The 113336-nt window shown below is 43.7% G+C and carries 120 protein-coding genes and 1 riboswitch (1 of these 121 running past the window's edge); of the genes, 79 read left to right on the forward strand and 41 right to left on the reverse strand.

Translation table 11 applies throughout. The features are described from left to right. Nucleotides 1-157 precede the first annotated feature (157 nt). Both RXX31_RS18535 and mutM read left to right on the forward strand, forming a co-directional pair. Nucleotides 158-634, forward strand: coding sequence for a hypothetical protein (locus tag RXX31_RS18535; RefSeq protein ID WP_317591190.1), 477 nt, complete (start codon nt 158-160; stop codon nt 632-634). Nucleotides 635-729: 95 nt separating this feature from the next. Beyond that, nucleotides 730-1539: a bifunctional DNA-formamidopyrimidine glycosylase/DNA-(apurinic or apyrimidinic site) lyase gene (mutM, locus tag RXX31_RS18540; RefSeq protein WP_317591191.1), complete on the forward strand. Its 810-nt coding sequence runs from the start codon at nt 730-732 to the stop codon at nt 1537-1539. Nucleotides 1540-1628: 89 nt separating this feature from the next. Here the strand turns inward: mutM and coaD are convergent, their stop codons facing one another. The 3 genes from coaD to RXX31_RS18555 are packed head-to-tail and all read right to left on the reverse strand — an operon-like array spanning nt 1629 to nt 4200. Then, nucleotides 1629-2108 carry a pantetheine-phosphate adenylyltransferase gene (gene coaD / locus RXX31_RS18545; RefSeq protein WP_317591192.1) on the reverse strand — a complete coding sequence of 160 codons (480 nt, stop codon included), beginning with the start codon at nt 2106-2108 and terminating at the stop codon, nt 1629-1631. After that, nucleotides 2105-3136, reverse strand: a complete 1032-nt coding sequence (locus tag RXX31_RS18550) for a glycosyltransferase family 4 protein (RefSeq protein ID WP_317591193.1) — start codon at nt 3134-3136, stop codon at nt 2105-2107. The genes coaD and RXX31_RS18550 overlap by 4 nt, the downstream gene beginning before the upstream one ends. After that, nucleotides 3133-4200: a glycosyltransferase family 9 protein gene (locus RXX31_RS18555; protein ID WP_317591194.1), complete on the reverse strand. Its 1068-nt coding sequence runs from the start codon at nt 4198-4200 to the stop codon at nt 3133-3135. The genes RXX31_RS18550 and RXX31_RS18555 overlap by 4 nt, the downstream gene beginning before the upstream one ends. A gap of 407 nt (nt 4201-4607) precedes the next feature. Between RXX31_RS18555 and RXX31_RS18560 the strand changes: the two genes are divergently transcribed. Then, the gene (locus tag RXX31_RS18560) at nt 4608-5606 is read left to right on the forward strand and encodes a glycosyltransferase family 9 protein (protein WP_317591196.1); all 999 of its coding nucleotides are present in this window, start codon (nt 4608-4610) and stop codon (nt 5604-5606) included. A gap of 111 nt (nt 5607-5717) precedes the next feature. Here the strand turns inward: RXX31_RS18560 and RXX31_RS18565 are convergent, their stop codons facing one another. Further along, nucleotides 5718-6833: a glycosyltransferase family 4 protein gene (locus RXX31_RS18565; protein WP_317591197.1), complete on the reverse strand. Its 1116-nt coding sequence runs from the start codon at nt 6831-6833 to the stop codon at nt 5718-5720. Nucleotides 6834-7024: 191 nt separating this feature from the next. On the opposite strand from RXX31_RS18565, the gene RXX31_RS18570 reads away from it, so the two are divergent. Then, the gene (locus RXX31_RS18570) at nt 7025-7411 is read left to right on the forward strand and encodes a diacylglycerol kinase (protein WP_317591198.1); all 387 of its coding nucleotides are present in this window, start codon (nt 7025-7027) and stop codon (nt 7409-7411) included. Between the two features lie 8 nt (nt 7412-7419). Beyond that, entirely contained in the window at nt 7420-8118 is a 699-nt protein-coding gene (locus RXX31_RS18575; RefSeq protein WP_317591200.1) for a 3-deoxy-D-manno-octulosonic acid kinase, read from the forward strand. Nucleotides 8119-8254: 136 nt separating this feature from the next. Here the strand turns inward: RXX31_RS18575 and RXX31_RS18580 are convergent, their stop codons facing one another. Then, nucleotides 8255-10162: an acyltransferase family protein gene (locus RXX31_RS18580; RefSeq protein ID WP_317591201.1), complete on the reverse strand. Its 1908-nt coding sequence runs from the start codon at nt 10160-10162 to the stop codon at nt 8255-8257. A gap of 531 nt (nt 10163-10693) precedes the next feature. On the opposite strand from RXX31_RS18580, the gene rffG reads away from it, so the two are divergent. The 6 genes from rffG to rffA are packed head-to-tail and all read left to right on the forward strand — an operon-like array spanning nt 10694 to nt 16665. Next, nucleotides 10694-11752, forward strand: coding sequence for a dTDP-glucose 4,6-dehydratase (gene rffG / locus RXX31_RS18585; RefSeq protein WP_317591202.1), 1059 nt, complete (start codon nt 10694-10696; stop codon nt 11750-11752). 17 nt (nt 11753-11769) lie between these two features. Beyond that, nucleotides 11770-12633 carry a glucose-1-phosphate thymidylyltransferase RfbA gene (gene rfbA / locus RXX31_RS18590; RefSeq protein ID WP_317591204.1) on the forward strand — a complete coding sequence of 288 codons (864 nt, stop codon included), beginning with the start codon at nt 11770-11772 and terminating at the stop codon, nt 12631-12633. Nucleotides 12634-12635: 2 nt separating this feature from the next. Further along, nucleotides 12636-13679: a TDP-N-acetylfucosamine:lipid II N-acetylfucosaminyltransferase gene (locus RXX31_RS18595; RefSeq protein ID WP_317591205.1), complete on the forward strand. Its 1044-nt coding sequence runs from the start codon at nt 12636-12638 to the stop codon at nt 13677-13679. Between the two features lie 51 nt (nt 13680-13730). Further along, nucleotides 13731-14918, forward strand: coding sequence for an ATP-grasp domain-containing protein (locus RXX31_RS18600; protein ID WP_317591206.1), 1188 nt, complete (start codon nt 13731-13733; stop codon nt 14916-14918). Continuing rightward, the gene (locus RXX31_RS18605) at nt 14918-15475 is read left to right on the forward strand and encodes an acyltransferase (protein WP_317591207.1); all 558 of its coding nucleotides are present in this window, start codon (nt 14918-14920) and stop codon (nt 15473-15475) included. Before RXX31_RS18600 ends, RXX31_RS18605 begins: the two co-directional genes overlap by 1 nt. A 50-nt stretch (nt 15476-15525) precedes the next feature. After that, nucleotides 15526-16665: a dTDP-4-amino-4,6-dideoxygalactose transaminase gene (gene rffA / locus RXX31_RS18610; protein WP_317591208.1), complete on the forward strand. Its 1140-nt coding sequence runs from the start codon at nt 15526-15528 to the stop codon at nt 16663-16665. A gap of 61 nt (nt 16666-16726) precedes the next feature. Here the strand turns inward: rffA and waaA are convergent, their stop codons facing one another. The 8 genes from waaA to RXX31_RS18650 form a co-directional block, all read right to left on the reverse strand. Beyond that, nucleotides 16727-17992 carry a lipid IV(A) 3-deoxy-D-manno-octulosonic acid transferase gene (gene waaA / locus RXX31_RS18615; protein WP_317591209.1) on the reverse strand — a complete coding sequence of 422 codons (1266 nt, stop codon included), beginning with the start codon at nt 17990-17992 and terminating at the stop codon, nt 16727-16729. Beyond that, nucleotides 17986-19050 (reverse strand): lipopolysaccharide heptosyltransferase II, encoded by a 1065-nt coding sequence (waaF, locus tag RXX31_RS18620; RefSeq protein ID WP_317591211.1) that lies wholly within the window; start codon nt 19048-19050, stop codon nt 17986-17988. Before waaF ends, waaA begins: the two co-directional genes overlap by 7 nt. A 7-nt stretch (nt 19051-19057) precedes the next feature. After that, nucleotides 19058-20038 carry a lauroyl-Kdo(2)-lipid IV(A) myristoyltransferase gene (gene lpxM, locus RXX31_RS18625; protein ID WP_317591212.1) on the reverse strand — a complete coding sequence of 327 codons (981 nt, stop codon included), beginning with the start codon at nt 20036-20038 and terminating at the stop codon, nt 19058-19060. A gap of 133 nt (nt 20039-20171) precedes the next feature. Further along, on the reverse strand, nt 20172-21113 hold the full coding sequence (gene rfaD, locus RXX31_RS18630) for an ADP-glyceromanno-heptose 6-epimerase (RefSeq protein ID WP_317591214.1): 942 nt from the start codon (nt 21111-21113) through the stop codon (nt 20172-20174). Between the two features lie 291 nt (nt 21114-21404). Continuing rightward, on the reverse strand, nt 21405-23597 hold the full coding sequence (locus RXX31_RS18635) for a YjbH domain-containing protein (protein WP_317591215.1): 2193 nt from the start codon (nt 23595-23597) through the stop codon (nt 21405-21407). Further along, the gene (locus RXX31_RS18640; RefSeq protein ID WP_317591335.1) at nt 23594-24358 is read right to left on the reverse strand and encodes a YjbG polysaccharide synthesis-related protein; all 765 of its coding nucleotides are present in this window, start codon (nt 24356-24358) and stop codon (nt 23594-23596) included. Before RXX31_RS18640 ends, RXX31_RS18635 begins: the two co-directional genes overlap by 4 nt. Then, on the reverse strand, nt 24358-25029 hold the full coding sequence (locus tag RXX31_RS18645; protein WP_317591217.1) for a YjbF family lipoprotein: 672 nt from the start codon (nt 25027-25029) through the stop codon (nt 24358-24360). Before RXX31_RS18645 ends, RXX31_RS18640 begins: the two co-directional genes overlap by 1 nt. 69 nt (nt 25030-25098) lie before the next feature. Continuing rightward, nucleotides 25099-25308, reverse strand: coding sequence for a hypothetical protein (locus RXX31_RS18650; protein ID WP_317591218.1), 210 nt, complete (start codon nt 25306-25308; stop codon nt 25099-25101). Nucleotides 25309-26103: 795 nt separating this feature from the next. Here RXX31_RS18650 and RXX31_RS18655 point away from each other — a divergent pair. From RXX31_RS18655 to RXX31_RS18730, 16 genes are all read left to right on the forward strand, one after another. Further along, nucleotides 26104-26622 carry a porin family protein gene (locus tag RXX31_RS18655; protein WP_317591220.1) on the forward strand — a complete coding sequence of 173 codons (519 nt, stop codon included), beginning with the start codon at nt 26104-26106 and terminating at the stop codon, nt 26620-26622. Nucleotides 26623-26689: 67 nt separating this feature from the next. Then, the gene (locus RXX31_RS18660) at nt 26690-29371 is read left to right on the forward strand and encodes an SLBB domain-containing protein (protein ID WP_317591221.1); all 2682 of its coding nucleotides are present in this window, start codon (nt 26690-26692) and stop codon (nt 29369-29371) included. A 61-nt stretch (nt 29372-29432) separates the two neighbouring features. Continuing rightward, a complete protein-coding gene (locus RXX31_RS18665; protein WP_317591224.1) occupies nt 29433-29714 on the forward strand; it encodes a four helix bundle protein in 282 nt (93 codons plus the stop codon). A gap of 223 nt (nt 29715-29937) precedes the next feature. After that, nucleotides 29938-30933 carry a Wzz/FepE/Etk N-terminal domain-containing protein gene (locus RXX31_RS18670; protein ID WP_317591226.1) on the forward strand — a complete coding sequence of 332 codons (996 nt, stop codon included), beginning with the start codon at nt 29938-29940 and terminating at the stop codon, nt 30931-30933. A gap of 104 nt (nt 30934-31037) precedes the next feature. Then, nucleotides 31038-31952 (forward strand): sulfate adenylyltransferase subunit CysD, encoded by a 915-nt coding sequence (gene cysD, locus RXX31_RS18675; protein ID WP_411197989.1) that lies wholly within the window; start codon nt 31038-31040, stop codon nt 31950-31952. A 37-nt stretch (nt 31953-31989) separates the two neighbouring features. Beyond that, on the forward strand, nt 31990-33729 hold the full coding sequence (locus RXX31_RS18680) for an SLC13 family permease (protein WP_317591228.1): 1740 nt from the start codon (nt 31990-31992) through the stop codon (nt 33727-33729). Nucleotides 33730-33748: 19 nt separating this feature from the next. Beyond that, the gene (gene cysC, locus RXX31_RS18685) at nt 33749-34396 is read left to right on the forward strand and encodes an adenylyl-sulfate kinase (protein ID WP_317591229.1); all 648 of its coding nucleotides are present in this window, start codon (nt 33749-33751) and stop codon (nt 34394-34396) included. A gap of 181 nt (nt 34397-34577) precedes the next feature. Next, nucleotides 34578-35510 carry a hypothetical protein gene (locus RXX31_RS18690; RefSeq protein ID WP_317591231.1) on the forward strand — a complete coding sequence of 311 codons (933 nt, stop codon included), beginning with the start codon at nt 34578-34580 and terminating at the stop codon, nt 35508-35510. A 1-nt stretch (nt 35511) separates the two neighbouring features. Further along, on the forward strand, nt 35512-36921 hold the full coding sequence (gene cysN / locus RXX31_RS18695) for a sulfate adenylyltransferase subunit CysN (RefSeq protein WP_317591232.1): 1410 nt from the start codon (nt 35512-35514) through the stop codon (nt 36919-36921). After that, nucleotides 36921-38213 (forward strand): flippase, encoded by a 1293-nt coding sequence (locus tag RXX31_RS18700; RefSeq protein WP_317591233.1) that lies wholly within the window; start codon nt 36921-36923, stop codon nt 38211-38213. Before cysN (RXX31_RS18695) ends, RXX31_RS18700 begins: the two co-directional genes overlap by 1 nt. Nucleotides 38214-38303: 90 nt before the next feature. Beyond that, complete coding sequence (locus RXX31_RS18705) at nt 38304-39008, forward strand: sulfotransferase family 2 domain-containing protein (protein ID WP_317591234.1); 705 nt, start codon at nt 38304-38306, stop codon at nt 39006-39008. Nucleotides 39009-39117: 109 nt separating this feature from the next. After that, the gene (locus tag RXX31_RS18710; protein WP_317591235.1) at nt 39118-40314 is read left to right on the forward strand and encodes a glycosyltransferase; all 1197 of its coding nucleotides are present in this window, start codon (nt 39118-39120) and stop codon (nt 40312-40314) included. A gap of 196 nt (nt 40315-40510) precedes the next feature. After that, the gene (locus RXX31_RS18715; protein WP_317591236.1) at nt 40511-41449 is read left to right on the forward strand and encodes a glycosyltransferase family 2 protein; all 939 of its coding nucleotides are present in this window, start codon (nt 40511-40513) and stop codon (nt 41447-41449) included. Between the two features lie 188 nt (nt 41450-41637). Further along, nucleotides 41638-42510 (forward strand): glycosyltransferase family 2 protein, encoded by an 873-nt coding sequence (locus RXX31_RS18720; protein WP_317591237.1) that lies wholly within the window; start codon nt 41638-41640, stop codon nt 42508-42510. Between the two features lie 127 nt (nt 42511-42637). Further along, nucleotides 42638-43678 (forward strand): hypothetical protein, encoded by a 1041-nt coding sequence (locus RXX31_RS18725; RefSeq protein ID WP_317591238.1) that lies wholly within the window; start codon nt 42638-42640, stop codon nt 43676-43678. A 20-nt stretch (nt 43679-43698) separates the two neighbouring features. Beyond that, the gene (locus tag RXX31_RS18730) at nt 43699-44430 is read left to right on the forward strand and encodes a WecB/TagA/CpsF family glycosyltransferase (protein ID WP_317591239.1); all 732 of its coding nucleotides are present in this window, start codon (nt 43699-43701) and stop codon (nt 44428-44430) included. 496 nt (nt 44431-44926) lie between these two features. On the opposite strand, the gene wecA is transcribed toward RXX31_RS18730, so the two are convergent. Beyond that, entirely contained in the window at nt 44927-46006 is a 1080-nt protein-coding gene (wecA, locus tag RXX31_RS18735; RefSeq protein WP_317591240.1) for a UDP-N-acetylglucosamine--undecaprenyl-phosphate N-acetylglucosaminephosphotransferase, read from the reverse strand. 169 nt (nt 46007-46175) lie between these two features. Between wecA and RXX31_RS18740 the strand changes: the two genes are divergently transcribed. Both RXX31_RS18740 and galU read left to right on the forward strand, forming a co-directional pair. Continuing rightward, nucleotides 46176-47342, forward strand: a complete 1167-nt coding sequence (locus tag RXX31_RS18740) for a nucleotide sugar dehydrogenase (protein WP_317591241.1) — start codon at nt 46176-46178, stop codon at nt 47340-47342. Nucleotides 47343-47405: 63 nt separating this feature from the next. Further along, nucleotides 47406-48275: a UTP--glucose-1-phosphate uridylyltransferase GalU gene (gene galU, locus RXX31_RS18745; RefSeq protein ID WP_317591242.1), complete on the forward strand. Its 870-nt coding sequence runs from the start codon at nt 47406-47408 to the stop codon at nt 48273-48275. 204 nt (nt 48276-48479) lie between these two features. Here galU and RXX31_RS18750 read toward each other — a convergent pair whose 3' ends face one another. Next, nucleotides 48480-49829: an MBL fold metallo-hydrolase gene (locus RXX31_RS18750; protein ID WP_317591243.1), complete on the reverse strand. Its 1350-nt coding sequence runs from the start codon at nt 49827-49829 to the stop codon at nt 48480-48482. A 408-nt stretch (nt 49830-50237) separates the two neighbouring features. Here RXX31_RS18750 and RXX31_RS18755 point away from each other — a divergent pair, with 408 nt between their 5' ends. Continuing rightward, nucleotides 50238-50879, forward strand: a complete 642-nt coding sequence (locus RXX31_RS18755) for a YrbL family protein (RefSeq protein ID WP_317591244.1) — start codon at nt 50238-50240, stop codon at nt 50877-50879. 98 nt (nt 50880-50977) lie between these two features. Here the strand turns inward: RXX31_RS18755 and tpiA are convergent, their stop codons facing one another. Further along, a complete protein-coding gene (gene tpiA / locus RXX31_RS18760) occupies nt 50978-51748 on the reverse strand; it encodes a triose-phosphate isomerase (RefSeq protein WP_317591245.1) in 771 nt (256 codons plus the stop codon). Between the two features lie 263 nt (nt 51749-52011). On the opposite strand from tpiA, the gene RXX31_RS18765 reads away from it, so the two are divergent. From RXX31_RS18765 to RXX31_RS18775, 3 genes are all read left to right on the forward strand, one after another. Continuing rightward, nucleotides 52012-52359 carry a 5-carboxymethyl-2-hydroxymuconate isomerase gene (locus RXX31_RS18765; protein WP_317591246.1) on the forward strand — a complete coding sequence of 116 codons (348 nt, stop codon included), beginning with the start codon at nt 52012-52014 and terminating at the stop codon, nt 52357-52359. Nucleotides 52360-52493: 134 nt separating this feature from the next. Next, on the forward strand, nt 52494-53408 hold the full coding sequence (locus tag RXX31_RS18770) for a glycosyl transferase family 90 (protein ID WP_317591247.1): 915 nt from the start codon (nt 52494-52496) through the stop codon (nt 53406-53408). A gap of 127 nt (nt 53409-53535) precedes the next feature. Next, nucleotides 53536-53973, forward strand: a complete 438-nt coding sequence (locus tag RXX31_RS18775) for a DUF805 domain-containing protein (RefSeq protein ID WP_317591248.1) — start codon at nt 53536-53538, stop codon at nt 53971-53973. Between the two features lie 147 nt (nt 53974-54120). On the opposite strand, the gene RXX31_RS18780 is transcribed toward RXX31_RS18775, so the two are convergent. The 3 genes from RXX31_RS18780 to glpX form a co-directional block, all read right to left on the reverse strand. After that, nucleotides 54121-54465, reverse strand: coding sequence for a DUF3135 domain-containing protein (locus RXX31_RS18780; RefSeq protein ID WP_317591249.1), 345 nt, complete (start codon nt 54463-54465; stop codon nt 54121-54123). Nucleotides 54466-54615: 150 nt separating this feature from the next. Beyond that, a complete protein-coding gene (locus RXX31_RS18785) occupies nt 54616-55230 on the reverse strand; it encodes a metalloregulator ArsR/SmtB family transcription factor (protein WP_317591250.1) in 615 nt (204 codons plus the stop codon). A gap of 117 nt (nt 55231-55347) precedes the next feature. Further along, complete coding sequence (gene glpX / locus RXX31_RS18790; RefSeq protein ID WP_065297622.1) at nt 55348-56355, reverse strand: class II fructose-bisphosphatase; 1008 nt, start codon at nt 56353-56355, stop codon at nt 55348-55350. A gap of 347 nt (nt 56356-56702) precedes the next feature. Here glpX and zapB point away from each other — a divergent pair, with 347 nt between their 5' ends. Then, entirely contained in the window at nt 56703-56945 is a 243-nt protein-coding gene (gene zapB, locus RXX31_RS18795; protein ID WP_263837893.1) for a cell division protein ZapB, read from the forward strand. A 103-nt stretch (nt 56946-57048) separates the two neighbouring features. On the opposite strand, the gene rraA is transcribed toward zapB, so the two are convergent. From rraA to priA, 7 genes are all read right to left on the reverse strand, one after another. Then, nucleotides 57049-57588, reverse strand: coding sequence for a ribonuclease E activity regulator RraA (gene rraA / locus RXX31_RS18800; RefSeq protein WP_263837894.1), 540 nt, complete (start codon nt 57586-57588; stop codon nt 57049-57051). Between the two features lie 76 nt (nt 57589-57664). After that, nucleotides 57665-58582 carry a 1,4-dihydroxy-2-naphthoate polyprenyltransferase gene (locus RXX31_RS18805; protein WP_317591251.1) on the reverse strand — a complete coding sequence of 306 codons (918 nt, stop codon included), beginning with the start codon at nt 58580-58582 and terminating at the stop codon, nt 57665-57667. Nucleotides 58583-58984: 402 nt separating this feature from the next. Beyond that, complete coding sequence (gene hslU, locus RXX31_RS18810) at nt 58985-60316, reverse strand: HslU--HslV peptidase ATPase subunit (protein ID WP_317591252.1); 1332 nt, start codon at nt 60314-60316, stop codon at nt 58985-58987. Between the two features lie 23 nt (nt 60317-60339). Next, nucleotides 60340-60891 (reverse strand): ATP-dependent protease subunit HslV, encoded by a 552-nt coding sequence (gene hslV, locus RXX31_RS18815; RefSeq protein ID WP_014230658.1) that lies wholly within the window; start codon nt 60889-60891, stop codon nt 60340-60342. A 343-nt stretch (nt 60892-61234) separates the two neighbouring features. After that, nucleotides 61235-61780 carry an SPOR domain-containing protein gene (locus tag RXX31_RS18820; RefSeq protein ID WP_317591336.1) on the reverse strand — a complete coding sequence of 182 codons (546 nt, stop codon included), beginning with the start codon at nt 61778-61780 and terminating at the stop codon, nt 61235-61237. A gap of 156 nt (nt 61781-61936) precedes the next feature. Then, entirely contained in the window at nt 61937-62941 is a 1005-nt protein-coding gene (cytR, locus tag RXX31_RS18825; RefSeq protein ID WP_317591253.1) for a DNA-binding transcriptional regulator CytR, read from the reverse strand. A gap of 334 nt (nt 62942-63275) precedes the next feature. After that, nucleotides 63276-65480 carry a primosomal protein N' gene (gene priA / locus RXX31_RS18830; protein WP_317591254.1) on the reverse strand — a complete coding sequence of 735 codons (2205 nt, stop codon included), beginning with the start codon at nt 65478-65480 and terminating at the stop codon, nt 63276-63278. 297 nt (nt 65481-65777) lie between these two features. Between priA and rpmE the strand changes: the two genes are divergently transcribed. From rpmE to rplQ, 29 genes are all read left to right on the forward strand, one after another. Beyond that, the gene (gene rpmE / locus RXX31_RS18835) at nt 65778-65999 is read left to right on the forward strand and encodes a 50S ribosomal protein L31 (protein WP_317591255.1); all 222 of its coding nucleotides are present in this window, start codon (nt 65778-65780) and stop codon (nt 65997-65999) included. Between the two features lie 458 nt (nt 66000-66457). Then, nucleotides 66458-66769 (forward strand): 30S ribosomal protein S10, encoded by a 312-nt coding sequence (gene rpsJ / locus RXX31_RS18840; protein WP_004410492.1) that lies wholly within the window; start codon nt 66458-66460, stop codon nt 66767-66769. A 14-nt stretch (nt 66770-66783) separates the two neighbouring features. Further along, complete coding sequence (rplC, locus tag RXX31_RS18845) at nt 66784-67413, forward strand: 50S ribosomal protein L3 (RefSeq protein ID WP_317591256.1); 630 nt, start codon at nt 66784-66786, stop codon at nt 67411-67413. Between the two features lie 17 nt (nt 67414-67430). Next, complete coding sequence (gene rplD, locus RXX31_RS18850; RefSeq protein WP_005379556.1) at nt 67431-68033, forward strand: 50S ribosomal protein L4; 603 nt, start codon at nt 67431-67433, stop codon at nt 68031-68033. Then, complete coding sequence (rplW, locus tag RXX31_RS18855) at nt 68030-68332, forward strand: 50S ribosomal protein L23 (protein WP_004398471.1); 303 nt, start codon at nt 68030-68032, stop codon at nt 68330-68332. The genes rplD and rplW overlap by 4 nt, the downstream gene beginning before the upstream one ends. Before the next feature lie 15 nt (nt 68333-68347). Then, nucleotides 68348-69172 (forward strand): 50S ribosomal protein L2, encoded by an 825-nt coding sequence (gene rplB / locus RXX31_RS18860; RefSeq protein ID WP_317591257.1) that lies wholly within the window; start codon nt 68348-68350, stop codon nt 69170-69172. A gap of 21 nt (nt 69173-69193) precedes the next feature. Next, nucleotides 69194-69472, forward strand: coding sequence for a 30S ribosomal protein S19 (gene rpsS, locus RXX31_RS18865; protein ID WP_004394525.1), 279 nt, complete (start codon nt 69194-69196; stop codon nt 69470-69472). Nucleotides 69473-69482: 10 nt separating this feature from the next. After that, the gene (rplV, locus tag RXX31_RS18870; RefSeq protein WP_264903264.1) at nt 69483-69815 is read left to right on the forward strand and encodes a 50S ribosomal protein L22; all 333 of its coding nucleotides are present in this window, start codon (nt 69483-69485) and stop codon (nt 69813-69815) included. Between the two features lie 18 nt (nt 69816-69833). Next, entirely contained in the window at nt 69834-70532 is a 699-nt protein-coding gene (gene rpsC, locus RXX31_RS18875) for a 30S ribosomal protein S3 (RefSeq protein WP_014230667.1), read from the forward strand. Nucleotides 70533-70543: 11 nt separating this feature from the next. Continuing rightward, entirely contained in the window at nt 70544-70954 is a 411-nt protein-coding gene (rplP, locus tag RXX31_RS18880) for a 50S ribosomal protein L16 (protein WP_005379577.1), read from the forward strand. After that, a complete protein-coding gene (gene rpmC / locus RXX31_RS18885; protein ID WP_005379576.1) occupies nt 70954-71145 on the forward strand; it encodes a 50S ribosomal protein L29 in 192 nt (63 codons plus the stop codon). The genes rplP and rpmC overlap by 1 nt, the downstream gene beginning before the upstream one ends. Further along, complete coding sequence (gene rpsQ / locus RXX31_RS18890; RefSeq protein WP_317591258.1) at nt 71145-71399, forward strand: 30S ribosomal protein S17; 255 nt, start codon at nt 71145-71147, stop codon at nt 71397-71399. The genes rpmC and rpsQ overlap by 1 nt, the downstream gene beginning before the upstream one ends. Nucleotides 71400-71561: 162 nt before the next feature. Next, on the forward strand, nt 71562-71933 hold the full coding sequence (gene rplN / locus RXX31_RS18895) for a 50S ribosomal protein L14 (RefSeq protein WP_004410450.1): 372 nt from the start codon (nt 71562-71564) through the stop codon (nt 71931-71933). A 13-nt stretch (nt 71934-71946) separates the two neighbouring features. Beyond that, nucleotides 71947-72264 carry a 50S ribosomal protein L24 gene (gene rplX, locus RXX31_RS18900; protein ID WP_014230668.1) on the forward strand — a complete coding sequence of 106 codons (318 nt, stop codon included), beginning with the start codon at nt 71947-71949 and terminating at the stop codon, nt 72262-72264. A gap of 24 nt (nt 72265-72288) precedes the next feature. After that, complete coding sequence (gene rplE / locus RXX31_RS18905; protein ID WP_005455660.1) at nt 72289-72828, forward strand: 50S ribosomal protein L5; 540 nt, start codon at nt 72289-72291, stop codon at nt 72826-72828. A gap of 17 nt (nt 72829-72845) precedes the next feature. Further along, on the forward strand, nt 72846-73151 hold the full coding sequence (gene rpsN, locus RXX31_RS18910) for a 30S ribosomal protein S14 (RefSeq protein WP_004745888.1): 306 nt from the start codon (nt 72846-72848) through the stop codon (nt 73149-73151). 29 nt (nt 73152-73180) lie between these two features. Continuing rightward, nucleotides 73181-73573, forward strand: coding sequence for a 30S ribosomal protein S8 (gene rpsH, locus RXX31_RS18915; RefSeq protein WP_005450567.1), 393 nt, complete (start codon nt 73181-73183; stop codon nt 73571-73573). A 13-nt stretch (nt 73574-73586) separates the two neighbouring features. Further along, nucleotides 73587-74120 (forward strand): 50S ribosomal protein L6, encoded by a 534-nt coding sequence (gene rplF / locus RXX31_RS18920; RefSeq protein ID WP_317591259.1) that lies wholly within the window; start codon nt 73587-73589, stop codon nt 74118-74120. A gap of 9 nt (nt 74121-74129) precedes the next feature. After that, a complete protein-coding gene (rplR, locus tag RXX31_RS18925) occupies nt 74130-74483 on the forward strand; it encodes a 50S ribosomal protein L18 (RefSeq protein WP_317591260.1) in 354 nt (117 codons plus the stop codon). 14 nt (nt 74484-74497) lie between these two features. After that, nucleotides 74498-75001, forward strand: a complete 504-nt coding sequence (gene rpsE / locus RXX31_RS18930; RefSeq protein WP_004745894.1) for a 30S ribosomal protein S5 — start codon at nt 74498-74500, stop codon at nt 74999-75001. A 7-nt stretch (nt 75002-75008) separates the two neighbouring features. Then, nucleotides 75009-75185 (forward strand): 50S ribosomal protein L30, encoded by a 177-nt coding sequence (gene rpmD, locus RXX31_RS18935; RefSeq protein WP_000201159.1) that lies wholly within the window; start codon nt 75009-75011, stop codon nt 75183-75185. Between the two features lie 5 nt (nt 75186-75190). Continuing rightward, the gene (rplO, locus tag RXX31_RS18940; RefSeq protein WP_064376654.1) at nt 75191-75625 is read left to right on the forward strand and encodes a 50S ribosomal protein L15; all 435 of its coding nucleotides are present in this window, start codon (nt 75191-75193) and stop codon (nt 75623-75625) included. A gap of 20 nt (nt 75626-75645) precedes the next feature. Next, nucleotides 75646-76980, forward strand: coding sequence for a preprotein translocase subunit SecY (gene secY / locus RXX31_RS18945; protein WP_014230670.1), 1335 nt, complete (start codon nt 75646-75648; stop codon nt 76978-76980). A 38-nt stretch (nt 76981-77018) separates the two neighbouring features. Then, the gene (gene rpmJ, locus RXX31_RS18950) at nt 77019-77132 is read left to right on the forward strand and encodes a 50S ribosomal protein L36 (RefSeq protein WP_000868186.1); all 114 of its coding nucleotides are present in this window, start codon (nt 77019-77021) and stop codon (nt 77130-77132) included. A 149-nt stretch (nt 77133-77281) separates the two neighbouring features. Then, nucleotides 77282-77638 carry a 30S ribosomal protein S13 gene (gene rpsM / locus RXX31_RS18955; RefSeq protein ID WP_017051447.1) on the forward strand — a complete coding sequence of 119 codons (357 nt, stop codon included), beginning with the start codon at nt 77282-77284 and terminating at the stop codon, nt 77636-77638. Nucleotides 77639-77656: 18 nt separating this feature from the next. Then, the gene (gene rpsK / locus RXX31_RS18960; protein ID WP_001118870.1) at nt 77657-78046 is read left to right on the forward strand and encodes a 30S ribosomal protein S11; all 390 of its coding nucleotides are present in this window, start codon (nt 77657-77659) and stop codon (nt 78044-78046) included. Nucleotides 78047-78073: 27 nt separating this feature from the next. Further along, a complete protein-coding gene (rpsD, locus tag RXX31_RS18965; protein WP_014230671.1) occupies nt 78074-78694 on the forward strand; it encodes a 30S ribosomal protein S4 in 621 nt (206 codons plus the stop codon). A gap of 24 nt (nt 78695-78718) precedes the next feature. Further along, nucleotides 78719-79711 (forward strand): DNA-directed RNA polymerase subunit alpha, encoded by a 993-nt coding sequence (locus RXX31_RS18970; protein WP_014230672.1) that lies wholly within the window; start codon nt 78719-78721, stop codon nt 79709-79711. 26 nt (nt 79712-79737) lie between these two features. After that, the gene (gene rplQ, locus RXX31_RS18975; RefSeq protein ID WP_005383141.1) at nt 79738-80118 is read left to right on the forward strand and encodes a 50S ribosomal protein L17; all 381 of its coding nucleotides are present in this window, start codon (nt 79738-79740) and stop codon (nt 80116-80118) included. Nucleotides 80119-80286: 168 nt separating this feature from the next. Here rplQ and RXX31_RS18980 read toward each other — a convergent pair whose 3' ends face one another. Further along, on the reverse strand, nt 80287-80763 hold the full coding sequence (locus RXX31_RS18980; RefSeq protein ID WP_317591261.1) for a DUF2780 domain-containing protein: 477 nt from the start codon (nt 80761-80763) through the stop codon (nt 80287-80289). Between the two features lie 146 nt (nt 80764-80909). Beyond that, entirely contained in the window at nt 80910-81530 is a 621-nt protein-coding gene (locus RXX31_RS18985; RefSeq protein WP_264903260.1) for an FKBP-type peptidyl-prolyl cis-trans isomerase, read from the reverse strand. Nucleotides 81531-81760: 230 nt separating this feature from the next. On the opposite strand from RXX31_RS18985, the gene RXX31_RS18990 reads away from it, so the two are divergent. Beyond that, nucleotides 81761-82360, forward strand: a complete 600-nt coding sequence (locus RXX31_RS18990; protein WP_317591262.1) for a LysM-like peptidoglycan-binding domain-containing protein — start codon at nt 81761-81763, stop codon at nt 82358-82360. Between the two features lie 89 nt (nt 82361-82449). On the opposite strand, the gene RXX31_RS18995 is transcribed toward RXX31_RS18990, so the two are convergent. Continuing rightward, complete coding sequence (locus tag RXX31_RS18995; RefSeq protein ID WP_317591263.1) at nt 82450-82911, reverse strand: GNAT family N-acetyltransferase; 462 nt, start codon at nt 82909-82911, stop codon at nt 82450-82452. 146 nt (nt 82912-83057) lie between these two features. On the opposite strand from RXX31_RS18995, the gene dbpA reads away from it, so the two are divergent. Next, complete coding sequence (dbpA, locus tag RXX31_RS19000; protein ID WP_317591264.1) at nt 83058-84437, forward strand: ATP-dependent RNA helicase DbpA; 1380 nt, start codon at nt 83058-83060, stop codon at nt 84435-84437. Nucleotides 84438-84491: 54 nt separating this feature from the next. Here the strand turns inward: dbpA and RXX31_RS19005 are convergent, their stop codons facing one another. After that, nucleotides 84492-85064 carry a Crp/Fnr family transcriptional regulator gene (locus tag RXX31_RS19005; protein WP_317591265.1) on the reverse strand — a complete coding sequence of 191 codons (573 nt, stop codon included), beginning with the start codon at nt 85062-85064 and terminating at the stop codon, nt 84492-84494. Nucleotides 85065-85181: 117 nt separating this feature from the next. Continuing rightward, on the reverse strand, nt 85182-87143 hold the full coding sequence (locus RXX31_RS19010) for a bifunctional 2',3'-cyclic-nucleotide 2'-phosphodiesterase/3'-nucleotidase (RefSeq protein ID WP_317591266.1): 1962 nt from the start codon (nt 87141-87143) through the stop codon (nt 85182-85184). Between the two features lie 263 nt (nt 87144-87406). Here RXX31_RS19010 and cobA point away from each other — a divergent pair, with 263 nt between their 5' ends. From cobA to cysC (RXX31_RS19035), 5 genes are all read left to right on the forward strand, one after another. Next, entirely contained in the window at nt 87407-88282 is an 876-nt protein-coding gene (gene cobA / locus RXX31_RS19015) for a uroporphyrinogen-III C-methyltransferase (RefSeq protein WP_317591267.1), read from the forward strand. 58 nt (nt 88283-88340) lie between these two features. Further along, complete coding sequence (gene cysD / locus RXX31_RS19020; RefSeq protein WP_317591268.1) at nt 88341-89249, forward strand: sulfate adenylyltransferase subunit CysD; 909 nt, start codon at nt 88341-88343, stop codon at nt 89247-89249. A gap of 18 nt (nt 89250-89267) precedes the next feature. Continuing rightward, complete coding sequence (gene cysN, locus RXX31_RS19025) at nt 89268-90698, forward strand: sulfate adenylyltransferase subunit CysN (RefSeq protein WP_317591269.1); 1431 nt, start codon at nt 89268-89270, stop codon at nt 90696-90698. Nucleotides 90699-90942: 244 nt separating this feature from the next. After that, nucleotides 90943-92667: an SLC13 family permease gene (locus RXX31_RS19030; RefSeq protein WP_317591270.1), complete on the forward strand. Its 1725-nt coding sequence runs from the start codon at nt 90943-90945 to the stop codon at nt 92665-92667. Between the two features lie 24 nt (nt 92668-92691). Continuing rightward, nucleotides 92692-93309 carry an adenylyl-sulfate kinase gene (gene cysC, locus RXX31_RS19035; protein ID WP_317591271.1) on the forward strand — a complete coding sequence of 206 codons (618 nt, stop codon included), beginning with the start codon at nt 92692-92694 and terminating at the stop codon, nt 93307-93309. Between the two features lie 90 nt (nt 93310-93399). On the opposite strand, the gene RXX31_RS19040 is transcribed toward cysC (RXX31_RS19035), so the two are convergent. The 7 genes from RXX31_RS19040 to RXX31_RS19070 form a co-directional block, all read right to left on the reverse strand. Beyond that, nucleotides 93400-94305 (reverse strand): TIGR03899 family protein, encoded by a 906-nt coding sequence (locus RXX31_RS19040; protein WP_317591272.1) that lies wholly within the window; start codon nt 94303-94305, stop codon nt 93400-93402. Nucleotides 94306-94637: 332 nt separating this feature from the next. Continuing rightward, nucleotides 94638-95135, reverse strand: a complete 498-nt coding sequence (locus RXX31_RS19045; protein ID WP_317591273.1) for a DUF3299 domain-containing protein — start codon at nt 95133-95135, stop codon at nt 94638-94640. Between the two features lie 4 nt (nt 95136-95139). Then, nucleotides 95140-96399 carry an ABC transporter permease gene (locus RXX31_RS19050; RefSeq protein ID WP_317591274.1) on the reverse strand — a complete coding sequence of 420 codons (1260 nt, stop codon included), beginning with the start codon at nt 96397-96399 and terminating at the stop codon, nt 95140-95142. Further along, nucleotides 96396-97124, reverse strand: a complete 729-nt coding sequence (locus RXX31_RS19055) for an ABC transporter ATP-binding protein (protein ID WP_317591275.1) — start codon at nt 97122-97124, stop codon at nt 96396-96398. The genes RXX31_RS19050 and RXX31_RS19055 overlap by 4 nt, the downstream gene beginning before the upstream one ends. A gap of 52 nt (nt 97125-97176) precedes the next feature. Then, complete coding sequence (zrgA, locus tag RXX31_RS19060) at nt 97177-97842, reverse strand: zinc uptake protein ZrgA (protein WP_317591276.1); 666 nt, start codon at nt 97840-97842, stop codon at nt 97177-97179. A 107-nt stretch (nt 97843-97949) separates the two neighbouring features. Next, the gene (locus tag RXX31_RS19065; protein ID WP_317591277.1) at nt 97950-98273 is read right to left on the reverse strand and encodes a DUF2607 family protein; all 324 of its coding nucleotides are present in this window, start codon (nt 98271-98273) and stop codon (nt 97950-97952) included. 145 nt (nt 98274-98418) lie between these two features. Next, nucleotides 98419-98970, reverse strand: coding sequence for a YtfJ family protein (locus RXX31_RS19070; RefSeq protein ID WP_317591278.1), 552 nt, complete (start codon nt 98968-98970; stop codon nt 98419-98421). Nucleotides 98971-99196: 226 nt separating this feature from the next. Here RXX31_RS19070 and RXX31_RS19075 point away from each other — a divergent pair, with 226 nt between their 5' ends. Next, nucleotides 99197-99400, forward strand: a complete 204-nt coding sequence (locus RXX31_RS19075; RefSeq protein ID WP_317591279.1) for a DUF1107 domain-containing protein — start codon at nt 99197-99199, stop codon at nt 99398-99400. 68 nt (nt 99401-99468) lie between these two features. Here RXX31_RS19075 and msrA read toward each other — a convergent pair whose 3' ends face one another. Then, a complete protein-coding gene (gene msrA, locus RXX31_RS19080; RefSeq protein ID WP_317591280.1) occupies nt 99469-100107 on the reverse strand; it encodes a peptide-methionine (S)-S-oxide reductase MsrA in 639 nt (212 codons plus the stop codon). A gap of 177 nt (nt 100108-100284) precedes the next feature. Here msrA and RXX31_RS19085 point away from each other — a divergent pair, with 177 nt between their 5' ends. Genes RXX31_RS19085 through RXX31_RS19095 form a run of 3 tightly spaced genes read left to right on the forward strand, consistent with a single transcriptional unit; the run spans nt 100285 to nt 106271 of the window. Continuing rightward, the gene (locus RXX31_RS19085; RefSeq protein ID WP_317591281.1) at nt 100285-102000 is read left to right on the forward strand and encodes an autotransporter assembly complex family protein; all 1716 of its coding nucleotides are present in this window, start codon (nt 100285-100287) and stop codon (nt 101998-102000) included. Beyond that, nucleotides 101997-105893: a translocation/assembly module TamB domain-containing protein gene (locus tag RXX31_RS19090; protein WP_317591282.1), complete on the forward strand. Its 3897-nt coding sequence runs from the start codon at nt 101997-101999 to the stop codon at nt 105891-105893. The genes RXX31_RS19085 and RXX31_RS19090 overlap by 4 nt, the downstream gene beginning before the upstream one ends. A gap of 30 nt (nt 105894-105923) precedes the next feature. Then, nucleotides 105924-106271, forward strand: coding sequence for a gamma-glutamylcyclotransferase (locus tag RXX31_RS19095; protein WP_317591283.1), 348 nt, complete (start codon nt 105924-105926; stop codon nt 106269-106271). Between the two features lie 143 nt (nt 106272-106414). Here RXX31_RS19095 and ppa read toward each other — a convergent pair whose 3' ends face one another. Further along, complete coding sequence (gene ppa, locus RXX31_RS19100; RefSeq protein ID WP_317591284.1) at nt 106415-106942, reverse strand: inorganic diphosphatase; 528 nt, start codon at nt 106940-106942, stop codon at nt 106415-106417. 114 nt (nt 106943-107056) lie between these two features. Next, complete coding sequence (fbp, locus tag RXX31_RS19105) at nt 107057-108070, reverse strand: class 1 fructose-bisphosphatase (RefSeq protein ID WP_317591285.1); 1014 nt, start codon at nt 108068-108070, stop codon at nt 107057-107059. Between the two features lie 311 nt (nt 108071-108381). Here fbp and mpl point away from each other — a divergent pair, with 311 nt between their 5' ends. The 5 genes from mpl to thiQ form a co-directional block, all read left to right on the forward strand. Next, nucleotides 108382-109740, forward strand: coding sequence for a UDP-N-acetylmuramate:L-alanyl-gamma-D-glutamyl-meso-diaminopimelate ligase (mpl, locus tag RXX31_RS19110; protein ID WP_317591287.1), 1359 nt, complete (start codon nt 108382-108384; stop codon nt 109738-109740). Between the two features lie 5 nt (nt 109741-109745). Further along, nucleotides 109746-110381, forward strand: coding sequence for a flavin prenyltransferase UbiX (locus tag RXX31_RS19115; RefSeq protein WP_317591289.1), 636 nt, complete (start codon nt 109746-109748; stop codon nt 110379-110381). 92 nt (nt 110382-110473) lie between these two features. Next, nucleotides 110474-110622, forward strand: a riboswitch (TPP riboswitch). A gap of 70 nt (nt 110623-110692) precedes the next feature. Beyond that, nucleotides 110693-111685 carry a thiamine ABC transporter substrate binding subunit gene (gene thiB, locus RXX31_RS19120; RefSeq protein WP_317591290.1) on the forward strand — a complete coding sequence of 331 codons (993 nt, stop codon included), beginning with the start codon at nt 110693-110695 and terminating at the stop codon, nt 111683-111685. 9 nt (nt 111686-111694) lie between these two features. After that, the gene (gene thiP, locus RXX31_RS19125) at nt 111695-113287 is read left to right on the forward strand and encodes a thiamine/thiamine pyrophosphate ABC transporter permease ThiP (protein WP_317591291.1); all 1593 of its coding nucleotides are present in this window, start codon (nt 111695-111697) and stop codon (nt 113285-113287) included. Further along, on the forward strand, nt 113281-113336 hold the 5' portion of the coding sequence (gene thiQ / locus RXX31_RS19130) for a thiamine ABC transporter ATP-binding protein (protein WP_317591292.1). Its footprint extends 649 nt past the window's final position; the window shows 56 of its 705 coding nt (coding positions 1-56); the start codon lies at nt 113281-113283; its stop codon lies beyond the right edge, outside the window. Before thiP ends, thiQ begins: the two co-directional genes overlap by 7 nt.

A 113336-nucleotide genomic window follows, 5' to 3' on the forward strand; every position in this document is an offset into this window, starting at 1 on the left:
GTAATCCGTAATCCGTAATCCGTAATCCGTAATCCGTAATCCGTAATCCGTAATCCGTAATCCGTAATCCGTAATCCCAATTGTTTGCTCTAGCACCTAGAACCTAGGGCCCTAGGACCTTATAATCCTAAGATCTCTCAACCTAAGATCTTAAACTATGCGTATTAGTCCAGCTCGTCGCCGCCGATGGAACAATATTCTTATCCTAGGTGTTATCGCTTTTATCGTGATCTTAAATGCGCCGATGTGGATCAAAACCTACTTATTACCGCAAGAGGTAGATCCTTATCCAAATTTGCTGCGCTCTGATCACGAGGTAAGTGCGATTTACTATAGCGGTTGGGAATTGGATCTTAAAAATGGTCAGTGGCAATCCAATATTCACGTTAGCATTCCCTCTGAAGAACTTGTGGCTCGCTGGCAGTCACTTGAAGGCACCGAGCTATCCGAACAGCAATACGAAACACTAAAGTCACGGCTTGATAAACCTGAAACGATTGAAGTTTGGTATCAGGGGATCGATGAACCACAGCGTATCACCTTCTACCGCCTTACGGACTTTTGGTTATTTAAAAACTGGCAAGAGAAATGGATTGCGATTTCATTGGATGATGGTTACCTCCTTCCTGAGTAATATGACTGCTTGAATCATCTCTGTATTTATTCACTTGTTTTCGATTATGCTAGCCGAGCAGATTAATAAGAATAGCCAAATGAATGGAGCGAACAATGCCTGAATTACCTGAAGTCGAAGTCAGCCGTATGGGAATTACGCCACATATGCTCGATCAAACGATCCAGGCGTTTGTGATTCGTACCCCTAAGCTACGCTGGGATATCCCTCAGGAACTGAAACAGCTTGAAGGGCAGGTTATTCGCGCTATCCGTCGCCGTGCCAAGTACCTGTTGATTGATACTGATAAGGGAACCGCGATTGTGCATCTGGGTATGTCGGGCTCGCTACGTGTGCTTGATGCCGATTTTCCTCCGGCTAAACATGATCATGTGGATCTGAAGCTGACTAATGGCAAAGTACTGCGCTATAACGACCCGCGTCGATTTGGAGCGTGGTTATGGTGCGCGCCGGGTGAGTCTCACACAGTGCTTGATCATATGGGACCTGAGCCGTTAACTGACGAATTCAATGCTGAATATGTGGCAGAAAAAGCGCAAGGCAAGCGTGTCGCTGTAAAGTCGTTCATTATGGACAACAAAGTTGTTGTCGGCGTTGGTAATATCTATGCGAATGAATCCCTGTTTAAATCTCGGATTCATCCAACCAGACCCGCAGGTCAAGTAACGGTAGAAGAGTGGAAGTTACTGGTTAGCAACATCAAAGCCACTCTAGAAATCGCAATAAATCAAGGTGGTACTACGCTCAAGGATTTTGCTCAGGCAGATGGTAAACCTGGATACTTTGCTCAGGAACTGTTGGTATATGGTAAAGCAGGAGAGCCTTGCCCTGAATGCGGAGAACCACTGCAAGAGCAGAAGATTGGACAGCGTAATACGTTTTTCTGTGATGAATGCCAGAAGTAATAGTTTTCGCTAAAAGTGCTTTGAAATGAGCGGATAACAGAGAAGCTGAAGCCTGAAGTAACCAAACATGGTTAAGTCAGGCTTGTTCATTAATTGCGTTTTTTGCTGTGCATCGCGTCCGCAACGATTTTTGGCACGAATGCACTGACGTCTCCACCATGAATAGCCACTTCGCGGACGATTGTCGATGAGATAAACGCATACTCTTCGGCCGGGGTGAGAAACACACTCTCTAAGCCAGGTAATAAACGTCGATACATATTGGTTAAACCGAATTCGTATTCAAAGTCTACTGTCGTTCTCAGGCCGCGTATTAGCACGTTCGCATTAACATCGCGTGCAAAGTCCACCATGAGTCCGGAAAAGCCTTGGGCAGTAACATTGTCTAGATGTGCGGTGACATCTTTTACAAAGCTGACTCGCTCTTCCAGGGTAAACATGGTGTTTTTACTTGGACTTTCGGCGACCGCGACAATGACTTCATCAAACATATCAGCCGCACGTTCGATCAGGTCGAGATGGCCATTGGTGATTGGATCAAAGGTGCCTGGGTAGATTACTCTTTTCATTTTTCTATTTTCTTATAAAGCTCAAGGTACTGCTGGGAAGTATAACTAATATCGAACTTTTCGAGCTTTTTAACCCCATTTTGTATGAAGCTGGCTCGTTTTTGTTCGTCTTCATAGAGTTTCACGATTGCATCGGTTAATGCATCGCCGTTTCCGGGTTCGATTAAAAAACCGTTGTAGTCATGTTCAATAATATCCGGGATTCCGCCTGTGTTCGCACCAATCACAGGTAAGCCCGCAGACATCCCTTCTAAGATCACTGAGCCCAGTCCTTCTGTGTATGACGGGTGAATTTGCAGATCGGCGGCGCTAAACCAGTCACCCATATTCATTTGTTTACCTTCAAAGCTAACGTTATTAAGTCCGCTAGCTTGTTGCTCAAGAGCAGGTCTCTCTGGACCATCGCCGAGTAAACAGAACTGTATGGGCAGGCTGGATTCTTCGAGTTTTTTTGCCGCTGAAATGGTGACATCAAACCCTTTATGTTTAAGCATATTCGCGGCCTGAATAACCAAAAACTTGCCTGCGAACCTTTTTTTAATCGATTGAACCGTTTTCTCGTCACTAGGGTACTGGACAGGAGAGCTCGGGATTTTATGTGTCTGTAATGCGGGATAGGCATCATTAACACGCTGAACAATCTCGGTACTTAAACCGACCACTGCTGCTGCTTTGGAATAGGCTAGATTTGCTAACCATTTCTTTTTTAGAGCGTTGTCTATACGGCGAGTGACAATATATGGCGTGCCATACAACATATGTTGAATCAAGGCCCAGTAAATCGCTCTGCCTTCATGTACATGGACCAATGCACAATGTTGAGTTATTGGCTTTGCATGAGCTTTCGTAAAGTGTGTCGCGAGCACCAGCTTTACGTCTAGTTGACGGACGGAGTCAGCGAAAGGGCTTTTAGGGTTGGCGACAACAGTGAGGTCATAGCCTAACTTAACTTGCTGTTTGATAAGCTGAAGCGTCTGGTTTTCACCACCGTGGTAGCCCGACGCTAAATTCACGTGGCAGATATTCATGCTTTGACCTTTTCGCTCTGAAGGTTAGTTAGCACCTTATCCAACATGGCAATGACAGACTCGCTGGTAATTCTTTCCATCGCTTTTTCGTCTTGGACTCTGGTACGCCAGTCGACCTGAGAAGGCTGTTTTTGGGTTTCCGACCAAAGCGCTTCAGTGTAAGCAGAAACGACGTACGGACGATAATTGTAAGGCCCAGTGCGTTCTGGATTATGATGCGCATAAAGTCCAATAACAGGAGTACCCATGGCATTGGCCATATGTGTTGGCCCAGTGTCTGGCGCTATGACAACATCCGCTTTATCGAGTAACGCCAGCATTTGCTGCAGCGAACTTTGACCAATGAGATTGGTAACTGGCACATCAAGCGCGTTCTCAATATCACGACCAAGATCTTTTTCAACTTGCGCAGGACTTCCGGCAAGAATGACATTGAGATTATTCGCCATGGCATGATGAATCACATCTGCATACCCTTTAGCGGTCCAATTTTTGTAGGCCTTACTTGCACCAGGAACAATGACTACGTTTGTTTTTTCGTTGGATAGATGCTTCGTCGCCCAGTTTCGTGCGTCATCATTATATTCCAGCGACCATGATGGGGTAAATTCAGGCACACCAAGCGTAATCGCAAATTGGCGTAAGCCATCTAAAACATGATTAGACTCAGGAGACGGGACTTTAACGTTTGTGAACAAGCGTTGCCCATCCTGGCTTCGCTTAGCATCAAACCCAAGCTTGTATTTGGCTTTGATTCCTACCGTTAGGAGACTGGCTCTGATGGCATACTGCATGTGTAATAAGGCATCAAAATGTGTGCCTTTAAGCAGCTTCCAGACCCTTAGATATTCGGAAAAGCCATTCTTTTTGTTAAACACCACGACGTTGATATTTGGAATCGATTTAAGCAGCTCAGCTTCTAGGGCACCAGTAATCCACGTGATCTCTGTTGTAGGCCAGTGCTTTTGAATCGCTTGTACAACTGCGATGGTATTACACACGTCGCCAATCGCTGAGAGTCGTAGGATACAAATTTTCTGTGGTGGTTTATTAAAAAGGCTCATGACTCAGAAGAGGTTTGTTATTTATCTCTGAATTATGCAGTTGCATCAAAAGAATGTATACCCAAATAACCCTGAGTTGCGTGATTCGGCGAGCCGGTATTTTAGATTGGTTATGCAACAATTTTAGTTTCATGTGGTCCAATCGTTGAGTATTGGTTGGGGACTTTATTAATTTTGATTGATCTAAACACAGGGTTTGGTCAAAAAGTTGAACTAGGGCGAATTTTTGGTTTCAAAAGCACAAAACGGAGTGTTAGTTGTAAAAATTAGGTCATGTTTTGCTATTATTATTTTTTTTATTATTAGAGAAAATCTAAACATTACTTAACCTTATGTGCGTAGAGTCATATTTTGGTCTTTGCTATAAGGAAAGTGATTGATACTTATCGTAATTGGTGGATATATAAATGACAAACGTGGCTGTATTTGTTCCACACAGAGCACAATTTGGCAACATCACAACGCAAATTCCATTGCTTTGCGCCATAAGGAAAGAAATAAAAGACGCAAACATTACGATTTATACCAAGGCCAAAAGCAGTCAGCTTCTTGTTTGTAATGGACTTGCAGATAACGTTATCAATTACAAAGGCTGGAATATTTTAAAAATAGTATCGAGTATCAATGCGAATAGATTTGATAAAGTATTCAATATTTACTCGGGTTCAGAACGTGTTCATGCGGCACTGCTGCTGGCGAAAACAAAAGAAACATACGCATTTAGTAACTCCAAGTTTTTGAATAAATGTGGTTTATACAGCAAGCATGTGTTCACTAAAAAAGGGAAGCAATACATCGCAAAGAACAACTTAGGTTTAGCTAATGCTGTTTTTGGTACCAACTACGACACCACCATTATAGGGATGCTGGGGTCAGGAATCGCGACAAAGAAAAGCTCATTAACGTTGGTGCCAGCCGGTGGCGCTGGTGCTTTTAAAGTCTGGCCAATTGAAAAGTACTGTGAAGCTGCGAAAGAGATCTATCTTAAGTCAGAAAAGATTGAAAAAGTGACTGTTATTCTTGGTCCTCAAGAAAACTCGAAGTCAGCAATTGTAGATAACTTATTACAAGACATCCCATACGAAATAAAACATTCTCCCTCTATTTCTGAGCTGGTCGATATTGCCCATGAGTCTGCACTTACGTTATCGAATGACTGTGGTCCATGCCATATATTTCAAATGATGAAGGTTCCAATGGTGATGATCTGGGGGTGGGATACCAGAGCTGCGTCTCCAACATCCCCCTATTATGTACTACCAGATTGGTATCACAGCACTAATAATTCTTGGTGCGTGTTTCCGTCTGAGTGTAGTAAGTCTATAGAATCTATATCTGTAGAAAGGGTAAGTAGCTTATCTTTGATGGAGTTGAATCGGCAGGCTCAGGTCTTAGAAACCGCATAGTTTTGCTCAGGCTACGCGGGGGCGATGGATTCAGCGCGTAACTTTATATGTTAAAAGGCTTCGCACCGTTGTGCGAAGCCTTTTGTATTTTATCGAATTATGTGAGTGATATTATTTTTGCTGTTTCTTTTCCCACGCTTGTTTGATCAACTGATAGTTCATTTCCATAATGTTATTCACGTCCAGCGGTGCGACTGACTCACGACAGGCCGCTCTGAATTCGTCGGATTTAGCTTTGTCTGCCCAATGGCTCATTTCCTGTGCGAGTTTTTCAGTCGAAAAGTCAGATTCAAGTATCGAGCTCACTTCGTCGTTCATCACCTCTTTTGCGCCACAGTCGACGGTGGTAATCACCGGACAGCCGCTCGACAACGCTTCAATGGCAGTAAACCCAAATGGCTCGTACTTCGTCGGAAAGACATAACAAGAAGCCATGCTAAAGAAAACTTCCGGATTGCTTTGTTTCCCTAAGAAGTAGCATTTATCTTCAATACCAAGTTCTTTTGCTAGGTCTTGGTACTGTTGAGGGTGCTGTTCATTCCCTACAATGACTAAGCTTGCCTCTTCTTTCAGCAAGCTAAATGCCCTGAGTGTCGGCTCCAATCCTTTGCGGTGATAGCCCGATCCAAGAAACAGAAAGATAGGGTGCTTGTCGTTTATTTGAAGTTTCTGTTTTAGTTCAGCGACTTGTGGAGCGCAGTTTTCACGAGAGAAACGGTTCAGATCCACCGCGTTATGAATCGTGGCGATTTTATCCGGAGAGACCCCGTAGTCTTCCATGATTTCGGTACTGCTTTTATGCGAGTTCGATACCACGAAAAGGTTATCGTCAGACGTCAGTGCTTTACGCTCGATATACATGGAGACGCGATCCCTTGGTGTCGGCTTCTTGTCTTTTCTCAGATCGACGATATGCTTGCGTGTGCCGCCGCCAACGCGAATAAGATCGTGTGTCCAGGTTTTCCCCAACGCATAAACAATGTCATAGTCATTTTCATTGACGTGTTTTTCAACCTCTTTTGCGAATCGATAGGCTCGATGCGCTTTACCAATGCTTATCGGTTTTAGTTTGACAAATTTAATCTTTGGGTGACTTGGCTCTTCGTGGGAACGGCAAATAATGGTGACGTCTTCACCTTGTTCGCACAGGTATTTGGACAATTGATTTAAGAACAGTTCTGTACCGCCAACCTTAGCGTGACGCATGTGAATCAGTGCAATCTTCATTATGAACCCTAAAGCAGAAAATGGTGTTTATGTTAGCTTAAACCCAAGTTTACCAAAGGTCCTTCATTAAAGATGCTGTTCCGGGTTTATTTTTAAGCCAAACAGCTAGCTTGTTCCCGTTTCAGCTTCATTGGTACTCATGTAGAATACGTCGCGTGAAGGTTTAGGCGAACATTCAATCATGGGGCGACATGAACAAAAATAGCGAAAAGGCTACCGGAAAGCCTGGTCAAACAGGGTTAAGGCGCATCTACAATGCGACTTTTTATTCCGCTCAAGGGATAAAAGCGGCATTCAAACATGAAGCGGCCATCAGACAAGAAGTTGGCTTATTAGTCTGCGCTGCCATCATCGTATTTTTGTTGGATTTGTCTGCGATAGAGCGTGTTTTGATGTTTGGAAGTGTCGTATTGGTGCTGATTGTCGAGTTACTTAATTCAGCTATCGAAGCCGTGGTTGATCGTATCGGCGTTGAGAGACATGAATTGAGCGGCAGAGCAAAAGACATTGGCTCGGCTGCCGTAATGGTAGCGCTAATGCTAGCCGGGTTCACTTGGTTAACGATCCTCTTCTTTTAAGGAACAGAATGAAACTTTTTAAGCACGGCAATACTCGAGTTTGGTATGACGAGTCGGTAATTTCAGAGCCGGAAAAAGCGCTGTTTGATATTGAATACTGGCAGAGTCTGAACGCCGTTGTTGGTAGTGCAACTGGGCGTGGAACCACTTGGTTTGTCCAACTTGATACCATGCAAGCCGCGCTGCGTCATTATCGACGTGGTGGTTTGTTTGGAAAGTTAGTTAAAGATAATTACTGGTTTTCTAGTTGGGAAAAGACTCGTAGTGCGGCGGAGTTTCAGCTCTTACTTACGTTAACGGAAGCGGGTGTGAACGTACCTAAGCCCATAGCAGCAAGAGCGGTCAAGACAGGCTTAACCTACCAGGCGGACTTACTCAGCCAGCGTATACCAAATGCCAAGGATTTAGTAAGTATCCTCCAAGAGCAGGCTTTACCAGCCGAAATGTACCAGAAGATTGGACAAGAAATTGCCAAAATGCACAACGCTGGCGTTAACCATACCGATTTGAATATCCACAACATTCTGATTGATGTCGATGAGCAAGTGTGGATTATTGATTTTGATAAGTGTTGTCAACAAGCAGGTTCAGAGTGGCAAAAACACAATTTAGACAGATTGTTGCGTTCCTTTCGTAAAGAGCGCCAAAAACGCTCAATTCATTGGCAAGAAGATGAGTTTAATCATCTTCTTGCTGGATATAAGTAACAGATGATTGGCTGAATGGTACGACAATCGAAATAAAAACCAGTCTGCGCTTTCGTTCTTATTTTACCTCGCACCTCATGTTTATGGTTTCCCTGATATTTTTCCCACAACATGAGCCAATGAGCCCACCCGTAGACTAACTCTTGCTATTAAGAATCCTAGCGGCTATATCGTTGGTAATGGATAAACCTGGATGATCATCATCAAAGTAGAGTGGTACCTTGTCTCTAACGGCGTAGCACTGACTCTCATCACAGAAGAAGTCTCTTATCTCAACAGGGTGTAATCCCGGTTTAAAAGTTGATTTAGACATAAAAGAATAAAACAGTTGATTTCGCTTTTCGTAGTACGAGACGTCGACAGACGGAATATTTGTTAGGTCTTTTTTCTGCATGTATGCCTGGTCCACCAGGGTTTTTATACTAATCCCCATTTCTGGCACAGGCATCATTAAATACACTTCCTTTCCCTGTTCAAGAAGAGTATTTACCGTGAGTTTTAGTGATTGTAACACTTGTTCTTTTCTTTCGTCAGAATAGTCATTGGGTAGGTCAGGATAAGAGTGTTCATTACCACCGAATAAGTGAGCCGAGTATCGGTAGGCAATAACAACATTTTTGATTTCATCAGATGATGAAACAAAACTTACGACATCGTTAGTCCAATTCACACAATCACTAAATTCTTCGCTTTGCATATACGATGGCGGACACCCTGACATTGTGAGCTGGATAAGATTTTTACTCTCTTTTTTTAATGGTTCAGATAACGAGAATGCTAGCTCTGAAGCATGACTATCACCTATGATGGCCCATTCTGGTACCCCAGAAGAAAAAGTACAGGCATCCTTCGGTTGTTGCCCTGTATATTTAACGATATGACATTTGGATCGGAACGGACTCATTTGTGTTTTTTTGCTTAACTTTCCATATAGCTCTACGAGTTCCGGCTCTAAAGTGCCTCTTGTTGGAAAGCCATTTTCTTCTGCGATGAACTTGGTTGTACCGACCAAAATTAGAATTATCCACAAAGGTTTACACTGAAGAAGGAGGCGTTTAGCAGAATGTATGTTTTTAGTAAATCGGACTTGTTCCACGGTATGGTAACTGAGCCCACCTAATAATAGACTCAGTGCGATTCCAGCAAACAACCAGAGCGGAGTGTTTAAGTTCAGTTTGTAGAAAAGAACCACGACAGGCCAGTGCCACAAGTAGATGGAATACGAATATAAACCTATCTTTTGGACTACATAAGAGTCATTTACTCTGTTGTTTTGGTTTGCCCATAAAATAATGAGTGCACCGAGTGTGGGGAGCAACGTTACTAAGCTAGGCCATACGTAATCTTTATTTATTACCAACGCAGTGCTTAAAACTAGCAGCCAACCTACATACGCAGGGTAAGGTCTCCTCGGCTTGTAAAGAACCGCCCAAGAACCTAAAAGCATCTCCCAAGCACGTGCTGAAAGCATAAAGTAGCCACTTGTATCGCCACTAGATGACACATATCCGCAGTAAAATAAACTGATTAGGAGTAATGTATTGATAGCGATTGAAAGACGAGCCCTCGAAAATAGCTTCAATACGATGCCAATGAAGATCGGGTAAAGTAAATAAAACTGCCATTCGATAGAAAGTGACCATGTGTGTAATAACCACTTTTCTCTCGAGGCAGCAGCAAAGTATCCCGCTTCACCTAAATAAACTTGGTTTGATAAGAACGTTAAGCTGTATCTGGCATGCTTGGCTAGCGTCTCATACTCTTCTCCAGCAAAGTAAAACCAGCCTAAGGCTAATAATGCAATACAGAGAAATGCGAGCGCAGGTACAATACGGTTTAATCGTGCTATGTAAAAATTGATTAATGATGATAGGTTTACCTCCTCTCTTTGGAGGATTATTTTGGTCATTAAAAAACCTGAAATGACGAAGAACACATCAACGCCAACAAAACCTCCAGGCACCCAAGTGGAATTAAAATGGTAAACGACAACTAAGATTACAGCTAATGCTCTTAGTGCATTGATATCTTTTCTAAACTGCATATTTTTGGACTTGGGACTACATTGATGAGCTTTTACAGGTAGGTTTGAGGTATATCTAACGCTACCTAGCAGTAGATCATTACTCGTGAGTTCTTGATGAAATTCATAGTATAAATGAAAGCATCACTTGTTCATATAAGGTATATGGGAACTTATAGACCAAAACTGGTGCAATATCTTGGAACCGAAAAAACAAAACAGGCCCTGAGTTGGATAATGAGATTATACCAATCGTAGTCAATGATTGGTTACTCTAGTTGTTAAAATGCTCAATAATTACTTTGTTTTTCTTGAGCTTGTGCTGATGATAAGGCTCTTAATCCTTCAACTTGAAGATACTTAGGTATATAAGTTCATTTAGAAAGTAATTGCGGTAATTACTCACTGCTCTACAATCTCACCCATCAGGTTTAGATAGTAAATCAGTGTTTATGTTTTAGGTCGCTGAGTTGCAGAATGTTGGACTCTATGGCTTCATTTTTAACTAGGACAATAAACGACTGATAGACCTTCACGTTGGAAATTACTCAAATGAAGATATTAGTTACTGGCGGTGCGGGCTTTATAGGCTCTGCAGTTGTGCGTCATATCATCAATCATACTCAAGACTCTGTTGTTAATCTCGACAAGCTAACTTATGCCGGGAATTTGGAGTCTTTGGCTGAAGTGTCTGACAATAAGCGTTATGCGTTTGAACAGGTCGATATCTGTGATCGTTTCGAGCTAGAGCGTGTCTTTACAGAACATCAACCTGATGCTGTTATGCACCTCGCAGCGGAATCTCATGTTGATCGCTCAATTGACGGTCCTGCCGCTTTTATTGAAACTAATATCGTTGGTACCTACACCCTTTTAGAGGTTGCTCGTGCATATTGGAATCGGCTAGATGCAGATGGCAAGGCGGCGTTTCGCTTCCATCATATTTCAACAGATGAAGTATATGGAGATCTAGAAGGAACAGATGATTTGTTCACTGAGGAAACTTCTTACGCGCCATCTTCACCATACTCAGCCTCTAAAGCGTCAAGTGATCATCTAGTGAGAGCTTGGCAACGAACGTATGGCTTCCCGACTATCGTCACTAACTGTTCTAACAATTATGGTCCGTATCATTTTCCTGAAAAACTGATCCCATTAATGATTTTGAATGCGCTAAAAGGAAAGCCGTTACCAGTATATGGTGATGGTATGCAAATTCGTGATTGGCTATTTGTTGAAGACCATGCAAGAGCGCTATACAAAGTCGTGACAGAAGGCGTCATTGGTGAAACATACAATATTGGTGGGCATAACGAAAAAGCTAATATAGATGTCGTACAAACTATATGTGAATTGTTGGAAGAGTTAATACCAGAAAAACCTCAAGGTATTGGACATTACCGAGATCTTATCACCTTCGTTAAAGACCGCCCTGGACATGATGTCCGCTACGCAATTGATGCCTCTAAGATTGAGCTTGACTTAGGTTGGACTCCGCAAGAAACGTTTGAAACAGGCCTGCGTAAAACCGTTATGTGGTATTTAGATAACGAAAATTGGTGGCAGCGTGTTTTAGATGGTTCGTATAGCTTAGAGCGCCTCGGCAACTAATTGAAAAAGGTTTGAAAATGAAAGGTATTGTACTTGCGGGTGGCTCTGGGACTCGACTTTATCCAATTACACGTGGTGTATCAAAACAGTTATTACCAGTGTACGACAAGCCAATGATTTATTACCCATTGTCGGTGTTGATGCTGTCTGGTATTAAAGAGATTTTGATCATCACGACTCCAGAGGATCAAGAAGGCTTTAAGCGTTTACTTGGAGATGGGGCTGATTTTGGTATCTCCCTTACGTATGCAGTTCAAGAAAAGCCTGAAGGTTTAGCACAAGCTTTTGTCATCGGTGAAGAGTTCATTGGTGACGATTCTGTTTGCTTAGTGTTGGGGGATAATATCTTTTATGGCCAAGGTTTTACTCCGATCCTTAAAAATGCTGCGAGCTCTTTAGAAGGAGCGACGGTATTTGGTTATCAAGTGAAAGACCCAGAGCGTTTTGGTGTTGTGGAGTTTGACGACAACATGCGAGCGATTTCTATTGAAGAAAAACCTAAGGTGCCAAAATCAAATTATGCGGTTACCGGCTTATACTTTTACGATAACGACGTTGTTGAGCTGGCAAAGCAAGTGCAGCCATCTGAGCGAGGTGAACTGGAAATCTCTACACTGAATCAAATGTATCTGGATCGCGGTAAGCTAAACGTCAAACTACTCGGGCGTGGTTTTGCTTGGTTAGACACCGGGACCCACGCCAGTCTACATGAAGCTTCTTCTTTTGTTGAAACCATTGAGAATGTGCAGGGGCTGAAGATCGCGTGTTTAGAAGAAATTGCGTTTAAGAACGGTTGGCTCAGTCAGGAGCGGCTACTAGAATTAGCAAGCCAACTGGATAAAAACCCTTATGGTCAATATTTAAAAGCATTGGTGAAGTAGCAATGAAATTTGTCAACATCATGAACGATGATAAATTCACCGCCGACTATTTAGATTTTGTAGAAGAAAATCTAAATTTTGATGAGCATGTTTTTTTTATATTTCGCAGTCATCATAAGTTTCCAATAAAGACACATCCGAATGTTTATAGTTATAGTAAAAAAGAAAATAACTTTTTTGACTACCTAGTGTTCTTAAAGAAATTGGTTCAGCATGGCAGTAAATCAAAAAAAATCATTCTTCATGGTTTGGTGAAGTTCAAAGTTGTTCAACTACTTTGGGTGTTTAGATTCCTGTTACCTAAGTGTCATTGGGCTATTTGGGGAGGAGACCTTTATCGTAGAGAAGAAAACTTACTGACGCGAAAAGGTAGATATCGAGAGTTTTTTAGAAAAAAAGTCATCAAAGATATGGGGTATATCATTACCAGTATTAAGGGTGACTATGAAAATGCAGTTAAATGGTATGGCACTAAGGCTCCATACTTATCTTATTTTATGTACCCAGCAAGCTTGTACCACGATGTAGATGTCCCTGAGAAAAAAGACGATAAAATAACTATATTAGTTGGTAATTCAGCTGATCCTTCAAACAATCATGAAGAAGTGTTCAATATCATTAAGCCTTATATTAATGACAAGGTAAGAGTAATTTGTCCATTAAATTATGGTGGTAAAAAACACGCTGATAAAATTACTAAACTTGGTTCGAAACTGTTTGGTACTTCATTTGAACCAATTCTAGATTATATGAAGTATGATGACTATATCTCTTTGTTGTCTACTGTAGATATTGCTATTTTTAACCACAACAGGCAACAGGCAATGAGTAATATTAGGGTGCTGCTGGGAATGGGTAAGAAAGTATATATGAGAAAAGAAATCTCATCTTACAGAACATTGACAGACCTTGGTATAAAGGTGACTGATGTCAAAGATTTTTCTTTGGGCCTTTCTGAGGAAGAGAGTGCTAACAATATTAATATAGTGAAGTCTTATTACTCAAAAGAAACGTTAGTTAGTAACCTGAAAAATATATTTAGTTAACAGGAATCCGAGCTTTAAGTTAAATACATTCCATTATTTAAGGTACGTGATATGGATAGAAAGGTCATGATTCTTGGAGCCGGAGTGTACCAAGAGCCATTAATTAAAAAAAGTAATGAACGAGGCTATCAAACGATCGTCGTTAGTCCGATGGGAGACTATCCAGGTATAAAGTTTGCGGATATTTATTTAGATATTAATACCACGGATAAAGATAGCATCCTCGATGCCGCGAAATACCATCAAATAGATGCCATACTGACGACAGGAACAGATGTAGCCGTTCCCAGCATTGGGTATGTGGTAGATTGCATGGGCTTAAAGGGGCCAAGTTATCAGAGTGCATTAAAGAGCATGGATAAGAGTTTGATGAAAAAAGCTTTTCAAGCTGGAGGAGTGCCAACTGCTAAGTTTGATATATCTACATCTTTAGCTAATGCGGAGAGACTTGCGGACGTTATAGGCTTCCCTTTAATGGTTAAAGCATCCGATAGTTCGGGGAGCCGTGGGGTTCATAAAGTCGAAAGCAAAGAAGAATTCTATAAATCTTGGCAAGCCGCTTTTGAAGTTTCTCGTAATAAGAAAGTAGTTATCGAGGAGTTCTTAGATGGTGTTGAGTTTGGAGCTCAAGCCATCGTCGCGCGTGGTCAGGTGATCGATGTTGTCTTCCATAATGATACAGTTACTCCTGCTCCGAATAATGCGCCTATAGGTCACTCTGTTCCGTGTTCACTACCAAAATCTGCCTTAGACGAAGCAGAAACTGTCGTAAAGCGTGCGATAGAAGTATTAGAGATTGATGATACGGTATCGAATGTTGATCTGATGCTTGTGAATAATAAACCATATATTATTGAAATTGGTGCTCGTATGGGAGCTACTTGTCTTCCGGAAAATGTTGAGTATTACCTTGGTATCGATATTTATGGCTTATTGCTCGATATTGCTTTAGGAAACGACCTAAACTACGAGCCAGCCGAAAGCCTGGTAGCCAATGCTGCAAGACTGCTGTGTGCTAAAAGTAGTGGGGAATTGTTATCCATAGAAATCCCAAATTCAGTCAAAGAAAATCAGAGCCTGATTCGACTCAAACTGGATAAAAAAACGGGGGATCAAGTCTCTGAGTTTAAAGTTGGCCCAGATAGAATAGGCGAAATATTGGTCAGAGGGGAAACGTATATTGACGCTGAAAGATTGGCTGAAGAAATCGCAAACCAAATAGCGGTGAATATAAAGTAATGTTCAAAAACTATAAAAAGCTTTTATCCAGTATCCTGCTTTTCATACTTATCCCCCTTCCAAGTTACGGGTGGGGAATTCGTTTGAGAGGTAGAATATACAAGAGAATTCTTGGTAGATGTGGTGATAACCTAGCTTTATCCAGCCTTGTTAATATATACAACCCTAATAGTTTAAAGTGTGGTGACAATGTCTATATTGGCTACTGTACTTATGTTGGGGACGGTGATATCACTTTGGGGGATGAGGTCGTAATTGGACCTTACGTTTCTATAACAGGTGGAAACCACTTATTCAAAAATGGCTCGGTTAGGTTTGGTGGCTACGAATATAAACCAGTTTCCATCGGCAAAGGAACTTGGGTCGGTGCTCACTCTTCGATTTTAGCTGGTGTTAAAATAGGTGAAGGCTGTATCGTGGCTGCGGGATCTGTAGTCAATAGTGATGTTCCTGACGGTGTCATTGTAGGTGGTGTCCCTGCTAAAATCATCAAAGATAATGATCCCAATTCGGGTTTCGGCTCCGTAGAGCAAGCTGGTATGACAGGACATCGTTAATAATTCAGCTGAATATTCACCTGGATAAAAAGTTTACTGAAGAAAGAAAAATGATCGAATTTAACCGCAAGCCTTATACCGGAAATGAAGATAAGTACATTACGGAAGTAATGAAAAAGCCTATTCTTTCTGGTGATGGTGAGTTTACTCAGAGGTGCCATCAGTGGTTCCAGAATCACCTTGGCTGTGCCAAAAGCCTGTTAACTCCGTCTTGTACGCATGCGCTTGAGCTGGCTGCTCTTCTAATCGATGTCAAGCCAGGTGATGAGGTGATCATGCCTAGCTATACTTTCGTGAGTACGGCAAATGCTTTTGTTCTGAGAGGGGCTAAAATCGTTTTTGTTGATATTCGTCCCGATACGATGAATATTGACGAAACACTCATTGAGCAAGCCATTACAGATAGAACTGTCGCTATTGTTCCTGTTCATTATGCCGGTGTTGCTTGCGAAATGGACACCATTATGGGTATCGCTAAGAAACATCACTTATATGTGATTGAAGATGCGGCTCAAGGTGTAATGTCTAGCTATAAAGGTCGCCCACTTGGCACGATTGGGGATATTGGTGCTTTTAGCTTCCATGATACGAAAAACTATACCAGCGGTGGTGAAGGTGGTCTGCTGATTGTTAATAATTCAGAGTTTGTAGAACGCTCTGAAATATTGAGAGAAAAAGGCACTGACCGTAGTAAGTTTAAACGAGGTATAGTAGATAAGTACACTTGGGTTGATTTAGGCAGCAGTATGTTACCTAGTGAGCTTCAAGCGGCTTATTTATGGGGGCAGCTTGAAGCAGCCGATAGGATCAACGATAACCGTTTAGCATCTTGGAAAAGGTATCGTCGTTTGCTATCTGATCTTGCCAATGCAGGAAAAATATCGCTACCGACGATTCCTGACGAGTGCACGCATAATGCGCATATGTTCTATGTTAAGCTGTCCGATATTGAAGAGCGAACCAGGTTTATCAGCTTCTTAAAGGAAAGAGGCATTGCTAGTGTCTTTCATTATGTGCCATTGCATAGTGCTCCAGCAGGAGAGTGCTTCAGTCGGTTTGTTGGTGTAGATAACTACACAACTAAAGAAAGTGAAAGAATCGTTCGCCTACCATTATGGTATGGAATGGAAGAGCAGCAAGTCGATGCGGTTGCAAACGCGATAGAAGAATTTTTCTCATCGAACAACTAGCACCGAGAACTATCCATTTCAAGAAAGCGGCTGTTAGCCGCTTTTCTATATCTTCTCGACATTAACTCTTGATAAGGCTGATAGTTCGATTTAGCGCTCCACGGTTATCGTTTAAAATACATGAAGTTCTGGTTGTATATCGTTGGCGTGTTTCAGAGCTCTTAAATAGTTGATTGACACGCTCGGCTAACTCCAATTCATTAGATATAACTAGTAAACCGTTTTCTGCCAGAAAGCTATTCACTATCTCTACGAAATTAAAGTAACTCGGCCCTGTAATAACTGGCACGCCAAGTGCGGCTGGTTCCAGAACGTTGTGTCCGCCAACTTTATCACCAATTAGGCTTCCACCCATAAAGCAGACATCGGCTGCGCCGATCAATACCAACATTTCACCCATGGTATCGCCGAGGTAAACTTGAGTTGACTCAGCTACCTGTGACTGTGAGGTACGACGAATGGTTTCAAAGCTATGTTGCTGACAAAGTTCAAAGACGCTATCAAAACGCTCCGGGTGTCGAGGGACTAAGATCAGCAAAGCATCAGGACATGATTCTAGTACTTTCTTATGGGCGTTAAGTACTTGCTCGTCTTCCCCTTTGTGCGTGCTGGCCGCTATCCATACGGGTCTGTGTTCGCCAAGTGCAGAGCGCAGCTCTTTACCCTTAGCTTTTACTTCGTCTGAGATCTGGATATCAAACTTTATTGAACCGGTAACTGATAGCTTATTAGTATCAACTCCTAAGCGAGAAAAACGCTCAGCATCCGATTCGGTTTGGCACAATACCTGAGTAATTTTGGGATGCAAAAGGTTAAACAAAGGCTGTACTGTGGCGTAGTTGCGGCATGACTTTTCTGAAAGGCGTGCATTAACGACAGTTATCGGTATTCCGGCGTTATATACAGTATTCAGGGTATTTGGCCAAAGCTCGGTTTCAATGATCAGCATTTGCTTTGGTTTTGTTACTTTTAAGAAACCTTTTACCGCAAAGCTAAAGTCGATTGGCATGTATCTGTGTTCGACTAAATCACCTAACTTTTCTACTTGCTCGGCCCCGGTACTGGTTGTCGTGGTAACTAGAATCGCCTGTTCAGGATTCTGTTGTTTTAACGCTTTTATTAGTGGTGCGGCAGCGATGCTTTCTCCGACAGATACGGCATGGATCCATATTGGGCGCTGGTCAGTGTTCAGCTTAGGCGTGATACCGAAGTGTTCTTTCCAGCGCGAACCAAATTTAGGTTTGTTTGGTTTACTCTTATACAAACCAAACAAAAGAATTGGCGACGCAAGTGCCAGTAGTACCGTGTATATCAGTCGAATTAACATGAGCTAATAGTAATCGCTTCGAGCTTCTGGATACTGTCCAACACTTGTTTTGGAGACAACTCTGTCAGGCATTTTAGGTGGTTATACTGACATTCACGCTGAAAGCATGGACGGCAATCGATATCGGTATGAACAATCTCAACCTTCTCCGCAAGCGGTGGCGTGTATTTTGGTGACGTTGAACCATACACAGCAACTACGTTGCAACCGACGGCTGCCGCGACGTGCATCAAGCCTGAGTCGTTCGCCACTACCGTTTTACATGCAGCCAGTAAATCAACGGCTTCAATCAAACTGGTTTGTCCGGCTAGAACATGGATATGCTGTTGGAGCTGTGGCGGAACCAGAGCTCGAATGCCGTTACATGTCTCTAGATCTTTTTGCGAACCGAATAGCCAGATTTGATGGCCTTCTTTACACATTTGTGTCGCAACTTCCGCATAATGCGTTTCTGGCCACTTCTTCGCTGGGCCAAACTCTGCGCCTGGACACAAGCCAATAATCGAGCGTTCTTGATTCAGATTGAACTTCTCGATCGTGGCTTGTTGCTCTTCATTGTTGATAGCGAGGCGAGGGCGAGGCAGCGTCTCTAATCCACCGAGAGATGATGAGTCGACCATTTCCGATTGTGGGTAAGCCAATGCCACATAACGTTCCACCATGTATTGGAACGACTTCATGTTAGGACGAATGTCATTCAGCAAACCATAGCGCATCTCGCCTTTCCAGCCGGTGCGACGAGGTATGTTAGCAAACCAAGGTATTAGTGCTGATTTAGCTGATTTTGGCAGAATATAAGCGTGGTCGTATTTCTTCTCGCGTAGCGTCTTACCAATTTCACGTCGTCCCAGAAGGTTAAACTCACCATGACCAATCGGCATTTGTATCGCTTGGTTTACCTCAGGCATACGCTCTAAGATTGGTTTACACCATCCGGGAGCAATGACATCAATTTCGCTTTCAGGGTTCAGTTGCTTTAAAACGATGTACAGGGATTGCGACATCACCATATCGCCAACCCAAGAAGGACCAATAATTAGAATTTTGTTTTTCGACATGTTGATATCACTTCTCTTTAATAAAGCCATGCTCACGCATTTCACTGTATGGATTGCTGCCATCTTCCTGAGTACGCAGTAGACGCAGGGTCCACATGTATTGCTCTGGCTTTTTCGTTACAAAGTACTCAACAGCTTCATTGAGTGAGCGAGCATCGTCGCTATCGGTTTCCTGCAGCTTCAGTGGAGGCATGAACTCAATACTAAAGCGACCGGTGTTCGGATCAAGTGAAGCAAAAGTAGGGATTACTTTGGACTTTGACAGTTTGGCCAGTTTTGTCAGGCCTGGCAGGGTCGCCTTTGTCGTCGCGAAAAAGTCCACAAACTCGCTGAGTTCTGCGCCATGATCCTGGTCTGGCAGGTAGTAACCTAAGTAACCGTCTTTAATCGATTTGATGAAGGGTTTGATCCCTCCTGAACGCTCATACACACGGCCGCCATATTGCACGCGCTGGCGATGCATGAGCCAGTCTGTAACAGGGTTCTTCTGCCTTTTCGCCATTGCAGAAACAGGTAAGCCTTTTGAGGCAAGTAGTACCGCAGGGATGTCAATCGACCAAGAGTGTGGCACTAATAAAATCACTTTTTGATTTTGTGCAGTGAGGTCGAACAACTGTTCTGAATTTACGAAGTCACACTTTGATTGCAGCCACTCTGGTGAGCGTAAAGAGACCAAGCCAAATCTAAGCGTAAATACACCGGCGGTGTAAAGCGTTTTGTAAGCCAGTTGCTCACGTTCCTGCTCACTCAAATGTGGGAAACACAAGGCTAAGTTTGTTTTTACGTTGTTGACTGAGTTTGCTTTAGAGTTAACCAAACGTGATGCGAGTACTTTTGCCAACCATTTGTGAAAAGAGAGAGGTAGCAATGCAATAAGGACGGAGCTAAAAACAGCGAGCCAGGTTCCCCAGTATTTGGGTTTGAGAAAGGAACGCTCAAACTCAGGGTTATAGGCTTTGGGATCGAAATCATCACGTTTATTGGTCATGGGGTGTTTAATTACCTATACGTAGGGGGACGAGTGATTTAAATGCAGATACAGGAAATGATACAGGCTATTGAGGCTGAGTAAAGGTGGCTGGTCGTAATACCCGCCACCCCATAATTGCAAACAAAGATACTTAGCGGTTTTGGGTGGCTAGGTATTCGGCCACACCTTCAGCAACCGTCTTGAACTCGACGTCACAGCCTGCTGCGCGTAGCTTAGTCAGATCGGCTTGAGTGAACTCTTGATACGCACCTTTAAGGTGTTCAGGGAAAGGAATCGTTTCGATTTCACCTTTACCGTGGTGAGTGATCACGCCTTTCGCGACCTCTTCAAACGACTCTGCACGTCCAGTTCCGCAGTTAAAGATGCCTGATACGCCGTTTTCAAAGAACCATAGGTTTACTTTGCATACATCGCCGACGTAAACGAAATCACGTTTAAAGGTCTCGCTACCTGCGAAGAGTTTCGGGTTTTCACCTGCATTCAGTTGGTTGTTTAGGTGGAAGGCTACCGATGCCATGCTGCCTTTATGATCTTCACGAGGGCCGTAGACATTGAAGTAACGGAAACCCGTGATTTGAGATAGCGTCTCGCCGTGAGCTTCCGCGTCTTGCCATAGGCGACGAACGTAGTTATCAAACTGCTGTTTTGAGTAACCGTAGACGTTAAGAGCACCTTCGTATTCACGCTCTTCAACAAAGGTATCTGTTTCACCGTATGTGGCTGCAGAAGAGGCATAAAGGAATGGAATTTCACGATCTAAACAGTAATGCAGTAGCTCTTTTGAGTACTCATAGTTGTTCAGCATCATGTATTTACCATCCCACTCGGTGGTTGCAGAACAAGCACCTTCATGGAAAATTGCTTCGATCGGACCGAAATCATCACCCGCCATAATTTGGGTAAGGAAGTCGTCACGATCCATGTAATCTGTGATGTCCAGATCAACTAAGTTCTTAAACTTTTTACCATTTTTTAGGTTGTCGACAACCAGAATATCGTTCATACCAGCTGCGTTGAGAGCTTTAACAATGTTGCTGCCGATCATGCCAGCACCACCAGTTACGATGATCATAGAACTTCCACCATAGATTAAAATTTTCTCAGGAATTTTAGCAAGAAATGGGAGGAGAGGGAAACAAGATCCTAGGTTAGAGGATCCTAGGCCCTAGGGGAGATCGTTGGAAGTTTTGGTGAACAAACGATAAGTCGGAGAATGCGGTTTTTGGAATACGGAATACAGATTACGGAATTTACAACAAACTCCTCCGTAATCTGTAAGCGAAGCGCTCTGTATTCCAAAACCACGAATGCAAAAACACCAATAAACACAGATATTTCAGCACGCTTTTCCTAGGACCTCCGGTTACTCCGACCTATTCGGTCTTTGATACCAAGGGTTTCGTTCATCAGTCAGCTCTATCAAATTATATTTACGATTCATTTTCTGACCACCATCACGCGTTAGTGGCTGCCAACTGAAGTTTGCTCGGTTGTTACTTGGCTTAACTGTCATGATGTCGTATGGAATCGAAATATAGAATCCTTTGGTAAAGCTACCTTCACCAAACTCATCAGCTGACAAGTCACTCACAGATGCAAACACGCCAGCGATTACGCCGCTCTTGAATTGCTTGGCAAAATTCAGCTGAGCACCTTTATCTCCACCTAAGAATTGGCCAACATCCAACTGGAACATTGTATCAGACAGGAACTCCCATTGCGGGTAGTAGTAGCCAGATACAAAACCAGTGAAGCCTTTATCAATGACTTGGAATGGATCACCATATTTTGGAACGTTCTGCCATTTATCAGTGTAAACGCCAAAGTAACTTTGTGGGTCACGTTGAGAGATTAAGTTAACGTCAGCACCAATGGCCCAACTTGAACCTTGAGGGCGATATAGTAACTCTGTACCAACACCAGCAAACATACTCTCTAGGTAACCGGCGTAGAACTGCTGATCTAGTGTATCTGAGTATTCCTGGAACCAGGTTAACTGCAGGTTCGACATGGTCACGTCATGCTCGTTTTTGTAGGCACGAACCATGGTGCGCACACGAGGAATCGTTGTGCCATCTTCCGGAGTAATATAGTTAAATTTGTCGTAGTTGTTATACCAATCCCAGTATAGCGAGCCGCCTAATTCTAGGTTATCGGTTAACCAGTAAGAGGCACTGCCAGTCAAACCGACGCTGAACAGATAAAAGTCTTCTGCACTTCCTAGTGTTTGAGTTACATTAGGTGCAAACCCCCAATCGAAGCGTTCAAAACCATTATAAGTCACTTCACCCTGTAGTTTTTGGTTTGATGTTGAAACTGCATCCTCGATTTTTGCATCGACGTAGTTTACCTGTGCGTAATCGCGATATTTATCTTTAGAGATAACCGTTTGGTTTGTGACTAAGCCACCATTTCGCTCATTAATGGTAAATGTATCAACACTCTCTGGCATTTGGTTGGCTAATACGGCAGCCGCTTTTTCATGAGCTTCGTTGCGGTCGCGGTACTTTTTCTGTTCACCGACAATCGATACCGTATCATCCTCCGCATAGATTTTGGTATTTTGATAACCCGCGATTTTATCTAAGTCTTCAGTAACACGCTCCCAATCCACCTGAGAAAGTTCTGCCGGTTGGTTATCTTCCACTTTTGGTGTTGGCGTATCACGCCAGAAAGATGGCATGTTATTGAAGTTAGTGTATAGGTTAAAGCCTGCTACTAGTGTATCCCCACGCTCATAACTTAAGCGTAGATCGGCCATATGGCCCAAGCGGTATAACACACCGACGTTCCATGGAGTGTGCGGAGTCATGTCTACGCCACCGCGAACAACAGGAAAGTCTTCACTGTAGTCGTTGCTGTCATATTCCAGTTTAAAGCGTAGTGGAGCGTACAAGGTTTGGTATTCTACACCACCGAAGAAAGCCGCAGGACCTTTAAACCAACGCTCAAAATCTACGCTACCGCCATTGCCTTTGTAGTCAGAAGGGCGGTCACAGAAACGGTCAGACACTTTGCAAGCCGGGTTAGTGATACTATCGCGAGTGCCTAAGTAACCCCAGCCCATACCTAAAGTAAAGTCGAACGTACCTAAGTTAGGGTTAGAGTAACGTTTGGTTGCAGCAATAAACTCAGCATCAAATAGTCCAGTGCCAGCAAAATCACGCACACCGATAGAAAGCTCTGGTAAATACTGAGATTCCTCTATGAGACGAACTTTAAAGTCGACACCTTTATCGGTGTATTTTGTATCACCAGAAAAATCAGGGTCACTACTGTAGAATAAGTCATTGACTAAGGTGTAACGTAGGGTTGTTTCCAGCCATGGCATCACTTGTAGAGTGACATTGTAGAACTGATACTCATTACTGAAGGTGGCGGAAAAATTAAATTCACCTTCTGGCGCCATACGACCAGTCGGCATTTGCATCAGGCCTACACCGCCAAAATCCATCTGTGATGGTTGTAACGGTGGTGCTTCAAATGGCATATCTTGAGCCCAAGCTAATGCCGGACCCATTAAAGAAAGGGTTAAAGTATTTCTAATCAGCGTCATAGCGGGCTCTTGATTGAGGTTGGTTTCAGTTGGGTAAGCAACTTAACAATATCCTGATCCATTTCTGAGGTTTCAAAGTTCTCAAACGGAATGTAAACCATAGTCAATGGTGGCAAGTAATATTGTGTCGTTAGCCAGGAACCGTGGTGTGGCTGAACGACGTTACCATCTGGATAAATCAAAATGGGTGGGTATGCCAGTTCACCAACCTTGTTTTTTAGGTTGGTAATCTGTTGTTTTAACGGGATGCCCGCTTGTTCTTTAACCGAGAAAACGTTATCTAAGTTACCAAGATAAATGACTTTTTCTTCTCGTGGCATGGATACAAGAGAGAACTCACCGTCGATCAAAGGGTTTTTAAACTTATCCAAGCGAATGTTATCTAGATCAACAGCAGAAAATACGCGCGGAGCAAACTGATGCTTTGTGACGTATTTATAAAAAGGGTGTGCGACTAGGTTATGCTGAATCATTTGGTTTAACACCGAGTTTTTCAGCGCAGTCGATTGACGTAATGCTTGTTCAGAGCCGTCAAATAACGTTGTTCCCAGAGGATATTGTAAAACTAAGTTTTGCTGTTGTGCCTGTTTTAGAGCATCCAATAAACGTGCTGGCTGTTCGAATTGTAACTGTTTGTTCACACCAATTAATTCAACGTTTAAAGGTGATGCGTTAACTGGGATAGCTTGAGCCGAAACAGGAGCAATATTTGTGCTTGCCAACAGAGCAAAGCTCAATAAAGGTAACAGTCGTTTACTCATCATTTGCTGTATCCTTTCAGAATTGTTAACTCGATAGGCACCATATTTGGCCCTAAATGTTGGCGGGTTTTCACGACTTGCCCTTCATCATTTACCCAGTAAAGGTTTTCGACGGTTTCCGATAGGCTAGGGAACTTAACGGATTCACGATACACATCGGCCGAAGAGGAAGACACTGGCGTTGTGACCACTTCTTTACCTTGATAAGTTCGCGTGATGTGAGCATGAAAGCCGTAACGATATTGTTCAGCCCAATCATAAGAAAGATCATATTCAGTATTTGATGGGCTATAAGCGGGTACTTGACCATAGACGCCAGCAATATTGTTATTCTGTAGATTCAGTGTTTTTACTATATGGCCGTTTTCTGTTACGACCATCGTTTTGTCTGCACTAACCCACTTCAATAGGGTTTTACCGGTAAGAGGGTTTTGCTCTGCGAAGGCTAAAACGACGAAAACTTGCTTTTGGTCACCCAGCTTTAGGTAGGCGCTGGCGTAAGGTATGGTTTCAATTTCTTCAGGTGTCAGTTCTACATCGATATAATTACCATAGGCTTCTTGAACGGTTGCAGACACATCATTGAATTTTTGAGTACATCCGAACATAAGACTGACGGCAGGTAGGACTAGTAGCAGGTGCTTCCACTTTTTTGCTCGAAAGATATTCATGGTTCCCTCTTGAAAATAAAATCGCCCTGAATAATTCAGGGCGATTATCTACTCAATACTTAACTAAAATTAGTTAGTATTAGTATTAACAGTGGTTGTTGTAGTATCGCTATCTGTCGCTGCTACTGCTACAACAGTTGCTGCTGCTGCTGCACCTACGCCTACTGCAACTTCACCGTTAGCAAGAGCAGCTGCTTCGTTAGCGTTACCAGCTTCAGTTGCTGCGAATGCTGTTGATGCGCTAAGAGCCATCAGAATAGCCAGAGCTGTATTCTTCATTATTTATCCTTTTTATATCCGGTATATATAAAACATCGATGTTTTGGAGCATAAAATCATGCCCACAAACTATTCTAGTTAAAAAATCATCAGCATGTAAATAGTTTCGTATCTATTTGGTTGTTAATTTTAAGAAAATAAAGAACCTAGGAATACAGGAAGGTCCTAGATCCTAGGGATTAGGTCCTAGGATTACTCGCTGAAACTTATCCGCTTTATTAACCATTTGTATTTGTTGGTTTGGAATACGGATTATAGAGTACTGAAAAGTAAATTTTGTATTTGTAATACCAACAAGATCCCTCTAGGACCCCAGAGCCTGGATCTTAGTAAGCCCTTGACATCAGGTTTGGGTGGTTGAAAAGTAATCCGTAATCCGTAATCCGTAATCCGTAATCCGTAATCCGTAATCCGTAATCCGTAATCCCAAGCGACAAATTACTAACTTGACGTTTACCTCGATAGCCAGAACTCTCTCCACCTAGACCTTTTCTAAAAACGAGTATCCCATTCTTACATTCTAGACATATTCGCCCTCTTGCTGTTTACTGTCATTCCATGCATAATTTGGCAGCTTTGTAGGGCACTTTAAATCATGATTTTTTGGTTTAATGTCACAAGCTAAAGGCTTAAATAAAAATAGTTATATAAATAAACCGAGAAATGAATCGGTAATCAGCGAACAGTGGCTAACGCGTAAATGCCGCAGGGCGGTAGCGTGGAACGCGAGATATTTAACATGCCTTACTGCTCCTTTTTAGCGCTGCGGTAGGTCGATACCTAGGGAACAATTACGTGATTAATAAACGACCATGGCTAGGGGTGTTGAGCGCAATCAGTTTAGGCTTGTGCTCTTTTTCAGCCTCGGCTAATTTTTATTCCGGTGCGTTATTGAGCTACTCTAACGCCGAATATCACCACTCCTCCTCATCTTCAGTAGCTGAAGGAAGTCCTTTTCTTCTTCAAGCGCAAGCTGGCTACTTCTTCAATGATTACCTCGGATTCGAAGCCCGTTATGGCACCTCTCTCGAACGCGATAGTGGGTTAGCTGTCGATAGCATTGCCGCTGGCTTTGCCAAGTTTAATATTCCAGTCTCTGACCGAGTCGCCCTATACGGATTGGCTGGCTATTCCAGTGTGCAAATCGATCAACAGAATGTTGGCTCTGGTAAAGACCAGGGCTTTAGCTTTGGTATGGGGGCGCACTACGCCCTTGATAAGCAAAGTGCGGTTGTCTTTGAATTTATTGATAGCCTCGCAGAAGATAAAGTTCGCCTGAACGGAATCTCTCTTGGCTTCCAGCATCGATTTTAATTAAAAACCTAGCGCCTAGGTCATTGTGTCTAGGTTTTTCACTTCATTATATTTATAGCGATTGATCATGCTTAAAGGATATTTCTCCATTGCGGTTTGTTTATTGGCCAGTATGTTTGCACCATACACGTTGGCGCAAAACCCAACCCCAGAACAGCTACAAATGTTTAAGAGCTTACCAGCCGATCAGCAACAAGCATTGGCAAGTAAATATGGTATTTCCATCCCATCAGCCTCCTCCCAATCAACGAACTATCAAAACCCTCAGGTGATTGAGCCTCGTAACCCCGCAAACAGTAGCGCTCAAAATGGGCAATTAAACCAGCAAGGCCAACCAGATCAGGATGAAGAGTTAAAACGTTTTGGTCTGGACCTGTTTGCGGGGTCACCAACGACCTTCGCGCCAATTAGTGATGTTCCTGTACCAGCGGATTATACGGTTGGAGCAGGTGATGAAATCGTTATCCAGCTATTTGGTAAAGAAAACACCACTCACCGTTTACGTGTTAATCGTGCTGGTATCATCAATTTCCCATCATTAGGCCCAGTACAAGTGGCGGGCATGAGTTTCTCTGAAGTACGTGACTCGCTAAACCAGCGTGTACAAGAACAAATGATTGGTGTACGCAGCGACATTTCATTAGGTGAAATGCGCACCATGCAAGTGTTTGTTATGGGTGATGCGTACAAACCGGGCGCGTATACCGTGAGTGCTCTGTCGACGATTTCTCAGGCGATTTACTACAGTGGCGGCTTTAGCGAAAGTGGTGCTCTGCGTAATATTCAGTTGAAGCGTGATGGTCAAGTAATTCGCAATCTAGACATGTACGACTTACTGCTAAAAGGTGACGCTCGTAACGATGTACGCTTAATGCCTGGAGACGTAGTATTTATTGGCTCGGTGGCGCAAACCGTTTCAGTTGATGGTGAAGTTAACCGCCCTGCGATTTATGAAGTAAAACCGGGTGAAACCTACAAACAATTAATTCAAATGGCGGGTGGTTTTACTGCCAACGCCTTCTTTGAACAAATCAATATAAAACGCTACGGCACTGAAGGTAGCCGAGAAGCATTAACGCTGAACTTTGTTAACTCTCAAGACCAACAAGCGAAAGTCAAAGTGGGTGATGAAGTCAACGTGCTAAAGAAAAGCGAAGAGTTAACTCGCTATGTTCAAATAGAAGGTGATGTGCGCCATCCTGGTTTTGTTGAATGGAATAATGGGTTACGTATCGCAGACCTTTTTAACTCCGTTGACTCTTCTTTTAACTCAACAGCAGACGTTAATTACGCCGTAGTCGTACGAGAAATTAATCCTCAACGAGATATAGAAGTTCATCAAGTTAACCTTGCCAAAGCGATTCTGTCGCCAGGCAGTAAAGACAACTTACAGCTTAATTCTCGTGACCGAGTGCTGGTCTTTAACCGTTTTAATAACGAAGACTTAGATAACCTTGCTGAGGAAGATGTTGTCACCAAGGCAAAAACACTTGAGGAAGCTCAATCACAGGCACAGCAGGATCTTAAGCAAGAACAAGAAATCTTGAACGCTTCGGTTGCTGTCACTGCGGTAGATAGTAAGTCAAAATCTAACGACCGTAGAACTAAGATTATTTTCCGCGGTAAAGAGATCACGAAGGAATACTTTGAAGCACTTAAGCAAAACACTCGCAGAACTTTGCTTGCGCCTGTGCTTCTACAGCTTCAGCAGCAGTCTAAACTCGGGTTAGCCCCACAAATTGCAGAAGTGTTTGGCGAAGTAAAACACCCAGGTCGTTATCCAATTACGCCACGAATGACAGTCTCTACGCTATTAGAAGCTGCTGGCGGTCTAACTTACAATGCCTTTACTATCAATGCAGAACTTGCCCGTACTGTGGTTAACAGTATTGATGAACGCGCTTCTATTGATGTAGAACGTATCGACCTACGCAAAGCGATTCAGGGCAGCACTGCTGATGATGCGATTATCTCAGGTCGTGACCGTTTAAATATTTTAGAGAAGCCAAGTGTTAAGTTGCAAAGCACAGTAACTTTACAAGGTGAAGTTCGATTCCCTGGTACCTACACAGTGAGTCAGGGTGAGACACTAGGACAACTACTGGAAAGAGCTGGCGGTTTGACAGAGTTTGCGCATCCGCAAGGTGCAATATTTACTCGTGAAGCACTACGCCTACAAGAGCAGAAACTGTTAAACGAGTACGCTGCTGATATGCGTGCAGAGACTGCGAAGAAAACCTTCCGTGCTGACAGCAACTTAGGCTCTGTCATTTCTGACCCAGAGAAAACCCTGAAGTTTGTTGAAGAAGCAAGCCGCAGTAAAGCACTTGGCCGTATGGTGGTTCAGTTAGATCGTATCACTAAAGGTGAGCGTTCTACCGACTTTATGCTAGAAGATGGCGACTTCCTATTCGTTCCAACCTTCCGCAATACCGTATCCATCATGGGCGAAGTTCAGGTTCCTATTACTTATCTACTAGATAGTAAGCTGGATGTGGACGATTACCTGAACAAAGCGGGTGGCGCTAAAAAACAAGCGGATGAAGACCGTATCTTCGTCGTACGTGCTGATGGCTCTGTGTACAAACCAACATCGGGCTACTGGTTTGGTAATAACAATGAAGAACTAAGTGCAGGCGATACCATTGTTGTACCTATCGATACGGACTACCGCGATGCTCTAAGCACCTGGACTGCCGCAACGCAAATCCTGTACCAAACAGGTGTAGCGATTAATGCGCTTAAGTAAGTAGGTCCTAGGTCCTAGGATACTAGGGACTAGGAATTACCAACTTAGGTGGAGGTTGATGATGCGACAACTTGCTTTTGAAAAACTCGAAGTTTGGAAACGTAGTTGTCGCTTGTCATGCCAGTTATATCAAGAGCTAGATAGTTGTAAGAATTACGGCTTTAAAGATCAACTAACAAGAAGCGCACTTTCAATCGCATCTAACATTGCTGAAGGGGAAGAGCGAGAAACAGCAAACGAGTCCACAAGGTTTCTTTATATTGCAAAAGGCTCCGCTGGCAAAGCAATAACCCAACTTTATATCGGTATAGAAGCAGGCTTTATAGAAAACAAAAAGGCCTAGCCCTAATCAACGAAACCAAAGAAATATCAGCAATGCTAGCCGCCCTTATAAGGCGCAGAAAAGGTTCAGTCCGCGAACCTTCAGCACTATACGAATAAATGAACTCAGGGTGTTTTCTAGAATTCTAGGCTCCTGACTCTAACATTTTTAACCCAATCCTACCCCTAGCTCCTAGCTTAATCCCTAGGACCTAGGACCTAGGACCCTAGGACCTAAACAATCCATGGAACAAAATAAACCTCAACATCACGAGTACTTACCCTACCCCCCGCAAACCTCCGCGATCGCTGATGACGAAATCGACCTACGCGAACTGTTTAAAGCAGTTTGGAAGGGTAAGTGGATCATCATCGCTACAACGTTTGTATTTGCAGTCGCTTCAGTACTTTATGCCCTAAGCCTACCGAACATATACAAAGCCGATGCTTTATTAGCGCCTGCAGAAAGTTCAAATGGTGGTGGTTTATCAAAAATGGCTGGCCAGCTTGGTGGGTTAGCAGCACTCGCTGGTGTTAATCTTGGTGGCGGCGAAACGTCGCAAACCGATCTTGCTGTACAAGTGATGAAGTCTCGCCAGTTTATAGATGCTTTCATCAACAAACATGAATTACTTGTTCCGTTGATGGCAGCAAAAGACTGGGATCTAACGAATAACAAGCTGAACTTAGATGAAGACATTTATAACCCAAATACTGGTGAATGGTTACGTGAACCGGAAGGTCTTCGCGGCTCAAAACCAACGGCGCAAGAAGCTTTTGAAATATTCAGCAAAGAGACGTTAAGTGTAAACCAAGATAAAGAGAGTGGTTTATATACAGTATCGGTGAAGCATTACTCTCCTTATGTTGCTCAGCAATGGGTTAATTGGCTGATTGAAGATATAAATAAAGTGATGCGAGAGCGCACCATCGCAGAAACTTCTCAAAACTTGGCTTATCTGAATACTCAGCTACAGAAAACGGCCGTAACTGATATGCAAAGCATGTTTTACAAGCTAATAGAAGAACAGACAAAAAGCTTAATGCTGGCAGAAGTTCAAGAAGAGTTTGTATTCAAAGTAGTAGATCCAGCCGTTGTTCCAGAAATAAAAGACGACCCTAAACGAGCACTAATTTGTGTTCTAGGCACTCTGCTGGGCGGAATGCTAGGTGTCGCTATTGTGTTAGTACGCTTTGCATTTAGGAAGGAAGATGTTGAGGCTCTAGAACCTAGAACCTAGAACCTAGAACCTAGAACCTAGAACCTAGAACAAACATCTTACTCAGGGCTATTCAGTCCACTGAATTTATAGATAAATTTTAAACAATTAAAAAGTGTGAAATGATGAAAATATCTCCAGAGAGAATGACTCACCTAAAGCAGCTTGAAGCCGAGTCAATCCATATCATGCGCGAAGTTGCTGCGGAATTTGATAATCCAGTAATGCTTTACTCTGTAGGTAAAGATTCATCCGTAATGCTGCATCTAGCTAAAAAGGCTTTTGCTCCAGGTATCCCACCATTTCCACTGATGCACGTTGATACGACGTGGAAGTTTAAGGAAATGATTGAGTTTCGTGATTACATGGCAGAAAAGTTAGGTATGAAGCTGATTGTCCATCAGAACCCAGAAGGGCTGGAAATGAACATCAACCCATTTGTTCATGGCAGCTCAAAACATACTGATATCATGAAAACTCAAGGGCTTAAACAGGCACTAGATAAATATGGTTTTGATGCGGCTTTTGGTGGCGCACGTCGTGATGAAGAAAAATCACGTGCAAAAGAGCGTGTGTACTCATTTCGAGATGAGCACCATCGTTGGGATCCTAAAAACCAACGTCCAGAGCTTTGGAATATCTACAATGGCAAAGTTAATAAGGGGGAAAGCATTCGAGTATTCCCACTTTCAAACTGGACTGAGTTAGATATCTGGCAATATATCTACCTGGAAAGTATTGAAATTCCATCTTTATACCTGGCGAAGAAACGCCCTGTAGTAGAGCGTGATGGTATGTTGATCATGGTAGATGATGAGCGTATGGAAATTAAAGAAGGCGAAACCGTAGAAGAAAAAATGGTTCGCTTCCGTACTCTAGGTTGTTACCCGCTAACTGGCGCTGTTGAATCAGAAGCAACGACGTTACCAGAAATTATTCAAGAAATGCTGCTTACCACGACCTCGGAGCGTCAAGGTCGTGCAATTGACCACGATAGCTCTGGATCTATGGAGAAGAAAAAGCGCGAAGGCTACTTCTAATCTGAAAGCTTTTTAAAAACAGCAGTAACAGCAGAGAGTGGATAAAGTGCCTTTTGAGCAGTGGGTCACCGGTGGGGCTCTTATTGCCCTCATTACATTGTTGGTTTGGGGGCGTATAAGAGTCGTTTACAGTTTTATTATTGTGACCGCAGCTTTGTACGTAACGGGCGTGATCGGCCAAAGTACAGTTTTGGGTAATGTGACCAACATGTCGGTAATCACATTGATCATGCTTATGCTCTCGGCGCTTGTTCTAGAGCGTACGGCGATTCTTTTTTGGTTGGCGACCAAAATAGCTGATGAGAATTATTATCGTACGTTATGTAAGCTTGGGTTAGCCAGCTCCTTAAGCTCTGCATTCCTCAACAATACGGCTGTGGTCGCAACGTTAATGGGGACGTTACTCAACAACCCATTCCATTCTGCTAAGAAGTTGCTTATCCCGTTGTCTTACTTCTCTATTCTAGGGGGGACGCTCACACTGGTTGGGACAGCAACGAATCTGGTGGTGAATGGCTTATTACAAGAAGAAGATTTGCCTTCTCTTGCTATTTTTGACTTTTTACCCGTGGGCTTAGTACTACTATTTGGATGTGGTATCGCTATATTTGCTATCACTCGCTGGTTACCTAATGGTGGGGTTCAAAAAACGCAAACTCACCAAGAGTATTTTATTGAAGCAGAACTACTAAAGGGAAGCTCTCTAGTTGGTAATTCCGTATTAAAAAATGGTCTTCGCTCTCTTAAGTCTCTCTTTTTGGTAGAGATCGTTCGTCAGGGAAGATTGATCTCTCCGGTTTCTCCTCATGAGAAAATGGAAGAGGGAGACAAGCTGATTTTTGTCGGTGACGTGAGAGAAGTAAGCCAGTTGTCCAATATGAATGGTTTAGAACTTTTTAGTTCTGACGATTTTGACTTAGAAAAAAATCTTCAGGAAGTGTTAGTGAGTCCTGAATCTATATTGATAGGGAAGACCATCAAGCAAGTCGAATTTCGTTCTCGGTTTGATGCTGCAGTGGTAGCAATTTCGAGGCAAGGACAGGCAATATCGGGTAAGTTGGGTGAGTTAACTATTCTTGCTGGCGACAAACTGTTGCTGGCAACAGGCAGCGACTTTGATAAGAGGCCTAATCTGTCAAGAAACTTCTTTTTTCTCAACAAGAGACAAGTTAATAAGCCTTTATCATTGCAACAAAACGTGTTCGGTATTATTGGCTTTATTACAGCTGTCGTTATTGCTAGTGCAACGCCACTCAGTTTGGTTGAAACTTTAAGCACATATTTGTTGGGTTCGCTTACATTAGGGCTTATCGATGGTTCGGTATTAAGAAGACGCTTCCCATTTGAATTATTGGCTATCTTGGTTTGCGCGCTATCTATTGCAGCTGCGTTCAGTCAAAGTGGTTTATCTACTCAACTAGTTATGAGCACCAGTGCTCTGCTTGAGTCAGTTAGTCACCACCATGCTTTGCTGATGATCATATTGCTTACTATTATGCTAACCGAAATTATGACAAATACAGCCGCCGCCGCGATTGTTTTACCTCTCGCTCTTAGTGTGTCATCTCATTTGCAAGTTGATTACATGCCTTTTGTCATGGCGGTAGCTTATGGAGCAAGCGCATCATTTATCAGCCCATTTGGATACCAAACGAATTTAATGGTAATGAATGCTGGTGGTTATAAGTTTGTCGATTTTATAAAAGTGGGTTGGCTAATGACGCTAACTTATGTCGGGATCGCGTATACGCTGATTCCGATAATATTTCCTTTTTAGAACAGTGAATTGAATTAAAATGAGCTCTCCCTACGAAGTAAAAGACAATGAATCCGTGAGTAATGATGTCGTTTGGCACAATACGACGGTGACTCATGAAGATCGTATGCAATTAAAACAGCAAAAGCCGGTAGTGCTTTGGTTTACGGGGCTAAGCGGCTCAGGAAAATCAACGGTTGCAAATGCGGTTGAAAGTAAGCTGCTGAGTTTAGGAAAACATAGCTATTTACTTGATGGCGACAATGTTCGTCATGGTTTAAATAAAGACCTCGGGTTTAGCGATGATGATCGTGTAGAAAATATTCGTCGAATAGGTGAGGTAGCAAAGCTATTTGTAGACTCGGGAGCGATAGTGCTCACCGCATTTATTTCTCCATTTATTGCTGATCGCGAACAAGTACGCGACTTAATGGCAGAAGAACAATTTTTGGAAGTGTTTATTGATACTCCGCTTGAAGTATGTGAGCAACGCGATCCCAAAGGCCTTTACAAAAAAGCTCGTGCAGGTGAAATCAAAAACTTTACTGGGATTGACTCCAAATATGAAGTGCCGCTCTCACCAGAAATTCATGTGAAAACCGCGGGAAAATCCGTTGAAGAGTGTGCTGAATTTATCGCGGAGAAGCTGTCAGTGAAAGGGTATTTGCTACTAGAGAGAAGCGAATAATGTACTGAGATGAATTTGATGATTATGAAGATGGGATTGTTGTATTAATAGAGTCTCTCTAGGTTGAACCAACCAGTCCGCATCGCTGAGGGAAGTTTGTACCAAATTTCTAAGCAATCAAAGTTATATAGTAAGTGTACTAACTTTGATTGTTATTGTTATATATAGGATACAATGTTTAATGAAAAAGAAATTAGTCTTACACATAGGAACGGAAAAAACTGGTACGACTAGCATTCAAGAATCTTTATATGCAAATAGAAATAGTTTGATTGAAGATTCTGGAGTGTATTTTATGCAGTCTTTGGGAGAGAAAAATAATCAGAAATTACCTTCTTCTTTTATGGCGCTTAATAAAAAAGATAATTATTTCGTTAACTTAGGTGTTGATACTGAAGAAGAAAGAATAGCGTTTAAAGAGAAGGTCCTAGTAGGCTTTGATAAAGAGTTTAACTTAATACCAAAACATGTTGAACAGGTTGTTATATCTAGCGAGCATTTTCAATCAAGATTAACCTCAGATAGTGAAGTTGAACAACTTTTCTTGTTTCTTAAAAAATACTTCAGTGAAGTGAAAGTCGTTTGCTATGTAAGAGAACAGTATTCTTATTTTCTTTCCAGCTATTCCACAAAAATAAAAAGTGGTAGAGTTTTATCTGTTGAAGATTATATGGAACAGTGTAATTCTTCTAATCCATTTTTTAATCATTATATAATGCTTGAAATTTGGTCAAGGTTTTTTGGCAAGGAAAATATCATTGTCAAAGAATTTAAAAAAGAAAAACTACTAAATGGTGATGTTGTCGAAGATTTCTACTCACTACTAAATTTAAAAGAAAGTTTCACTTTATTAAAAATACACACCCCCTATAATGAATCATTAAATAATGTTGGCATATACATTGGGATTATTATTAATTCTATCTTTAAGTTTCAAACTTATCACTTGAAGAATAAATGGAGAGCTACCATTAGATCAATCATTATTAATCGTATTATAACTCGTATTTTCACAGGTAAAATTAAAGGTTATGACTATCTAAAACCTAAAATAGATGCTGAATTTAAAGATTGTAATGAGAAATTAATTAAAGAGTATATAAATCGAGGATAATATGTCACACTCTTCTGACTTAATTGCCACAGATATCGAGGCCTACCTAAACGTACATGAAAACAAAGATCTGCTTCGCTTTCTTACCTGCGGTAACGTTGACGATGGTAAATCTACCCTGATTGGACGTCTGCTTTTTGATAGTAAGCTTATCTACGAAGATCAGATGGCGGCGATTGAAAAAGACTCTCAAAAGTTCAATACAACCGACGAAGCATTTGATCTGGCGCTTCTCGTAGATGGACTTCAGTCTGAGCGTGAGCAGGGCATCACAATTGACGTCGCTTACCGTTATTTCTCAACTGATAAGCGCAAGTTCATCATCGCAGACACTCCAGGGCATGAACAGTACACTCGTAACATGGTTACCGGTGCTTCTACGTGTGATCTTGCGATTGTAATGGTTGACGCCCGCTATGGTATTCAAACACAAACTAAGCGTCATAGTTACATCTGTAGCCTGTTAGGTATTAAGCACATCATTGTTGCTATAAACAAGATGGATTTGATGGAGTATAGCCAAGAGGTTTACCAAAAAATCAAAGCAGATTACCGTGAGATGGCAAAGAACTTCAATATTGACGATATCCGCTTCGTACCAATCTCTGCGCTTAAAGGCGATAACGTGGTCACTCCGAGTAAAAACATGGATTGGTACCCTGGTGCGACATTGATGAAGTTACTGGAAACAGTAAAAGTTGACCAAGACAAAGATCTTGAGCACATGCGTTTCCCTGTTCAATATGTCAATCGCCCTAACCTAGACTTTAGAGGGTTCTGTGGCACCCTTGCGTCAGGTATTGTTCAAGTCGGTGACGAAGTGACAGCTTTGCCTTCAGGTAAAACATCTCGTATTAAATCAATCTTCACTCATGACGGCGAGTTAGAGACCGCTTATCCTGGTCAGGCAATTACTATTACTCTTGAAGATGAGATTGATGTATCTCGTGGAGATATGCTGGTTCATGTTGGCCACGAGCCGACTGTAACTAATAAAGTTGCAGCGCATGTGGTATGGATGGGTGAAAACCCAATGCGAACCCATAAAGAGTACATTTTCAAGTTCGCAACCAAATCATGCATAGGTAAAGTGACTGACATTGAGCATAAGGTAGACGTGAATACGCTACAGCAGCATGCAGAAAATAGTGAAACACTTGATCTAAATGAGATTGCGTTATCTAGCATTTTATTGACGAATAAAATTGCTGTTGATACCTACAAGACTCTTCCTCAAACCGGTGCATTTATTGTTATCGATCGACATACCAATGTAACGGTTGGTTCGGGCATGGTTAATAAAATTTCACAAGACTCAAAAGAAACTAGTCGAGTTTATTCTCAAGCAGAGAAAGAATTGAATTCTTATGTTCGTAAGCATTACCCAGAATGGGGTTGTGAATCAATCTAATGACATTAGAAGATAACTTGCAAACCCGTAGTTTAATAAAAAAGTTTATGGGGACTGCGGGTATTCAGCTTATAAGTAAAGGCTTATCAGTTGTTACCGGGATAATTTTAGCTCGTGTATTAGGGCCGGAAGAGTTTGGTCGATATGGCTTGATTATGTCGATTGTGGCAATGGCGACGATTCCTACTATTGCGGGAATGTCACAATTAATGATCCGCGAAGTATCTAATGCACAAATGGAAAAGCGTTGGAGTGAGCTAAAAGGGTTGTTACGTTGGTCATCATTGTATGTGATCACTTTATCCCTTATTGTTATGTGCGCTTTAAGTATATCTATTTACTTAGAGTGGATTGAACCCCGCATTGGCAAGTATCTTTGGTTGGGTTTAGCCGTTATTCCCATGCGCGGTTTATTGGCAAAGCAAAATGCTGTGCTCAATGGGTTACGCTTTCCCGTACTGGCTCAATTACCACAAGGTGTTATTAGTTCTGTTTTAGTTTTAATTGCGTTAAGTGGGTGTTTATTAACAAGTCATGTTCTAGAAGCAAGCAGTGTTTTAATCATTCAAATAGGAGCAAGTTTAGGGGCTGTATTACTTAGTGGATATTTGGTTTTAAAAAAATCCCCTAGTGAATTAAACGATTCTTCAAGGAAATATAAAGTTAAATATTGGCACTCCGCACTTTTACCCTTTACGCTTTTAGCTATAATCAGTAACTTAAACAATGAATTGGCTAGCGTAATGTTAGGAATCTTAGGCTCTGAAGAAGCGGTGGGATACTTTAAAGTAGCGATGCAGGGGGTAGCATTACTATCACTTGGCCGAGTTGCAATTAATTCGGTGACAGGCCCCAATTTTGCCCGTATGTATAAACAAGGTAATTTAAATGGTATGCAGAAATTACTTACTCGAAGCGTGAGGTTAAGCGCTGTGACATCGATACCATTTGTCTTATTCCTTATCTTTTTTGGTGATTGGGTTGTTGTTTTACTGTTTGGTCAAGAATACCTCCCAGCGGCAAAGCTACTAACTATTTTATGCATAGGGCAGGTTGCTAATGTTCTTATGGGGTCAGTTGGACTCGTACTCCAAATGACTGGAAATGAGAAGAGAGCTCTGAGAATATTAATAATCACACTAGCTATTACTATATTGCTACTTGTAGTCCTTATTCCATATTACCAAGGAGTAGGTGCAGCGATTTCTGTAACCACTAGTTTAATATTATGGAATATTTTGATGAATATAGAAGTATATAAGAATTGCAAGTTAAAATGCTGGATAAAATAAAGTGTGATCTTTTATGGGCTTAAATAAAAGTTTTATATTGATTGGAATTAAACTCATTAAAAATTGTTAATTTAATAGTGTGAATTATCTATGCCTTTATTTAAAAATGATGATAAAAATTGGGTCAACTTTATACATATACCAAAAACAGGAGGGACTTCTGTCGAATATATGTTAAGTGATGATTATGACATGATGCTTTTTTCAAAGAATGATAGGGTGTTAAATGTCACACCTCAACATTTAGATAAAGAGAAAATAAATATATTGGGTTTGGATAAATTAGGTCCCTTATCTTTTTGTATTGTAAGAAACCCGATTGAAAGGTTTATTAGCGAGTATAAGTATCGAATGTCTATTGGGGCAAGGCATTATAAAGTATTAGACGTAAATTCATTTCTAGACATATCGATACAGAGGTACAATAAAAACCCAAATGTTTTTGATAATCATATTAGACCTCAAGTTGATTTCTTATTAGAACATACGAAAGTATATAAGTTTGAATCTGAACTATCAAACATAGCTTCCGTACTTAGTGAAGAATTTCAATTTTCTAATGTAAAAAACATTTCACATGAGAAAAAAAGCAAGTCTAGAAGTTTAAATTTATCTAATGAATCAATACATAAATTAAAAGAATTTTATAAAAAAGATTTTGAAACTTTTAATTATGATGCTTCATCATTAAAGTATAATAATAATCCCGAAAGTAAAGTGGAAACAAAAATAAGAGTCATTGTTTTTGAAGTGCTTGATGTTTTTTATCGAATAAGAAAATATATTAAGCGTTAATGTTAATTAGTTGATAAAGGTAACTATGGCTTAAGCTCTCTAGACATAGAGTCGGCTCGATATTCAATTTAATAAATTAAATATATCTTTACTCAAAGTAGGTTTTTTTATGAGAATAGGCGTCTATTCAAATGGCTATCCTAAATTGTCTCAAACATTTGTGGATAAGCAGATTAATGCTCTAGTTGAGAATGGTTGTGACGTGACTGTCCTAACAGACAAACAGTCCAACTCTCCTTCTATAGTTAATAGCGATCTGGACATTATTGATTTTAGTCCAAAGGCCAATAGTAACTTAGCTCGAGTTTTCGTTTACTTTTTTTTATTTGTCTTAGCTTCATTGAAAGGGAAAGGTAACCTGGCTTTTTCTGTATCAAAAGATGACAAACTAGCTTTTTCTCAAAAGTTATCTATTGTCTACGCTTTAGCTAAAGGTATAAAATTAAGTTACGATGTTATCTTGGTCCACTTTGGAAACTTCGGCTACTACATTTCAACACTTAAAAGCTGTGGTGTTCTAAGAGGTAAGGTAGCAATCATTTTTCATGGTTATGAGATATCCAGAAAAAAAGTGCTATCAGATAATGTCGATGCTTACCGTGCCTGTTTTGATTCGTGTGATATGTTTTTACCTGTTTCAAAGCTTTGGAAAGAGAAATTGATTAAAATGGGGTGTCCAAGTCGTAAAGTGTATGTTTCTCGTATGGGAATCGATTTAGACGATTTCGTATATAAAACTGCCAACTCAGATAGTGAAGTGTTTAAGCTTATCCAGGTCGGTAGATTGACGAAGAAGAAAGGGATTCTCGATACTATTAATGCTATCGCTCTATTGCCAAAAGATTCCAATATTCATTTAGATGTGGTTGGATCTGGTGAGCTAGAAAATGAAGCTCTAGAGTTAGTTAGAAAGCTTGGTTTATTTAATAAAATAAAATTCCATGGACCATTGCCAAACACGATGGTGAAGAAACTACTTTTTCAATCCAACGCCTATATATTGCCAAGCAAAGTTGCTGATGATGGTGATATGGAGGGGGTTCCTGTAGCGCTGATGGAAGCGATGGCTGTTGGGCTTCCAGTTATTTCTACCTATCACTCAGGTATTCCGGAACTTATTGATGATGGCGTAAGTGGATTCCTTGTCAATGAGGGGGATGTAGAGGCGTTATCCAATACGGTATACACTGTCAGTAGATACGACCAATCATCACTTAATAAAATAACAGTAAGTGCTAGACAAAAAATTGAGAAGCAATTCAATAACGATAAGGAAGTAAAAGCGTTAATCGATTTGATTTCTTAGGTATTAGTAAAAAATAGGGAATTTTAGCTATTAACGAAATACTTCTCTTTAAATAACAGTGACTTTAAATGTTATTATAATTGTTAATTGTTATTCATTATTAATGAATACCTTATACATTTAAGGTGTTTAATTTGTTTAATCTTGTTTTTAAATGCTTAACTAATGATAGTTTTCTTATTTTTTGGTACTTATTGTGAAAAATAAATTATATTCCATCATAATTCCTCACTATAATTGTATAACTGGGTTAAAAAGTCTACTCAATTCAATTCCAGATAGAGAAGATATTGAAATAATTGTTGTTGATGATAATAGTGATATATCTTTACAGTATGAAATGTTTGATATGTTCAGCCATTCCCATTGTAATCTAATCGTCAATGATAATAAAGGTAGAGGAGCCGGAACTTGCCGAAATATTGCTCTTAACATTGCTTCTGGTAGGTATGTTGTTTTTGCTGATTCAGATGATTACTTTACTGAGAATGCCTTTGAAATTATTGATGATGCTATTATTAAACATACGGAATGTGATGTTTTCCTTTTTAAACCAACCAGTGTTTGTAGTCTTAGTTTAGAGTTGTCAGATCGCCACAATTTGTATTGTGATATTATAGATAATTATAATGCAAATAAAGATGTCAACGAGCTTTACAACTATGTTGTACCTTGGAGTAAAGTGATAAGGCGAGATTTATTAGTTTCGAACGATATCAAATTTGATCAAGTGATTGCCTCTAATGATGTAATGTTTTCAATGAAAGTTACTTTCCATAGTAAGTCTAATGTTGCTCTTAATGATATAATTTATTGTGTAACTAGAAGACCAGGTTCACTAACTGTAAATAAGAGTAGAGAGGTTACTGCAGCAAGGTTTAAAGTGGAAAGGAATAGAATAAAGTTTATTAAAGAGAATAACTTAGATGTAGATACGAATGCTTTCATTAGAATTATAAAAAATTATCGTAGTATTGGTTTTTTGTATGTATTAAAGTATGGAACTAAATTATTAATAAAAGGTCATATTTCATTTATTCCAAAAAGTTATTTGAGGCTTGTATTAAATCCCAGGATTTTAATAAAGAAAATACTATCTCCTAATTCGATTAATAATTCAAAATATAGAGTGTAGATTTTAATTAAATTGTTCTTTATGTTAAATGTAAATATGTAAGTTATTTGTTTGTATTTTTGTTTATTTTTAAGTCTTAGGTATGTTTGTTAAATATAAAATGAAAGTTAATACTAGCTCAGGTTCTAGGCTAGTAATAAATTCACCATGTAAGTAATATATTATAGTTTAATAATGAAGGGGTGTTAATGGAATTTAGTGTAGTGATTGCTGCTTACAATGCTTCATCAACTTTAGAAAGAACTCTTAATTCAATATATAATCAGAGTTATCAGGACTTCGAAGTCATAGTCGTAGATGACGCTTCTCAAGACTTCGAAAAAACGGTTCTAATTGTTGATAAATTCTTAGCGCTTGGAATGAAGATTAGACTTATCTCTCATGAAGTAAACAGAAATGGAGCTGCCGCTAGAAATACAGGTATAGATCATGCTCAAGGACATCACATTGTTTTTATTGATGCAGATGATGAATGGTTAGAAACGAAGCTTGAAGTTTATAAAGAAAAGATTGATTTATTAGAAAGTCCATCGCTTATATTTAGCCAAGTCAGTGTTTCAAGCAATGGTAATATTTCTTCCTCAAGGCCTAATAAAGGACCAAACAAAGAGCAACACATAAGCGAGTACCTTTTCCTTTCTGGTGGATTTATTCAAACAAGCACTATATGTGTTCCCACTGACTTTGCGAAATCTTTGAGATTTGATGATAGATTTCGAAGACACCAGGACTATGATTTCTGCTTACGGGCTTATCACAAGGAAATTCCTTTCATTTTTATCAAGAAGTCACTTACCATTTATCATGTAGAAGGCAAGGTATTTAAGTCTAAATTGGAAGATGTAAATTATTGTTATTGGTGGCTAAATGAAATGCGACTATATATGTCAGAATTGGGTTATGGAGGGTATAAGTTCTTTCTTATCTCCGGACGATTGTATTGTGCAAGGTCTTGGTTACCATTGATTAAAAATATTTTATCAAGCCTAAAATTAATAGGGATTAAAGGTGTTTGGATTTCAAGAGATAAAGTCAAGTTTATTTTAAGGAATATTTTTTAACATGTTAGGAGGGAGCTCGAGTTATTCTATTAGAATGAAACTCATAATGTGTTTTATAATAATTTTAGGTATAACAGGTTGTTTGTCCTATAAACAACTATCTAATGTATATTATCAGTATAACCTTTTGCCAGCAGAATTATTAATTGAACTCTTGCTCATTTTATTAGTAATTCTAGGATTGAAAAAAACAATTAATAAGAAAGAGTTTAATATAGTCTATATTATTGGGGTTTACTTATTATCTACTATTATGATTTTCTTTTATAGAGGGTTAGATAATGCTTACTCAGTTATAGATTATGTGTTAATTTACAAATCAATTTTCTATTTGTTTTTGTTAAGTTTACAAACAAGAAATTCATTTACAATAAATAACCTAAAATATATTTTTTATGTTTTATTGTTTTTCTTTGTTGTTAAATACTCAGTTGGTTATTTTATCTATAGTATACCTAGGCCAGGTTTGTTTACTGAAAATAACTTTGAGATAATGCTCCTTCTTTTATTATTTTTATCATTAAGTTACCATCACATTGCATTGAATAAGTTAGCGATAATTTCTTTTATATTTGTGGTGTTTATTTCTGGCTCTAGGTCTGCACAGGCCTGCTTAGTTTTTATCTACTTTTTTCTTTATCACGATATATCATTTAATAAAAAACTCATAAAGTATGGAATAGTTTCTTTTCTTTTATTTATTTTTATAGTTTTGTTTATGAATAGGCTTGGAGGAGTTTCAATAGACTCGATAGATAGGGTTAAATTTCTTATCATTTTTATCGAAGAGTTAAAATACTTAAATTTTCAAGATGTTCTATTCGGTACAGATATTATTACTCCATTATCACCAGCATCTTGTTCACAATTACAATTCTACAGCAGTCTATTCAGTTCAAAAGATTCTAGTGTTTGCTTTTCTGTAATTTTACATTCGTATATATTTAGAGCAATATTTGACCATGGTATTATAGGGCTTACTTTATTAATGTTTATGTTTTGGAGATTGTTGGTTATCCAAGGTTTTGATAAAAGGTTTTCTTCGATATTTATTTTTACTGTTTTGCTTAATGGACTATCGGTGTCTTCATTTAATAGTGTGTTCTTCGCCTTTTCTTTTTATCTTGTTAATTCTTCATCAAAAAGTTTGATCAAGTCGTCTATTTGATCTTATAAATAGGAGTTTTTATGTACAGCCCAACGGTAGAGTTAAAAATGAAGGATAAGAAATTTCTCCTTTCTATTTTGAACGAGCCTACCATTGTTTCTCCTCTTGCGATAAGTTTTGTAAACCCTTTTTCTTATAAACACGCATCAATAACTAATTGCGCTAAAGATATAGATTTTTGGTTTAGTGATGGAGCTTTGCTATGCCATTTGACTAATATCTTTAGAAGAAAAGACAAAATTAATCGCGTTAGCTTTGACTTTTCCTCTATAGCACATGATGTATTCAGGTATGCAAATCAAGAAAGTAAAAGAGTCGCAATAATCGGTGGCACTGACGATGAAATCAATAAAGCCATCAACTATATATCTACACTATATCCTTCTGTTAATTTCGTATATAAGAGAAACGGTTATTTCTCTGAAAGTGAAATGCTGAAAATTGCAAAAGAAATATCATTTGTAAATCCGGATTATGTAGTTGCGGGGCTAGGAACACCACTTCAGGAAGAGTTCATCGTAAGCGTCAAAATGTTGTTAGAAAAAAAGTGTATATTGTTCACATGTGGCGGTTTCATAACACAAACTGCTTCTAAAGGTGACTTTTATCATCCTTTAGTAAAAAAGTTTGGTGTTCGTTGGCTTCAGCGAGCAATTGAACAAAAACATGTCAGAAAGCGCATATTAAAGGACTATCCTATTTTTATTGTGTCTTATATGACATCCAGTCTAGTCCATTTTATTAGAAAGTAGATAGAATGCTAGACTAGCTTTTATTGATAAATTAAGACTGCTGGCTGTTTAAAGTATCAATGAATATCAAAGATTTCATTAAGTGGTAGAATGTCTATTAAACGCTTATGTTAGATTTCTTAATCAAGACGTTTATATTCTGAGGATAGGGCAGTTTGTTTGTGGCTATTTGGATATTGGATACATTTGAATTTTAGTTGAAGTTTGACTAAATTTGTACCGTCAATCTACTAAGAAGTGTCAAATGACTTAAATACTTAAATACTTAAATACTTAAATACTTAAATACTTAAATACTTAAATACTTAATATACCTATATTGCATACGACTCATTCTGTCTTGGCAATGATTATTACAATCTGTAGTTGTAAAGCTTCATAAAAAAGTAACTAGTTTGATTGAAATACTATCCGATGCGATAATCAAAAATATTTTAAATAGGGCTGCTAGAGTTGTCTAAGAACTAGCTAGCAGCATTCTAGTACATGTCGGATACTAAGAGTTATTTGTAATCTGTTTTAATTCGCCTTTACCCATAGTTTTTCGCACAATGGTGGTAATCTTCCAAATATATGCCAAGATAATCGAATAGATAATGAAGCAGGCGAGAAACAAGCTGAACATGGTCACTTCAGGAATTTTTGTTGCTTCACCATAGATACCGAATGAGGCGTACATGGCCGCGATCAAACATATAGCGACTAGTGTTTGCCTTGGGCCTAACCCCATTCGTTGGAAAATATGATGTAGGTGTTCGCGGTCGGGTTTGAATGGGGAGTCACCTCTTCGAATACGGCGAATCATAATTGCTGCCATATCCATTAAAGGGACAGCAATTAACCATAGTGCAGTTACTGGTCGCATAAGAGAAGTGCTTTCACTTTGACTGACTCCCAGTAATAACCAGATGACAGTAAAGCCAATCATCATGCTACCTGCATCACCCATAAATACTTTTCGTTCACGGCCTAGTATACCTAAGTTCATGAAAATATATGGCAGCATAGCAGTAATGATGACTACGCATAAATAAGCTAAGCCATGCTGACTATCTACTTGCAATAGAAAGGCTAAAGCTCCGAAAGTAACAATAGAGAGCCCTCCTAGTAAACCATCAATACCATCCACCATATTAAAAGCATTTATTGCGCCAATGACAGCTAGAATGGTGATCAGTGTTCCTCCCCAGCCTAAAGAGATATCTCCAAAACCAAACATATTACCCAGGCTGTGTAGTTCAATACCCGCAACTTTCATCATAACGATGGAAAGTGCTGCTTGTATGCCCATACGAATCTTGAAGCTCAAATCTATCTTATCGTCTATTGCTCCAATTATTGTAAGTACTGCAATACACAATAGATAAAGCCAGCTGTACTCAAGTGCTTCAGGTCTAAATGTTAAGTATTGCGCTAAAACTAGACAAATAGAGATGCCGCCAACTAAGGGGATTGCTCCGTCATGAAGCTTCCTAGCGTTAGGTTTATCTACTAAACCTATTCTTTTCGCAATTTTTCGCATCACAAATAGGGTGGTAAAAGATGAAAAAAAGATAAAGCTCAGTTCTAAAAACATAATATAGCCAACATTAATTTTGATTTTATCGCTTAATTTTAGATCAAGTTGTCTTTTTTAAAAAGTACGATTTGATGGCTTTACTTATACTTTTTAGGATTAACAGCTTATCTAGTCCATCATTTCATTTTCTGATATTCTTTGGAAAAATAAAACGAAAGGTTTAATAATGAAAATAGCAGTTGCTGGTACAGGCTATGTTGGCTTGTCAAACGCCATGTTGTTAGCGCAAAACCATGAAGTTGTTGCGCTAGATATCATTGCTGAAAAGGTTGAGTTACTAAACAACAAGCAATCTCCAATCGTGGATGCGGAAATCGAAGCTTTCCTTAAAAACAAGCCGTTAAATTTTGTTGCTACGACGGATAAAGAGCTAGCTTACAGCGGTGCTCAATACGTTGTTATTGCGACACCGACCGATTACGACCCGACAACGAACTACTTTAATACCTCTTCGGTAGAAGCGGTGATTAAAGACGTGATGTCAATTAATCCAGATGCCGTGATGGTCATTAAGTCGACAGTACCGGTCGGTTACACTGCTCGGGTCAAGCAAGAGCTAGGTTGTGAGAACATTATCTTCTCACCAGAGTTTTTACGTGAGGGCAAAGCACTTTACGACAACTTATACCCATCTCGTATCATTGTCGGCGAGCGCAGTGAACGTGCCGAGACTTTTGCTGGTTTGTTAGTTGAAGGCGCAGTAAAGGAAGATATCCAAGTCCTGTTTACTGATTCAACAGAAGCAGAAGCGGTTAAGTTGTTTTCTAATACTTACCTGGCAATGCGTGTTGCGTATTTCAATGAGCTGGATTCTTATGCAGAAGCGCATGGCTTAGACGCGCGTCAAATCATCGAGGGCGTTGGTTTAGATCCTCGCATTGGTAATCACTACAATAATCCATCGTTTGGTTACGGCGGTTACTGTCTGCCAAAAGATACTAAGCAGCTGCTGGCGAACTATCAAGATGTGCCCAACAACATCATTGGTGCGATTGTAGAAGCGAACCGTACACGCAAAGACTTCGTTGCCGAGTCGATCATCAAGCATCAGCCAAAAGTCGTCGGTATTTATCGCCTGATCATGAAGGCAGGTTCCGATAACTTCCGTGCCTCCTCTATTCAGGGCATCATGAAGCGCATTAAAGCCAAAGGCATTGAAGTGGTGGTGTATGAGCCAGTTCTTCAAGAAGAAGAGTTTTTCAACTCTCGTGTTGTGAAAGACTTGAATGAGTTTAAGCAGACTGCCGATGTGATCGTTTCAAACCGTATGGTGGATGAGCTAGCGGATGTAGTTGATAAAGTCTATACACGCGATCTTTTTGGTAGCGATTAATTTCAATTTTGTTTAAAGCTATAGGCTCCTAGTGTGGAGCCTTTTTTTCAGTTGGTAATTAAAATGATAAAAAAATGTCTATTCCCTGCAGCGGGTTACGGTACTCGTTTCCTGCCTGCGACTAAATCCATGCCGAAAGAAATGATGCCAGTGGTGAACAAACCATTAATTGAATATGGCGTCGAAGAAGCGATTGAAGCTGGCATGAACGGTATGTGTATCGTCACTGGCCGTGGCAAGCATTCACTGATGGACCATTTCGATAAAAACTACGAGTTAGAGCACCAAATTAGTGGCAGCAGTAAAGAAGTGCTGTTAGATGATATTCGTAGTTTGATTGATTCAGCGAGCTACACCTATATTCGTCAGCGTGAAATGAAAGGCTTAGGTCACGCAATTCTGACTGGCCGTGAGCTTGTGGGTGATGAACCATTCGCTGTGGTATTGGCCGATGATCTTTGTGTTCACGAAGATAAAGGTGTGCTGGCGCAAATGGTTGAGTTGTATAACCAATACCGTTGTTCGATTGTAGCAGTACAAGAGGTCCCAGAATCAGAGACGCACAAATATGGTGTGATTGCTGGTGAGGCGCTCAAAGAAGACATCTTCCGTATCGACAATATGGTTGAAAAGCCAGAGCCTGGCACAGCACCGAGCAACCTGGCGATCATTGGTCGCTATATATTGACTCCCGATATTTTTGAGTTAATTGAAAATACTGAGCCTGGCAAAGGTGGGGAGATTCAAATTACCGATGCGTTGATGCAGCAAGCACAAGACGGCTGCGTACTGGCTTACAAATTCAAAGGCCAGCGTTTCGATTGTGGTAGCGTAGAAGGTTATATTGAAGCGACGAACTACTGCTTCGAGAATATTTACAACAAGCCATCTCAAAGCGAAGTTGAAGAAGTGCCAGAGGTGAAAGTGGCGTAAGCGCGTTATGCGCTGATTAAGAGGACCTAGGTACTAGAATCCTAGGTCCTAGGTGTATTCGCGGTAAGTTCAGTAATAAACGTAAGTTGCGGTGTTTGTTGCTTTTGAATACCGATTACAGAGTACTGAAAAGTAAATTTTTGTAATCGTAATCCCAACAAGCTCCCTCTCGGGCCTAGAATCTAGGATCTTGAGCTTCCCCCCTCAATAAACCACCGTAAATCCTTTCTTCTCTAATTCCTTCCCTAATACTTGTTGGGCTTCATCTTCTCCATGAATTAAATGAATGGCTTTTGGCGCTGTTGGAATGCCAGTAATAAACTTCAGTAAATCACTCTTGTCTGCATGGGCGGAATAACCAGAAATAGTATGAATCTGAGCATTAACTTGGACTTCTTGATCATCTATCTCAATCTCTGAATTGCCTGATTGTATCTCCTCACCTAACGTGCCTTGAGCTTGATAACCTGCGAATAGCACATCATTTTTCTTATCAGGGAGTAGTGCTTTTAAATAGTTGACGATTCTGCCACCTTCACACATACCAGAAGCGGCCACGACGATGGCGGGTTCATCGGTTGAAGCGAGTCGGTTGACTAGGGCTTTATGCTCGGTGTGACTCTCTACAGTAATACACTGTTCAAACGCGAGTGGGTGACGTTGATTCTCTAGCCTTTGTTTAGCTTCCTGGCCCCATAACATTTTGAAGCGGCGATACGTTTTGGTGACTTCTTTGGCGAGAGGTGAGTCTAAGATGATCGGTAAGGAAGATGCCAAATCATGCTGGTTAATCAGTTGCTCAATATCAAATAGCAGCTCCTGCGTGCGACCGACACTAAAGGCAGGAATCAAAATTACACCACCGTCTTTTAACGCATGATCAATGATGTTGTTTAAACGCTTTGTACGTGTCGCAATGTCTTCATGTTGTTTATCGCCGTAGGTTGCTTCTATAAACAGGTAATCAGCTCTTTGAGGAGGTTGTGGATCGGGTAAAAGGGGCGTATTTGACGGTCCTAAATCTCCAGAAAAAACGACGATTTCACCATTTGACAGTTTACACTCAACATAGGCGGAACCCAGTATATGCCCTGCAGGTTGAAAGCGGGCATCTGCGAGATCAGGGAGTTCTATCCACTGCTGATAATCACAAGGTTTGAGCTGTTTCTTGATGATATTAAGTACTTGCTGGCGCTGGTGGTAATTTAAACCAAGTTGTAGTTTTAGACCGTCTTCTAGCATTAGCGGGACAAGCTCTGCGGTCGCACGTGTGCAATATAGTGGTCCTTTAAATCCAGCCGCCAGCAACCACGGCAGGCGGCCAATGTGATCAATATGAGCGTGAGTAAGAACCAGCGCTTTGACCTGTTCGATAGGAAACTCAATGTTAAGCGAAGCATCACGCCCACCAAAACTAAGGTCTTGTCCCTGCAACAGGCCACAATCAATCAAAATACTGCCATTTTTCAGTTTAAGCTCATGACAAGATCCAGTAACGGTGTGCTTGCCACCATGATGGATAACACTGGCGATATCTGAGATTGGTGTCGTCATGCTTAAAGTTCTCCTTGTTTATTCAGCATAGGCGAGCTGTTAGTGAAGAGTAAGGCTTATGGCTCTGTGGGTTGGATGTAATTGGTTGGGAAAGTGCGGAAATGCGAGAGAGGTTAAGGTCCTAGGGGCGAGACCCTAGGCCCTAGGTGTGTTTGCGGTAAGTTCAGTGATAAACGTAAGCTCCGGTGTTTGCTGCTTTGGGATACAGATTACAGAGTACTGAAAAGTATATTTTTGTATTCGTAATCCCAACAAGCTCCCTCTAGGGCCTAGAACCTAGAACCTAGGGCCTCACTGTCTTCTCTGTTCGTGATACAATTAGCATTAAGTTCAAAGAGTTCCTCTCGTAAATACAACGTAAGCGCTGTTCTGCTATTGATTACAAGAGACAATACGTAAAGGTTAAAGATGCAATCAGATCATGAGTTCCAAAACTGGACTGTCATCGGTAAAGGCGCAGAGCGAGTTTGTTTCCAAAATCCTTCCAATCCGGCTCAGTGTGTAAAGTTGAGTCAGAAAGGCACCGCCAAGCAAACTTATCGAGAAATTGAGTTTTTTGAGCGATTGAAAAAGAAAAACGTCCAGTTTACGCACATTCCAGAGTTTCTGGGAAAGGTGACAACAGAGACTCAAGTTGGCTTTAAGCAGCAAGTCGTTTTGGATGAGGATCTGTCAGTTTCATTAAACCTCGCACAATATATTGTGCAGCAAGGGAATGAACTTGATATCGACCACTTGCTGTTAGCGGTTCGAGTTCTGAAAGATTATTTGCTTGAGAGCCGAGTGATACCAAGTGATTTGGTGATGAGTAATATATTGGTGAGGCAATCTGGAGAGGAGATAACCCTTTATCTGATCGACGGATTCGGCAATACGGAGTTTATCCCTGTATCGGACTTTATTCCTTATCTGATGCATAAAAAGATTAATCGTAAGTTTAAGAAGTTCCTAAGAAAGAATTTGCATCTCAGTATGAAGCTCAGAGAGAACCCTGCGGAATTAGAATCGTACAATCAAAAGATTGATGAGTTTGAGGCCTTGTACCTTTAGCGAATCTACGCACTAAACGTTCTGTTCAGGAAAGAAACCAGTACAAAAAAAGGATGCACTGCGCATCCCTTTGTTATTTTGCTTGTTTAAAAACAAGATTACGCTTTTGCTGCTGCCGCTGCTTTAGCGATTGCTGCGAAGCTCTTAGCATCTAGAGATGCACCACCAACTAGAGCACCATCGATGTCTGGTTGTGAGAAGTAAGCTTCTGCGTTTTCTGGTTTAACAGAGCCGCCGTATTGGATGATTACTTGCTCTGCAACTGCTTCGTCTTTCGCTGCGATTAGTGCACGGATAGAAGCGTGAATGCGTTGTGCATCTTCAGCTGTTGCTGCTTTACCAGTACCGATAGCCCAGATTGGTTCGTAAGCGATGATTGCATCGTTTAGCGCTTCAACGCCGTAAGCGTCGATAACAGCATTGATTTGACGAGCACATACTGCTTCAGTTTCGCCTGCTTCGTTTTGTGCTTCAGATTCACCGATACAGAAAACTGGCGTTAGACCGTTTTCTTTTAGGAAAGCGAATTTCTTAGCGATGAACTCGTCAGATTCGTTGTGGTAGTCACGACGCTCAGAGTGGCCGATGATGATGTGAGTAGCACCGAAGTCTTTCAGCATTTCTGGAGACATGTCGCCAGTGAAAGCACCGCTGTTGTTTAGGTCAGTGTTTTGTGCACCTAGAATGATCTTGTTACCGCCTTCTGCGATAACGCGCTCTGCTAGATCGATGTAAAGTGCTGGTGGAGCTACTGCTACGTCAACACCTTCAACGCCTTCAAGCTCAGCGTTAAGACCAGTTAGCAGCTCTTTTACCATTGCTTTGCTGCCGTTTAGTTTCCAGTTACCCATCACTACAGGACGACGCATAGGAATATCTCCATATTATCTATTAATGACTAATGTAAAAAATCTACGAAAGAATATAACAGAATAATTTGAACAGATCATGATTGGTATCATGTCTTGTACGCCTTTGTTTATCTGGTCAGCGTAGCAATAGTTTCTGTCAGTTCTATCAAAAGCAATCGATTGGTGATCACGTAGACAGAATAATAGTTCATTCCTCGGAAATTGCTGCCCGGATTGGTATTACTACGCACTGGATTTTCATCTTGTCGAAAGGAATCAAAATGCCAAATTTGGTTTTAGAGTATTCGAACTCAGTGGAAGAGCGCGTTAACGTTCAAGGTTTGCTGGAGGATTTACATAAAGTGGCGCTGGATAGTGGGCTTTTTGAATTGGCGTCAGTGAAATCGAGAACACTCCGCTGCCACAATTGGCTGATAGGAGAAGAGGGAGACAGTCTCGACTTTATTCATATTAACTTTGAGTTGTTGAGCGGAAGAACGCCAGAGCAGAAGCGAGCGTTATCACGAGACCTAATAACTGTGCTTCAGGAACAAGCCAGCCATGTGCACAGCTTAACGGTGAACATTCGCGATATGGATGTGGAATGCTTTCAAAGAGTGGTGAATTAGCGGCCATCTTTCTCTATTAACTCGTTGCGTGGTGACCTCTCTCACGCAGCGATGCCTTTAAGTCTTGGTTAATCTACCTCTCGTTTTACGATTCTGCTAACCTATTGCACGGCATTGACTTATAGGTCTATTTAATGAAATTTTTCTACTATCTGAACAACTTGCTACTTAACGTCGTTCCATCCTTTGTTTTTCAACGACGTAAAGCTCAATTAGAGCAATTATTTGAGAATGAAAAGGAAGCAATTCAGGCGCGTGTTGATTATTACTGCAAGCCGAACGAACTGCATGAGTTACCGAGTGATGCCATCACGCAACGTACCTATCGACGTCGTGGTAAGAGTGCCTACTTCTATGACCTAAAGCAGTACCTGCACTATTTTCCTAAACACCTTAAGTTCGCCTACTACTTTGGTGACCACGTAAAAGTTGAGCCTCAGCCAACGCTGTATAAAGCCAGACCAACACAAGGTGACAACTCAACGTCGGTGCTGTTTAAGTTAGATAAAAAGCGCCACTTTCGCTTCATTGAAGACACGACTGAGTATGTAAGTAAGAAAGACATGGCGGTTTTCCGTGGTGCTGTTAAACAAAAACATCGCATTCGTTTTATGAACGCCATGTTTGGTCATCCGTTGGTGGATGCAGGTCAATCGAACCCGTCTAAAGAGCACCCAGAGTGGCAGCAACCATTTATGTCTATAGAGGACCAGCTGCAATATAAATTCCTCATTTGCCTGGAAGGGAATGACGTGGCTTCTAATTTAAAATGGGCGATGTCTTCAAACTCAGTCGTTATTACGCCGAAAATGCGATTTGAAACCTGGTTTATGGAGGGGGCGCTTAAACCAGGCGTGCACTATATAGAAGTCAAAGATGATTGGTCGGATTTTGAAGAAAAGGTCAATTACTACTTAAACAACCCGGCTGAAGCCAAGAATATTTTGGACAATGCTCATGAGCATGTTGCGCAGTTCCAAGATAAAAATAGGGAAGACCTTGTCTGTATCAAAACCTTGGAAAAGTATTTTTCAATCACTAATCGCTGATTTTTATCGGTATTTTAAAGCATAAAGGCTCCACTGAACTATCTTAGTAGTAAAGGAAAGGTTTTGGACTTTAGGCTTCAATACTATTTGGGTCGTGGGTTTATTTTTATGTTTAGGGTAAATATTAATGCTAACTAAAGAGTTGCTGTTTTCTTTTAAAGGGCGTATTGGACGTAAAACCTTCTGGATTTGGAACGTGATTTATTACGTTGCAATCGCAGGTTTTGGAGTAGGGTTTAATCAGCTATTTCCGGCTCTTTCGCACCTCCTGCTTCCTATATTTCTCTTGGTTCTGTTGATTCCTGATCTGGCGATAACCACGAAGCGCTGGCATGACCGTGATAAATCAATTTATTGGTTAGCGCTGAATATCCCTTTAGTTTTAGGCCGGCTCGCGACCCCAATGACGAGTCCAGTTTCGCAAGAGTCTGCTACCCCACAGCTGTTCATCGCTTCAATATCTCTAATTTGTGGCGTATGGATTTTAGTTGAATGCGGCTTTCTGAAAGGGACCATCGGCCCGAATAAGTACGGCCCTGATCCGGTAGAAGGTCCTAGGTCCTAGGATCCCAGGCCCTAGAGGGAGCTTGCTGGTATTACGAACACAAAAATTTACTTTTCAGTACTCTGTAATCCGTATTCCAAAACAGCAAGCTCAAGCGGCAAAGAGCTACGCCGAACCTTTCAGCTAACTCACCTAGGACCTAGCCCCCTAGGATCTAGGACCTGAATCTCCCCTGAACTGAAGCACATTATGTGTCTTTTCAGGTTGCGGTTTTCCCTGCAACACTTCCCTAAACTTCATCAGCTGTTTCTGTAATTCATTCATCAATACCACGTTGACATGATTTGGGTTTTTGCAGTTGTTTATCACCCTGTCGATATGGCTTTGTTGTGCCCGTAACCTTGGTTGCATGTCTGTCGATGCGCCCTCTATCATCTCTCGAGCTTTATCCTGGCGGAATTGCTCAAAAGCTTCCGGGTCATCCTGAGCCATTTTCATTAGTTCGTCAAAAGAAGGCAGGGGTTGCGGTTTGTGAGTACGCAGATTGGCCATCGTTTGTCTCCCAAAAGGATAGTTACGCTTCGATAATAAAAGCGTACATCACGGATAACAGGAGAGCGGCGAAATGACTCTTTCGTCTCAGATATAAGAGAGCCGTTTGCTATCTGAGAGGGGAGAGGAGCGTACGAAGGTTGGTTGTCTTTACGCCTGAATGCGGTATACACAGCGTCGCTGGCCGCTAATGATATGTTCTGTACGTTCCACTCGAGTGTGATCACCAAGTAGGGCTTGGAAGACACTTAACTCTGACTGGCAGAGACTAGGGCAACGTGTAGCGGCTTTGCATATAGGGCAGTGGTTCTCAATTAAGATAAAACCGTGCTCGTCTTGTTCAAGCTCAGCCATGTAGCCTTCCTGCTCTCTCAGTGAGACGAGTGTTTTCAATTTGCTTTCCAGAGTGTCACATTGTTCTAGATGCTGGCGATAGCTTTCTAGCGTGAGTTTTTCGCGCTCAGAGGTCACTTTCTCCAGGCCATCTTTACCAAAGATATGCTCGACGGCTTCAATGAATTGCACGGTGAGTTCACCATGACGATCCGCAAACTGCTCATGGCCTTTTTGGGTGAGAGCCCAGTGCCTGGTAGGGCGACCGACTTTGACTTTTACATCGTAAATAGACAGGATGCCATCGTCTTCCAGGCCTTGTAGGTGCTGGCGCGCACCCATGGTTGTCATTCCAAGCTCTGAAGAGAGTTGTTTTGCTGTGACAGAGCCGTCACGCTTAACGATTTGCAATATCCTATCTACGGTCTTCATATTCCCACCATTTATATGTCAGTACATATTATGCGCGATAGGTTTTATAAAGAAAAGTGTTGACTTAGGGGAGGAAGGTTCTAGGGCCTAGGATCCTAATCCCTAGGCCCTAATCTTTTATAAAATAATATCGCGTACTTCTTGGTCTTTACGTTCTAAGTAATGGATCGACTTGATGCGGCGAATGGTGCGGCAGCGTCCACGAATGAGCAGGGTTTCTGTTGTCGCGATATTGCCCTGGCGAGTAATACCTTCTAACAGATCACCTTTGGTAATGCCGGTTGCAGAGAAAACCACGTTGTCGCTGCATGCCATGTCTTCCATTTTCAACACGACGTTTGCTTTCACACCCATCTCTTCACAGCGTTTTAGTTCTGCTGCGCCGTAGATGCGGTTTTCCTCTGTATTACCTTTCACTTCATGGCGAGGAAGTAGTCGACCATGCATGTCACCGTCTAGTGCACGAATTACCGCAGCAGAAACTACGCCTTCTGGTGCACCGCCAATGCAGTACATGACGTCCACTTCGCTGTCTGGCATACAAGTCAGGATTGAAGCGGCAACGTCACCATCTGGCACAGCGAATACGCGTACGCCCATTGCCTGCATTTCTGCAATGACTTTATCGTGACGAGGCTTAGCCAGCGTGATCACGACTAAAGTGTCTAGAGTTTTATTCAGCGCATTGGCGATGTTTTCTAGGTTTTCTTTTAATGGCTTTTCTAAATCGATTACGCCTTTTGCTCCAGGGCCAACCACTAATTTTTCCATGTACATATCTGGTGCTTTAAGGAAGCTACCTTTTTCACCAGCCGCGAGAACGGCTAAAGCATTTGATTGGCCCATAGCGGTCATGCGTGTGCCTTCGATAGGATCGACTGCAATATCGACTTCATCACCACCAATACCTACTTGTTCACCAATGTACAGCATCGGTGCGTCATCAATTTCACCTTCGCCAATAACAATTTCACCGCTGATCTCTGTTTTGTTCAGTAGTGTGCGCATAACCTCAACGGCTGCACCGTCCGCTGCGTTTTTATCGCCGCGACCAAGCCATTTGTAACCAGCCAGTGCTGCACCTTCAGTAACACGGGAAAATGCCATTGCTAAATCACGTTTCATGATGTCTCCAAATAAGCAAAAGGGAAGAAGAATTTGCGCGGCGATTTTACCATAACGGCAGTGAAACGTTTGCGTTTTTGCCGAGCTTTTACTTTGGTTAAGTTGAAATTGATCAATACTAAGTGCGTTTTTCTCGTGGCGAGAGGCAAATATCTTGCTCAAAAATGCTTCGGTGATCAGAAAAGTCAGCATTTAGTGAGATTGCGCCGGTTTTTTAACCGAATGATGCAAAATATCGAATATAGTAAGTGTTTCTCGTCGCAACGCTGAGTAGAATGAACCTCATATAGGTAAGGTGCGCGCCTGTCTCGTGCATCATCCCAACGGAACAACATAGGTAGGCAAAGATGTCTTTTGAAGTATTAGCACAATTAGAATCTAAAATTCAAACTGCAGTTGACACAATCACTCTTCTTCAAATGGAAGTGGAAGAACTGAAAGGTGATAAAGAAAAATTAGAAGCAGAAGCGAACGAGCTGCGCACTCAGCGCGAAGAGCTAGAGCAAAAAGCACAGCAAGCTCAACAAGAGCACGCGCAATGGCAAGAGCGCATTCGTGCACTACTTGGCAAAATGGAAGAAGTGGAGTAATCCCAATCTTCTGCTCAGAATTGAAAACACCCGCGATAAGCGGGTGTTTTAGTTTTATGGGAATGGGATAAACCAAGGTCCTAGGTTTTTAGGATCCTAGGACCTAATCCCTAGGATCTAGTACCTCTAAAACTTCTTCTTCCGTCTCATCCAACTCAAGGTCGATATTGAGCGGTTCTGGAGACAGAATAATGCCAGTGCTGTCTGCGTAAATGTAGTCTTCTGGTAGAAAGCTAACGCCGCCAAAGTTCACCGGCACGTCGAGCTCACCAATACCCTGGCTGGATGCGCCGACAGGAATCGAAGCCAGTGCCTGAATGCCAAGGCTCATATCTTCCAACTCATCGACTTCACGGACACAGCCATAGACGACAATGCCTTCCCACTCGTTTTCTTCGGCGATGGTGGCGATTTCTGCATCTACAAGGGCTTTACGTAAGGAACCACCTCCGTCAACTAACAACACGCGTCCTAGACCATCTTGCTCTAATGTTTCGCGAATAAGAGAATTGTCTTCAAAACATTTGATGGTGGTGATTTGTCCGGCAAAGGAAGCGCTACCGCCAAAATTACTGAACATTGGTTCAACCACATCTACCTGATCGAGGTAGATATCACAGAGTGCTGAGGTATTGTATTCCATAGCGTACCTTTCTAAACAGAAACTGGTTGTCTTTGAGTATATCTGGGCATTAAGTCAATGCAATGACAATCCTTTTTTAACTTACCAGAGTTTGAGCTACCACAATTGTTGCAAATAAAACGTTGGTAACCAGCGAGCATTTTACGATGACTGGCATCATAGGTGCGATCTGTGCAGGCTTCTCGGTATCCCAAACGGCTTTACCATGGTGAGCGACAAAATAAATGCTCAACAAGAATGGCAGACTGATCCAAACCGGTTTGTCCTGAATAAGCAGGTAAATGGCGAAAGCGAGAATGGCGCCGCCCAATAAGATGAAGTGGTACTGCTTCGCCTTATGTTGGCCCAAGCGCACGGCAACGGTTCGTTTACCACACTCACGATCATTTTCGATGTCACGCATGTTGTTGATATTCAGTACGGCAACAGCCAGTAAGCCACAACCTAAAGCAGGTAAGAATAGGGTGGTATCGACATGTCCGGTATGTAGGAAATAAGTGCCGGATACGCCAAGCAAGCCAAAAAACAGAAACACAGAGATATCACCGAGTCCAACATAGCCATAAGGTTTACTGCCCATGGTGTAGGCAATGGCGGCGAGGATGGCAAGAATACCTAACCCGATGAAGGTAAGAATGCTTTCCAGAGAGCTTAACGAGTAGAAGACTAAAATTAGGCCAGAAATGACAGTAAGCACGATGTTGAAGATAATGGCCTGCTTCATTTGTTTTGTGGTTACGGCTCCAGACTGTAAGGCGCGCAGCGGACCGAGACGTTTTTCATTGTCGGTGCCTTTTATCGCATCGCCATAATCGTTGGCCAGATTAGAAAGGATCTGCAGTAGCGTTGCCGTGATGAAAGCCATCAAGGAGATAGGCATTGAGAATTGACCCGCTGCATACGCGAGCACACTACCGGTAAGAATAGAGACTAATGCCAGCGGTAATGTTTTGGGACGAGCGGCGTCGAGCCAGATCTGTAGAGATTGTTTCATGGATATTTCGTGCTAGTAACCGATGTGTCCAGTATAAGCATAAAGAAGCAGATGCGCTATTGACCTGAAACAAGTCAGGTAATGAAAGGTGCTAGGTGACTAGGCCCTAGGTTCTAGGATTACTCGCTGGGACTGTTGTGCCCGCTTAAGTATTGTATTTGCTGTATTGGAAGATGGAAGATGGAAGATGGAAGATGGAAGATGGAAGACAGGAAGGTTCTAAGTCTGTTTATCGATCGAGCTAGTGTATGATTCTCTAACGTGACTCAAAACTCGCTGATGCTAGATTCCTGATGTCGCTATGGCTCCTCGGAATGACGGCTTAAAGGAAAATCAAGGTTTGAGTTGACGTTCTAGAATGACATCTAGGACCCTAGAACCTAGGATCCTAGAAACTATGTTTTACAGAATAAAGCGGCTTAGATCTTCATCTTCAATGGTATCGCCCAGACGCGCTTTCACGTAGGCTGCATCAATCACAAACTTAGCGCCAGATTGTTCTGCCGCATCGTAAGAGATTTCGTCCATCAGGCGTTCCATCACGGTATGTAGACGACGTGCACCGATGTTTTCGGTGGTTTCGTTTACTGTCCATGCGGCTTCGGCAATTTGCGTGATACCGTCTTGAGTAAATTCAATGTCGACATCTTCTGTTTTCATCAACGCGATGTATTGCTCAGTCAATGACGCTTTTGGCTCAGTCAGAATGCGTTTGAAGTCACTGCTGCTTAGAGCTTCAAGTTCCACACGGATTGGTAGACGACCTTGCAGTTCCGGGATCAGGTCAGAAGGCTTCGCGACCTGGAAAGCACCAGAAGCCACAAACAAGATGTGGTCTGTTTTTACCATACCGTGTTTGGTTGAAACCGTGCTGCCTTCAATCAGTGGTAGCAGGTCACGTTGAACACCTTCACGTGAAACGTCAGGGCCAGAACTTTCACCACGTTTACAGATTTTATCGATCTCATCGATGAAGACGATGCCGTTATTTTCAACGTTGTAAATCGCCGCTTCTTTTAGCTCTTCCTGATTCACAAGCTTCGCTGCTTCTTCTTCAGCAAGGGCTTTCATCGCGTCTTTGATTTTCAGCTTACGCTTCTTCTTGGTATCGCCGGCCAGGTTTTGGAACATGCCTTGGAGCTGGTTGGTCATCTCTTCCATACCAGGAGGCGCCATAATCTCTACACCCATTTGTGGTGCAGCGACATCGATTTCAATCTCTTTATCGTCTAGCTGACCTTCACGCAGTTTTTTACGGAAAATCTGACGAGTATGCGAGGAATCTTCGGTCTGTTCTGCTTGTCCCCAGTTATCTCGTGCTGGTGGCAATAGTGCATCAAGAACACGCTCTTCAGCTTGCTCTTCAGCGCGGAATTTTACTTTTTCCATCGCTTGTTGATGAGTGAGCTTCACGGCAACATCGGTGAGATCACGGATGATGGTTTCTACTTCTTTACCAACGTAACCCACTTCGGTGAATTTTGTTGCTTCTACTTTGATGAACGGCGCATTGGCCAGCTTCGCAAGGCGACGAGCGATTTCCGTTTTACCAACACCGGTTGGACCGATCATCAGAATGTTTTTTGGTGTCACTTCGACACGCAGGCTTTCTTCAAGCTGCATTCGACGCCAGCGGTTACGAAGAGCAATCGCAACCGAACGTTTTGCTTTGTCTTGACCAATGATATGGCGGTTCAATTCATGAACGATTTCGCGAGGGGTCATTTCAGACATATTCTTTCCTTACTTCGTTACGATTACTCAGCTGGTGCTGCCAGTTCTGCAGTTGACTCGAGCTCTTCTACAGTGTGATTGTGGTTGGTGAATACACAAATGTCACCCGCAATGTTCAATGCTTTTTCCGCGATTTCACGAGCGTCCAGGTCTGTGTTTTCTAATAGCGCCGTTGCTGCTGCTTGCGCGTATGCACCACCAGAACCGATCGCAATTAGATCATTTTCAGGCTGCACTACATCACCATTACCCGTGATGATTAAAGAAGCGGTTTCGTCTGCTACAGCAAGCAGTGCTTCCAGTTTGCGAAGTGCGCGATCACTACGCCAGTCTTTTGCCAGTTCTACAGCCGCTTTGGTCAAATGGCCTTGGTGCATTTGCAGTTTGCTTTCGAAACGCTCGAAAAGGGTGAAGGCATCCGCGGTACCGCCAGCAAAACCAGCCAGTACTTTGTTGTTGTATAGGCGGCGAACTTTACGCGCGTTACCTTTCATTACGGTATTGCCTAGAGATACTTGGCCATCACCCGCGATGACGACTTTATTATTTCGACGTACAGATACAATGGTAGTCACAGTCGACCTCTTAATTATTTCTCTTTGGATGTAATACTGTATATGGGGTAGGGGAAAAGGGGATTCAAGGGGGGAAGAAAAAGGTGTTAGGTTAAAGAGATACTAGGTTTTAGAGTTCTAGGACCTCGGTACTAAACGCTTTGTCATCCTGAACAGCGACGAAGGAGCGTGATTCAGGCTCTACTTATCCAGTGCCTTGATATTAAAGGTACTCGCTTAGATTGACATCGTTGCTGTTAGTAGATTCCTGATGTCGCCTAGGCTCCTCGGAATGACGGTGTCGTTGGTTTTTTCGGTAGTCCGAAACCTAGGACCTAGCCCCTAGGAGCTAGGTCTTCTATTTTTAATAATTCTCTTTCCAAATCGCACACGGTTCGATTTTGGCTCGCTGCAATTTATGGCGATCTTTCTCAGCATCGCGCTTAAATTTGTATGGACCTAAAATAATGCGATACCAAGAGCTGCCTTCTTTCTTGACAATTTTGCTCGTCAATCCCTGGAAAGCAATCGAAAGTTTACGTTCTTCAGCCTGAGCCTGGGTCTTATAAGCGCCACACTGCATGATGTAAGGGATTTTCGACACTTGGATCTCTTTGGCGACCACTTCCACTTCGCGATTAGGGAGAGATTCCACATATTCCCACTTTTCTTCGGGTGGGGGAGGTAAATCTGTTTTTGCCTTAGGTTTGCTTACCGGAGTTGTTGGTTGCTGCACAACCGGTGGCTGGGGCTCTGGATCATTGTTTAGTAAGTAAAGACCATAGCCAAAGCCGCCCACTAGCACGATTGCCAGTAGACCACTACGCCAAGGCTTCTTTCTGGAAGGTTGTTTTTTTGTCGACTTTTTTGGGGTTCCACGCCCCCTTCTTACATAATCTCTGTTTGCCACGGTCATTTTTGATCATCAAGAATTCTTGCAATTATGTTAATCCAGAACGAGTTGAGAAAACACCCTGTTGAATGAATCTTGTTAGGTGGGAGGGGAAAGGTTTGAAAGAGAGGACCTAGGACCTAGTCACCTAGACCCTAGGATCTTCTCTTTAATCTATCTCGCTGGTGGCGCAGCGCTTCCACGAACAATCAGGTTTGTTTCTAGAAGACGAGACCCTGAATGGACATCGTGCCCTTTTAGAAGCTCTAGCATCATTAGCATCGCTTGTCGGCCAATCTCGTAGCGAGGCTGAGAGATGGTCGTTAACGGAGGATCACAGTACTGAGCGAAATTGATGTCATCAAACCCGACTACCGACAGATCTTGTGGGACGCGGAAACCGAGCTTTTTCGCTTCTTGAATGGCACCGATTGCCATCGTGTCACAGTGGCAGAAAATCGCGGTTGGTGGCTCGTGTAGCTCCAGCAACTTACGTACTGCTTTTGCTCCGCCTTCAAAAGAGAATTCGGTGACAATACTGTATTGTGGTTCTTTGTTTATGCCAGCACGACGCAATGCTTGTTGGTAGCCTTGTTGACGGAATTGACACAATACCGCTGTATCGGGACCTGAAATTTGCGCAATACGTTTATGACCAAGCTGGGTCAGGTAATTGACGGCTTCAAATGCTGATGTCAGGTTATCGATATGAACGGTTGGTAGCTCCAGTTCAGGAGCAAATTCACAGGCCATGACCATAGGTGGCAGGTTTTTTTGTTCGGGTTTGCTGACATCAAACGGTAAGTCGGTACCAAGTAGCAGCATCCCGTCAGCTTGCTTAGTAAAGACCAGGTTCACAAATGAACTTTCGCGTTTCTTTTGCTGACCGCTATCGCCAAGCAATACGAGATAGCCGTGCTCCATTGCAGCATCTTCGATACCACGAATGATTTCAGAAAAGTAGGGATCGCAGATGTCAGGAACGATCGTAACAATGGTCTTCGATTCGTTTCTGCGTAAATTACGTGCTAAAGAGTTTGGTGAGTAACCCGCCTCAAGTACCGCGTCTTCTACTCGTTTTCGCGTAGACGCTGAGACTTTCTCCGGGTTCATTAGTGCTCGAGATACCGTCGCGGTAGATACTCCCGCAAGCTGGGCAACATCCTTCATTGTCGCCATAGTTTTAAAACCTCTCAAATAATTCGCCAAGATGACGTTAATCCCCCAGAGTGAAATTGTTGTAATTGAGTGCAGAAAACGCTCGCTTTACCATCACATTGTTGTTGATTATTTAGTGGGTAAAGTGCTTTTTCATTGCCAGAACAACATTTCAATGTTGGGGAAACGTTAAAGTGTAAATTTAAAGTATTTCGTTACAAGAAACGAAGACTTTACTTAATGGGATAGTCTATTCATTTCTATGGTGAAAGTTACGGTCTGTTTAACAAAAACCACAATGATAGTGTGATTTTTGTCACATTAAAAGGTAATTCATTACATAGCTAAACGTTTGCTAGCTCAGGTCCTGTGGTTCTATGTCTAAATTCCAACGCACTTTCTTGGCATTAGGTAACAACTCAATAGCAGGCTTTGCACTGGTTAATAACTTTTGCATCAATGAACGATGTTGAGTTTGCAGCAAAAGTTGCCAGCGATATTTACCTGCGCGTTTGGCCAGTGGGGAAGGGGTCGGACCCAGCACCATACAGGTGTCGTCAAATAATGGGTGTGACTCAAGAGTAAAACGAACCTGACGCAGGAAGTCTTCTACTATTTCACTTTGGTTTGCTTCAGCCTTAAACAGAGTCAGGTAACTGTACGGGGGCAGCTGTGCTAATTTTCGCTCTTCTAAGGCGGTCATCGCAAAGTGGCGATAATCTTTTTGCAGCAGTGCCTGCAATAAGCTGTGCTCTGGGTGATGGGTCTGTAAAATCACTTCGCCAGGTTTACTTGCACGCCCAGCCCGTCCCGCAACCTGAATAAAAAGCTGAGCGAGGCGTTCAGAAGCGCGAAAGTCACTGCTATATAAGGAACCATCCACATCCAATAGTGCAACCAATGTTACGTTCGGAAAGTGATGCCCTTTGGCAAGCATTTGCGTACCAATCAAAATCTGGTATTCACCTTTGCGAATCGATTCTAAGGCATCTTCCAAGCTGCCTTTACGACGGGTACTGTCTCTGTCGATACGAATGGCTTTGTACTCAGGGAAGAGCTGCGCCAACTGATGTTCTAACTGCTCTGTGCCTACACCGACCGTTACTAACTGAGTGGAACCACATCCCTGACACTGATGAATTACGGGTTGCTGTGAGCCGCAATGATGGCAACGTATTTCATTGCTGTATTGATGGAAGGTGTAATAGGCATCACAGCGCTTACATTCTGCAATCCAACCACATTCATGGCACATCAGAGCAGGGGAGAAACCTCGGCGGTTAAGAAATAGCATCACCTGATTACCCGCTTTCAGGTGTTTACGCATGTCAGCAATCAGTGGGGCAGACAATCCACTTTCTAAATATTGACCTTTAACATCGAGTACTTTATTGGTGGTTGGCACTGCGGAGCCCGCACGCTGAGTTAGTGTGAGGTGGTGGTATTTACCCGATAACGCATTATGCAGCGTCTCTAATGCCGGAGTTGCAGAGCCAAGCACAATCGGTACTTGCTCTTTGTGCGCACGCATAACGGCAACGTCACGAGCGTGGTAGCGCAAACTATCTTGTTGTTTGTATGAAGCGTCATGTTCTTCATCAACAATAATAATGCCAAGGTCTGCGAATGGCGTCAGTAGAGCTGAGCGGGTGCCAATGATGATTCCGGCCGCTTTATCTCGGGCAGATAACCACGAGTTTAAACGTTCGGTATCATTTAAACCTGAATGTATCACTTCTACAGGTACGTTGAAGCGATGCTTAAAACGATTGATGGTTTGTGGGGTCAGGCCAATTTCTGGCACCAGAACTAACGCTTGGCGACCTTTTTCTAATACAGGCTTGATCAGATTGAGGTAAACCTCGGTCTTACCGGAGCCTGTTACCCCCTCTAATAAATAGCAGGCAAAACCCGTTTGGCTGTTCACGCTGGCAATGGCGAGCGCTTGCTCATGGTTAAGCTTCGGCTTGTCGACATCGTTTTCGACCTGTTGGGGCCATTGAGAAATCGTTGGCATTTTCTCAATTCGCTCAATCCAACCTTTCTCTTCGACCGATTTCAGCACTGTTGAGGCGATCTCTTGCTCTACAAATTCTTGGTGCGGTACGGCTCCGTCTACCAGGATTTGCAGAACTTTTTGTTGCTTCACTGCCCGGCGGTCGAGGCCTTGCATCAGTTTGTCTTTACCCGCTTCGGTGATCTGCCATTCCTGCAAGGTGGCAAAATCAGCTGGTTTTCCTTTTCTCAGCGCTGCTGGCATCGCATTGTGAAGCGTATCGCCCAATGGATACTGATAAAAATGGCTACACCATGTGAGCAATGAATACAGTTTTTCTGACCAGATAGGTTGCGAATCTAAAACGGCTTTGATTGGTTTGAGCTGTTCGATAGGAAAATCTGAGTGGTTCACCATCGCGGTGACAATTCCTACCAACGTCTGACGTCCAAAAGGTACAGATACACGCCCACCAATGAGCGGGAACAGGTGCCCCGGAATGGCATAATCAAACTGTTTGTCGAGTGGAACAGGTAGTGCCACTCTGGCAATGGATGGACGCATAAAGTTCTGCTGTAATATAAAGAAGGAAAGGAGCTTAGAGTCTATTAAAATTGGGGTGAAAATTCGAGTAAAGCTGACTTCTCGCCTCGTAAACCGATGACAAGCAATAGACTGACTAAAAAAGTGGCGAAAAAATTGCCAAATGTGTTGATCCCATCAGTGCGATTCATTACTATATCGCGCCTTGAGATATGGCTTCGGCGTTAAGCTGATGCGGTATCGCACTTTTATTTTTAATTGCGTGTGGTGTGCGGCTTAGACTCGTATAGCGACACGGCCTACTATTGAGGTTATCCCATGAAAGCTGGTATCCATCCAGAATACAAAGCAGTATCTGCTACTTGTTCTTGCGGCAACACTTTTGAGTTCAACTCAACTCTAGGTAAAGAGTCTATCCACCTAGACGTATGTGACAAGTGCCACCCATTCTACACTGGTAAGCAACGTATCGTTGATACAGGCGGCCGTGTTGATCGCTTCAACAAGCGTTTCGGTGCACTATCAAGCGGTAAGAAATAATAGCAGACGCTATTACAATTACAGTTTAGAAAAGGACGCTTCGGCGTCCTTTTTGTTTATGGTGAATCTGGTGGTTGGATTAAAAACAGTGAGTTAAAAATAGTCTCGATTATTTTTCACTCAATGCTTGCAACCCAAAGCGTGATCTGTATAATGCAGCGCACTGGTTAAGCCAGTTGTGAACCAATGAGCGGTGAGGAGCTAATAAATCCAAGGATTTATTAGGTAATGTAGACTCAGCTTATGTTCGCGGTTAATACAATTAGCTATCTTTTCTTCGGAAAAACTATCCCCAAAGGTGACTTTGGCATGTAGGGATAGTTAATCGAAAATTAACTGACAATGCGTCCTAATCTTGGATGCTACGGTTTCACATAAATCAATCGGCATTCTCTCGTCTTGACGAGTTTGAGTGGCGATATTGTTTGTGTAATTTACTAATTTTGGAGCTCTGTCTCATGCAGAACCAACGTATCCGTATCCGCCTAAAAGCTTTCGATTACAAATTAATCGATGCTTCTACAGCGGAAATCGTTGAAACAGCTAAGCGCACTGGCGCACAGGTTCGTGGTCCAATCCCACTACCAACTCGTAAAGAGCGTTTCACAGTTCTTATCTCTCCACACGTTAACAAGAAAGCACGTGACCAGTACGAAATCCGTACTCACAAGCGTCTAATCGACATCGTTGAGCCAACAGACAAAACTGTTGATGCTCTAATGCGTCTAGACCTTGCTGCGGGCGTTGACGTTCAAATTAGCCTAGGTTAAGGGAGATTAGAAGAATGATTGGTCTAATCGGTCGTAAAGTGGGCATGACCCGCGTATTTACTGAAGACGGCGTTTCTATCCCAGTAACTGTTGTTGAAGTTGAAGCTAACCGCGTTTCTCAAGTGAAAACTCTTGAAACTGACGGCTACGCAGCTATCCAGGTTACTTCTGGTGCGAAGAAAGCTAACCGCGTAAACAAAGCTGAAGCAGGTCACTTTGCTAAAGCTGGCGTTGAAGCGGGTCGCGGTCTTTGGGAATTCCGTTTAGAAAACGGCGAAGAGTTCGAAGTTGGTTCAGAACTAACTGTTGAACTATTCAACGAAACTAAGAAAGTAGACGTTACTGGTACATCTAAGGGTAAAGGCTTCCAAGGCGCTGTTAAGCGTTGGAACTTCCGTACTCAAGATATGACACACGGTAACTCATTGTCTCACCGTGCTCCTGGTTCTATCGGTCAATGTCAGACTCCAGGTCGCGTATTTAAAGGCAAGAAAATGGCAGGTCACATGGGTGCTGAGCGTGTAACGACTCAAAACCTAGAGATCGTACGTGTTGACGCTGAGCGCAACCTGCTTCTTATTAAAGGTGCAGTCCCAGGCGCAACTGGCGGCAACGTGATCGTTAAACCAGCTGTTAAAGCATAACGTCTCAGGAGTAAGTAATGGAACTAATGGTTAAAGGTGCTGATGCACTAACTGTTTCCGAAACTACTTTCGGACGTGAGTTTAACGAAGCTCTTGTACACCAAGTAGTTGTTGCATACGCAGCAGGTGCTCGTCAAGGTACTCGTGCTCAAAAAACACGTTCAGAAGTTTCTGGCGGTGGCGCTAAGCCATGGCGTCAAAAAGGTACTGGCCGTGCGCGTGCTGGTACAATTCGTAGCCCAATCTGGCGTACAGGTGGTGTTACTTTTGCTGCGAAACCACAAGATCACAGCCAAAAAGTAAACAAGAAAATGTACCGCGGTGCTATGAAGAGCATTCTTTCTGAGCTTGTTCGTCAAGAGCGTCTAATCGTTGTTGATAACTTCTCAGTAGAAGCACCAAAGACTAAAGAGCTAGTTGCTAAGCTTAAAGAGCTTGAGCTAACTGACGCTCTAATCGTGACTAGCGAAGTAGATGAGAATCTATTCCTAGCGGCTCGTAACCTATACAAAGTTGACGCACGTGACGTTGCTGGTATTGATCCAGTATCACTAATCGCGTTCGACAAAGTTGTAATGACTGCTGAAGCAGTTAAACAAGTTGAGGAGATGCTAGCATGATCACTGAAGAGCGTATCCTAAAAGTTCTACGTGCACCGCACATCTCTGAAAAAGCAACTATGGCAGCTGAGAAAGCGAACACTATCGTTTTCAAAGTAGCTAAAGATGCAACTAAAAAAGAGATCAAAGCAGCTGTAGAAAAGCTATTTGAAGTTGAAGTTAAGTCTGTAAATACTCTTATCACTAAGGGTAAGACCAAACGTCAAGGTCTACGCCAAGGTCGCCGCAGCGACGTTAAGAAAGCGTACGTTACTTTGAAAGAAGGTCAAGATCTTGACTTCGTTGGCGGCGCGGAATAACAGGAGTAGTTAAAAATGGCTATTGTTAAATGTAAGCCGACTTCCCCTGGTCGTCGTCACGTTGTTAAAGTTGTTAACGCTGACCTACACAAGGGCAAGCCATACGCACCTCTTCTAGAGAAAAACTCTAAGAACGGCGGTCGTAACAACAACGGTCGTATCACAGTACGTCACGTCGGCGGTGGTCACAAGCACCACTACCGTTTGATTGACTTCAAACGTACTAAAGACGGTATCCCAGCGACAGTTGAGCGTCTTGAATACGATCCAAACCGTAGCGCAAATATTGCTCTAGTTCTTTACAAAGACGGTGAGCGTCGCTACATCCTAGCACCTAAAGGTGTTGTAGCTGGTGATGTTATTCAGTCGGGTGTTGATGCACCTATCAAAGCTGGTAACACTCTACCAATGCGTAACATCCCAGTAGGTTCAACTGTACACAACGTTGAACTGAAGCCTGGTAAAGGCGGTCAGCTAGCTCGTTCAGCTGGTGCTTACGCTCAAATCGTTGCTCGCGACGGTTCATACGTAACTATCCGTCTACGTTCTGGCGAAATGCGCAAAGTTCTTTCTGAAGGTCGTGCAACGATCGGTGAAGTTGGTAACTCTGAGCACATGCTACGTGAACTTGGTAAAGCTGGTGCTACTCGTTGGCGCGGTGTTCGTCCAACCGTTCGCGGTGTGGTAATGAACCCGGTTGATCACCCACACGGTGGTGGTGAAGGTCGTACTTCTGGTGGCCGTCACCCAGTATCTCCTTGGGGTATGCCAACTAAAGGCTACAAGACTCGTAAGAACAAACGCACTGACAAGTACATCGTACGTCGTCGTAACAAGTAATCTATATAAAGAGGAATCGCCATGCCACGTTCTCTCAAGAAAGGTCCTTTTATTGACCTACACTTGCTGAAGAAGGTAGAGAAAGCGGTGGAAAGCGGAGACAAAAAGCCTATTAAGACTTGGTCCCGTCGTTCAATGATCATCCCTACGATGATCGGTTTGACCATCGCTGTCCATAATGGTCGTCAGCACGTACCAGTATTTGTAACTGATGAAATGATCGGTCACAAACTGGGTGAATTCGCACCAACACGTACTTACCGCGGTCACGCTGCGGATAAGAAAGCTAAGAAGCGCTAAGGAGTAGATAATGGAAGCATTTGCTAAACATAACTTTGCTCGCATTTCGCCTCAGAAAGCTCGCTTAGTTGCGGATCAAATCCGTGGTAAATCTGTTGACCAAGCTCTAGAAATCCTAACTTTCAGCAACAAAAAAGCTGCTGAACTAGTTAAGAAAGTTCTTGAGTCTGCTATCGCTAACGCGGAGCACAACGAAGGTGCAGATATTGACGATCTGAATGTCGCAAAAATCTTTGTAGATGAAGGCCCAACCATGAAGCGTATTATGCCTCGTGCTAAAGGTCGTGCGGATCGTATCTTGAAGCGTTCAAGCCACATCACTGTTGTTGTAGCAGATCGCTAGAGACTAGGAGAGTAAGCAATGGGTCAAAAAGTACATCCTAATGGTATTCGTCTAGGCATCGTTAAGCCTTGGAATGCTACATGGTTTGCTAACACCAAAGATTTCGCTGACAACCTAGACGGCGACTTCAAGGTACGTCAGTTCCTTACAGGTGAACTGAAAAAAGCGTCTCTATCACGCATCGTTATCGAGCGTCCTGCTAAGAGCATCCGTGTGACTATTCACACTGCTCGTCCAGGCGTTGTTATCGGTAAGAAAGGTGAAGACGTAGAGAAGCTACGCGCAGCTGTAGCTAAAATTGCAGGTGTACCAGCGCAAATTAACATCGCTGAAGTACGTAAGCCTGAACTAGATGCGCAACTTGTTGGTGACAGCATCGCGTCTCAGCTAGAGCGTCGTGTTATGTTCCGTCGTGCTATGAAGCGCGCGGTACAAAATGCAATGCGTCTAGGCGCTAAAGGTATCAAAGTGGAAGTAAGCGGTCGTCTAGGCGGCGCTGAAATCGCACGTTCAGAGTGGTACCGTGAAGGCCGTGTGCCTCTACACACTCTACGTGCTGACATTGATTACGCAACTTCTTCGGCTCACACTCAATACGGTGTGATCGGCATTAAAACTTGGATCTTCAAAGGTGAGATTCTAGGTGGTATGCCAGCAGCTAACGCTGTTGAGCCTAAAGGCGACAAGCCTAAGAAGCAGCGTAAAGGCCGTAAGTAAGGAGTCGACAGATGCTACAACCTAAACGTACTAAGTTCCGTAAGGTTCAGACTGGTCGTAACCGTGGTCTAGCTAAAGGTACTGATGTAAGCTTCGGCGAATTCGGTCTTAAAGCTGTTGGCCGTGGTCGTCTAACTGCTCGTCAAATCGAAGCGGCACGTCGTGCAATGACACGTCACGTTAAGCGTCAAGGTAAAATCTGGATCCGTGTGTTCCCAGACAAACCAATCACAGAAAAACCACTTGAAGTTCGTCAAGGTAAGGGTAAAGGTAACGTTGAGTACTGGGTAGCCCAAATCCAACCTGGTAAGGTTATGTACGAAATGGGTGGTGTACCTGAAGAATTGGCACGTGAAGCGTTCCGTCTTGCGGCACGTAAACTGCCTTTCAAAACTACATTTGTAACTAAGCAGGTGATGTGATGAAAGCACAAGATCTACGCGAAAAAAGCGTTGAAGAGCTTAATGCTGAGCTAATGAATTTGCTACGTGAACAGTTCAACTTGCGCATGCAAGCTGCAACTGGTCAACTACAGCAAACTCATACTCTGAAAGCTGTACGCCGTGATATCGCACGTGTGAAAACTGTTTTGACTGAGAAGGCAGGCGCATAATGAGCGAAGTAAAACGTACTCAACAAGGTCGTGTTATTAGCGACAAGATGGACAAGTCTATCACTGTTGCTATCGAACGTTTCGTAAAACACCCAATCTACGGGAAATTCGTTAAACGTACGACTAAAGTACACGCACATGACGAGAACAACGAGTGTGGCCTAGGCGACACAGTTGAAATCGCTGAGTGTCGTCCACTGTCTAAGACTAAGTCTTGGACTTTGGTAAAAGTTCTAGAAAAGGCGAAGATTTAATCTCGTTAATTCTATGAAACTCAAGCGGCTCCAAAATATTTTTGGAGCCGTTTATTTTTTGACTACCCAATCACAAAAAAGGGTGGTACAATTCGCGTCCCTTTTAAAGAGGCAGCCCGACCCGTGATGGGTCTAGTTATTAATATTTAGCGGAGCACTAACATGATCCAAATGCAAAGTATGCTGGACGCAGCTGATAACTCAGGCGCACGCAGCGTAATGTGTATTAAGGTTCTGGGTGGCTCTCACCGCCGTTATGCACATATCGGTGACGTCATCAAAGTTACTGTGAAGGAAGCAATTCCTCGCGGTAAAGTAAAAAAAGGTGATGTTCTGAAGGCGGTGGTAGTGCGCACCCGTAAAGGCGTACGTCGTCCTGACGGTTCTGTCATTCGCTTCGACCGAAATGCTTGCGTATTGTTGAATGACAATACTGAGCAACCAATCGGTACACGTATCTTTGGTCCTGTGACACGCGAACTTCGTGGCGATAAGTTCATGAAGATCGTTTCACTGGCTCCAGAAGTTCTGTAAGGAGCACGTAGAAATGGCAGCTAAAATCCGTCGTAACGACGAAGTAATCGTTCTTGCTGGTAAAGACAAAGGCAAGAAAGGTAAAGTAACTAAGGTTCTAGCAACTGGTAAAGTTATCGTTGAAGGCATCAACCTTGTTAAGAAACACCAAAAGCCGGTTCCGGCTCTAGGTCAACAAGGTGGCATCGTTGAACAAGAAGCAGCTATTGACGCTTCTAACGTTGCAATCTTTAACGCAGCTACTGGTAAAGCTGACCGTATCGGTTTCCGTTTTGAAGACGGCAAGAAAGTTCGTTTCTTCAAGTCTAACGGCGAAACCGTTTCTAACTAATTAGAAGTAATTTGGAGTTCTACTATGGCGAAACTGCATGATTACTACAAGTCGTCTGTAGTCGCTGAACTGACCAAACAGTTCAGCTACACAAGCGTCATGCAAGTCCCTAGAATCGAGAAAATCACCCTAAACATGGGTGTTGGTGAAGCAATCAACGATAAGAAACTGCTAGAAAACGCAGCGTCTGATATGGCAACGATCTCTGGTCAAAAGCCACTTATCACAAAAGCGCGCAAATCTGTTGCAGGTTTCAAAATCCGTGAAGGCTACCCTATCGGTTGTAAAGTAACCTTGCGTGGCGAACGTATGTGGGATTTTCTTGAGCGTTTGATTAACATCGCTCTTCCACGTGTACGTGACTTCCGTGGTGTTAGCGCTAAGTCTTTTGACGGACGCGGTAACTACAGCATGGGCGTTCGCGAGCAAATCATCTTCCCGGAAATCGACTTTGATAAAGTTGATCGAGTACGCGGTCTAGACATCACTATTACGACGTCTGCTGGTACTGATGAGGAAGGCCGTGCTCTGCTGGCTGCCTTTAACTTCCCATTCCGTAAGTAAGGTGAAGGGTTACTGTTATGGCTAAAAATTCTATGAAAGCACGTGAAGCAAAACGTGCAAAGCTAGTAGCTAAGTTCGCTGAAAAGCGTTCAGCGCTAAAAGCTATCATCAGCGATGTAAACGCATCTGAAGAAGATCGTTGGAATGCAGTTCTTAAATTGCAATCTCTTCCACGTGATTCAAGTGCATCACGTCAGCGCAACCGTTGCAACCAAACTGGTCGTCCACACGGTTACCTACGTAAGTTCGGTCTAAGCCGTATCAAAGTTCGTGAAGCTTGCATGAAAGGCGAGATTCCTGGACTTCGTAAGGCTAGCTGGTAATTGCCACTTAATCATTTGGAGTAAATCATATGAGCATGCAAGATCCGATTTCGGATATGCTGACCCGTGTTCGTAACGGTCAGGCAGCAAACAAAGTTGCTGTTAAAATGCCTTCTTCAAAGCTTAAAGTTGCAATTGCTGCACTACTAAAAGCTGAAGGTTACATCGTTGACTTCGCTGTTGAAGGCGAAGCAAAACCTGAGCTAGAAGTTACACTTAAGTACTTCCAAGCTAAACCAGTAATCGAGCAACTTAAACGTGTTTCTCGTCCAGGTCTACGTGTTTACAAGAAGAAAGATCAACTTCCTTCTGTAATGGGTGGTCTTGGTATTGCTATCGTTTCTACTTCCAAGGGTCTTATGTCAGACCGCGCTGCACGTAAAGCAGGTCTTGGTGGTGAAATCATCTGCTACGTAGCTTAATAAGGAGTAGACTATGTCTCGTGTTGCAAAAGCACCTGTCGCTATTCCAGCTGGCGTAGAGGTGAAACTAAACGGCCAAGAAATCACTGTAAAAGGTGCTAAAGGCGAACTAACTCGCGTACTAAACGACGCTGTAGTTATCGCTCAGGAAGAAAACAACCTAACGTTCGGCCCTGTTGAAGGTGCTGCTAATGCTTGGGCTCAAGCAGGTACTGCTCGTGCTCTAGTAAACAACATGGTTGTTGGTGTTACTGAAGGCTTTACTAAGAAGCTAACTCTTAAAGGTGTTGGTTACCGTGCTGCTATCAAAGGCAACGCTGTAGGTCTAACACTAGGCTTCTCTCACCCAGTTGAGCACGAGTTGCCAGCGGGTATTAAAGCTGAATGTCCAAGCCAAACTGAAATTGTGATCACTGGTTGTGACAAACAACTTGTAGGTCAAGTTGCGGCTGACATTCGTTCTTACCGTCAACCTGAGCCTTACAAAGGTAAAGGTGTTCGTTACGCAGATGAAAATGTGCGTACTAAAGAAGCTAAGAAGAAGTAAGGTAACACTATGGATAAGAAAGCATCTCGCATCCGTCGTGCTACACGTGCACGTCGTAAGATTGCAGAACTGGGTGCGACTCGCCTAGTTGTACACCGTACTCCTCGTCACGTGTACGCACAGGTTATCGCGGCTAATGGCTCTGAGGTTATCGCAGCAGCTTCTACTGTAGAAAAAGCGATCCGTGAGCAATTGAAATACACTGGTAACGTTGATGCAGCTAAAGCAGTAGGTAAAGCTGTTGCTGAGCGCGCTCTTGAAAAAGGCGTAACTGCAGTTGCATTTGATCGTTCTGGTTTCCAATACCACGGTCGAGTAGCGGCGCTAGCAGAATCTGCTCGCGAAGCTGGTCTGAAATTCTAAGGTAGGGTTGGAAGATGGCTAAAGAACAACAAGTTCAAGCGAATGATTTGCAAGAAAAATTAATCGCAGTTAACCGTGTTTCTAAAACGGTTAAAGGTGGTCGAATCATGAGCTTCACTGCACTAACAGTAGTTGGTGACGGTAATGGTCGTGTAGGTTTCGGTTACGGCAAAGCTCGTGAAGTACCTGCAGCGATCCAAAAAGCAATGGAAAAAGCGCGTCGTAACATGACTACGATCGCTCTAAACGAAGGCACTCTTCACCACCCAGTGAAAGGTCGCCATTCGGGCTCTAAAGTTTACATGCAGCCTGCTGCAGAAGGTACTGGTGTTATCGCAGGTGGTGCGATGCGTGCAGTACTAGAAGTTGCTGGTGTACACAACGTACTATCTAAAGCATACGGTTCTACGAACCCTATCAACATCGTTCGTGCAACGATCGATGCACTAGGTAGCATGAAGTCACCAGAAATGGTTGCTGCTAAACGTGGTCTAACTGTTGAATCTATTTCGGAGTAAGAACACCATGGCAACTATTAAAGTAACTCAAACTAAAAGCTCAATTGGTCGTCTACCTAAGCACAAAGCTACTTTGCGCGGTCTAGGTCTTCGTAAAATCAACCACACAGTAGAACTTGAAGATACTCCGTGCGTACGCGGTATGATCAACAAGGTTTACTACATGGTTAAAGTTGAGGAGTAATCAGAATGCGTTTGAATACTCTAGCACCGGCTACTGGCGCGAAAACTTCTGCGAAGCGAGTAGGTCGTGGTATCGGTTCTGGCCTAGGTAAAACTGGTGGCCGTGGCCACAAAGGTCAAAAATCACGTTCTGGCGGCAGCGTTCGTCCAGGTTTCGAAGGCGGTCAGATGCCTCTGAAACAACGTCTACCAAAATTCGGTTTCACTTCTCGTAAGAGCCTAGTGTCTGCTGAAGTTCGTCTAGCTGAGCTAGCGAAAGTTTCTGGTGACGTAGTTGATCTTAACAGCCTTAAAGCTGCTAACATCATCACTAAGAACATCGAATTTGTAAAAGTTGTTCTTTCTGGTGAAATCAACAAAGCAGTGACTGTTAAAGGTCTACGTGTGACTAAAGGCGCTAAAGCTGCAATCGAAGCTGCAGGCGGTAAAATCGAGGAATAATCTCGAGGAACGAGGTACAGATGGCTAAGAAACCAGGACAAGATTTTCGTAGTGCTCAGAGCGGCTTAAGTGAACTAAAGTCGCGCTTATTATTCGTAATTGGTGCACTTTTAGTATTTCGAGCAGGCTCTTTTGTGCCGATCCCTGGTATTGACGCTGCTGTACTTGCCGAGTTGTTCGACCAGCAAAAAGGTACCATCGTAGAAATGTTTAACATGTTCTCCGGTGGTGCTCTTGAGCGTGCATCTATATTAGCATTGGGCATCATGCCGTATATTTCGGCATCTATTGTTGTCCAATTGCTAACTGTAGTTCATCCAGCGTTAGCTGAACTCAAAAAAGAGGGTGAAGCAGGCCGTCGTAAGATAAGCCAATACACACGCTACGGCACGCTTGTACTTGCAACCTTCCAGGCTATAGGTATTGCAACGGGCTTACCAAACATGGTCGATAATCTGGTTGTTATCAACCAAACCATGTTTACGCTTATTGCTACCGTAAGTTTAGTAACCGGCACCATGTTCCTAATGTGGTTAGGTGAACAAATTACAGAGCGTGGAATTGGTAACGGTATTTCGTTACTGATTTTTGCAGGTATTGTTGCTGGATTGCCTTCTGCAATCGGTCAAACAATCGAGCAAGCGCGTCAAGGTGAATTGCATGTACTTCTTCTGTTGCTAATCGCGGTATTGTCTTTTGCAGTCATTTACTTCGTTGTTTTCATGGAGCGTGGTCAACGTCGAATCGTTGTTAACTACGCGAAGCGTCAACAAGGTCGTAAAGTATTTGCTGCACAAAGCTCGCATCTGCCACTAAAAATTAATATGGCAGGTGTTATTCCAGCGATTTTTGCATCAAGTATTATCCTGTTCCCAGGAACACTGGCTCAGTGGTTTGGTCAGAACGGTGAGAGCAGCGCGTTCGGTTGGTTAACTGACGTGTCTTTGGCTCTTAGCCCAGGTCAACCGCTGTATGTAATGCTTTATGCAGCAGCAATTATCTTCTTCTGTTTCTTCTACACGGCGTTGGTTTTCAACCCGCGTGAAACAGCAGATAACTTGAAGAAGTCAGGTGCATTCGTACCCGGCATCCGCCCAGGTGAGCAGACAGCGAAATACATTGATAAAGTGATGACACGTTTAACCCTTGCGGGCGCACTGTACATTACCTTTATCTGTCTGATTCCCGAGTTCATGATGGTCGCGTGGAACGTACGTTTCTACTTCGGCGGTACATCACTACTCATCGTAGTGGTTGTAATTATGGACTTTATGGCACAGGTACAGACTCATATGATGTCTCAACAGTATGATTCTGTGTTGAAGAAAGCGAATCTGAAAGGCTACGGCCGTTAATTCGGTGGTAGACTCAGTTTCATTTACGGAGTTTAGCAATGAAAGTTCGTGCTTCCGTTAAAAAAATCTGCCGTAACTGTAAAGTAATCAAGCGTAACGGTGTCGTTCGCGTGATTTGCAGTGAGCCAAAGCACAAACAGCGCCAAGGCTAATTAGCAGAAATTTTTACTTGAAAACGAAGGTTAGGTCGAGTATATTCCTCGGCCTACCTTTTGCGTGCAAAAGAAGTAGTACTCCGCAGCGTATCCATAACGGGCTTTGCTGCGGCTAATTCTTTTATAGAAACACTTAGGAGTGAATAATGGCCCGTATAGCAGGCATTAACATTCCTGATCAGAAGCATGCTGTAATCGCACTAACTGCGATTTTCGGCATCGGTAAAACTCGTTCTCAAGCTATTCTAGCTGAAGTGGGTATTGCTGAAAATGTTAAGATCAGTGAACTAACTGAAGAGCAGATCGATCAACTGCGTGATGGTGTAGCTAAGTACACTGTAGAAGGTGATCTACGTCGTGAAGTATCTATGAACATCAAGCGTCTTATGGACCTTGGCTGTTACCGTGGTCTTCGTCATCGTCGCAGTCTACCACTACGTGGACAGCGTACTAAAACCAACGCTCGCACCCGTAAGGGTCCGCGTAAGCCGATCAAGAAATAATCGGGAAGGTAGAGTACAATGGCTAAACAACCAACTCGCGCTCGTAAGCGCGTACGCAAGCAAGTTGCAGATGGCGTTGCGCACATCCATGCTTCTTTCAATAACACAATCGTAACCATTACTGACCGTCAAGGTAACGCTCTTGCATGGGCTACTGCAGGTGGTTCTGGTTTCCGTGGTTCTCGTAAGTCTACTCCGTTCGCTGCACAGGTTGCTGCTGAGCGTTGTGCTGAAATGGCTAAAGAATACGGCCTAAAGAACTTGGAAGTTATGGTTAAGGGTCCTGGTCCAGGTCGCGAATCTACTGTTCGTGCACTAAACGCCGCTGGTTTCCGCATCACAAACATCGTTGATGCTACACCAATCCCTCATAACGGTTGTCGTCCACCTAAGAAACGTCGCGTATAACGTTTCTAGGACAATTGGAGAAGAATCATGGCAAGATATTTGGGTCCTAAGCTGAAGCTTAGCCGTCGTGAAGGCACTGACTTATTCCTTAAGTCTGGTGTTCGCGCGATCGATACCAAGTGTAAAATTGATAACGCACCAGGTGTACACGGCGCTCGTCGCGGTCGTCTATCTGAGTATGGCGTTCAGCTTCGTGAGAAGCAAAAAGTTCGTCGTATGTACGGCGTTCTAGAAAAACAATTCCGTAACTACTACAAAGAAGCTGCTCGCCTTAAAGGCAACACTGGTGAAAACCTACTTCAGCTTCTTGAAGGTCGTCTTGATAACGTAGTTTACCGCATGGGCTTCGGTGCAACTCGCGCAGAAGCACGTCAGCTAGTTAGCCACAAAGCTATCCTAGTAAACGGTAAAGTTGTAAACGTTCCTTCTTTCAAAGTAGCGGCTAATGACGTTGTTTCTATCCGCGAGAAAGCTAAACAGCAATCTCGTATTAAAGCGGCTCTAGAAGTTGCTGAACAACGTGAAAAACCAACTTGGATTGAAGTAGATGGTGGCAAGATGGAAGGTACATTCAAGCGTATGCCTGAGCGTTCTGATCTATCAGCTGACATCAACGAACAATTGATCGTCGAGCTTTACTCTAAGTAAGGTTTAAACTAAAGAGAGGACACAATGCAGGGTTCTGTAACAGAATTTCTTAAGCCACGTCTAGTTGACATCGAACAAATCAGCTCGACTCACGCAAAAGTAACTCTTGAGCCATTAGAGCGTGGCTTTGGTCATACTCTGGGTAATGCACTTCGCCGCATTCTTCTATCTTCTATGCCTGGTTGTGCAGTGACAGAAGTAGAGATTGAAGGCGTACTTCATGAGTACAGTACTAAAGAAGGCGTTCAGGAAGATATTCTTGAAATCCTTTTAAACCTTAAAGGTTTGGCTGTGCGTGTTGCTGAAGGCAAAGATGAAGTGTTCATTACTTTGAACAAATCAGGCTCGGGCCCTGTGGTTGCAGGTGACATCACCCATGATGGTGATGTAGAGATCGCTAACCCTGAACACGTTATTTGTCACCTAACGGATGACAATGCTGAAATCGCAATGCGTATTAAAGTAGAACGTGGTCGTGGTTACATTCCAGCTTCTGCGCGTATCCATACTGAAGAAGATGAGCGTCCAATCGGTCGCCTACTAGTAGATGCTACTTACAGCCCAGTAGACAAAATTGCCTACGCTGTAGAAGCAGCTCGTGTAGAACAGCGTACTGATCTAGACAAGCTTGTTATCGATATGGAAACAAACGGTACTCTAGAACCTGAGGAAGCAATCCGTCGTGCAGCTACTATCCTAGCTGAACAATTGGATGCATTCGTAGATCTTCGTGATGTACGTGTTCCTGAGGAGAAGGAAGAGAAGCCAGAATTCGATCCGATCCTACTGCGTCCTGTAGACGATCTTGAACTAACAGTTCGCTCTGCTAACTGTCTGAAAGCAGAAGCGATTCACTACATCGGTGATCTAGTACAACGTACTGAGGTAGAGCTACTTAAAACGCCTAACCTTGGTAAAAAATCTCTTACCGAGATTAAAGACGTACTTGCGTCACGTGGTCTGTCTCTGGGCATGCGCCTAGAAAACTGGCCACCTGCATCAATCGCTGAAGATTAATCGATACTAGTTAGAAGGATTAGGTCATGCGCCATCGTAAGAGTGGTCGTCAACTCAACCGCAACAGCTCACATCGCAAAGCGATGTTCAGCAACATGGCTAGCTCTCTAGTACGTCATGAAGTTATCAAGACTACTTTGCCAAAAGCAAAAGAGCTACGTCGCGTAGTTGAGCCTTTGATTACACTAGCTAAGACTGACAGTGTTGCTAACCGTCGTCTAGCATTTGCACGTACTCGTGACAACGAAGTAGTTGCAAAACTTTTCAACGAACTAGGTCCACGTTTTGCTGCTCGTCAGGGCGGTTACACTCGTATCCTAAAAGCTGGCTTCCGTGCTGGTGATAAAGCTCCAATGGCTTACATTGAGCTTGTAGATCGCCCAGCTGCTGAAGAAGCTGCTGAGTAATCAGTTCGTAAGAACGAAAAAGCCGAGCGTTAGCTCGGCTTTTTTGTATCTATAACTTTCAAATAAGTAAAAATCTAAGCGCGTTATAACTTTAGTGACGTTAACAAATTCACTCTAGTTAGAATCTTGAATAACAATGCTTAGCTCTTATTGCTTCGCAACTCTTACTTATTCACCAGACCATAAACCAGTTAAAGAGTCTAGTAAGCCTTTGCTTGCGCCCTGTTCATTCAGGTACTGAAGAATAACCGGAGCAAATTGACTAATCATCGAAGCATCTAGCCCTAACGTATCGAATGCACTCTGTACCGCGCTTAGGCTTTCAACATTCCCTAACAAGCTTTGTGCTCCACTCAGGTTAGATAGTCCAGGGATAAGGGACTCTAACTCACTGCTATTTTCACCAGACAGCTGGCTTTGAGCTAGCGCCAGTAATGCACTGCTGCCACCTGCTGCCTGTTCGGTTGACACTGGTAGTTGGCTAGTCAGTAATTCCGTTAACGGTGAAGACTCCGTACCTAAACTTTGACCGACCATGTCCATCAGTCCGCTCTCGTTACTTTTTTCTACTACTGAATCAAGGAAAGCATGTGCACTGCCGATATTCATCGAGAGTAGTGCCAGAGTGAGGAGTGTTTTACGCATAGTACCTCCAACGGTTGAGCGTGTTTTTTTAATTATTAAGTCGTTAGAGTGACAGTTTATGTTTAAGAGAACAACGACTTTTAACTTAAACAAAAAAAGCGGCGCAAGAGCGCCGCTTTAGAAACTGTCATTGAAATGAATTTCAATTATAGGATGTCTAGTAGTTCTACTTCGAATACTAGTGCTGCGAATGGAGGGATTGCAGCACCTGCGCCACGCTCACCGTACGCAAGATCTTGAGGAACGTATAGTTTCCACTTCGAACCAACAGGCATTAGTTGTAGTGCTTCAACCCAACCTTTGATTACGCCAGTTACTGGGAACTCAGCTGGTTGACCGCGTGATACAGAGCTGTCAAATACAGTGCCGTCAGTTAGCTCACCGTGGTAGTGAACACGAACTTGGCTTTGCTCAGTTGGGATCTCGCCAGTACCTTCAGAGATAACTTCGTACTGTAGGCCAGATTCAAGAACTTTAACTTCTGGACGTAGAGCGTTGTCTTTTAGGAACGCTTCGCCGTCAGCTGCTGCTGCTTTCGCTGCTTCTTGACGAACTGCTTCTGCGCGAGTGTGTAGCTCTTGCAGTGCTTTGTTGATTTCGTCGATTTCAATTGCTGGCATGTCACCAACTAGTGCAGTTGCAATACCCGCTGCGATTGCATCAACGCTAAGACCTTCAAGACCAGAACCTGCTAGTTGCTGACCCATTTGCAGACCAATGCCGTAGCTTGCTTTTTGTTCTGCAGTTTCAAATTTAATTTCAGACATAAATGTCATCTCTTATTAGGAGTGTAAAGGTCACAGGATATCAGTTTCGAGCTAAGGTTTAAATGATTGGCTCAGATTGTCTCGTCTGACCATTGAGGGTGTGACTTATCTCTTACTCCAAGTGAATTTTCTGCTAATTTAATCCAAATTCCATTTTACTTGATTGAAAAACATATACTCTCCGCGCTGGTATTTTTATACTGGCAGTAAGCATTAAGGGGTCTATCAGAATGAATCGTCGCAGAAAGAAAAAGCAGCAAGTCGACTACGTCGAACTGATCAAACAAAAATACGCTGCTATCGACTGGAAGCAGCCGTTCGACAAAACTAAGTGGTTAGAACGCGCAGAGCCAGTGACTGCGTTTTGGCAGCGTTTACCTAAGTTCCATCAACGAGCATTGATGGTGTTGGTGCCACTGCTGCTTTTGATTCTTATTGTCCCGATGCCAAAGAAAACCGAAGAGTTAGTTGAGCAAACTCAGCCTATTGATCATCCCCGAGTTGCTATTGAGTTAAATGCTCAGAGCTTAAGCCAGCAACGAACCTCGCAGAACTCAGGACCTAAGTCTGAAAACTGGAAAGAGTATCAAGTGAAAAATGGCGATACGCTTGCCCAGGTATTCCGAAGTAATCAGTTATCCATGGCGGATCTCAGCTCACTGGTCAAAATTGAAGGTAGTGACAAGCCGCTCAGTCATATTAAACAAGGACAGTTGATCCGCTTTAAGTTTTCTGATGATGGCGAACTGGATATGTTACAACTGGAGAAAGGAGACCACTCTGTGATGTTTTTCCGTTTATCTGATGGAACCTTCGGACGCAATAAATAGCGGCATCTGCTAAAAGACAGGTTGTAAAAAAGACGCGCTCAAGTCGCGTCTTTTTTGTTGGAAGATATTTTGGAGGTAATTGTCTCGATTTACTTCGTCGCCGCTTCTCTACGCATGTCGACATGTGGAATGCCATCTTCAAGGTAGCTGTCTGAAATAACATTAAACCCATGGCGTGAGTAGTACTCTATGAGGTGTTCCTGAGCGCCAATATCAATGGTTTGTTTGGGCCAAAGTGCTTCACACTGTGTTAATGCTTCTTCCAGCAGTTTGTGGCCTAAACCTCCACCGCGAGCTGTTTGCTTGGTCACCACGCGACCAATACTGACATTGTCGAAAGTGGTTCCTGCAGGTAATAAGCGAGCGCAAGCCACTAATTCATCATTGTGATAGCCGAGTAGGTGATAAACACCTTCCAGCGTGTCTTTACCATCAAGCTCCGGATATGGACAGGTTTGCTCGACGACAAAAACATCGACACGCAGGCGCATCAGTTCGTACAATTGGTGCGTGGTCAGTTGAGCAAAAGGCAAAGTCATCCAGGTAAGCATTTCTATCGTCCGTTATTGATTTTGTGTTACTGACTTTACTCGGTTTTCTGCTAATACTCATTAACAATGGTTAATTTTAACTGGTCTTCCTGACAAATCTGGCCATAATGTGCCCTCTTTTTCATCCTATCTGAGGATATTCCCCTGTGAGCAAACAAACTTTTGACCACGTAGGGCTAAGCCCGGCGTTACTCGCGACGCTTGATTCATTGAATTACACCCACATGACGCCCATTCAGGCGTTAAGCTTGCCAGCGATTCTGAACCAGCGCGATGTGATTGGTCAGGGTAAAACTGGCTCGGGCAAAACCGCTGCGTTTGGTCTTGGGGTTTTATCTAACCTTAATGTGAAGCGATTTCGCGTACAGTCTCTGGTGTTGTGTCCTACTCGTGAGCTGGCCGATCAGGTAGCGAAAGAGATCCGAACTTTAGGCCGCGGTATCCACAATATTAAAGTGCTGACATTGTGTGGCGGTATGCCAATGGGGCCACAGATAGGATCATTGGAGCACGGTGCTCATATCCTAGTTGGCACACCGGGTCGTATTCTTGATCACCTAGAAAAAGGCCGGATTAATCTTGAAGAGTTGAATACGCTGGTACTGGATGAGGCTGACCGTATGCTGGAAATGGGCTTCCAGGATGCTCTGGACGCTATCATTGATGCTGCGCCGAAAAAGCGTCAAACATTACTTTTCAGTGCAACGTTCCCTGAGAAGATCGACCAAATTGCTCAGCGTATTATGCAGTCACCTGAGATGATCAAAGTGGAATCGACCCACGATACTTCGAGCATCGCCCAGTACTTCTATAAAGTCGAAGGTTCGGAAGAGCGTGATGAAGCATTGGCGAACCTGCTTCTGACTCATCAGCCTGAATCTGCCGTTGTATTCTGCAACACCAAGAAAGAAGTGCAAAGTGTGGCGGATGAGCTGCATCATCGTGGCTTTAGCGTGATTGATCTGCATGGCGACCTGGAACAGCGTGAACGTGATCAGGCACTGGTGCAGTTTGCGAATAAGAGTATCTCTATTCTTGTCGCAACAGATGTTGCGGCGCGTGGATTAGACGTTGATAACCTGGATGCGGTATTTAATTTTGAGTTGTCCCGCGACCCTGAAGTACACGTGCATCGCATTGGTCGTACTGGTCGTGCCGGCAGTAAAGGCCTGGCGTTCAGCTTCTTTGGTGAGAAAGACGGTTTACGTGTTGCGCGTATCGAAGAATATTTAGATATGGATATCGTGCCAGCGACCTTGCCAGAAAAGTCTAAACACCAGCCTTACCAGGCGAAAATGGTGACGATCAATATTGACGGCGGTAAGAAACAAAAAGTGCGTCCGGGCGATATCCTTGGTTGTTTAACCGGAAAAAATGGTATTCCAGGTGCTCAAGTGGGCAAAATTCATCTGTTCCCAATGCGCGCCTATGTGGCGGTAGAGAAGTCTGCGGCGAAGAAAGCTCTGCAAACCATTAGTACGGGTAAGATGAAAGGACGTCAGTTCCGAGCTCGTCTTCTTAAATAAGTATTTGATTTTAAGTAAAGGCTCTTCGGTTGAAGAGCCTTTTTTGTTTTTGGCTTACTGGTTGTCTTTTGCTAACCGTGCTTTAATTCGGCTCAAACTGATGGCGGTAATTCCAAGGTAGGCGGCGATTTGGCCGTCGGTAATTCGCTGCGCTAAATCTGGGTAGTGTTGGCAGAATAATTGATAGCGTTCTTCCGGCGAGTAAAGCAGCATAAAGCGTTCTTTATGCTCTTTATTTATCAACTGTGTTTCCAGCAGCTTGAGATAAGTCGAATGCTTGTTCGCTCGCCAATGATGAAGGGTCTCTACCGGTAAACAAAATAAACGACAGGCATCGAGTGTTTCCAGCAAATAAGGGGAAGGCTGGTTGTTTATGACGCTTTCGAAACCAATCACCCAGTCTTTTTCCCAGTAGAACTCTTTACTGAACTCTTTGCCTTGCTCCGTGAGATAGCTGGCATGGCATAACCCTTCAAGAATGAAATAGATGTGCGAAGCAAACTCTCCCTGATGGCAGAGAATATGTCTGGTCGGCAATTCGAGCTCTTGCCCATGTTCTATCAATTGTGTGGCTTCTTGTTCGGAAAAGCGATGTTGGGTCAGGTCAGAAAATACGTCGTTTGGCATCAAGAGTTAAACAGTCTAAAAGTCGTTGATGCATTCTAACGTTTCTTTCTCAATAACAGAAAGTGGCTTAATAACAAAAGCGGCTCCTAAGAGCCGCTAATATAAATAGAACCTTGCTTACTGGTTGAGATTAATTTGATAGATAGCAAAGCCAACTTCATCGGTTGCTACTCGTTCCATCGGGTATTGTGCTTTGGCTTTGATGAACTTCGCTGCCTTATCACTTGGTGAGGTTTCAAAGCGAATATCCAACGGCTTATCCGATTTAATTGGCGCGAATGACCAGTTATTGTCGGCGCTTGGTGTGACTTCGCCGTTTGCTTCACTTACACGGGAAATATAAGCCGCGACAACTGAACGGTTTTCATCTGGTGAGTCAAACGCGATAAAGTCTGGTCCGGTACCCGGGAAGGTATTGCTGTATGCCCGGTAGTTGTTGGTGGCAATAAGGAAGTCCTGCTGAGGATCGATCGGTTTACCGTTGAAAGTCAGATTCACAATACGCTGTGAATCCGGGTTAATCACCTTACAGCCAGCATCATACTTCGGCGCTTTGGTTACATCGATTTGATAATTCACTCCGTCAATCACGTCGAAGTTGTAGGTACGGAAATTATCCCAGTCAATCAGAGACTGAGGCTGAGTGTTCGTGATGTCAATTTGCTTGAACTGGCCAGCACTGCACTCTAACCATTCCTGAACTTGTTCGCCTTTCACTTTTAGCGCGACCAGTGTATTTGGGTACAAATACAGATCAGCAGCGTTACGGAAGGTTAATTGACCTGATTCAACCTCGGTAAAGTTATTCGGATCGTTTTTACGGCCGCCAGCTTTAAATGGCGCGGCAGCACTCAGCACGGGGATGCCTTCTAAATCCGGGTCACCCTGAATAAATCGTTCAACGTAATCTTTTTGCGCCAAATTAACGATTTGAACCGTCGGGTCATCCTGAACCAGAGACAGGAAGCTGTACATCACGTCATTCGCTTTGCCAATTGGTTGATTAACGAATTCACGCGTCCCTTTGTGGTCTTCTTCTAGTGCTTTTACGATTCCTTGATCCGCTTCTGCTAAAGACGTTTTACTGATTTTGTCAAAGATGGGGCGTGCTTCTGATTTCCCTTCAACGACTTGCCATTGGCCATCCTTTTGTTTGATGACCAAATCCATCACGCCGACATGACTGCCCCAGCGACCAGGCATGACTGCCGTTACGCCATTAATGGTGCCATTTTCATTGTCTACGCCTTGTAGGTTCTCAAACCCTTTCCCCGGAAAGACCGCGTGAGCGTGGCCGAAAGCAATCGCATCAATACCATCGACTTGAGTTAAGTAGTAAACCGAATTTTCTGCACCGAGTTTATATGGGTCGCTAGAAACACCAGAGTGAGGAATCGCCACGATTACATCCGTCCCTTCCGCTTTCATTTGTGGGACGAGTTTCTCGGCGGTTTGTTTAATGTCTTTGGCGACGACGTTTCCTTCCAGGTTCTTTTTATCCCAAACCATAATTTGTGGTGGCACAAAACCAATGTAGCCGACTTTGATTTGGTGAGTTTCGCCTTCGGTGTCTTTCACCGTGTGGGATTTGATCAGGTAGGGCTTGAAGTAGTGCTCACCGGTTTTTTTATCAAAGACGTTGGCGTTGATATAAGGGAAGTTGGCACCTGCGAGTGTCTTTTGCAGAAAATCTAAGCCATAGTTGAATTCATGGTTACCAATATTACCCACATCGTAATGAAGTTGGTTCATGGCTTTGTAGACGGGGTGAATCTCACCAGCGTTAATGCCTTTAGCCGCCATGTAATCGCCCATCGGGCTGCCTTGAATTAAGTCGCCGTTATCAACTAATACGCTGTTTTCTGCTTCTGATTGAGCTTGCTTAACCAATGTGGCTGCACGGCTCAAACCAATTTGCTCAGAGGGCTGGTCTTTGTAGTAGTCGTAGTCCATTACGTTAGTGTGAATGTCAGTGGTTTCGATAATACGAAGCTTTATCGTCTCAGCCATTGCTGGTCCGGCAAGCGTCAACATTCCACCTAGAACGGCGATGGAAATAGGGTTAACAGCCAATTTCATTAGGAGCTCCAATTCAGGTATAGAAAGATAAATGTAACGAATTTATTTGCAACATGATGATTCTGGTGCAAAAAACTGTGAACAGAGGCATTTTACTGAACCCTTTTCATATTAAACGCCAACTCTTTCACGCTTTTGAATGAGACCAAACAAAAACTTCTTAGCAGATTTTTGAATAAAAAATGAAATTTTAGAATTTCAGGTAATATAAAGGCCCCGCCATAATGCATCCATACCGATATCTATGGACGATGAGCAAACACATGGCAGCGAAAGATTCAGTCACCACTTTTCCCAAATCAAAGCCTCGATTGGTTTCTGATAACCAACTGGCTGGGACAACGCGTTTTTCTAAGCGCTCGTTGCAGCCTGGCGAAGTTGCGCTCGTAGGAGCGGGACCGGGTGACCCTGAACTTTTGACTGTAAAGGCACTGAACTGTCTGCAGCAAGCGGATGTGGTTTTGTATGACTACCTTGTGTCGGAAGAGATCATGGCATTGATCCCTAGCGATACCATTTTAGTCTGTGTGGGCAAACGCGCTGGACACCACAGTGTGCCTCAAGAGAAAACCAATCAGTTACTGGTAGATTTTGCCAAGCAAGGTTATCGCGTGGTGCGAGTGAAAGGAGGCGATCCATTTGTGTTTGGTCGTGGTGGTGAGGAGTTAGAAGTATTGGCGGATGCTGGTGTGCGTTTTCAGGTTGTACCTGGTATTACCGCAGCCGCTGGAGCAACTGCTTATGCTGGCATTCCACTAACACACCGTGACTATGCTCAATCAGCCATTTTTGTTACCGGTCACTTGAAAGAAGAAAGTGACGAGATGGATTGGTCAACATTGGCACGTGGTAATCAGACTTTAGTGATCTATATGGGCCTGATGAAATCAAACTATATTCAGAATCAGCTTATTAAACACGGTCGATCTGCCTCTACACCGATAGCCATCATTGAACGTGGTACACAAATAGAACAGAAAGTATTTACGGGAGAGTTGTCTCAACTATCTGATTTATCGAAGGATGCTCAATCTCCTTCTTTAATTGTGGTAGGGGAAGTGGTTCGACTTTCTCAAAAGTTAGACTGGTTTTTGTCTAGTACTGAATTCAACAAAAGTGCTATTGCCAACTCCATATAATTTCAGATCAAAGATTAGAGACGTACAGCGCCTTCAAGCTTAAAAGGAAATACAAAACATGGATCAACAACGTTTAACTCACCTTAAGCAACTCGAAGCGGAGAGTATTCATATTATCCGTGAAGTTGCGGCTGAGTTTGGAAACCCAGTCATGATGTATTCGATTGGTAAAGACTCATCAGTGATGCTGCATCTAGCGCGTAAAGCGTTTTACCCGGGTAAAATTCCGTTCCCACTTTTGCATGTCGATACGGACTGGAAATTCCGCGAGATGATTGAGTTCCGTGATCGTACTGCAGAAAAATACGGTTTTGAGCTTTTGGTTCATAAGAACCCAGAAGGTCTTGAGATGGGTTGTAACCCATTTGTTCACGGTTCTTCAAAGCACACTGACATCATGAAGACCCAGGGTCTTAAGCAAGCACTTAACAAATACGGTTTTGATGCTGCATTTGGTGGTGCGCGTCGTGATGAAGAAAAATCACGTGCAAAAGAGCGTGTGTACTCATTCCGTGACAAGAACCATACGTGGGATCCGAAAAACCAGCGTCCAGAGCTTTGGAAAACCTACAATGGTCAGGTGAACAAAGGTGAGAGCATTCGTGTGTTCCCACTATCAAACTGGACCGAACTAGATATCTGGCAATACATCTATCTAGAAAATATTGAGATCGTACCGCTTTACCTTGCCGACAAGCGTCCGGTTGTCGAGCGTGATGGCATGTTGATCATGGTTGATGATGACCGTATGGAGCTTCAGCCAGGTGAAGTAGTAGAAGAGAAAAGTGTTCGTTTCCGTACTTTAGGTTGCTACCCGTTGACCGGCGCGATCGAATCAGAAGCCAATACGCTGACGGGCATCATTGAAGAGATGCTGGTAGCGACATCGAGTGAGCGTCAAGGGCGAGCGATCGACCATGATCAGTCAGGATCGATGGAACTTAAAAAACGTCAAGGTTACTTCTAAAGGATCTAAGGAAAGATAATGAACAGTGCAGTTGAAGCTCAATTAGCCGAGCTTGGTATCGAAGGCTATTTAACACAACACCAGTACAAGTCTTTACTTAGATTTCTGACTTGTGGTTCTGTTGATGATGGTAAGAGTACCCTTATTGGTCGCTTACTCCATGACTCAAAACAAATTTATGAAGATCAGCTAGCGGCTGTGCACTCAGACAGTCAACGTGTAGGTACAACAGGTGAAAAACCTGACTTGGCACTACTTGTTGATGGTCTGCAGGCAGAGCGTGAACAGGGCATCACCATTGATGTTGCTTACCGTTACTTCTCAACCCAGAAACGTAAGTTCATCATTGCGGATACTCCGGGGCATGAGCAGTACACTCGTAACATGGCAACGGGCGCTTCGACGTGTGATTTGGCGGTAATCCTTGTGGATGCACGTAAAGGCATTCTTGATCAGACTCGTCGTCACTCATTCATTTCAAACCTACTGGGCTTGAAGCATTTTGTTGTTGCAATCAACAAAATGGATTTGGTGGATTACTCGCAAGAGCGCTTCGAACAGATCCGTGATGAATACCTTGAGTTCTCTGAAAAGCTGACCGGTGATATTGATATTCAAATCATCCCGATCTCGGCTCTTGAAGGCGATAACGTGGTAGACAAAGGCGACAACCTAAACTGGTTCGAAGGCCCGTCACTACTAGAGTTGCTTGAAACAGTAGATGTTGACCAGGAGAAAGGTACGGGTGAGTTCCGTTTCCCTGTTCAGTATGTGAACCGTCCTAACCTCGATTTCCGTGGTTTCGCTGGCACGATTTCTTCTGGTGTTGTGAAAGTGGGCGATAAGGTCAAGGCGCTTCCATCGGGTAAAACATCGACGGTTGCTAGCATCGTGACTTTTGACGGTGATATTGAAGAAGCAAGTACAGGCGTAGCGGTAACGCTGACTCTGACTGATGAAATCGATATTAGCCGTGGTGATTTGATTGTTAAGGAAGACGCTAGCCTAGAGTCTACTAACCATCTTCTTGCTGACATCGTATGGATGACCGAGCAGCCACTGCAACCGGGTCGTGATTACGATATTAAAATTGCGGGTAAGAAAACAGTTGGTCACGTAGAGACGATTCGTCATCAATACGACATTAACAACCTGTCAACTCACAGTGCAGCTGAATTGCCATTGAACGGCATTGGTTTGTGTGAGTGGTCATTGAACGAGTCTGTTGCACTGGATAATTACCAAGATTGTGCAGACACCGGTGGCTTCATCATTATTGACCGTCTGACTAACGTAACTGTTGGTGCGGGCATGGTGAAAGAAAGCCTGGCAGCGGTAGAGCGTGATTTGACTGATATCTCTGCATTTGAACTGGAGCTTAACGCACTGGTTCGTAAACACTTCCCACATTGGGAAGCGAAAGACCTAAACCAGTTACTTAAAAAGTAAATGGTGTACCTGGGCAGTGAAGGAACCAAAGGCTTCTTCTTATCTCTGCTTAGGTTGATAGCCTGACTGAGTTGCGAAATGCAGTCAGGCTCATTCCCCCAGAAACCAGAATGCTCAGTGAATTGTGAGTATTCTGGCTTTCTTTTTCGCTTGCTTTGCTCTGGTTACTTATTTTCTCGCACTGCACCACGTGATGTGCAGTGGCTGTTTTCGCCCTGATTGGGCTATTTGGTAAGGAAAGGCTATGTGGGAACAAGGATTTGTATTAGCGATTTTGCTTGGCATTATCACTTGCTTGCTTGTCACGAAAATTAAGCCTAGTCATGTATTTGCTGGTGCCGCCTTTATTTCGTTTCTGGCTGGCATGATGGATTTGACATCCATTGCCTCTAACTTTACCAACTCATCATTACTGACCTTAGTGTTACTTATACTGGCGTCGTGTGCCCTGGAAAAAACCCTGCTCATCAGCTGGGTCAGTCGCAGCATCTCAGAAGGGCAGCTAGGCAGTGTTATCGCTAAGTTGGGGCTATCGACGGCGTTACTCTCTTCATTCACCAACAACACGGCTGTTGTGGTTTCTCTGATTGGCGCGATTAAACGAAATCAGCAGCATGCACCGTCAAAGCTATTAATCCCACTGTCATACGCCGCTATTTTGGGTGGCACACTGACCCTGATTGGTACGTCGACCAATCTCATTATCAATAGTTTTGTCGAAGATGCCGGTTTACCGAGCCTGGGCTTTTTTACGCCTACGCTAATTGGCTTGGCCGTATTGGCGGGTGGGTTACTGATTTTGATCCCGCTGAGCTACTTGCTGCCAAATTATGATGATCAAACTCAGGAAGATTTGCCTTATTTCCTTGAATCACGCGTTGAGCCAGGCTCGCCATTAGTCGGTCGCACCGTCAGCGAAAATAACTTGCGTGCGCTGCGTAAGCTGTTCTTGGCGGAAGTGGTTCGTGATGGCGAGACTGTTTCGTCGGTCGGGCCGGACTTTGTACTCAATGCAAAAGACCGCCTGTTATTCTGTGGTGATGTTGAGAGTGTGGCAACGCTGCAGGAAATCCCTGGTTTGACTCTGTTTGGTCACCAGCATTTAAATGGACAAAACTTCCGTGAAGTTGTCGTCAGTTCTTCTGCTACTTTTTGCCACAAAACCCTTAAAGAGAGCCGTTTCCGTGATCGTTTTGATGCGGTTGTGGTTGCGATCCGCCGTGGTCATGAACGACTAGAAGGTGGACTAGGCAGTATCAAGTTAGCACCGGGTGATACCTTAGTGTTGGTCCCAGGTAAGCGTTTTGAATCTGAGCGTCGTGCACACCGTAAAGAGTTCGTATTGGTGCATGATTTGGATTCGAGTGCTCGTCTCGACGCAAATAAGTCTTCTATCGTCTTACTGGGTTTTGCTGCCGTTATTGGTTGTGCATTACTCGATTTGGTACCAATCATCAAAGGGCTCGCGGTGTACATTATCGCTTTGATGGCATTTGGCATTATCCAAGTTTCCGAGCTGCGCCGACGTTTTCCAATTGATATCGTCGTGATTGTTGGCTCTGCGCTCTCGATTGCTCAGTTGATGATCTCCTCGGGTTTATCCATCAGGATGGGGGAGATGTTTATCCACGCCTTTAATGGTTGGGGCGTCTTTGGAGCCTTGGTCGCGACGTATATCATGACCCTGGTGTTAACTGAATTAGTCACCAATAACGCCGCTGCCGCACTCTCTTTCCCTATCGGCTATAGTATGGCGATAGGGTACGGTGTCGATCCAATGCCGTTTATTATGGCGGTATTGTTTGGCGCAAGTGCGAGCTTTATTTCTCCCTACGGTTATCAAACTAACTTGTTGGTTTATAGCGTAGGTAATTACAAATTGACCGATTATGTGCGAATTGGTGTGCCGATTTCTATTGTGTATTCCGTATTAGTACTGACACTCATTCCGGTCTTCTTCCCGTTTTAATTCCGATATTTACAAGGATACGTTATGACAGCCGACACTACGGTAAAAGACGAAAACATTGTTTGGCATCAGCACTCGGTCGATAAAAATTTTCGTGCTGACTTAAAGAAACAAAAGCCAGCAGTGCTTTGGTTTACCGGCTTATCTGGAGCGGGCAAATCAACCGTAGCAGGTGCACTGGAAAATCGTCTTGCTGAGCTTGGTTACCATACCTATTTGCTTGATGGCGACAACGTTCGTCATGGTTTATGCAGTGACTTAGGCTTTTCTGAGCAGGACCGTCGCGAGAATATTCGCCGCATTGGTGAGCTGGCGAAATTGATGGCGGATGCAGGTTTGATTGTTCTGTCTGCCTTTATTTCGCCTCATCGAGCAGAGCGCCAGCTGGTTCGTGATTTATTGCCTGAAGGTGAGTTTATTGAAGTGTTCGTCAATGCTTCTCTGGAAGTTTGCGAAGGCCGTGATCCTAAAGGGTTGTACCGTAAAGCTCGCGCGGGAGAGATTCCTAACTTCACGGGGATTGACTCAGAATATCAAGCACCTGAAAACCCAGAAATTGATTTGCCTGCGGGCGAAAAGAGCGTCGATGAGCTGGTGGACCTGTGTGTAAATGACTTAAAACAGCGTGGTGTGATCCGCTAAATAAGCATTTAGATCATGGGTGGCTAAAAGGTCGTAAAGGTGTTCAAAGAGCTTTTGGAACATAGGTGACCAAAAGCTCTAAAAGCATAACTAAACGGTGTGGTCTACGCGACTGTGTGATTCTGTATTTACAGTAAACTTATGATTTATAAGTGCAATTAATTGGTCGTAGTATTCTGTGTTAGGTTTGTTGCCAAGCAGCTTACACAGCTCGTTGCCCGTTAAGGTAAATCGATAGTAAAGCAACCGTACTCCTTTGGTGTTGGCGTGGAGTGACAAGTTTTTACCTTGGTACGAGAGTATTAAGGGCGTCTCAACACTGATTTCTCCTGACTCGAGCTCAGTACTGTGCAGCAGTCCCAACTCAATCAATACCAATAGGCTGGAGTATGGGAGATGGAACGTCCCCATGTTCAGATTGCTGGTAGTATCCCGTTTACCAAAGCTGAAAATACCGTTATGGGCTTTATAACCAATCAATAACTTGCGGCTGCCATCACCACCAAAGCTACACGCCAAAGAGGCAGCTCTTTGCAGTGTTTGGGCCTCTTTGGGTGACATGTCCTTGAGTGCTTTAAGCGCCTTCATCGAAGTTGAACCTGGGTTGGTGACTTCCCGTTTGAGCACCTGCGCCCAAAGCTTTTGCATCGAGCTGTTGTGAATATCTTGTGCCATATCGAAAAAGCGATACAACCAATCCGGCTCTGGCTCACCCGCCGTTTCATCGCGGCAGGCGTGATGAGCTAATTTTAAAACCTGTTCAAGGTTCTTTTGTCGTTGCTCTTGACGCCTTTTCTCACGCAGTTGAGCTCTTTCCAGGGCAGACGTCTTTGGAGTATCAGCTTGAAGTAATGCATCGAGTCCATAATTTTGCGCAATATTATGAATTCGGCTGGCACTGTCTTTGATATAGCTGTTTTTCTTGTCGTTTTTAGCATGTTGCTGGGAGTGAGGCTGGTGTACCATTTCGCTAGTTTGCTTTGCTGATTCTGCCATTTATGTACCTACTCAGAGAGTTATGAGTAACGCTTACCCCAATTTACCTCGTAATCCGTCTCACGACCAGAAAGTGATTATTAAAATATGATCAAATTAAGCTACCCAAAATGATAATGAATTGTTAAAATTGTTATCGTTATTTTGGAGGCGCAATGAAGTTATCGCAAACAAGTAAACTGAAAAAGCACCTGTCGATGGCGTTTCTTTTGATTCTCTATGTGGGTGTATTAGCGTACCTGTCTCGCTACATTATCTAGTCATAGTTCTGCTATGAAAAAAGCGCCGAAGCGGCGCCTTTGGTGTATCTATAAATCGCAGAATACAGCAGACTACATATCGTCGTAGGCTTCTATCTCAGTCCCTTCTATCATATAAGCGGTTTCGGCTAACTCATGACTGATGACTTCCGTTTTGAGTTTACCAACGACGTAAACCACATCCCACAACTCCTGAACAGGCGCTCCCTCTGGGAACTTCACATAAACGATTTGATTTGGTGGTGGTGGTGGAACGTGAATACATGCTCCGAAGTAGGGTACCAATAGAAATTCCGTCACTGTGTTGGCATCACCTTCTAGCGGTATAACAAATCCCGGTATTTTAACCAGGCTGCCATCCAGCTCTGTTCTTACACCGCCGATCTTAGATTGCTGTGCAGCACCACCGCTATGTTCAGATGCCGACGGCATGCCAACACTATCGAACAATTTGCGTTCTGATTCGGGAACCAGATCAAGCCAGTCTAACTTCAATGGCTCTTCACTTGCCACGACCGGGGCCGTAAAAGAAATCACCAGCAAGCAGCTAGCGAGTATTTTTTTCCACATGTGTTTATATCCTTATTGTCATTCCATCACTCAGAGATTGTCGATAAGCGCGTAGTGCTGGGATGAAACCAATTATAATCCCCGCGCATTGTACAAAACCGAGTAGCATCCATTCATATGAAGAAAGAAAGCTTAGTGTCAGATGTATACCATAGTGTTGTTGCACTATGGGTTGCAATAGCGTCAGGATGGAATAAAGGCCCGCTACCCCAGCGATAATACCCGCGGCCGTCAGTAAACTGGCTTCACTGATCAGCAGTGAGAACACATGCCTCGGCCTGGCGCCCATCGCTCTTAGAATTGCCATTTCTCGACGTCTCTCCTGCAGACTCGTCAATAGGCTGCTCAACATTCCGAGTAACCCAGCCACGACGACAAATCCAGAAACGGCCATCAGTGCTTGCTCTGCGACCGACATCATTCCCCACAGTTCATGTAAAGCAACGCCAGGCATTATCGCGCTTAACGGCTCTTTAGGGTAAGTGTTGATTTGCCTTTGCAGGGCGAAAGTTTGAATGCGTGATTTTAAACCAACGAGCATGGCGGTGATCTGCTGCGGCTGAAAGTCGACAGCATTTAAATCTGCCGCTTTTGGTGTTGCGCCCAAACGAGCTCCGCTTTCCCAGCCGACGTGAATCGCTTCAATTGCTTCTAAAGAAACGTGAACGGTTTTATCTACTGGTGTCCCCGTTGGCGCTAAAATGCCCACCACTTTGAAAGGCAAGTTGTCATGGCGGCTAAAGCCTACATCACTGATGCCGTGGGCAATGATGATCTCGCTGCCTATCTGATAGCCCAGTGTTTTTGCCACATCTGAGCCGATCACGGTCTCAAATAAGCCATTGAACTCAGTGCCTTGAGAAAAAGTAAGTGGTTGCTTACTTCCATACTTGAAATGTTCGAAGTAGCTGTGGTTGGTTCCCATGACACGAAAACCTTTATGGGAATCACCCAGTGAAATAGGGATAGCCCAATCAACGGAGCGATGCTGGCTGAACTCTTGGTAGCTCTTCCAGTCGATATTGTTGGTGGCATTGCCGATACGAAATACTGAATAAAGCAATAAGTTTACCTGACCTGAACGGCCACCAATAATTAAGTCAGTGCCAGAAATCGTATTGGCAAAGCTGTCTTTTGCCTGAGTTCGAATCCGCTCAACGCCAAGCAACAGAACCACAGAAATAGCCACGGTCATGATGGTTAGTAAGGCGGTCGCTTTACGGTTCATCAAGCTCTTCCTGGCCAGGCTTACTACGGCAGTCATGATAAACCTCCTAACGCATTCGCTTGGTTGATTTCAGGCAGGTTAATCGTGCGGTTAAATAAAGGCTCTAAAGTCGGGTCATGGCTGACAAATACCAATGTCGCGTTGACTTGATTGGCTTGTTCCATCAGCAGTTCAATGAAAGCCATTCTGTTGTCATGATCTAATGCGGAGGTTGGTTCGTCAGCAATCACTAACGCTGGGTGTCCCATCAGAGCGCGAGCTGCGGCGACTCGTTGCTGTTGACCAATGCTTAACTCTGCGACCGGACGAGAATGCAGACTATGCGGGAGGTGCAGTCTTTCTAATAATGCTGACGCCTGTTCTGTTAATGCTTTATGGCTTGCTTTGGGCGCAATACGATCTCGCCTTACTCTGCTGAACTGGCAGGGCAGCAATACGTTTTCAATCACGTTGAGATAGGGTAATAAATTGAATTGTTGGAAAATATAACCGATATGATCGGCGCGAAATTTGTCTCTTTGACTTGCCGATAGGGCCGATAAGTCGGTATCTAATACCGATAAAGAGCCCGCGCTCAATGTATTAATACCGGTAAGCAATGCCAGAAGCGTTGACTTACCGCATCCACTGGGCCCTTTGATAAATACATGCTCACCGGGCGAGATGTGCAAGTGAGGGATGTCGATGGTAGCGATGTCTGAACTTGGCCAAATAAACTGGGCATTATTGAGCTCAACAACGCTTGATGTTGAATCAGTCATAGAAAGTCACCAAATTGATAGCGTGTAAGTGGGTGCTTACACGCTATGCGGTTTACTTGATTACGATTTCGGCGTTGTCTTTGCCAAGCTTAGTCGCTGACTGAGTCGTATCAGTGAACAGGTTAACGCTGACGGATTCTGTATTTGGGAATTGGTTAAACCAAGCGGTTTTGATTGTGCTCAGTTCGCCAACTTGTTCACAGTTGAAACGATACTGCGCAGAGAATTCACCATGACTGCTTTCCGCTCCATGGTCGTGACCTTCGTGCTCATCGTGGTCCGCATGATCTGTATGATCATCGTGGTGTTCATGTTCGTCATGGTCACTATGATCATGGTCTTTATGTTCATCATGATGCTCATCATGGCCGTGATCTTCATGCTCATCGTGTGAGCCACCAAGTGTATGTTCTACATGTACATCTGCGATGTCACACTGAGCTTGTGGGTTGATAGTAAACAAGCTACTGGTATCTTCCAGTTTTGCTACCGCTTGTTTTAGTTGCTGTTCTTGCTCTGCGTTCTCTGGCGCATGCTCGAAGCCAACCACGTCAGCACCAGGAGCCGTGATTTCTACTAATAAATCTTTGCCGTCTTGGGCGATGTTAAACTCTACATGGCCATGCATGTGCGCGTCGTGTTGACGGTATTCTTCCGCCATTGTTGCTGTAGATAGAGACAAGCCGATAACAAGAGCCAAAGTGTGTTTAGATGGCATTTTACTTTCCTAATTTTGTGTCTACCAATTTGAATGATTATGCATTCCAATTGATATTAAGTCTTTTAATACATTGTTAAAAATCGCGAATGTGCGAGCTAATAACACTAAATGGTTTGAGTTGAGAATAACTGAGCAAAATTAGGTGGAGCGCGGGCAGAACTGCGCACTTCTTCTTTATGAAGCGAGTGTTCTACCTCATCATGAAATTTGAGTCGAGTGTAAGTCTGGGCTGCGACTGTGGGCGGGGCTTTTGCCAGACCGTGGTGAGTCCCTGCAAACATTTCACAGTGATGGTGTGTATGGTGCTCTGGCGTCACATCCATTTGGTGAAAAATACTGGCAAAATTCCATACGATCAGCAAAGTCGTACTGAACAGGACAACAGTACGATACCAATGTTGAAATGTGGCTTGCCTAAAGAGAACCATTTTAGCGCCTGACACCATGAATGACTGTTATAATATAACACTCATTCATGGCAAAAGTTCACTCTTTTGTTAACTAAGGGAAAATTCGGTACTAAGGTAGCAATTGATCCTAGTAAGCTGCGAGACAGGAGCCTCTTATCACGGGTTATATACTTTGTTTGATTAACTCAACCACTTGTGTGATTTCGTCTTGTTCTAGTGGACCTTCTTTGGTGAACAGTACTTTACCCTGTTTATCCTGAACGATGATCGCTGAGCTTTCTTCCTTCAATCCCCAAGCTTGTGCCACTAAGCCACTCTCATCCAATACCATTGATGACCAAGGAAATTCTTTCTTACTGTCTTGCGCTGAAGATTTGACGAAGGAACCTGTCCCCCAAATCGCATCATCCTGGTTGATGATCGTTGTGGTTTGGTAGCTTTCTTGAGGAAACTTCGCAGCTGTAATGGCTGACATCAAAGGGGCGTTCATTTCTTTAGCACTGCTACGTCCGGCAATCGCCTGAATAACACGAACTTTGCCTAACATGTTCTGTGTGGCCCATGGTTGGTATGCAACACCTTCGCCCTGCATCACAATTTCACCATAAGCTGCGACTCTGACATTTGGAACATTTTCACCAATAGATAAGTTATTTGCGAATGAAAGATTTGAGGTCAGAGCCAACAGAAGTGAAAGAGTAGTCTTAATTTTCATAGGGTTAATTCCGTACAAGTGAGCGTTTTGATACCATCTGGATTTCGCCAGTATATAAGTAGAATAAGCAAATTTACAGACGGCTCGTTAACATTTGTTTAACAAACTGGCTTGTGCAATCTTGCGTTGTTAATAGGATTTGCTAAAATGAAGTCGGTCGCAAATTGCGCTAGTAGATTGTTAAGGATAGACAATCTGTGTTTTCTCAAAGGAATTGAGGTGAATTATGCTACGTGAATTCGCAGTATATCGACCACTCCAGGTGGCTCGTTTTGTAAAGACGCTGTTTAAAGGCCAGTTTTTCATCGCAGGCGTTGGCAACTTTGATTTCGACAATGGTAAAGTCCTTCTGCCTGATGTAAAAGATCAGAAAAGACTCTCGGTATTCAAAGAAGTGAATCAGGCGATATCTTCGCTACAAGTACAGTGAGTTGGTTACAAATAAAGCGATATAGAAGAGCGACTAAGGTCGCTCTTTTTCGTTGTTTACTGCCGGGATTAGCCTTGTAAACTTGGTGGAAAGCACACACCTGTACCGCCAAGACCACAATAACCTTCAGGATTCTTCGCCAAGTATTGTTGGTGGTACGTTTCAGCAAAGTAATATGGCCCTGCCGATTGGATTTCGGTGGTGATGGCAGCTCTTTGTTCCTCTTTCAGTGCTTGTTGATACTGAAATTTTGAACGCTCTGCGATGTCTTGCTGCTGTTGCGAATAAGTGTAGATAGCCGAACGATATTGCGTACCAAGATCGTTGCCCTGACGCATCCCTTGCGTTGGATCGTGTCGTTCCCAAAATGTCGCCAGAAGTTGTTCCAGAGAGATGATTTGCTGATCAAACACGACTCTCACGACTTCAGTGTGTCCGGTTTTTCCCGTACATACTTCTTCATAGGTTGGGTTTTTTGTATACCCACCAGAGTATCCTACCGATGTGGAGACAACGCCATCCAGTTGCCAAAACAGGCGTTCCGCTCCCCAAAAGCAACCCATTCCCAACAGAATTTGCTGTTGGTTAGGCTGCAGTGGTGCCGTTAAGCTGGAGTGATTAACAAAGTGGGTATCTTCAAATTGCATCGGCTGCTCTCTACCTGGTAGAGCATCTTCTATACTGATTAGTGTCTGTTTGTTGAGCATGCTATCCGTCCTTTAAAGTTGTCTTAAATTGGCGAACTTTTCCTGGTTCGTCTTAATGTGAACATGGATCTACAAAGGCTACGGTAAAGTTATTAATATTACAGACTTAGCCTTTAATTGGCGTTATTATGACACACGTTTCTTTAATCTCACGAATCTCACGCAGCAAAAGAACGCATGATAAAAAAAGCTCTCCCGATCATTGTTGTTGGCCTGTTTGCCTTTTCCCATAACGTCTTTGCCAATGTATCGCTTAAGCTACAGGGTATTGATGGTGCGTTAGAAGAAAATGTTAACGCTTATCTGTCTTCGATTCCTGAAGATGACTACTCGACTTCGTTGCGTTTTCAAGCGCGATTAGATGAAAGCATCACTGAAGCACTCAACGCGCTTGGCTACTATCACGCCCAAATATCATATTCTGTTACAGAAAATAATGATGAACTGATCATCGATATTGCGAAAGGCTTGCCTGTCAAAATTAAAGTTATGGATATCGTGATTACTGGTGAAGCGCAAGAGGATGAGGCTTTTGAGGACCTTCTTGCTGCCTCTCCTTTAAAAGTAGGTCGGGTTTTAAATCAAAGCGAGTACGACAGTCTTAAGTCGGGAATACGCAACTTGGCATTGCAGCGTGGTTACTTCAAAGGGGATTATCTGCTCAGCCGTTTGGAGGTGGTGCCAGCGCTTAATGAAGCGAACATCCGTTTGCATTATGACAGTGGCATCCGTTATCACTTTGGCTCCATCAATATTACCGGCAGCCAGATTTGGGATGAGCGTGTGGCTTCTTTAAGTCCGTTTGAGGCGGGCGAACCTTATTTAGTCTCGAGTGTCGGTGAGTATAACCAAAATCTGTCTAATACCGACTGGTTCTCTTCCGTGTTTGTGGAGCCGGATCTGGCCATGCTCGATGAGGGTCGTGATTTGCCGGTCAAAGTCTCCCTTGCTCCAGCGGCTAAAAACCAGATTGAAACGGGTCTCGGTTATTCCACCGATACTGGCGTTCGCGGCACCTTGAAATGGAAAAAGCCTTGGATCAGCTCTCGAGGCCACAGTCTTGACACCGCCCTTTCCTTGTCTCAGCCGGAACAAACCATCACTGCTGGCTACAAAATACCGCTTGATGATGTTCTACATGAATACTACCAATTGCAGTTTGGCTTAAAGCATGTGGATAACCGTGATACCCAGAGTTTGGAGTCGAATTTAGCGGTAGAGCGTCACTGGATCGTCGATGGCGGCTGGCGTAAGACCTTGTACGTACGTCATTTGTATGAAAACTTCTCTCAGGGTTTACAAGAAGATGGAGTGCACTTCTTGCTGCCAGGGGCCACGTTCTCACGTACAAGAACTCGTGGGGGCAGTATGCCAATGTGGGGCGATAAGCAAACCATCACTTTTGAATATGGTGATCCAGCTGTTTTGTCTGCTACCCGAGTCTTTCGCTTTTTGGGCCGAACCTCCTGGATACGTGGGATTGGAGAAAACCATCGTGGGCTCTTCCGTTTAGAAGGCGGAGCTAACTTTATGGAAGAGTTCGATAAGCTGCCTCCATCGTTGCGCTTCTTTGCTGGTGGTGACAACAACATTCGTGGTTATGGTTACGAATCCATCTCGCCTGTCGATGAAAGTGGGGCGCTAACCGGGGCAAAATATATCCTGAGCAGCACGCTGGAATATCAATACCGTATTACCGGGAACTGGTGGGGAGCGACCTTCTACGATATTGGTGATGCATTTAATGATACACCCGTGTGGAAATCGGGAGCCGGGGTCGGTATTCGCTGGGCATCACCGGTTGGACCGGTCAGTTTTGATTTTGCATGGGGATTGGATGACCCACAGAAGAACGAATTTCGTATCCACTTCTCATTGGGGCCTGAACTATGATGAAAAAGATGTTTAAGTGGACCAAATGGCTATCGCTGGGTTTGATTGGTCTTCTGTTGTTGATCATCATTTTAGTCTCAACCGTGCTCTTTACTCACCCTGGATTAAAGCTCGCCATATGGGGAGCAGAAACAGCTCTGCCACAATTGAAGGTGGAGAAAGTGCAGGGTGCATTATTCCCACGATTTGCATTGGAAAACGTCAGCTTTGTTGATGAATCACTGCATGTTGATGCCAAAGTCGAGCAGCTAACATTGGCGGTTAACTTCCGTTGCTTTTTCGATCCGAGAGTCTGTGTCGATGAGCTTTCACTGCAGGGCGTCAACTTCCAGATGCCGGAACTTCCACCTGCGAGTGAAGAGCCAGAAGAAGAGACGCCACCACTGCGTTCAATCAGTACGCCAGTACCAATCTTCGTCAACAAAGTCAGTCTTAATGATATCAATCTGAATATTTTGGGTAATCAGGTTGATTGGCAGGATTTCTCGACTGCATTATCGATGCAGGGCGACCGCTTAGTTATTGCGCCGACGGCATTAAAAGAGATCAATGTTGCCTTAGCTCCCGCAGAGTCTGAACAAACATCTACTGATACAGAAGTTGCGGAAGCCGAGACTGCCGCCGTCGAGGGAGCTGAAGGTGAGAGTGTTGAGCCCGGGAGTGCCACTGCAGAGAACGCGGATACTGAAGTGGCGGATTCCCAGACTGATGCCACCGAAACTACAGACTCGGAAACAGCCGATCTTGAGCCACAAGATATCGTTTTACCTGAAATCTGGATTCCGTTGACAGTCGATGTTCGACGCCTCGATATTGATAACTTTAATTTAGCGGGCGAAACGCCGGTCATCGTCCATCATCTCGGCTTGGTGGCGAAAGCGGGACGTGATCGTGTTGATCTGCAAACGCTTGAGCTCGATATGCCAGAAGTCGAGGCTACGCTGAGTACCCAAGTGACGCTTTCTGCGGACTATCCTCTTAATCTACAGCTGGATGCGCTAGTGAAACATGCCGAAGCGAAAGGACAGAAGTTGTCGCTGTCGGCATCGGGCTCGGCAGGTGACTTAGCACTGAAAGCCTCATTGTCCGAACTGACTAAAGCGGAAGTCGAAGCCAAACTTCAGCCATTGAAAGCGCAGTTACCCTTTGATGTGACCATGAAGAATGTCGAAGCGCAGTGGCCATTGCAGGGTGAAAGTGACTATCAGGTTGCCGTACCGAGTCTTACCGCTAAAGGCTCATTAGAAGGCTACGAGGTGGCGCTGGAAACCAAAGCATCCGGCAAGGACATTCCTGCTGTTGATGTGGCGTTAAACGGTCAAGGTACATTAGAGCAGATTGATCTGCAAAGTCTGGTGGTAAAAACCTTAGGCGGCGAACTGTCGGGTAAGGTCATGGCTAACTGGGCGGCGCCAATTAACTGGCAAGCCGATCTCAACCTGCAAAATATTCAGCCTGGTCTGCAATGGCAGGAAGCGGAAGGAGACATCAGCGGTAGTTTATCAACGTCAGGTTCGCTGACAGAACAGGGCGGATGGCAGGTTAGCCTTCCTACGCTTGATATTGATGGTGTTTTACGCGGTTACCCACTAAAAGTAAAAGGAACATTAGAAGCGTCTGATCCAAATGGGAAAGCCGAAGATATTCAGCTCACCACTCAGGGGTTAGTGTTGGCTCATGGTCCTAACCAGTTGAGTGCCAAGGGTAAGATTGATAAACAAATCTTGATGGATGTTGAGGTTAACTTCCCTGACTTTGCGAAAAGTGTGCCGGATCTTAGCGGTAATATGAACGGTAAAATCGCGGTGCGAGGTAGTTTAACAGAGCCGGACATCAATCTGGACCTCGCGGTTAATCAAGTAAACTGGCAGCAGCTCGCCAAAGTAGAAACGGTTACGTTAAAAGGGGATGTATCACCGTTGCCCGCTCCAAAAGCCAACGTGAGCTTAGTGGCTAACAATATTACCTATGACAGTTTTGACATCGACAGTGCCGATCTCGAAGTCTCGGGAGATGAGAGACTGCATCAACTCACCTTGGATGTGGTCTCAGATATCGTGTCAACCAGCCTGGAGATTCAAGGGGCATTTACTCAGAAGCCAGAAATGATCTGGGATGGCGCGCTGACGCGTTTGTCACTTGATACCGTTCAAGGGCCTTGGGCTCTGCAAAAATCGACAGCAGTGAAGGTCAATATCGATAAGCAGATCGCGGATGTTGAGGCGCATTGTTGGCTGCAAGCGGATTCGAGTGTGTGTTTATCGGAAAACATCAGTGTCGGCAAAAGTGGTGAGGCGAAGTTAGCGGTGAACAACTTTGACTTTAGCCAAATCAAGACGCTATTACCGGCAGAAACGAAACTGCAAGGTGAAGTGAACGCGCAAGCTTTTGCCAAGTGGGCGCCTAACATGAAGCCAGAAGTGACGATGAATGTCGATATGCCACAAGGCCAGGTGGAACAGGCCCTGGAGCAACCGGTTACTGTTGGTTGGGATAGTGTCAGCTTTACTGCGGCACTAGCGAAAGACAAGCTGGACGCACAATGGCTGGTGGACGTGTCGGACAATGGTGATATAAGCGGTAAGGTTTCATTACTTAATGTTTCTGCAGAAGCGCCAGAGATTGCTGGTAATGTGTCACTCTCGACGCTTCATCTGGACTTCTTAGCGCCATTGATTGGTCAGTACAGCTTATTCAAAGCCAATATGAATACCGATTTAACGCTATCTGGTGACGTGATGCACCCTAGGGTGAACGGCCAGTTCCTGATTGACCAAATTAAGCTTAACGGTGAAGTAACGCCAATTGATATCGACTCGGGTCAGGTTGCGATTAACTTTAAAGGCCATCAAGCTGACCTGAATGCCGATATCAATACACCAGACGGAAAACTGGAAGTTACCGGTGATGCCGATTGGCAGGATTTGCAAGACTGGCGCACCAACGCTCGGGTGTTTGCTAAAGAGCTAAAAGTTGATATGCCGCCAATGGTGAAAATCATCGTTGAACCTGACATGACGCTCGAAGTCACACCGAACTTCGCTAAGGTACAAGGTAGTATTAATCTGCCTTGGGGTCGTATCGTCGTTGAAGAGTTACCACCGAGTGCGGTTGGTGTCTCAAATGACTTGGTCATTCTTGATGAAAACTTACAGCCAGTCGATGATACTGTGGCGGTCCCTTTTAATGTCGAAACCGATATTAACATCAAGATTGGCGACGACTTCCAGCTTTCGGCGTTTGGTCTGAAAGGTGGCCTGCAGGGTAACCTCAACGTAACCCAAAAAGACAAAGGCCCGTTTATCGTCGGTGAAGTTAACATCGTTGATGGTTCTTACCGCTCATTTGGCCAGGACCTGGTCATTGATGAAGGTAAAATTATGATGAATGGCCCAGCGGATGAACCTTATCTATCGATTTCTGCTATTCGTAATCCGGATAACACGCAAGATGATGTGATCGCCGGGGTCCGTGTTACTGGCCCTGCCTCTGACCCAAGTTTGGAGATCTTCTCGCAACCGTCTATGGCGCAGGCTAACGCGCTGTCCTATCTATTACGGGGTCAGGACATCGATGCTGAATCAGGCGGTAATGCGATGACCACTACCTTGATTGGCTTGAGTCTGGCGAAAAGTGGCCGTGTTGTTGGTCAGATAGGTGAAGCCTTTGGCGTACAAGATTTGCAGCTAGATACCGCCGGGTCTGGAGATGATTCGCAGGTGACCGTCAGTGGTTACATTTTCCCGGGTCTTCAGGTGAAGTATGGTGTCGGTATCTTTAACTCGTTAGGTGAATTCACCGTTCGTTACCGATTAATGCAGGATCTGTATTTAGAAGCGGTTTCTGGTGTCGACAGCGCAGTTGACCTACTCTATCAATTTGAGTTTGATTAACAGAGCGTAACTCATAGCTAAGGAGTGGTTATGCAGCATTTAGTCTTTGTATACGGAACGTTACGCAAAGGGGAATACAATCATCACTATTTGAGTACGGCACAATTTCTTGGCCTTCATGAAAGTGATGCTCAATATACCTTGTATGACTTAGGGCCATACCCAGGGGTGTCTGAAGGCCATCGCTCAGTGCAGGGGGAAGTGTATATGATTGATGACGATACGCTGGTTGCACTCGATAAGCTTGAGGACATTCCTGTCGAGTACCGACGTGAGAGTATCAGTACACCATTTGGTGAGGCCTGGATTTATATCTATCAGGATACCGAGCATTTGACCGATGAGATATCATCCGGGGATTGGTGCCAGAGAGTCTAGTCTGGCTGCGTGTCGTTTTATCATGACTTCGACGTTAGTCGCATACGATGAAGATCGATAAATCTACTCAAGCTAATGGTGTTTAGACATAAAAAAGAGCTGCGTAATTGCAGCTCTTTTTTGTCGTATCCGCTCGCAGTTATTTATTTTTGCGCGCGATCGTAAGATTCCAGGATTTCAGCTTTAGCGGCTTCAACATCTGCCCAGCCATCAACCTTCACCCATTTACCGGATTCCAGCTCTTTGTAACGCTCAAAGAAATGCGTGATTTGTGCTTTCAGTAGCTCAGGGATGTCACCAACGTCTTGGATGTGCTCGTACTCTTTAGAAATTTTAGAGTGAGGAACCGCGACAACTTTAGCATCTTCACCAGACTCATCCGTCATTTTAAGCACACCAACAGGGCGGCAACGAATCACTGAACCAGGCATTAATGGGTATGGAGTCGGAACAAGTACATCGACAGGGTCACCATCAAGAGACAGTGTGTTGTTCACGTAACCGTAGTTACATGGGTAGAACATTGGCGCAGACATAAAACGGTCAACAAATACAGCACCAGAGTCTTTATCTACTTCGTATTTGATAGGGTCCGCGTTGGCAGGGATTTCGATAACGACATAGATATCTTCAGGCAGAGATTTACCTGCTGGCACATTGTTTAGGCTCATTTGAAACTTCCTTTTCATTGAGGATGAGGGGGCCTCATCTTATTACGATTTATTCGCAACTCACTTTAGCGACAAAAACACGGCAGGTAAACACCTGCCGCGTTGGACAAAGGTCTATTCGTCGCGATTATTTTCAAGGAACTCTTCGACCTTACGTACCATGTTTTTTGAACCGACAAAGAACGGCACACGTTGGTGTAATTCGGTCGGCTTGATGTCCATGATGCGATTCACGCCGTCAGAAGCGATACCACCCGCTTGCTCGATTAGGAATGCCATTGGGTTGCACTCGTAAAGCAGACGCAGTTTACCTTGTGGATGGCTTTGCGTGCTTGGGTATAGGTAGATACCACCTTTTAGCAAGTTGCGGTGGAAGTCTGCTACTAAAGAACCAATGTAGCGAGACGTGTATGGACGACCATCTTCAGGTACATTTTCCTGACAGTACTTGATGTACTTCTTCACACCGAGTGGGAAGCGAATGTAGTTACCTTCGTTGATTGAGTAGATTTTGCCTTCTTCAGGGATCATCATGTTTTCATGAGAAAGACAGAAGCTGCCGATAGAAGGATCATACGTGAAACCATTAACGCCGTTACCTGTTGTGTAAACCAACATGGTTGAAGAGCCGTAAATCACGTAACCAGCCGCAACTTGCTTGTGACCAGGCTGAAGGAAATCTTCTTCTGTTGCTGGCGTACCAATTGGTGATACGCGACGGTAGATTGAAAAAATCGTACCGACAGAAACGTTCACGTCGATATTCGATGAGCCATCAAGTGGATCCATTAATACAACGTACTTGGCGTTTTGGTTGAGTTCTTTATTGAATGCAACCGCCTCATCTTCTTCTTCGCTGGCTACGCCACAAACTTGGTCACGAGCTTCAAGTGCCGCTTTAAACTTATCGTTCGCATAAACGTCTAGCTTTTGCTGAGCTTCACCTTGGACATTCTCTGTGCCGACAGCACCAGTAATATCACCAAGGCCTGCAGCGTTGATTTCGCGGTTAACGATTTTAGCTGCCAAACGAATGGATGCTAAAAGAGATGATAGATCACCACTAGCGTGGGGGAAATCCGTTTGTTTCTCAACAATGAATTCGCCTAGGGTGCGCAATCCAGACATGGTCAATCCTTACATTTTCATTTATTGGGGGTGTTGCGCAACGCGGCATCTCTTTATGGATGTTAAACGTTTGCGCTAAACGTAATTTTATGTCGAAGATCTTTTTAATGGTAATGAAGTAACCGTCTGAGATCTCAATTTATTTGTCTGGTCACTGACGAGTTCATCATTTAGTTCGGTGACTGTACAGTCCGTGTTCAGGCGTGTCATATTTTTGAAAGTGACCGTAAGAACAAGGTGAAAGTCACTCGCTTTTCTGGTGGTTATCGCGATAATGAAAGCATCAAACAAGGCATTACAAGGTTAAGTTTATGCACATCCATATCTTGGGTATCTGCGGCACGTTTATGGGTGGCGCGGCAATTTTAGCTCGTCAGCTCGGACACAAAGTGACGGGCTCGGATGCGAATGTTTACCCACCGATGAGCACATTACTCGAGTCTCAAGGTATTGAAATTATTGAAGGCTTCGACCCTTCTCAGCTTGATCCTCAACCTGACTTGGTCGTAATAGGCAATGCAATGAGTCGTGGCAACCCATGCGTGGAGCATGTACTCAACAGTAATATGCGCTATACCTCAGGGCCACAGTGGTTGCATGAGTTTTTACTTCACGATCGTTGGGTATTGGCAGTGTCTGGTACGCATGGCAAAACGACCACCTCAAGCATGCTGGCTTGGATACTGGAAGACTGTGGTTACCAACCTGGTTTCCTGGTTGGGGGCGTACTAGGTAATTTTGGTGTTTCTGCTCGACTAGGCGAAAGCATGTTTTTCGTTGTTGAAGCGGATGAATACGACAGTGCTTTTTTCGACAAGCGTTCTAAGTTCGTCCATTACCATCCTCGTACCTTGATCATGAATAACCTTGAGTTTGATCATGCGGATATCTTCGACGATCTTGAAGCGATCAAGCGGCAGTTCCACCATTTGGTACGTACTGTTCCGGGCAATGGGCTTATTCTTTCTCCTAAACAAGATCAGGCACTTACTGATGTAATTGAACGCGGTTGCTGGACGGAAAAGCAGTTTTCTGGTGAAGATGGCGACTGGCAAGCGCATAAACTGGTCGTCGATGGCTCGAAGTTCGAAGTATCGCTGCAAGGTGAGAAAGTCGGTGTTGTGAAGTGGGAGTTAGTGGGCGATCACAACGTGGACAATGCGTTGATGGCGATCGCCGCGGCGAGGCACGTTGGAGTAACGCCAGAGCTTGCTTGTCAGGCGCTGGGCCGATTTATCAACACGAAGCGCCGTTTGGAGTTAAAAGGTGAAGAGCAGGGCGTGACGGTTTACGACGATTTTGCTCATCATCCTACCGCTATTGAACTAACGGTTGGCGGTCTGCGTAACAAGGTGGGTGACAAACGTATCTTAGCAGTACTGGAGCCTCGCTCTGCTACCATGAAGCGTGGTGTGCACAAGAATACGCTGGCGGACTCATTGCACAGTGCCGATGAAGTGTTCTTGTTCCAGCCAGACAATATTGAATGGTCGGTACAGGAAATTGCAGACCAATGCCAGCAACCGGCTTTTGTTGACGCTGATTTGGACCGTTTTGTTGCTAAAATCGTTGAACGTGCAAAGCCTGATGATCAAATTCTGGTTATGAGCAATGGTGGCTTTGGCGGTATTCACGCTAAACTTCTCGAACAATTAAAACAAAAAGCTTAATCCTTATGTCTCACGAAAAACCTCAACAAAAAAAAGCCATTACCCTAGCACTTACTGGTGCGTCTGGTGCACCTTATGGCTTGAGACTTCTGGAATGTTTGGTCGCTGCGGATTATCACGTCTATGTGTTGATATCTTCCGCAGCGAGGGTTGTGATGGCAACCGAGCATGACCTGAAGCTGCCAAGTGGTCCTGAAGCGGCGCAAAAAGCGCTGGTGGAGCATCTGAAGTGTAACCCTGACAACATTACTGTCTGTGGTAAAGATGATTGGTTTTCGCCAGTGGCTTCAGGCTCTGCGGCTCCAAAACAAATGGTGGTTTGTCCGTGTTCGGCAGGCAGTGTTGCGGCGATCGCGCACGGCATGTCGGATAATCTGATTGAGCGTGCCGCCGATGTGGTGATGAAAGAGCGTGGCCAACTGCTTCTAGTGGTACGAGAAACGCCATTTTCGACCCTGCATCTTGAAAATATGCACAAGCTATCGCAAATGGGTGTAACTATCATGCCTGCAGCGCCGGGTTTTTATCATCAGCCAAAGAGTATCGAAGACTTAATCGACTTTATGGTGGCGCGAATTCTCGATCACCTGGGGATTGAGCAAGGATTGGTTCCGCGCTGGGGATACGACCAGCGTTCATAAATAGTTATCTTACAAACTAGTCTGATCTTCATCTAAGTCCCAAACACCCTCACGTAACCTAGCATCGCGAGGGGGTTTGGGTATACAATCCATCCAACTCATCGGGGAGCAACCCCATTTTGTATTGTGTTCATCAATACTTAAGGGCGCTGAGACCTAATGGCTTAACCTAGTTAGGCTACGGGGACCCGTAATACCTGAACCAGATAATGCTGGCGTAGGAATTGAGTCTGGATATTAGCCATCCAAATAGCCACCTCAACCCTGTGCCGCTCAACAAATTTCTCTGAAATAGACATGGAGAGCGAGCAGTGAAAACCACTCTAAGCCTAATTGCGCTTGCTGCAATGACAACAACTTCAGCGTTTGCTGCTGAAAACACATTAACCATCTACACCTACGACTCATTCGCTGCGGATTGGGGACCGGGTCCTAAAATCGAACAAGCTTTTGAAGCGAAATGCGGTTGTGACGTTAATTTCGTCGCGCTTGATGATGGTGTTTCGATTCTGAACCGCCTTCGTCTGGAAGGCAGCAACAGCAAGGCGGATATCGTTTTAGGCCTGGATAACAACCTGATGGCGGAAGCGCAGAAAACAGGCTTGCTGGCCGAGCACCATGTTGACACCTCTAAAACCGTTTTACCCGATGGCTGGAACGATAAAACCTTCGTGCCTTATGACTACGGCTATTTTGCGTTCGTTTACAATAAAGAAAAACTGGCTAACCCACCGAAAAGCATGAAAGAGCTGGTTGAAGAGCGTGATGAGCTTAAAGTGATTTATCAGGACCCTCGTACTTCAACGCCGGGGCAGGGTTTGATGCTGTGGATGAAGTCAATCTATGGCGACAATGCTACCCAGGCCTGGCAGCAGTTAGCAGAGAAAACCGTGACAGTGACCAAAGGTTGGTCAGAAGCGTACTCGATGTTCCTCAAGGGTGAATCTGACTTAGTACTCTCTTACACCACTTCTCCAGCCTACCACCTGATCGCTGAAGATGATGCAAAGTTTGCCACGGCAGACTTTGCGGAAGGGCATTACATGCAAGTGGAAGTTGCTGCCAAAGTGAAAGATTCGAACAATGCCGAGTTGGCTAACGAGTTCATGAATTTCATTTTGAGTGATGAATTCCAGTCAGCAATGCCTACGGGTAACTGGATGTACCCAGTCACTGACGTTGCCCTTCCAAAAGGCTTTGAAACCTTGAACGTACCAAGTAAGCCGCTGAGCTTTAGCGCCGATGAAGTGGCGAAAATGCGTAAGGCTTGGATTCGTGAATGGCAAAGCGCCCTGACTTTCTAAGAGTTACCTTTGAATACTGTACCCAAATTAGGCATAGGGGTCGCGATAGTCATCGCGGCCTTTGTTCTTTCTGCGCTGAGTGCTTTAGCTTTTCAGGCTCCGTCTCTGGATATGTCACTGATTTGGCATGATCCTTATTATCGGCACGTGACCAAATTCAGCTTCTATCAGGCTTTTCTTTCCACATTGCTCAGTGTGGGTTTAGCGATACCAGTAGCGCACGCTCTTTCTCGCCGTGACTTTTTCGGCAAGTCGTTATTACTCAAGCTGTTTGCTTCTACCTTAGTCCTGCCAGTTCTGGTGGGGGTTTTTGGGTTGTTGGCCATCTATGGTAACAGCGGTTTGATCGCCAAGTGGCTACAAAGTCTGGATAGTCAGTTACCATTCTCTATTTATGGTCTGAACGGTATTTTACTGGCGCATGTGTTCTTTAATCTGCCGTACGCTGCACGATTGTTACTTCAGGCACTGGAGTCGATTCCTGCTGAGCAACATAAGCTATGTGCTCATCTCGGCATGAGCCATTGGGATAAGTTTCGTTGGGTTGAGTGGCCTCGATTAAGACAACAATTGCCACATGTAAGCGGCCTCGTTTTTATGCTGTGCTTTACCAGTTTCGCCACGGTGATGGCACTGGGAGGCGGGCCTAAATCGACCACCATAGAGTTGGCCATTTACCAAGCGATTAAATTTGATTTCGATCTGCAGGCAGGAGCCCTATTAGCACTGTGGCAAATGTTGTTGTGCGGTGTGATCGCGATAGGCGTACAGAAGCTGACAAAGCCAGTTTCTATAAGCTCTGGCAGCACATCGGTACAGCAATACTTAACGAAGGATCATGGGTGGTCAAAAGCTTGGGATAGCTTTTGGATCATGGGTGCCTTTTTACTGGTTATCCCACCACTTGCGATGGTGATTCTGAGCGGCATAAATCAACAGGTTGGCTCGGTATTAAATGACGAACGTTTTTGGTCTGCGCTATTTAACTCTTTAAAAGTTGCAGCAATGGCGAGCACTCTTGCAGTGGCTGCTGGTGTTTCCATTTTGCTCACCAGTCGGCGTTGGCGTCTGGAGTATAAAAACTCACGGGCGGATCACATTGAGTTGGTTGGTACCATTATTTTGGTAACGCCGGGTCTGGTGATCAGTACTGGTTTGTTTTTGTTGCTCCGTTCTTTTACCGATGTTTTTAGTCTGGCATTTTTTGTCGTCATACTGGTCAACGGTTTGATGGCGCTGCCGTATGTGATTAAGACGTTAGCGCAGCCGATGTTACACATTGAACAGCAATATCAATACGTTTGTGCCAGCTTAGGAATGCGAGGCTGGCAGCGATTTAAAGTTGTGGAATGGCGAGCACTACGTAAACCTTTTGCTCACGCTTTCGCAATCAGCTTTATGTTTGCGATAGGGGACTTAAGTGCGATTGCGCTATTTGGCGGACAAGAATTCAGAACCTTACCCTTGTATTTATTCCAACTGTTAGGCAGTTATCAGATGGAAGCGGCTGCTGTGGTATCGGTGACTTTACTGCTACTCAGTGTGGGCTGTTTTACTCTGGTTGAGAAAGTATTTAAAACGAAGGAGAGCGCACGATGTTAGTGTTGGATGATGTGCAGTACACCTATCAAAGTGAGCTGTTTCGTTTTGA

This window comes from Vibrio sp. EA2, from assembly GCF_033042495.1.
Taxonomy (GTDB): domain Bacteria; phylum Pseudomonadota; class Gammaproteobacteria; order Enterobacterales; family Vibrionaceae; genus Vibrio.

What these genes read in the sequence shown, in the direction of transcription:
- RXX31_RS18535 (WP_317591190.1), top strand. Translation starts at nt 158, where the DNA reads ATGCGTATTAGTCCAGCTCGTCGCCGCCGATGGAACAATATTCTTATC.
- mutM (WP_317591191.1), top strand. Translation starts at nt 730, where the DNA reads ATGCCTGAATTACCTGAAGTCGAAGTCAGCCGTATGGGAATTACGCCA.
- coaD (WP_317591192.1), bottom strand. Translation starts at nt 2,108, where the DNA reads ATGAAAAGAGTAATCTACCCAGGCACCTTTGATCCAATCACCAATGGC.
- RXX31_RS18550 (WP_317591193.1), bottom strand. Translation starts at nt 3,136, where the DNA reads ATGAATATCTGCCACGTGAATTTAGCGTCGGGCTACCACGGTGGTGAA.
- RXX31_RS18555 (WP_317591194.1), bottom strand. Translation starts at nt 4,200, where the DNA reads ATGAGCCTTTTTAATAAACCACCACAGAAAATTTGTATCCTACGACTC.
- RXX31_RS18560 (WP_317591196.1), top strand. Translation starts at nt 4,608, where the DNA reads ATGACAAACGTGGCTGTATTTGTTCCACACAGAGCACAATTTGGCAAC.
- RXX31_RS18565 (WP_317591197.1), bottom strand. Translation starts at nt 6,833, where the DNA reads ATGAAGATTGCACTGATTCACATGCGTCACGCTAAGGTTGGCGGTACA.
- RXX31_RS18570 (WP_317591198.1), top strand. Translation starts at nt 7,025, where the DNA reads ATGAACAAAAATAGCGAAAAGGCTACCGGAAAGCCTGGTCAAACAGGG.
- RXX31_RS18575 (WP_317591200.1), top strand. Translation starts at nt 7,420, where the DNA reads ATGAAACTTTTTAAGCACGGCAATACTCGAGTTTGGTATGACGAGTCG.
- RXX31_RS18580 (WP_317591201.1), bottom strand. Translation starts at nt 10,162, where the DNA reads ATGCAGTTTAGAAAAGATATCAATGCACTAAGAGCATTAGCTGTAATC.
- rffG (WP_317591202.1), top strand. Translation starts at nt 10,694, where the DNA reads ATGAAGATATTAGTTACTGGCGGTGCGGGCTTTATAGGCTCTGCAGTT.
- rfbA (WP_317591204.1), top strand. Translation starts at nt 11,770, where the DNA reads ATGAAAGGTATTGTACTTGCGGGTGGCTCTGGGACTCGACTTTATCCA.
- RXX31_RS18595 (WP_317591205.1), top strand. Translation starts at nt 12,636, where the DNA reads ATGAAATTTGTCAACATCATGAACGATGATAAATTCACCGCCGACTAT.
- RXX31_RS18600 (WP_317591206.1), top strand. Translation starts at nt 13,731, where the DNA reads ATGGATAGAAAGGTCATGATTCTTGGAGCCGGAGTGTACCAAGAGCCA.
- RXX31_RS18605 (WP_317591207.1), top strand. Translation starts at nt 14,918, where the DNA reads ATGTTCAAAAACTATAAAAAGCTTTTATCCAGTATCCTGCTTTTCATA.
- rffA (WP_317591208.1), top strand. Translation starts at nt 15,526, where the DNA reads ATGATCGAATTTAACCGCAAGCCTTATACCGGAAATGAAGATAAGTAC.
- waaA (WP_317591209.1), bottom strand. Translation starts at nt 17,992, where the DNA reads ATGTTAATTCGACTGATATACACGGTACTACTGGCACTTGCGTCGCCA.
- waaF (WP_317591211.1), bottom strand. Translation starts at nt 19,050, where the DNA reads ATGTCGAAAAACAAAATTCTAATTATTGGTCCTTCTTGGGTTGGCGAT.
- lpxM (WP_317591212.1), bottom strand. Translation starts at nt 20,038, where the DNA reads ATGACCAATAAACGTGATGATTTCGATCCCAAAGCCTATAACCCTGAG.
- rfaD (WP_317591214.1), bottom strand. Translation starts at nt 21,113, where the DNA reads ATGATCATCGTAACTGGTGGTGCTGGCATGATCGGCAGCAACATTGTT.
- RXX31_RS18635 (WP_317591215.1), bottom strand. Translation starts at nt 23,597, where the DNA reads ATGACGCTGATTAGAAATACTTTAACCCTTTCTTTAATGGGTCCGGCA.
- RXX31_RS18640 (WP_317591335.1), bottom strand. Translation starts at nt 24,358, where the DNA reads ATGAGTAAACGACTGTTACCTTTATTGAGCTTTGCTCTGTTGGCAAGC.
- RXX31_RS18645 (WP_317591217.1), bottom strand. Translation starts at nt 25,029, where the DNA reads ATGAATATCTTTCGAGCAAAAAAGTGGAAGCACCTGCTACTAGTCCTA.
- RXX31_RS18650 (WP_317591218.1), bottom strand. Translation starts at nt 25,308, where the DNA reads ATGAAGAATACAGCTCTGGCTATTCTGATGGCTCTTAGCGCATCAACA.
- RXX31_RS18660 (WP_317591221.1), top strand. Translation starts at nt 26,690, where the DNA reads ATGCTTAAAGGATATTTCTCCATTGCGGTTTGTTTATTGGCCAGTATG.
- RXX31_RS18665 (WP_317591224.1), top strand. Translation starts at nt 29,433, where the DNA reads ATGCGACAACTTGCTTTTGAAAAACTCGAAGTTTGGAAACGTAGTTGT.
- RXX31_RS18670 (WP_317591226.1), top strand. Translation starts at nt 29,938, where the DNA reads ATGGAACAAAATAAACCTCAACATCACGAGTACTTACCCTACCCCCCG.
- cysD (WP_411197989.1), top strand. Translation starts at nt 31,038, where the DNA reads ATGAAAATATCTCCAGAGAGAATGACTCACCTAAAGCAGCTTGAAGCC.
- cysC (WP_317591229.1), top strand. Translation starts at nt 33,749, where the DNA reads ATGAGCTCTCCCTACGAAGTAAAAGACAATGAATCCGTGAGTAATGAT.
- RXX31_RS18690 (WP_317591231.1), top strand. Translation starts at nt 34,578, where the DNA reads ATGAAAAAGAAATTAGTCTTACACATAGGAACGGAAAAAACTGGTACG.
- cysN (WP_317591232.1), top strand. Translation starts at nt 35,512, where the DNA reads ATGTCACACTCTTCTGACTTAATTGCCACAGATATCGAGGCCTACCTA.
- RXX31_RS18700 (WP_317591233.1), top strand. Translation starts at nt 36,921, where the DNA reads ATGACATTAGAAGATAACTTGCAAACCCGTAGTTTAATAAAAAAGTTT.
- RXX31_RS18705 (WP_317591234.1), top strand. Translation starts at nt 38,304, where the DNA reads ATGCCTTTATTTAAAAATGATGATAAAAATTGGGTCAACTTTATACAT.
- RXX31_RS18710 (WP_317591235.1), top strand. Translation starts at nt 39,118, where the DNA reads ATGAGAATAGGCGTCTATTCAAATGGCTATCCTAAATTGTCTCAAACA.
- RXX31_RS18720 (WP_317591237.1), top strand. Translation starts at nt 41,638, where the DNA reads ATGGAATTTAGTGTAGTGATTGCTGCTTACAATGCTTCATCAACTTTA.
- RXX31_RS18730 (WP_317591239.1), top strand. Translation starts at nt 43,699, where the DNA reads ATGTACAGCCCAACGGTAGAGTTAAAAATGAAGGATAAGAAATTTCTC.
- wecA (WP_317591240.1), bottom strand. Translation starts at nt 46,006, where the DNA reads ATGTTTTTAGAACTGAGCTTTATCTTTTTTTCATCTTTTACCACCCTA.
- RXX31_RS18740 (WP_317591241.1), top strand. Translation starts at nt 46,176, where the DNA reads ATGAAAATAGCAGTTGCTGGTACAGGCTATGTTGGCTTGTCAAACGCC.
- galU (WP_317591242.1), top strand. Translation starts at nt 47,406, where the DNA reads ATGATAAAAAAATGTCTATTCCCTGCAGCGGGTTACGGTACTCGTTTC.
- RXX31_RS18750 (WP_317591243.1), bottom strand. Translation starts at nt 49,829, where the DNA reads ATGACGACACCAATCTCAGATATCGCCAGTGTTATCCATCATGGTGGC.
- RXX31_RS18755 (WP_317591244.1), top strand. Translation starts at nt 50,238, where the DNA reads ATGCAATCAGATCATGAGTTCCAAAACTGGACTGTCATCGGTAAAGGC.
- tpiA (WP_317591245.1), bottom strand. Translation starts at nt 51,748, where the DNA reads ATGCGTCGTCCTGTAGTGATGGGTAACTGGAAACTAAACGGCAGCAAA.
- RXX31_RS18765 (WP_317591246.1), top strand. Translation starts at nt 52,012, where the DNA reads ATGCCAAATTTGGTTTTAGAGTATTCGAACTCAGTGGAAGAGCGCGTT.
- RXX31_RS18770 (WP_317591247.1), top strand. Translation starts at nt 52,494, where the DNA reads ATGAAATTTTTCTACTATCTGAACAACTTGCTACTTAACGTCGTTCCA.
- RXX31_RS18775 (WP_317591248.1), top strand. Translation starts at nt 53,536, where the DNA reads ATGCTAACTAAAGAGTTGCTGTTTTCTTTTAAAGGGCGTATTGGACGT.
- RXX31_RS18780 (WP_317591249.1), bottom strand. Translation starts at nt 54,465, where the DNA reads ATGGCCAATCTGCGTACTCACAAACCGCAACCCCTGCCTTCTTTTGAC.
- RXX31_RS18785 (WP_317591250.1), bottom strand. Translation starts at nt 55,230, where the DNA reads ATGAAGACCGTAGATAGGATATTGCAAATCGTTAAGCGTGACGGCTCT.
- glpX (WP_065297622.1), bottom strand. Translation starts at nt 56,355, where the DNA reads ATGAAACGTGATTTAGCAATGGCATTTTCCCGTGTTACTGAAGGTGCA.
- zapB (WP_263837893.1), top strand. Translation starts at nt 56,703, where the DNA reads ATGTCTTTTGAAGTATTAGCACAATTAGAATCTAAAATTCAAACTGCA.
- rraA (WP_263837894.1), bottom strand. Translation starts at nt 57,588, where the DNA reads ATGGAATACAATACCTCAGCACTCTGTGATATCTACCTCGATCAGGTA.
- RXX31_RS18805 (WP_317591251.1), bottom strand. Translation starts at nt 58,582, where the DNA reads ATGAAACAATCTCTACAGATCTGGCTCGACGCCGCTCGTCCCAAAACA.
- hslU (WP_317591252.1), bottom strand. Translation starts at nt 60,316, where the DNA reads ATGTCTGAAATGACCCCTCGCGAAATCGTTCATGAATTGAACCGCCAT.
- cytR (WP_317591253.1), bottom strand. Translation starts at nt 62,941, where the DNA reads ATGGCGACAATGAAGGATGTTGCCCAGCTTGCGGGAGTATCTACCGCG.
- priA (WP_317591254.1), bottom strand. Translation starts at nt 65,480, where the DNA reads ATGCGTCCATCCATTGCCAGAGTGGCACTACCTGTTCCACTCGACAAA.
- rpmE (WP_317591255.1), top strand. Translation starts at nt 65,778, where the DNA reads ATGAAAGCTGGTATCCATCCAGAATACAAAGCAGTATCTGCTACTTGT.
- rpsJ (WP_004410492.1), top strand. Translation starts at nt 66,458, where the DNA reads ATGCAGAACCAACGTATCCGTATCCGCCTAAAAGCTTTCGATTACAAA.
- rplC (WP_317591256.1), top strand. Translation starts at nt 66,784, where the DNA reads ATGATTGGTCTAATCGGTCGTAAAGTGGGCATGACCCGCGTATTTACT.
- rplD (WP_005379556.1), top strand. Translation starts at nt 67,431, where the DNA reads ATGGAACTAATGGTTAAAGGTGCTGATGCACTAACTGTTTCCGAAACT.
- rplW (WP_004398471.1), top strand. Translation starts at nt 68,030, where the DNA reads ATGATCACTGAAGAGCGTATCCTAAAAGTTCTACGTGCACCGCACATC.
- rplB (WP_317591257.1), top strand. Translation starts at nt 68,348, where the DNA reads ATGGCTATTGTTAAATGTAAGCCGACTTCCCCTGGTCGTCGTCACGTT.
- rpsS (WP_004394525.1), top strand. Translation starts at nt 69,194, where the DNA reads ATGCCACGTTCTCTCAAGAAAGGTCCTTTTATTGACCTACACTTGCTG.
- rplV (WP_264903264.1), top strand. Translation starts at nt 69,483, where the DNA reads ATGGAAGCATTTGCTAAACATAACTTTGCTCGCATTTCGCCTCAGAAA.
- rpsC (WP_014230667.1), top strand. Translation starts at nt 69,834, where the DNA reads ATGGGTCAAAAAGTACATCCTAATGGTATTCGTCTAGGCATCGTTAAG.
- rplP (WP_005379577.1), top strand. Translation starts at nt 70,544, where the DNA reads ATGCTACAACCTAAACGTACTAAGTTCCGTAAGGTTCAGACTGGTCGT.
- rpmC (WP_005379576.1), top strand. Translation starts at nt 70,954, where the DNA reads ATGAAAGCACAAGATCTACGCGAAAAAAGCGTTGAAGAGCTTAATGCT.
- rpsQ (WP_317591258.1), top strand. Translation starts at nt 71,145, where the DNA reads ATGAGCGAAGTAAAACGTACTCAACAAGGTCGTGTTATTAGCGACAAG.
- rplN (WP_004410450.1), top strand. Translation starts at nt 71,562, where the DNA reads ATGATCCAAATGCAAAGTATGCTGGACGCAGCTGATAACTCAGGCGCA.
- rplX (WP_014230668.1), top strand. Translation starts at nt 71,947, where the DNA reads ATGGCAGCTAAAATCCGTCGTAACGACGAAGTAATCGTTCTTGCTGGT.
- rplE (WP_005455660.1), top strand. Translation starts at nt 72,289, where the DNA reads ATGGCGAAACTGCATGATTACTACAAGTCGTCTGTAGTCGCTGAACTG.
- rpsN (WP_004745888.1), top strand. Translation starts at nt 72,846, where the DNA reads ATGGCTAAAAATTCTATGAAAGCACGTGAAGCAAAACGTGCAAAGCTA.
- rpsH (WP_005450567.1), top strand. Translation starts at nt 73,181, where the DNA reads ATGAGCATGCAAGATCCGATTTCGGATATGCTGACCCGTGTTCGTAAC.
- rplF (WP_317591259.1), top strand. Translation starts at nt 73,587, where the DNA reads ATGTCTCGTGTTGCAAAAGCACCTGTCGCTATTCCAGCTGGCGTAGAG.
- rplR (WP_317591260.1), top strand. Translation starts at nt 74,130, where the DNA reads ATGGATAAGAAAGCATCTCGCATCCGTCGTGCTACACGTGCACGTCGT.
- rpsE (WP_004745894.1), top strand. Translation starts at nt 74,498, where the DNA reads ATGGCTAAAGAACAACAAGTTCAAGCGAATGATTTGCAAGAAAAATTA.
- rpmD (WP_000201159.1), top strand. Translation starts at nt 75,009, where the DNA reads ATGGCAACTATTAAAGTAACTCAAACTAAAAGCTCAATTGGTCGTCTA.
- rplO (WP_064376654.1), top strand. Translation starts at nt 75,191, where the DNA reads ATGCGTTTGAATACTCTAGCACCGGCTACTGGCGCGAAAACTTCTGCG.
- secY (WP_014230670.1), top strand. Translation starts at nt 75,646, where the DNA reads ATGGCTAAGAAACCAGGACAAGATTTTCGTAGTGCTCAGAGCGGCTTA.
- rpmJ (WP_000868186.1), top strand. Translation starts at nt 77,019, where the DNA reads ATGAAAGTTCGTGCTTCCGTTAAAAAAATCTGCCGTAACTGTAAAGTA.
- rpsM (WP_017051447.1), top strand. Translation starts at nt 77,282, where the DNA reads ATGGCCCGTATAGCAGGCATTAACATTCCTGATCAGAAGCATGCTGTA.
- rpsK (WP_001118870.1), top strand. Translation starts at nt 77,657, where the DNA reads ATGGCTAAACAACCAACTCGCGCTCGTAAGCGCGTACGCAAGCAAGTT.
- rpsD (WP_014230671.1), top strand. Translation starts at nt 78,074, where the DNA reads ATGGCAAGATATTTGGGTCCTAAGCTGAAGCTTAGCCGTCGTGAAGGC.
- RXX31_RS18970 (WP_014230672.1), top strand. Translation starts at nt 78,719, where the DNA reads ATGCAGGGTTCTGTAACAGAATTTCTTAAGCCACGTCTAGTTGACATC.
- rplQ (WP_005383141.1), top strand. Translation starts at nt 79,738, where the DNA reads ATGCGCCATCGTAAGAGTGGTCGTCAACTCAACCGCAACAGCTCACAT.
- RXX31_RS18980 (WP_317591261.1), bottom strand. Translation starts at nt 80,763, where the DNA reads ATGCGTAAAACACTCCTCACTCTGGCACTACTCTCGATGAATATCGGC.
- RXX31_RS18985 (WP_264903260.1), bottom strand. Translation starts at nt 81,530, where the DNA reads ATGTCTGAAATTAAATTTGAAACTGCAGAACAAAAAGCAAGCTACGGC.
- RXX31_RS18990 (WP_317591262.1), top strand. Translation starts at nt 81,761, where the DNA reads ATGAATCGTCGCAGAAAGAAAAAGCAGCAAGTCGACTACGTCGAACTG.
- RXX31_RS18995 (WP_317591263.1), bottom strand. Translation starts at nt 82,911, where the DNA reads ATGCTTACCTGGATGACTTTGCCTTTTGCTCAACTGACCACGCACCAA.
- RXX31_RS19005 (WP_317591265.1), bottom strand. Translation starts at nt 85,064, where the DNA reads ATGCCAAACGACGTATTTTCTGACCTGACCCAACATCGCTTTTCCGAA.
- RXX31_RS19010 (WP_317591266.1), bottom strand. Translation starts at nt 87,143, where the DNA reads ATGAAATTGGCTGTTAACCCTATTTCCATCGCCGTTCTAGGTGGAATG.
- cobA (WP_317591267.1), top strand. Translation starts at nt 87,407, where the DNA reads ATGGCAGCGAAAGATTCAGTCACCACTTTTCCCAAATCAAAGCCTCGA.
- cysD (WP_317591268.1), top strand. Translation starts at nt 88,341, where the DNA reads ATGGATCAACAACGTTTAACTCACCTTAAGCAACTCGAAGCGGAGAGT.
- cysN (WP_317591269.1), top strand. Translation starts at nt 89,268, where the DNA reads ATGAACAGTGCAGTTGAAGCTCAATTAGCCGAGCTTGGTATCGAAGGC.
- RXX31_RS19030 (WP_317591270.1), top strand. Translation starts at nt 90,943, where the DNA reads ATGTGGGAACAAGGATTTGTATTAGCGATTTTGCTTGGCATTATCACT.
- cysC (WP_317591271.1), top strand. Translation starts at nt 92,692, where the DNA reads ATGACAGCCGACACTACGGTAAAAGACGAAAACATTGTTTGGCATCAG.
- RXX31_RS19040 (WP_317591272.1), bottom strand. Translation starts at nt 94,305, where the DNA reads ATGGCAGAATCAGCAAAGCAAACTAGCGAAATGGTACACCAGCCTCAC.
- RXX31_RS19045 (WP_317591273.1), bottom strand. Translation starts at nt 95,135, where the DNA reads ATGTGGAAAAAAATACTCGCTAGCTGCTTGCTGGTGATTTCTTTTACG.
- RXX31_RS19050 (WP_317591274.1), bottom strand. Translation starts at nt 96,399, where the DNA reads ATGACTGCCGTAGTAAGCCTGGCCAGGAAGAGCTTGATGAACCGTAAA.
- RXX31_RS19055 (WP_317591275.1), bottom strand. Translation starts at nt 97,124, where the DNA reads ATGACTGATTCAACATCAAGCGTTGTTGAGCTCAATAATGCCCAGTTT.
- zrgA (WP_317591276.1), bottom strand. Translation starts at nt 97,842, where the DNA reads ATGCCATCTAAACACACTTTGGCTCTTGTTATCGGCTTGTCTCTATCT.
- RXX31_RS19065 (WP_317591277.1), bottom strand. Translation starts at nt 98,273, where the DNA reads ATGGTTCTCTTTAGGCAAGCCACATTTCAACATTGGTATCGTACTGTT.
- RXX31_RS19070 (WP_317591278.1), bottom strand. Translation starts at nt 98,970, where the DNA reads ATGAAAATTAAGACTACTCTTTCACTTCTGTTGGCTCTGACCTCAAAT.
- RXX31_RS19075 (WP_317591279.1), top strand. Translation starts at nt 99,197, where the DNA reads ATGCTACGTGAATTCGCAGTATATCGACCACTCCAGGTGGCTCGTTTT.
- msrA (WP_317591280.1), bottom strand. Translation starts at nt 100,107, where the DNA reads ATGCTCAACAAACAGACACTAATCAGTATAGAAGATGCTCTACCAGGT.
- RXX31_RS19085 (WP_317591281.1), top strand. Translation starts at nt 100,285, where the DNA reads ATGATAAAAAAAGCTCTCCCGATCATTGTTGTTGGCCTGTTTGCCTTT.
- RXX31_RS19090 (WP_317591282.1), top strand. Translation starts at nt 101,997, where the DNA reads ATGATGAAAAAGATGTTTAAGTGGACCAAATGGCTATCGCTGGGTTTG.
- RXX31_RS19095 (WP_317591283.1), top strand. Translation starts at nt 105,924, where the DNA reads ATGCAGCATTTAGTCTTTGTATACGGAACGTTACGCAAAGGGGAATAC.
- ppa (WP_317591284.1), bottom strand. Translation starts at nt 106,942, where the DNA reads ATGAGCCTAAACAATGTGCCAGCAGGTAAATCTCTGCCTGAAGATATC.
- fbp (WP_317591285.1), bottom strand. Translation starts at nt 108,070, where the DNA reads ATGTCTGGATTGCGCACCCTAGGCGAATTCATTGTTGAGAAACAAACG.
- mpl (WP_317591287.1), top strand. Translation starts at nt 108,382, where the DNA reads ATGCACATCCATATCTTGGGTATCTGCGGCACGTTTATGGGTGGCGCG.
- RXX31_RS19115 (WP_317591289.1), top strand. Translation starts at nt 109,746, where the DNA reads ATGTCTCACGAAAAACCTCAACAAAAAAAAGCCATTACCCTAGCACTT.